This is a genomic window from Porphyrobacter sp. CACIAM 03H1, assembly GCF_002215495.1.
In the GTDB taxonomy this organism is placed as follows: Bacteria; Pseudomonadota; Alphaproteobacteria; order Sphingomonadales; family Sphingomonadaceae; genus Erythrobacter.
Genome location: NZ_CP021378.1, coordinates 1,647,414 through 1,758,652, shown reverse-complemented (window position 1 = coordinate 1,758,652; position 111,239 = coordinate 1,647,414). Strand labels below are relative to the sequence as shown.

At 68.7% G+C, this 111,239-nt stretch carries 106 protein-coding genes, 5 tRNA genes, 1 other RNA gene and 1 pseudogene (2 of these 113 cut by a window edge); 48 read left to right on the top strand and 65 right to left on the bottom strand.

Annotated elements, in window-relative coordinates:
- From rnd to CBR61_RS08370, 3 genes are all read left to right on the top strand, one after another.
- A protein-coding gene (gene rnd / locus CBR61_RS08380; RefSeq protein WP_088913949.1) for a ribonuclease D crosses the window boundary here: on the top strand, positions 1–1,024 show its 3' portion. It extends 173 nt beyond the left edge of the window; the window shows 1,024 of its 1,197 coding nt (coding positions 174–1,197); its start codon lies off the left edge, out of view; it ends in the stop codon at positions 1,022–1,024.
- Positions 1,025–1,143: 119 nt separating this feature from the next.
- Positions 1,144–2,040, top strand: a complete 897-nt coding sequence (locus CBR61_RS08375) for a hydrogen peroxide-inducible genes activator (RefSeq protein ID WP_088913948.1) — start codon at positions 1,144–1,146, stop codon at positions 2,038–2,040.
- 113 nt (positions 2,041–2,153) lie between these two features.
- Positions 2,154–3,512, top strand: coding sequence for an MFS transporter (locus CBR61_RS08370; protein WP_088913947.1), 1,359 nt, complete (start codon positions 2,154–2,156; stop codon positions 3,510–3,512).
- Positions 3,513–3,519: 7 nt separating this feature from the next.
- Here CBR61_RS08370 and CBR61_RS08365 read toward each other — a convergent pair whose 3' ends face one another.
- Together CBR61_RS08365 and pgsA are read right to left on the bottom strand one after the other, a co-directional pair.
- Entirely contained in the window at positions 3,520–3,849 is a 330-nt protein-coding gene (locus CBR61_RS08365; protein WP_088913946.1) for a hypothetical protein, read from the bottom strand.
- Positions 3,850–3,902: 53 nt separating this feature from the next.
- Complete coding sequence (gene pgsA, locus CBR61_RS08360; RefSeq protein ID WP_088913945.1) at positions 3,903–4,511, bottom strand: CDP-diacylglycerol--glycerol-3-phosphate 3-phosphatidyltransferase; 609 nt, start codon at positions 4,509–4,511, stop codon at positions 3,903–3,905.
- A 141-nt stretch (positions 4,512–4,652) separates the two neighbouring features.
- On the opposite strand from pgsA, the gene CBR61_RS08355 reads away from it, so the two are divergent.
- Positions 4,653–5,972 (top strand): MFS transporter, encoded by a 1,320-nt coding sequence (locus tag CBR61_RS08355; RefSeq protein WP_088913944.1) that lies wholly within the window; start codon positions 4,653–4,655, stop codon positions 5,970–5,972.
- A 3-nt stretch (positions 5,973–5,975) separates the two neighbouring features.
- Here the strand turns inward: CBR61_RS08355 and CBR61_RS08350 are convergent, their stop codons facing one another.
- The gene (locus CBR61_RS08350; protein ID WP_172835937.1) at positions 5,976–6,167 is read right to left on the bottom strand and encodes a hypothetical protein; all 192 of its coding nucleotides are present in this window, start codon (positions 6,165–6,167) and stop codon (positions 5,976–5,978) included.
- Between the two features lie 184 nt (positions 6,168–6,351).
- On the opposite strand from CBR61_RS08350, the gene CBR61_RS08345 reads away from it, so the two are divergent.
- The gene (locus tag CBR61_RS08345; protein ID WP_088913942.1) at positions 6,352–8,037 is read left to right on the top strand and encodes a thiamine pyrophosphate-binding protein; all 1,686 of its coding nucleotides are present in this window, start codon (positions 6,352–6,354) and stop codon (positions 8,035–8,037) included.
- A 63-nt stretch (positions 8,038–8,100) separates the two neighbouring features.
- Here CBR61_RS08345 and CBR61_RS08340 read toward each other — a convergent pair whose 3' ends face one another.
- Complete coding sequence (locus CBR61_RS08340) at positions 8,101–8,271, bottom strand: CsbD family protein (RefSeq protein ID WP_088913941.1); 171 nt, start codon at positions 8,269–8,271, stop codon at positions 8,101–8,103.
- 140 nt (positions 8,272–8,411) lie between these two features.
- Complete coding sequence (locus tag CBR61_RS08335) at positions 8,412–8,819, bottom strand: EVE domain-containing protein (protein WP_088913940.1); 408 nt, start codon at positions 8,817–8,819, stop codon at positions 8,412–8,414.
- A 190-nt stretch (positions 8,820–9,009) separates the two neighbouring features.
- On the opposite strand from CBR61_RS08335, the gene CBR61_RS08330 reads away from it, so the two are divergent.
- The 5 genes from CBR61_RS08330 to CBR61_RS08310 all read left to right on the top strand — a co-directional run bounded on the left by CBR61_RS08330 (position 9,010) and on the right by CBR61_RS08310 (position 14,281).
- Positions 9,010–10,668, top strand: coding sequence for a putative bifunctional diguanylate cyclase/phosphodiesterase (locus tag CBR61_RS08330; RefSeq protein WP_088913939.1), 1,659 nt, complete (start codon positions 9,010–9,012; stop codon positions 10,666–10,668).
- 79 nt (positions 10,669–10,747) lie between these two features.
- A complete protein-coding gene (dapF, locus tag CBR61_RS08325; protein WP_233996952.1) occupies positions 10,748–11,536 on the top strand; it encodes a diaminopimelate epimerase in 789 nt (262 codons plus the stop codon).
- Positions 11,533–12,708, top strand: coding sequence for a MiaB/RimO family radical SAM methylthiotransferase (locus CBR61_RS08320; protein ID WP_088913937.1), 1,176 nt, complete (start codon positions 11,533–11,535; stop codon positions 12,706–12,708). The genes dapF and CBR61_RS08320 overlap by 4 nt, the downstream gene beginning before the upstream one ends.
- Positions 12,705–13,631: a signal recognition particle-docking protein FtsY gene (ftsY, locus tag CBR61_RS08315; RefSeq protein WP_088913936.1), complete on the top strand. Its 927-nt coding sequence runs from the start codon at positions 12,705–12,707 to the stop codon at positions 13,629–13,631. The genes CBR61_RS08320 and ftsY overlap by 4 nt, the downstream gene beginning before the upstream one ends.
- A complete protein-coding gene (locus CBR61_RS08310; protein WP_088913935.1) occupies positions 13,631–14,281 on the top strand; it encodes an inner membrane-spanning protein YciB in 651 nt (216 codons plus the stop codon). Before ftsY ends, CBR61_RS08310 begins: the two co-directional genes overlap by 1 nt.
- On the opposite strand, the gene CBR61_RS08305 is transcribed toward CBR61_RS08310, so the two are convergent.
- The 10 genes from CBR61_RS08305 to CBR61_RS08265 form a co-directional block, all read right to left on the bottom strand.
- On the bottom strand, positions 14,278–16,221 hold the full coding sequence (locus tag CBR61_RS08305) for a potassium transporter Kup (protein WP_088913934.1): 1,944 nt from the start codon (positions 16,219–16,221) through the stop codon (positions 14,278–14,280). The genes CBR61_RS08310 and CBR61_RS08305 overlap by 4 nt on opposite strands.
- A 140-nt stretch (positions 16,222–16,361) precedes the next feature.
- Positions 16,362–17,009 (bottom strand): tetratricopeptide repeat protein, encoded by a 648-nt coding sequence (locus tag CBR61_RS08300; protein WP_088913933.1) that lies wholly within the window; start codon positions 17,007–17,009, stop codon positions 16,362–16,364.
- Positions 17,006–17,434: a cytochrome c-type biogenesis protein gene (locus CBR61_RS08295; protein ID WP_088913932.1), complete on the bottom strand. Its 429-nt coding sequence runs from the start codon at positions 17,432–17,434 to the stop codon at positions 17,006–17,008. Before CBR61_RS08295 ends, CBR61_RS08300 begins: the two co-directional genes overlap by 4 nt.
- A complete protein-coding gene (locus tag CBR61_RS08290; protein WP_088913931.1) occupies positions 17,431–17,958 on the bottom strand; it encodes a DsbE family thiol:disulfide interchange protein in 528 nt (175 codons plus the stop codon). Before CBR61_RS08290 ends, CBR61_RS08295 begins: the two co-directional genes overlap by 4 nt.
- Positions 17,959–17,965: 7 nt before the next feature.
- Positions 17,966–19,951, bottom strand: coding sequence for a heme lyase CcmF/NrfE family subunit (locus tag CBR61_RS08285; RefSeq protein ID WP_088913930.1), 1,986 nt, complete (start codon positions 19,949–19,951; stop codon positions 17,966–17,968).
- Between the two features lie 42 nt (positions 19,952–19,993).
- A complete protein-coding gene (gene ccmE / locus CBR61_RS08280) occupies positions 19,994–20,455 on the bottom strand; it encodes a cytochrome c maturation protein CcmE (protein WP_088913929.1) in 462 nt (153 codons plus the stop codon).
- A 13-nt stretch (positions 20,456–20,468) separates the two neighbouring features.
- Positions 20,469–20,609, bottom strand: coding sequence for a hypothetical protein (locus CBR61_RS17000; protein WP_172835936.1), 141 nt, complete (start codon positions 20,607–20,609; stop codon positions 20,469–20,471).
- Entirely contained in the window at positions 20,609–21,373 is a 765-nt protein-coding gene (ccmC, locus tag CBR61_RS08275; protein WP_088913928.1) for a heme ABC transporter permease CcmC, read from the bottom strand. Before ccmC ends, CBR61_RS17000 begins: the two co-directional genes overlap by 1 nt.
- A 95-nt stretch (positions 21,374–21,468) precedes the next feature.
- Positions 21,469–22,536 (bottom strand): Glu/Leu/Phe/Val family dehydrogenase, encoded by a 1,068-nt coding sequence (locus tag CBR61_RS08270; RefSeq protein ID WP_088913927.1) that lies wholly within the window; start codon positions 22,534–22,536, stop codon positions 21,469–21,471.
- A 59-nt stretch (positions 22,537–22,595) separates the two neighbouring features.
- Positions 22,596–22,672 (bottom strand) — tRNA-His (locus tag CBR61_RS08265).
- A gap of 232 nt (positions 22,673–22,904) precedes the next feature.
- On the opposite strand from CBR61_RS08265, the gene CBR61_RS08260 reads away from it, so the two are divergent.
- Complete coding sequence (locus CBR61_RS08260; RefSeq protein WP_088913926.1) at positions 22,905–23,540, top strand: prolyl hydroxylase family protein; 636 nt, start codon at positions 22,905–22,907, stop codon at positions 23,538–23,540.
- Positions 23,540–23,857, top strand: coding sequence for a TraR/DksA family transcriptional regulator (locus CBR61_RS08255; RefSeq protein WP_088913925.1), 318 nt, complete (start codon positions 23,540–23,542; stop codon positions 23,855–23,857). Before CBR61_RS08260 ends, CBR61_RS08255 begins: the two co-directional genes overlap by 1 nt.
- Before the next feature lie 71 nt (positions 23,858–23,928).
- On the opposite strand, the gene rpmE is transcribed toward CBR61_RS08255, so the two are convergent.
- From rpmE to rpsB, 12 genes are all read right to left on the bottom strand, one after another.
- Positions 23,929–24,153 (bottom strand): 50S ribosomal protein L31, encoded by a 225-nt coding sequence (gene rpmE / locus CBR61_RS08250; protein ID WP_088913924.1) that lies wholly within the window; start codon positions 24,151–24,153, stop codon positions 23,929–23,931.
- Positions 24,154–24,267: 114 nt separating this feature from the next.
- Entirely contained in the window at positions 24,268–24,744 is a 477-nt protein-coding gene (gene fabZ / locus CBR61_RS08245; RefSeq protein WP_088913923.1) for a 3-hydroxyacyl-ACP dehydratase FabZ, read from the bottom strand.
- A 20-nt stretch (positions 24,745–24,764) separates the two neighbouring features.
- Positions 24,765–25,454 (bottom strand): OmpH family outer membrane protein, encoded by a 690-nt coding sequence (locus CBR61_RS08240; RefSeq protein ID WP_088913922.1) that lies wholly within the window; start codon positions 25,452–25,454, stop codon positions 24,765–24,767.
- Positions 25,454–28,177: an outer membrane protein assembly factor BamA gene (bamA, locus tag CBR61_RS08235; RefSeq protein WP_088913921.1), complete on the bottom strand. Its 2,724-nt coding sequence runs from the start codon at positions 28,175–28,177 to the stop codon at positions 25,454–25,456. The genes CBR61_RS08240 and bamA overlap by 1 nt, the downstream gene beginning before the upstream one ends.
- Positions 28,178–28,361: 184 nt before the next feature.
- A complete protein-coding gene (rseP, locus tag CBR61_RS08230; protein WP_088913920.1) occupies positions 28,362–29,459 on the bottom strand; it encodes an RIP metalloprotease RseP in 1,098 nt (365 codons plus the stop codon).
- A 16-nt stretch (positions 29,460–29,475) separates the two neighbouring features.
- Positions 29,476–30,642, bottom strand: a complete 1,167-nt coding sequence (dxr, locus tag CBR61_RS08225) for a 1-deoxy-D-xylulose-5-phosphate reductoisomerase (RefSeq protein WP_088913919.1) — start codon at positions 30,640–30,642, stop codon at positions 29,476–29,478.
- A gap of 7 nt (positions 30,643–30,649) precedes the next feature.
- On the bottom strand, positions 30,650–31,414 hold the full coding sequence (locus CBR61_RS08220) for a phosphatidate cytidylyltransferase (RefSeq protein ID WP_088913918.1): 765 nt from the start codon (positions 31,412–31,414) through the stop codon (positions 30,650–30,652).
- Positions 31,401–32,042 carry a polyprenyl diphosphate synthase gene (gene uppS, locus CBR61_RS08215; protein WP_233996951.1) on the bottom strand — a complete coding sequence of 214 codons (642 nt, stop codon included), beginning with the start codon at positions 32,040–32,042 and terminating at the stop codon, positions 31,401–31,403. The genes CBR61_RS08220 and uppS overlap by 14 nt, the downstream gene beginning before the upstream one ends.
- Before the next feature lie 139 nt (positions 32,043–32,181).
- A complete protein-coding gene (gene frr, locus CBR61_RS08210; protein WP_088913916.1) occupies positions 32,182–32,739 on the bottom strand; it encodes a ribosome recycling factor in 558 nt (185 codons plus the stop codon).
- A gap of 20 nt (positions 32,740–32,759) precedes the next feature.
- A complete protein-coding gene (gene pyrH, locus CBR61_RS08205; RefSeq protein WP_088913915.1) occupies positions 32,760–33,479 on the bottom strand; it encodes a UMP kinase in 720 nt (239 codons plus the stop codon).
- A 145-nt stretch (positions 33,480–33,624) separates the two neighbouring features.
- Positions 33,625–34,551, bottom strand: a complete 927-nt coding sequence (gene tsf / locus CBR61_RS08200; RefSeq protein ID WP_088913914.1) for a translation elongation factor Ts — start codon at positions 34,549–34,551, stop codon at positions 33,625–33,627.
- A 123-nt stretch (positions 34,552–34,674) separates the two neighbouring features.
- Entirely contained in the window at positions 34,675–35,457 is a 783-nt protein-coding gene (gene rpsB / locus CBR61_RS08195; RefSeq protein WP_088913913.1) for a 30S ribosomal protein S2, read from the bottom strand.
- Between the two features lie 300 nt (positions 35,458–35,757).
- Between rpsB and CBR61_RS08190 the strand changes: the two genes are divergently transcribed.
- Entirely contained in the window at positions 35,758–36,036 is a 279-nt protein-coding gene (locus CBR61_RS08190; protein WP_088913912.1) for a hypothetical protein, read from the top strand.
- On the opposite strand, the gene pssA is transcribed toward CBR61_RS08190, so the two are convergent.
- The 4 genes from pssA to CBR61_RS08170 form a co-directional block, all read right to left on the bottom strand.
- A complete protein-coding gene (gene pssA, locus CBR61_RS08185; protein WP_420705695.1) occupies positions 35,960–36,889 on the bottom strand; it encodes a CDP-diacylglycerol--serine O-phosphatidyltransferase in 930 nt (309 codons plus the stop codon). The genes CBR61_RS08190 and pssA overlap by 77 nt on opposite strands.
- Positions 36,886–37,638, bottom strand: coding sequence for a phosphatidylserine decarboxylase (locus CBR61_RS08180; RefSeq protein ID WP_088913911.1), 753 nt, complete (start codon positions 37,636–37,638; stop codon positions 36,886–36,888). The genes pssA and CBR61_RS08180 overlap by 4 nt, the downstream gene beginning before the upstream one ends.
- Positions 37,639–37,687: 49 nt before the next feature.
- Entirely contained in the window at positions 37,688–38,815 is a 1,128-nt protein-coding gene (locus CBR61_RS08175) for a beta-ketoacyl-ACP synthase III (RefSeq protein WP_172835935.1), read from the bottom strand.
- A gap of 98 nt (positions 38,816–38,913) precedes the next feature.
- The gene (locus CBR61_RS08170) at positions 38,914–39,804 is read right to left on the bottom strand and encodes a LysR family transcriptional regulator (RefSeq protein ID WP_088913910.1); all 891 of its coding nucleotides are present in this window, start codon (positions 39,802–39,804) and stop codon (positions 38,914–38,916) included.
- Between the two features lie 127 nt (positions 39,805–39,931).
- On the opposite strand from CBR61_RS08170, the gene CBR61_RS08165 reads away from it, so the two are divergent.
- Together CBR61_RS08165 and CBR61_RS08160 are read left to right on the top strand one after the other, a co-directional pair.
- Positions 39,932–41,497, top strand: a complete 1,566-nt coding sequence (locus CBR61_RS08165) for a proton-conducting transporter membrane subunit (protein WP_088913909.1) — start codon at positions 39,932–39,934, stop codon at positions 41,495–41,497.
- 25 nt (positions 41,498–41,522) lie between these two features.
- Positions 41,523–43,907, top strand: coding sequence for a YbcC family protein (locus CBR61_RS08160; protein ID WP_088913908.1), 2,385 nt, complete (start codon positions 41,523–41,525; stop codon positions 43,905–43,907).
- A 123-nt stretch (positions 43,908–44,030) separates the two neighbouring features.
- On the opposite strand, the gene CBR61_RS08155 is transcribed toward CBR61_RS08160, so the two are convergent.
- Positions 44,031–44,116: transfer RNA gene (locus CBR61_RS08155), tRNA-Tyr, on the bottom strand.
- 170 nt (positions 44,117–44,286) lie between these two features.
- Between CBR61_RS08155 and rlmB the strand changes: the two genes are divergently transcribed.
- Both rlmB and CBR61_RS08145 read left to right on the top strand, forming a co-directional pair.
- Positions 44,287–45,078 (top strand): 23S rRNA (guanosine(2251)-2'-O)-methyltransferase RlmB, encoded by a 792-nt coding sequence (gene rlmB / locus CBR61_RS08150; RefSeq protein WP_088915533.1) that lies wholly within the window; start codon positions 44,287–44,289, stop codon positions 45,076–45,078.
- Positions 45,079–45,103: 25 nt separating this feature from the next.
- The gene (locus tag CBR61_RS08145; protein WP_088915532.1) at positions 45,104–45,997 is read left to right on the top strand and encodes a hypothetical protein; all 894 of its coding nucleotides are present in this window, start codon (positions 45,104–45,106) and stop codon (positions 45,995–45,997) included.
- 87 nt (positions 45,998–46,084) lie between these two features.
- Here CBR61_RS08145 and CBR61_RS08140 read toward each other — a convergent pair whose 3' ends face one another.
- The 4 genes from CBR61_RS08140 to CBR61_RS08125 all read right to left on the bottom strand — a co-directional run bounded on the left by CBR61_RS08140 (position 46,085) and on the right by CBR61_RS08125 (position 51,433).
- Complete coding sequence (locus CBR61_RS08140; protein ID WP_086740315.1) at positions 46,085–46,357, bottom strand: HU family DNA-binding protein; 273 nt, start codon at positions 46,355–46,357, stop codon at positions 46,085–46,087.
- Between the two features lie 242 nt (positions 46,358–46,599).
- Positions 46,600–49,008, bottom strand: coding sequence for an endopeptidase La (lon, locus tag CBR61_RS08135; RefSeq protein ID WP_088913907.1), 2,409 nt, complete (start codon positions 49,006–49,008; stop codon positions 46,600–46,602).
- A 300-nt stretch (positions 49,009–49,308) separates the two neighbouring features.
- Complete coding sequence (locus CBR61_RS08130; RefSeq protein ID WP_088915531.1) at positions 49,309–49,650, bottom strand: YbaB/EbfC family nucleoid-associated protein; 342 nt, start codon at positions 49,648–49,650, stop codon at positions 49,309–49,311.
- A 13-nt stretch (positions 49,651–49,663) separates the two neighbouring features.
- Positions 49,664–51,433, bottom strand: coding sequence for a DNA polymerase III subunit gamma/tau (locus tag CBR61_RS08125; RefSeq protein ID WP_088913906.1), 1,770 nt, complete (start codon positions 51,431–51,433; stop codon positions 49,664–49,666).
- A gap of 132 nt (positions 51,434–51,565) precedes the next feature.
- Here CBR61_RS08125 and CBR61_RS08120 point away from each other — a divergent pair, with 132 nt between their 5' ends.
- Entirely contained in the window at positions 51,566–52,066 is a 501-nt protein-coding gene (locus CBR61_RS08120) for a DUF4188 domain-containing protein (protein WP_088913905.1), read from the top strand.
- Here CBR61_RS08120 and ffs read toward each other — a convergent pair.
- From ffs to CBR61_RS08100, 4 genes are all read right to left on the bottom strand, one after another.
- Positions 52,065–52,159, bottom strand: an RNA gene (gene ffs / locus CBR61_RS08115) — signal recognition particle sRNA small type. The genes CBR61_RS08120 and ffs overlap by 2 nt on opposite strands.
- Before the next feature lie 35 nt (positions 52,160–52,194).
- The gene (locus CBR61_RS08110) at positions 52,195–52,473 is read right to left on the bottom strand and encodes an ETC complex I subunit (RefSeq protein WP_088913904.1); all 279 of its coding nucleotides are present in this window, start codon (positions 52,471–52,473) and stop codon (positions 52,195–52,197) included.
- Between the two features lie 14 nt (positions 52,474–52,487).
- Positions 52,488–54,923: an ATP-dependent helicase HrpB gene (gene hrpB, locus CBR61_RS08105; RefSeq protein ID WP_088913903.1), complete on the bottom strand. Its 2,436-nt coding sequence runs from the start codon at positions 54,921–54,923 to the stop codon at positions 52,488–52,490.
- A 19-nt stretch (positions 54,924–54,942) separates the two neighbouring features.
- Positions 54,943–55,953, bottom strand: coding sequence for a polyprenyl synthetase family protein (locus CBR61_RS08100; protein WP_088915530.1), 1,011 nt, complete (start codon positions 55,951–55,953; stop codon positions 54,943–54,945).
- Between the two features lie 69 nt (positions 55,954–56,022).
- On the opposite strand from CBR61_RS08100, the gene CBR61_RS08095 reads away from it, so the two are divergent.
- Positions 56,023–56,331, top strand: coding sequence for a chorismate mutase (locus tag CBR61_RS08095; RefSeq protein ID WP_088913902.1), 309 nt, complete (start codon positions 56,023–56,025; stop codon positions 56,329–56,331).
- A 6-nt stretch (positions 56,332–56,337) separates the two neighbouring features.
- Here the strand turns inward: CBR61_RS08095 and CBR61_RS08090 are convergent, their stop codons facing one another.
- From CBR61_RS08090 to CBR61_RS08055, 8 genes are all read right to left on the bottom strand, one after another.
- On the bottom strand, positions 56,338–56,685 hold the full coding sequence (locus tag CBR61_RS08090) for a hypothetical protein (RefSeq protein WP_157696534.1): 348 nt from the start codon (positions 56,683–56,685) through the stop codon (positions 56,338–56,340).
- A gap of 206 nt (positions 56,686–56,891) precedes the next feature.
- On the bottom strand, positions 56,892–57,446 hold the full coding sequence (locus tag CBR61_RS08085; RefSeq protein WP_088913900.1) for a hypothetical protein: 555 nt from the start codon (positions 57,444–57,446) through the stop codon (positions 56,892–56,894).
- 124 nt (positions 57,447–57,570) lie between these two features.
- Positions 57,571–58,551 carry a hypothetical protein gene (locus CBR61_RS08080; protein ID WP_088913899.1) on the bottom strand — a complete coding sequence of 327 codons (981 nt, stop codon included), beginning with the start codon at positions 58,549–58,551 and terminating at the stop codon, positions 57,571–57,573.
- Positions 58,548–59,165: a sigma-70 family RNA polymerase sigma factor gene (locus CBR61_RS08075; RefSeq protein ID WP_088913898.1), complete on the bottom strand. Its 618-nt coding sequence runs from the start codon at positions 59,163–59,165 to the stop codon at positions 58,548–58,550. Before CBR61_RS08075 ends, CBR61_RS08080 begins: the two co-directional genes overlap by 4 nt.
- 92 nt (positions 59,166–59,257) lie before the next feature.
- Complete coding sequence (locus CBR61_RS08070; protein ID WP_420705694.1) at positions 59,258–60,772, bottom strand: sensor histidine kinase; 1,515 nt, start codon at positions 60,770–60,772, stop codon at positions 59,258–59,260.
- Positions 60,723–61,400 carry a response regulator transcription factor gene (locus CBR61_RS08065; protein WP_088913897.1) on the bottom strand — a complete coding sequence of 226 codons (678 nt, stop codon included), beginning with the start codon at positions 61,398–61,400 and terminating at the stop codon, positions 60,723–60,725. Before CBR61_RS08065 ends, CBR61_RS08070 begins: the two co-directional genes overlap by 50 nt.
- A 121-nt stretch (positions 61,401–61,521) precedes the next feature.
- On the bottom strand, positions 61,522–61,830 hold the full coding sequence (locus tag CBR61_RS08060) for a PepSY domain-containing protein (protein ID WP_088913896.1): 309 nt from the start codon (positions 61,828–61,830) through the stop codon (positions 61,522–61,524).
- 47 nt (positions 61,831–61,877) lie between these two features.
- A complete protein-coding gene (locus CBR61_RS08055; RefSeq protein ID WP_172835934.1) occupies positions 61,878–62,627 on the bottom strand; it encodes an SIMPL domain-containing protein in 750 nt (249 codons plus the stop codon).
- A gap of 119 nt (positions 62,628–62,746) precedes the next feature.
- Between CBR61_RS08055 and CBR61_RS08050 the strand changes: the two genes are divergently transcribed.
- Together CBR61_RS08050 and CBR61_RS08045 are read left to right on the top strand one after the other, a co-directional pair.
- Positions 62,747–64,582: an ABC-F family ATP-binding cassette domain-containing protein gene (locus CBR61_RS08050; RefSeq protein WP_088913895.1), complete on the top strand. Its 1,836-nt coding sequence runs from the start codon at positions 62,747–62,749 to the stop codon at positions 64,580–64,582.
- On the top strand, positions 64,579–65,178 hold the full coding sequence (locus tag CBR61_RS08045; RefSeq protein ID WP_088913894.1) for a uracil-DNA glycosylase family protein: 600 nt from the start codon (positions 64,579–64,581) through the stop codon (positions 65,176–65,178). Before CBR61_RS08050 ends, CBR61_RS08045 begins: the two co-directional genes overlap by 4 nt.
- Here the strand turns inward: CBR61_RS08045 and CBR61_RS08040 are convergent.
- Positions 65,171–65,653: a DUF6456 domain-containing protein gene (locus CBR61_RS08040; protein ID WP_088913893.1), complete on the bottom strand. Its 483-nt coding sequence runs from the start codon at positions 65,651–65,653 to the stop codon at positions 65,171–65,173. The genes CBR61_RS08045 and CBR61_RS08040 overlap by 8 nt on opposite strands.
- 99 nt (positions 65,654–65,752) lie before the next feature.
- Between CBR61_RS08040 and CBR61_RS08035 the strand changes: the two genes are divergently transcribed.
- Together CBR61_RS08035 and CBR61_RS08030 are read left to right on the top strand one after the other, a co-directional pair.
- A complete protein-coding gene (locus CBR61_RS08035; RefSeq protein WP_088913892.1) occupies positions 65,753–66,331 on the top strand; it encodes a helix-turn-helix domain-containing protein in 579 nt (192 codons plus the stop codon).
- Positions 66,332–66,356: 25 nt separating this feature from the next.
- Positions 66,357–67,538: a glycosyltransferase gene (locus CBR61_RS08030; protein ID WP_088913891.1), complete on the top strand. Its 1,182-nt coding sequence runs from the start codon at positions 66,357–66,359 to the stop codon at positions 67,536–67,538.
- A gap of 12 nt (positions 67,539–67,550) precedes the next feature.
- Here the strand turns inward: CBR61_RS08030 and secF are convergent, their stop codons facing one another.
- The 3 genes from secF to yajC all read right to left on the bottom strand — a co-directional run bounded on the left by secF (position 67,551) and on the right by yajC (position 70,532).
- The gene (secF, locus tag CBR61_RS08025; RefSeq protein ID WP_088913890.1) at positions 67,551–68,528 is read right to left on the bottom strand and encodes a protein translocase subunit SecF; all 978 of its coding nucleotides are present in this window, start codon (positions 68,526–68,528) and stop codon (positions 67,551–67,553) included.
- Between the two features lie 13 nt (positions 68,529–68,541).
- Complete coding sequence (secD, locus tag CBR61_RS08020) at positions 68,542–70,140, bottom strand: protein translocase subunit SecD (protein WP_088913889.1); 1,599 nt, start codon at positions 70,138–70,140, stop codon at positions 68,542–68,544.
- Positions 70,141–70,202: 62 nt separating this feature from the next.
- Complete coding sequence (gene yajC, locus CBR61_RS08015; RefSeq protein ID WP_088913888.1) at positions 70,203–70,532, bottom strand: preprotein translocase subunit YajC; 330 nt, start codon at positions 70,530–70,532, stop codon at positions 70,203–70,205.
- Between the two features lie 198 nt (positions 70,533–70,730).
- On the opposite strand from yajC, the gene CBR61_RS08010 reads away from it, so the two are divergent.
- Together CBR61_RS08010 and CBR61_RS08005 are read left to right on the top strand one after the other, a co-directional pair.
- A tRNA-Pro gene (locus tag CBR61_RS08010) sits at positions 70,731–70,807 on the top strand.
- Positions 70,808–70,920: 113 nt separating this feature from the next.
- Entirely contained in the window at positions 70,921–71,925 is a 1,005-nt protein-coding gene (locus tag CBR61_RS08005) for an XdhC family protein (RefSeq protein WP_088913887.1), read from the top strand.
- A 26-nt stretch (positions 71,926–71,951) separates the two neighbouring features.
- On the opposite strand, the pseudogene CBR61_RS17150 reads toward CBR61_RS08005, so the two are convergent.
- The 3 genes and pseudogenes from CBR61_RS17150 to CBR61_RS07990 form a co-directional block, all read right to left on the bottom strand.
- Positions 71,952–72,437, bottom strand: a pseudogene (locus CBR61_RS17150) (nucleotidyltransferase family protein); the annotation flags it as partial.
- Positions 72,434–74,713 (bottom strand): xanthine dehydrogenase family protein molybdopterin-binding subunit, encoded by a 2,280-nt coding sequence (locus tag CBR61_RS07995; protein WP_088913885.1) that lies wholly within the window; start codon positions 74,711–74,713, stop codon positions 72,434–72,436. The pseudogene CBR61_RS17150 and the gene CBR61_RS07995, both read right to left, overlap by 4 nt.
- Positions 74,713–75,195: a (2Fe-2S)-binding protein gene (locus CBR61_RS07990; RefSeq protein ID WP_324616831.1), complete on the bottom strand. Its 483-nt coding sequence runs from the start codon at positions 75,193–75,195 to the stop codon at positions 74,713–74,715. Before CBR61_RS07990 ends, CBR61_RS07995 begins: the two co-directional genes overlap by 1 nt.
- 224 nt (positions 75,196–75,419) lie before the next feature.
- Between CBR61_RS07990 and CBR61_RS07985 the strand changes: the two genes are divergently transcribed.
- From CBR61_RS07985 to CBR61_RS07950, 8 genes are all read left to right on the top strand, one after another.
- Entirely contained in the window at positions 75,420–77,546 is a 2,127-nt protein-coding gene (locus CBR61_RS07985) for a TonB-dependent receptor plug domain-containing protein (protein WP_088913884.1), read from the top strand.
- Between the two features lie 54 nt (positions 77,547–77,600).
- Positions 77,601–78,503: an HpcH/HpaI aldolase/citrate lyase family protein gene (locus tag CBR61_RS07980; protein ID WP_233996918.1), complete on the top strand. Its 903-nt coding sequence runs from the start codon at positions 77,601–77,603 to the stop codon at positions 78,501–78,503.
- Positions 78,504–78,574: 71 nt separating this feature from the next.
- The gene (locus CBR61_RS07975; protein ID WP_088913882.1) at positions 78,575–78,988 is read left to right on the top strand and encodes a holin family protein; all 414 of its coding nucleotides are present in this window, start codon (positions 78,575–78,577) and stop codon (positions 78,986–78,988) included.
- A gap of 64 nt (positions 78,989–79,052) precedes the next feature.
- Positions 79,053–79,355: an antibiotic biosynthesis monooxygenase family protein gene (locus CBR61_RS07970; RefSeq protein ID WP_088913881.1), complete on the top strand. Its 303-nt coding sequence runs from the start codon at positions 79,053–79,055 to the stop codon at positions 79,353–79,355.
- Between the two features lie 42 nt (positions 79,356–79,397).
- Complete coding sequence (locus CBR61_RS07965; protein WP_088913880.1) at positions 79,398–79,838, top strand: type II 3-dehydroquinate dehydratase; 441 nt, start codon at positions 79,398–79,400, stop codon at positions 79,836–79,838.
- A gap of 106 nt (positions 79,839–79,944) precedes the next feature.
- Positions 79,945–80,460, top strand: coding sequence for an acetyl-CoA carboxylase biotin carboxyl carrier protein (accB, locus tag CBR61_RS07960; RefSeq protein ID WP_088913879.1), 516 nt, complete (start codon positions 79,945–79,947; stop codon positions 80,458–80,460).
- A 5-nt stretch (positions 80,461–80,465) separates the two neighbouring features.
- Positions 80,466–81,815: an acetyl-CoA carboxylase biotin carboxylase subunit gene (gene accC / locus CBR61_RS07955; RefSeq protein WP_088913878.1), complete on the top strand. Its 1,350-nt coding sequence runs from the start codon at positions 80,466–80,468 to the stop codon at positions 81,813–81,815.
- A gap of 233 nt (positions 81,816–82,048) precedes the next feature.
- Positions 82,049–83,359 carry an NAD(P)/FAD-dependent oxidoreductase gene (locus CBR61_RS07950; RefSeq protein ID WP_088913877.1) on the top strand — a complete coding sequence of 437 codons (1,311 nt, stop codon included), beginning with the start codon at positions 82,049–82,051 and terminating at the stop codon, positions 83,357–83,359.
- Here the strand turns inward: CBR61_RS07950 and CBR61_RS07945 are convergent.
- The 5 genes from CBR61_RS07945 to CBR61_RS07925 all read right to left on the bottom strand — a co-directional run bounded on the left by CBR61_RS07945 (position 83,346) and on the right by CBR61_RS07925 (position 85,688).
- Positions 83,346–83,873 carry a hypothetical protein gene (locus CBR61_RS07945; protein ID WP_088913876.1) on the bottom strand — a complete coding sequence of 176 codons (528 nt, stop codon included), beginning with the start codon at positions 83,871–83,873 and terminating at the stop codon, positions 83,346–83,348. The two genes, CBR61_RS07950 and CBR61_RS07945, sit on opposite strands and share 14 nt — an antisense overlap.
- A gap of 63 nt (positions 83,874–83,936) precedes the next feature.
- Entirely contained in the window at positions 83,937–84,314 is a 378-nt protein-coding gene (locus CBR61_RS07940) for a hypothetical protein (protein ID WP_088913875.1), read from the bottom strand.
- 22 nt (positions 84,315–84,336) lie between these two features.
- Complete coding sequence (locus tag CBR61_RS07935) at positions 84,337–84,798, bottom strand: GFA family protein (RefSeq protein ID WP_088913874.1); 462 nt, start codon at positions 84,796–84,798, stop codon at positions 84,337–84,339.
- A gap of 45 nt (positions 84,799–84,843) precedes the next feature.
- Positions 84,844–85,152 (bottom strand): hypothetical protein, encoded by a 309-nt coding sequence (locus CBR61_RS07930; protein ID WP_088913873.1) that lies wholly within the window; start codon positions 85,150–85,152, stop codon positions 84,844–84,846.
- A gap of 74 nt (positions 85,153–85,226) precedes the next feature.
- A complete protein-coding gene (locus CBR61_RS07925; protein ID WP_066525791.1) occupies positions 85,227–85,688 on the bottom strand; it encodes an Lrp/AsnC family transcriptional regulator in 462 nt (153 codons plus the stop codon).
- 273 nt (positions 85,689–85,961) lie between these two features.
- On the opposite strand from CBR61_RS07925, the gene CBR61_RS07920 reads away from it, so the two are divergent.
- From CBR61_RS07920 to CBR61_RS07890, 7 genes are all read left to right on the top strand, one after another.
- Entirely contained in the window at positions 85,962–87,707 is a 1,746-nt protein-coding gene (locus CBR61_RS07920; RefSeq protein WP_088913872.1) for a histidine kinase dimerization/phospho-acceptor domain-containing protein, read from the top strand.
- Positions 87,708–87,734: 27 nt separating this feature from the next.
- On the top strand, positions 87,735–88,736 hold the full coding sequence (locus CBR61_RS07915) for a polysaccharide deacetylase family protein (RefSeq protein WP_088913871.1): 1,002 nt from the start codon (positions 87,735–87,737) through the stop codon (positions 88,734–88,736).
- Positions 88,737–88,816: 80 nt separating this feature from the next.
- Positions 88,817–88,889: transfer RNA gene (locus CBR61_RS07910), tRNA-Ile, on the top strand.
- A gap of 151 nt (positions 88,890–89,040) precedes the next feature.
- On the top strand, positions 89,041–90,903 hold the full coding sequence (locus tag CBR61_RS07905) for an amidohydrolase (protein ID WP_088913870.1): 1,863 nt from the start codon (positions 89,041–89,043) through the stop codon (positions 90,901–90,903).
- Between the two features lie 128 nt (positions 90,904–91,031).
- Positions 91,032–91,445: a hypothetical protein gene (locus CBR61_RS07900; RefSeq protein WP_157696533.1), complete on the top strand. Its 414-nt coding sequence runs from the start codon at positions 91,032–91,034 to the stop codon at positions 91,443–91,445.
- Entirely contained in the window at positions 91,442–91,831 is a 390-nt protein-coding gene (locus CBR61_RS07895) for a hypothetical protein (protein ID WP_088913868.1), read from the top strand. The genes CBR61_RS07900 and CBR61_RS07895 overlap by 4 nt, the downstream gene beginning before the upstream one ends.
- A gap of 80 nt (positions 91,832–91,911) precedes the next feature.
- Positions 91,912–91,988, top strand: a tRNA-Pro gene (locus CBR61_RS07890).
- A 47-nt stretch (positions 91,989–92,035) separates the two neighbouring features.
- On the opposite strand, the gene CBR61_RS07885 is transcribed toward CBR61_RS07890, so the two are convergent.
- On the bottom strand, positions 92,036–93,442 hold the full coding sequence (locus CBR61_RS07885) for a helix-turn-helix domain-containing protein (protein WP_088913867.1): 1,407 nt from the start codon (positions 93,440–93,442) through the stop codon (positions 92,036–92,038).
- Positions 93,443–93,587: 145 nt separating this feature from the next.
- Between CBR61_RS07885 and CBR61_RS07880 the strand changes: the two genes are divergently transcribed.
- Positions 93,588–94,400 carry a helix-turn-helix transcriptional regulator gene (locus CBR61_RS07880; RefSeq protein WP_088913866.1) on the top strand — a complete coding sequence of 271 codons (813 nt, stop codon included), beginning with the start codon at positions 93,588–93,590 and terminating at the stop codon, positions 94,398–94,400.
- On the opposite strand, the gene CBR61_RS07875 is transcribed toward CBR61_RS07880, so the two are convergent.
- Positions 94,397–95,101 (bottom strand): VIT1/CCC1 transporter family protein, encoded by a 705-nt coding sequence (locus CBR61_RS07875; protein WP_088915526.1) that lies wholly within the window; start codon positions 95,099–95,101, stop codon positions 94,397–94,399. The genes CBR61_RS07880 and CBR61_RS07875 overlap by 4 nt on opposite strands.
- 47 nt (positions 95,102–95,148) lie before the next feature.
- The gene (locus tag CBR61_RS07870) at positions 95,149–96,177 is read right to left on the bottom strand and encodes a chemotaxis protein CheB (protein ID WP_088913865.1); all 1,029 of its coding nucleotides are present in this window, start codon (positions 96,175–96,177) and stop codon (positions 95,149–95,151) included.
- A gap of 212 nt (positions 96,178–96,389) precedes the next feature.
- Between CBR61_RS07870 and CBR61_RS07865 the strand changes: the two genes are divergently transcribed.
- Together CBR61_RS07865 and CBR61_RS07860 are read left to right on the top strand one after the other, a co-directional pair.
- Positions 96,390–98,315, top strand: coding sequence for a methyl-accepting chemotaxis protein (locus tag CBR61_RS07865; RefSeq protein ID WP_088913864.1), 1,926 nt, complete (start codon positions 96,390–96,392; stop codon positions 98,313–98,315).
- A 127-nt stretch (positions 98,316–98,442) separates the two neighbouring features.
- Positions 98,443–99,714, top strand: a complete 1,272-nt coding sequence (locus CBR61_RS07860; RefSeq protein ID WP_088913863.1) for an HD-GYP domain-containing protein — start codon at positions 98,443–98,445, stop codon at positions 99,712–99,714.
- Positions 99,715–99,795: 81 nt separating this feature from the next.
- Here CBR61_RS07860 and CBR61_RS07855 read toward each other — a convergent pair whose 3' ends face one another.
- Positions 99,796–102,294: a TonB-dependent receptor domain-containing protein gene (locus tag CBR61_RS07855; protein WP_088913862.1), complete on the bottom strand. Its 2,499-nt coding sequence runs from the start codon at positions 102,292–102,294 to the stop codon at positions 99,796–99,798.
- Positions 102,295–102,432: 138 nt separating this feature from the next.
- Positions 102,433–103,548: a DUF2332 family protein gene (locus CBR61_RS07850; protein WP_157696532.1), complete on the bottom strand. Its 1,116-nt coding sequence runs from the start codon at positions 103,546–103,548 to the stop codon at positions 102,433–102,435.
- A gap of 219 nt (positions 103,549–103,767) precedes the next feature.
- Here CBR61_RS07850 and CBR61_RS07845 point away from each other — a divergent pair, with 219 nt between their 5' ends.
- From CBR61_RS07845 to CBR61_RS07825, 5 genes are all read left to right on the top strand, one after another.
- Positions 103,768–106,257 carry a TonB-dependent receptor domain-containing protein gene (locus tag CBR61_RS07845; protein ID WP_088913860.1) on the top strand — a complete coding sequence of 830 codons (2,490 nt, stop codon included), beginning with the start codon at positions 103,768–103,770 and terminating at the stop codon, positions 106,255–106,257.
- Positions 106,258–106,297: 40 nt separating this feature from the next.
- Positions 106,298–108,052, top strand: a complete 1,755-nt coding sequence (locus CBR61_RS07840) for a methyl-accepting chemotaxis protein (protein WP_088913859.1) — start codon at positions 106,298–106,300, stop codon at positions 108,050–108,052.
- Positions 108,053–108,192: 140 nt separating this feature from the next.
- A complete protein-coding gene (locus CBR61_RS07835; protein ID WP_088913858.1) occupies positions 108,193–108,450 on the top strand; it encodes an STAS domain-containing protein in 258 nt (85 codons plus the stop codon).
- Complete coding sequence (locus tag CBR61_RS07830) at positions 108,447–110,603, top strand: chemotaxis protein CheA (protein WP_088913857.1); 2,157 nt, start codon at positions 108,447–108,449, stop codon at positions 110,601–110,603. The genes CBR61_RS07835 and CBR61_RS07830 overlap by 4 nt, the downstream gene beginning before the upstream one ends.
- 2 nt (positions 110,604–110,605) lie before the next feature.
- A protein-coding gene (locus CBR61_RS07825; protein ID WP_088913856.1) for a CheR family methyltransferase crosses the window boundary here: on the top strand, positions 110,606–111,239 show its 5' portion. 263 nt of this gene lie beyond the right edge of the window; 634 of the gene's 897 nt are visible here — the first part of the coding sequence; it begins with the start codon at positions 110,606–110,608; the stop codon falls past the right edge of the window.

Sequence of the window (111,239 nt, the reverse complement as noted above, 5' to 3'; positions counted from 1 at the left end):
GATGGCGGACGGCATCGACCTGACGCCGCTGCTCGACCTGCTCACCGACAACGAGGACGTGCTCAAGGTCTTCCACGCCGGCGGGCAGGACGTCGAGATCATCGTCAACATGACGGGGCGCACCCCCCATCCCATCTTCGACACCCAGATCGCGATGATGGCCATCAGCCAGTCCGAACAGATCGGCTATGCCAATCTGGTCGAGACCTGGGTTGGCCTCACCATCGACAAAGGCGCGCGCTTTACCGACTGGAGCCGCCGCCCGCTCACCGACCGGCAGATCGAATATGCCATCGGCGACGTGACGCACCTTGCCGCGATCTTCCCCAAGATCCTCAAGAAGCTGATCAAGACCGGGCGCGGCGTGTGGCTCGATGCGGAGATGGAGAAGCTCGCAGATCCGGCGAACTACCTCACCGACCCGGGCCTCGCCTGGAAGCGCATCCGCCAGCCGGGGCGCAATCCGCAGGTGCTCGGCCGGATGAAGGCGCTCGCTGCCTGGCGCGAGAGCGAGGCGCAGCACAAGAACATCCCGCGCGGCCGGATCATGCGCGACGAGACGCTCGCCGACATCGCCAGCCACCCGCCCAAGGTACAGGCCGATCTCGCCAAGGTGCGCGGCCTCAGCCCCGCATGGAAGGACAACGACATCGGCAAGCGGCTGATGAAGGTGCTGGCCGAGGCCGAACCCCTGCCCAAGAGCGAGATGCCCGAGAAGATCAAGCAGGGCGCGCCGCTGGGCAAGGAGGGCGCCCTGGTGGCGGACCTCCTGAAACTGCTGCTGAAAATCCGCGCCCGCGAGATCGACGTCGCGCCCCGCCTTCTAACCCGCGCCGACGAAATGGAGGCGCTGGCAGCCGGCGTACGCAAGCTGCCGGTGCTCGAAGGCTGGCGCTACGAGGTGTTCGGCAAGGACGCGCTCGATCTCGTCGAGGGCAAGCTCGCCTTCGCCGTCGAGAAGGGCAAGCTCAAGATGACCCATATCGACGATGTGCCCGCACCCGGTGCGCTGGCGGCGGAATAGGAACCAGAACCGTTCGGGCTTAGCCTGTCGAAGCCCTGCACTTTCTTGTGTCCCCATGCGCTTCGAGGAAGGACAGCCCTTCGACAAGCTCAGGGCGAACGGATTAAGGAGGGAAGGCCGTGTCCACGTACCTGCCGACCATCAAGCAGCTGCAATACCTCGTCGCGCTTCACGAGCACGGGCATTTCGGCAAGGCGGCTGATGCGAGCTTCGTGTCGCAGTCGACGCTCTCGGCCGGAATCCGCGAGCTCGAATCGCTGCTCGGCGTGACGCTGGTGGAACGCTCGCGGCGGGTGGTGCGCTTCACGGCGCTGGGCGAACAGGTGGTGGCCAAGGCCGGCCGCCTGCTGCGCGAGGCGGAAGAGCTGGCCGATCTGGTGCAGGCCGCGGGCAAGCCGCTGGTGGGCGAACTGCGGATGAGCGTCATCCCCACCATCGCCCCTTTCTTGCTGCCGCGCATCCTGCCTCGGCTGAAGCGCGAGCGCCCCGACCTCAAGCTGATGCTGCGCGAGGAGACGAGCCACGATGCGCTTGAATCCCTCAATCACGGACGGGTCGATTGCGTGCTGCTCGCCCTGCCCTTCGACACCGGCGATGCCGCAATCGCGCATATTGCCGACGACCGCCTGTTCATCGCCTTCCCCAAGGACGATCCCCGCGATCCGCCGGCGACCATCAAGCCCGAGATGATCGATCAGGGCCGGCTGCTGCTGCTCGAGGACGGCCACTGCCTGCGCGATCATGCGCTGGCGGCGTGTTCGCGCTCCGAACTGCGCGCGAGCGCGGCGATGATCGGCACCTCGCTGCACACGCTGGTGCAGCTGGTCGACAACGACCTCGGCCTGACCATGCTGCCCGAAATGGCGCTCGAAGCGGGCATCCTCGCCGGCACCGAGGTGGTCGCGCGGCCGGTCGACAGCCCGACAGCCAAGCGCGAGATCGTGCTCGCCTGGCGCAAGAACTCCCCGCGAGAGGCGGATTTCATGCTGCTGGCGGAGGAACTGCGGGCCGGCTAGCGCCCGGCGAGGGACCCGCGCCGGCCGTCAATTTCCAGCACCCGAACTCCCGCTTGCCGAAAGCAGGCGTGCGTGAGAGACTTCCCGCGGGGAAATCGGGGGGACATAGGCCCATGCCGGACATGGCACGCGCGCGCGCGCATGCTTTCGTGCTGACCGACAGCAGGCCGCTGCGGTTCACGACGCTGCTGCTTTTCTACCTCACGCAGGGCTTTCCGATTGGCTTGTTCTTCTTCGCCCTGCCGGCGTGGATGGCAGCAAACGGGGTCGGCACCGGAGCGATCGCCTCGGTCGTGGGGGCCGCGGCGCTGCCGTGGACGCTCAAGATCGCGAACGGCTTCCTCATCGACCGCTACACCTTCCTGCCGATGGGGCGCCGCCGTGTCTGGATCATAGGCGCGCAAGGGACGCTCGTCATGACGCTGATCGCAGGCGCGGCTCTGTCCCCCGCGGCCCATAACGTCGTGCAGATCGCCGCGCTCGGGTTCCTCGCCAATCTCGCGGTGACCTTCCAGGATGTGGGGATCGACAGTCTCGCCATCGACATCATGCCCGAGGAGGAGCGCGCCCGGGCGGGCGGGATCATGGCCGGGGCGCAGTTTGTCGGCGCTTCGCTCACCACCGCGACCGGCGGCTGGCTGCTGGCGCGCTTCGGCATTGCCACCTGCCTGCTGGTGCTGGCCGTCATCCCTGCCCTCGTGATGCTGTTCGCGACGGTGATCCGCGAGCGGGAGGGCGAGAAGCGCCTGCCATGGAGCCCGGGCCGCAGCCACCCGCACAATGACACGCTGGTGGTCGAGGCATGGTGGCCGTTGCTGCGCAGTGCCACGCGCGCGGTGCTGGCGCCAGTCAGCCTGCTGCTGCTGCCGATCCTGCTCATCCGGGTGATCCCCGAAGGCGGCTTCGAGGCGTTCCACCCCGTACTCTACCAGCAGTACGCGGGCTGGACGCCGACGCAATACACCGGTTTCATCTCCGCCCTGACGCTCGCGAGCGGGCTGTGCGGCATTCTCGCGGGCGGCTGGCTGGTCGGGCGGATCGGCCCCCAGCGCGCGGTCGCACTGGCGCTGGCGATCGGCATGCTGTCGACTGCGGCGATGGGCGCGAACTCGTCGGCCTGGAGCGACGAGCGCGTGCTCATGGCCTTCCAGATCGCGATGGAAACGACGCGACTGATCTACTTCATCGCCGTGCTGACGCTGGCGATGCGGGTGTGCAATCCGGCGGTCGCGGCGACCCAGTTCACGATCTACATGGGCATCAGCAATTTCGGCCGACCGATCGGCGCCGCACTCGCGGCGAACACGTCCGGCGCGGGGAATGCGCCGCTGTTATACTTCAGCATCGCCGCGATCTGGGGAATGGGGCTGCTGCTGGTGCTTCTGGTGCGCTACCCCGGCGAGGAACGGCATGAACAGTATGGCGCAGAGCGGCTCCCCCATGGTGAGGGGCCGGCGCCCGAATACGATTAGCGCCAGCTCAGCACTCCGTCAGCGCGAGGCTCATGGCGAGGCTCGCGCCGATCGCGAGGCGCAGGCGGCGGCGGGGGAGCGGGACAGCCGCAGGCCGGGTGCGGGCCTCGGTCTCGGCGGCGGCGTGGCCCATCAGGCGGTCGGTCTCGCGATGCTCGATATCGTCGACAAGGCCGTGGACATCCTCGGCGAGCATCTCCGCATCGCCGATCAGCGCCGAGGCGCGGGCGTAATCGCCCTGCGCGATGGCTCTTCTTGCCTCGCGCTGAAGCTTGCGTGCCTGATCCGCCAGCCGGCCGACAAACGCGCCCGGCTCGCCCGATGCATCCGATCCCATGCGAGATGGTGTAACCCGAACCGGCCACGCGGTTCCAGTGACAATCCTGCAACTCAATCCATGTGCTTGAGGCCGACGCGCAGATAGTCCCAGCCGGTGATGCAGGTCAGCACCGCCGCGGTCCACAGCGAGACGAGGCCCACCAGATGCACCCAGCTGTCCGCGAGCGTGCCACAGCCTTCGAAAACCGACTGGCACGGCTTTCCATGCACCGCCCCGCCGAGGATCAGCGCGCCCAGCGCGACCAGCTGGAAGGTCGTCTTCCACTTGGCGAGCTTGGAGACCGGCACCGAGACCTGGATGCCGCCGAGGAATTCGCGCAGGCCCGAGACGGCGATCTCGCGCACGAGGATCACGAGGCCCGCGATGACGTGGATGTCCCCGGCATAGGGCCCGCGCAGGTATCCCTGCGCCGTCAGCACGAGGATCACGGCGGCGACCATGATCTTGTCGGCGATGGGATCCAGGAAGATGCCGAGCTTCGAGACCGTCCCCTGCGCGCGCGCCAGATAGCCGTCGAAGAAGTCGGTGATGGCAATGATGCAATAGAGCACGAAGCCCACCAGATAGCCCAGCCGCCAGTCCGGCCACCACAGGAAGAAGGCCAGGAGCGGCACCGCGAAGATGCGCGAGAGCGTGAGGATATTGGGCAGGCTCGACATGGGCTTCCGCACCCCTCTAGCGCCGGACGAAGCCGCGCAAAACCCTTGATGATACGTCGGCGCGCGGCCTATGCACTTGCCCTTGCGGCCCTTCGCGCTATGTGCCGGTAACACACAGGGAAGCGACAGCGTAACAACCGCATGACCACATCGACCGACCTGATGCGCAAGCGGCGCTTCCTGCCGCTGTTCCTGACCCAGCTCCTGAACGCGCTCAACGACAATCTCTACAAGAACGCGATGGTGCTGTTCGTGGTCTATTCGGTCTACGATTCGCCCGAGATGGAGACGCTGATCAGCGGCATCGCCACCGCGCTGTTCGTGCTGCCCTTCGTGCTGTTCTCGGCCACCGCCGGCCAGCTTGCCGACATGCGCGACAAGACCACCATCATCCGCTGGATCAAGTTCGCCGAGATCATCATCATGTCGGTCGGCGCGACCGGCCTCCTGCTCGCCTCGCGCGGGGTCCAGATCGAGGGTCTTGCCCTCCCCCTGATGTTCGCCGCGCTGTTCGCGATGGGGGTCCATTCGACCTTCTTCGGCCCGATCAAATACGCGATCCTGCCGCAGCACCTCCACAAGGACGAGGTGCTGGCCGGCACCGGCCTTGTCGAGGCGGGCACCTACGTGGCGATCCTCGTCGGCATGATGCTGGGCGGGGCGATGCACATCAACGATTCCATCATCGCGGTGATCGCCATCGCGCTGGTCGGCTATGCGACCTGCCGCTGGGTGCCGCCCGCGCCGCCCCAGACCGAGGAAACGAAGGTCGACTGGAACCCGGTCCGCGCCTCGAAATCGCTGATCGCCTTCGCAATGGGCAATCCTGAGCTGCGCTATTCGGTGCTGGCGATCAGCTATTTCTGGGCGATCGCGGCGATCCTCTCGGTGCAGTTCATCCCGCTCGCCAAGAACGTGCTGCTCGCCGACAAGCAGGTCGCCGCGGTCCTGCTGGTCGCCTTCTCGGCCGGCATCGCGATCGGATCGGTCTCGATCAACGCCCTGCTCAAGGGCGACATCTCGGCGCGCTATTCGGCCCGCTCGGTGCTGGTGCTCGGCGTGCTGCTGATCGCCTTCTACGGCATCACCCGCATCTGGAACCTCGCGCCCGCGAGCGGCGAGCTGTTCACCGTGAGCGAGTTCCTCGCCCAGCCGCTGGCGCTGGTGCTGCTCGTCAACCTGCTGCTTATCGCGGTCGCGGGGGGTATGTTCGTGGTGCCGCTCTATGCCTTCCTCACTACCCGCGTCGACAAGTCTGAAGCCTCGCGCTCGGTCGCGGCCAACAACTTCATCTCCTCGGTGTTCATGGTGATCGGCGCAGGTATCGCGGGCGCGCTCGGTCCGCTTGGTATTCCGCTGCAGGAGCAGCTGCTGCTGAGCCTCGTGCTCTGCGTGCTCTCCGCGCACCTCGCGCGCAAGCTCCACGCGACCGAGGCGCTTCGGGTGCCCGAGCCGGCCTAAGGGTTAGGCGATGAAGGCGAAGATCGCCAGCGTCATCGCCACATAGGTGTTGGCGACGCCGCGCACATCCTCGAGCGTCAGCCGCCACAGCGCCTCGGCCGGGATCGGGATGAGATCACGCTTCACATGCGGCGGCAGACTGGCGCGGAACCAGTGACGGGCGGTCTCGTCGGTGAGGACCAGGCTGCGGCGCATCTTGCGATTCTCCCGTGGCAGGAGCGTCAGTTTTAGGACTTTCTTAACCATTGGAAACGCTTTGCGGCGAAGCTGTCGCAAGCTGGGACAGGGCGTGACGGGCCTCCCCCGGGGTCGGCGGATTTGCGCCACATGGCGCGCGCGGGTAGAGGCGCAGTCCGACGGATCACGGGAGAGACATGCGATGACCGATTCCACCCGCAGCGCGGCGGCCCTGCTGGTCGACTGCCTCGCCGCCGAGGGCGCGAGCCGGATCTTCACCGTGCCGGGCGAGAGCTTTCTCGCGGTGCTCGACGCCCTGCCCGACCGGCCCGAAATCGAGGTCGTCACCTGCCGGCAGGAAGGCGGCGCCGCCTTCATGGCCTGCGCCGACGGCGCGATGAACGCGGCAAGTTCCGGCAGGCCCGGGATCGCCTTCGTGACCCGCGGCCCGGGTGCGACCAATGCCAGCATCGGCGTCCACGTGGCGCATCAGGATTCGCAGCCGATGATCCTGTTCGTGGGCGATGTCGCGCGCGGGGCGCAGGGGCGCGAAGGCTTCCAGGAGGTCGATTTCCCCGCCTTCTTCGGACCCATCTGCAAGTGGGCGGCGCGGATCGACGACCCGCATCGCATCCCCGAATACATCGCCCGCGCCCATCAGGTTGCCATCAGCGGGCGGCCCGGTCCGGTGGTGCTGGCCCTGCCCGAGGACATGCTTGTCGAGCAGGTGCCCGCCAGCCTCGCCCCGCGCCCGCCCGCGCTGCGCCCCGCGCAGGCAGTCTGCCCCGATGCGATGGGCGCCCTGTTCGACATGATCGCCGACGCCGCGAGCCCCATCGCGATCATCGGCGGCGCGGGCTGGAATGCCAAGGCGCGCGAATATTTCCAGCAGTTCGCGGAACGCATCGGCCTTCCCGTGGCAACCGCTTTTCGCCGCCAGGACGCGATTGCGCCAGATAGCCCGGTCTATGCCGGGAACCTCGGCTATGGACCGAACCCCAAGCTGGTCGAGCGGGTGAAGCAGGCGGACCTCGTCATCGCCGTGGGCGCGCGGCTGGGCGAGGCGACGACCGACGGCTACACCGTGCCTACGCTCGAACATCCCGGGCAGCTGCTCGTCCACATCCACCCCGACCCCGAGGAGCTTGGCCGCGTCTACCGCACCGACCTTGCGTTGTGCTGCGCCGTGGACGAATTCGCCGAGTGCGCGGCGCTGTGGGACAGCGAAGACATCATCCCCTTCGATGCCGGGGCCGAGGCCCATGCCGAATGGCTCGCATGGGCCACCCCCCAGCCCTCCGAAGCGGCGATCGACCTCGGCGCCTGTGTCGCGGCGATGCGCGAGGCGCTCCCCGCCGACACGATCATCTGCAACGGCGCGGGCAATTTTGCCGGCTGGTGGCACCGCTACTGGCGCTACGAGGCCTATCCCGGACAGCTGGCACCCACCTGCGGGGCGATGGGCTACGGCGTTCCGGCGGCGGTCGCGGCGGCGCTAAGCTTCCCCGAGCGCACGGTTGTGGCAGTGGCGGGCGACGGGGACTTCCTGATGAACGGACAGGAGCTGGCGACGGCGGCGCAGTATGGCGCGAACCTGATCGTGATAGTGGTCGACAACGGCGCCTATGGCACGATCCGGATGCACCAGGAACGCGAATATCCCGGCCGCGTCTCGGCCACCGCGCTCGCCAACCCCGATTTCGCGATGCTGGGCGCTGCCTTCGGGGCGTGGAGCGCGCGGGCGGAGACGACCGACGAGTTCGTCGCTGCGCTGGAGGAAGCGAAGGGCCGCTCCGGCATACGCCTGATCCATACCGTGACCGACCTCGAACGCATCGCGGCAAGCGGGGCGACGATCACGGGCCTGCGCGCGCGGGCGAAGGGCTGAACGCGACACATAAAAAGGCCGCCTACCCCATCGGGGAGGCGGCCTCGTTTGCTTGCGCGGCGATCAGATCTTGTCGCCGGTCGCGCCCTTCACGGCACCCTTCATCTTGTCGGTCTTGCCGTCGATCTTGTCAGCCGTGCCTTCGGCGCGGGTTTCGGGATCGCGCGAATGCTGCTTGGCCTCGCCGATCGCTTCCTTGGCGCTGCCCTTCATCTTGTCGGTGAATTCACCCATGTTGGCCTCCTATATCAAGCCAATGAAGTTATTGGCTTTTCAAGAGATCAATGGGTAGCGGGGCCCATCGTTCCGACCCACAAGGCAAGCGGTGGCCGAGGCGGGGCAAACCGCGGGTGACGGGCCCAGCGACAGATCGCTCAGCCTTTGGCCATCTCGCAGATCACCGCCCATTCCCCGGGCGTGACGCCGCAGACCGACAAGCGGGAGAGCCGGACGAGCTGCATCTCCGCCAGCCGCGGCTCGGCCTTGATCGCGGCAAGGCTGACAGGCCTTGCGAACTTCTCCTTCGCCTTCAGCTTCACCGCCGCCCACTTGCCGGTCTCGTCTGTAGGATCGCCGATCCCGGTCACCGTGATCTCGGCAATGCCGACGATCTCCAGCCCCTCGCGGCTGTGGTAGAAGAACGCCTCGTCGCCGACCTGCATCGCCATCAGGTTGTTGCGCGCCAGATAGTTGCGCACCCCGTCCCACGTCCCCTCGCCCTCGGCCACAAGGTCGTCCCAGCTGTATTTGAAGGGTTCGGATTTCATCAGCCAGTAGGCCATGCGCTGTGTCTGCTCCCCGTGTTGCGTCGCGTCCCGATAGCCCGCCCCCGCGCGCTTCGCCAAGCCCTGTCGCACACGGCCCCGGATTAACCCGATCTTTAGCGCGCTCTGCCATGAATCGCGAAACGAGGCGTGCCCTGTCCACAAGGACCGGCGCGATCGGGACGCAGGGACTCACAAGGCAACCGACTTGACGGAGCATAATCCAGACGATCCTCTGAAGGCGGCCGAGCGCGACATCATCGCGCTGGGCATCGCCGTGGCCGCGATCATCCTCCTGATCGGGACCGCCGGCCCGGTGCTGCCGCAGACGATGGCCGCGCTGCTCGGCGAAGGGCGCCAGCCCGATGTCGTGCTGGTCAACGCCCTGCTGCTCAACATCGCGCTGATCATCTTCGGCTGGCGGCGCTACCGCGAGCTGACCCGCGAGATTGCCGAGCGCCGCCGCGCCGAGGCGCGCGCGCAACTGCTCGCCGCCACCGATCCGCTCACCCAGTGCCTCAACCGTCGCTCGATGCTCGAAGCCACCGAGGAGCTCCGCGGGCGCGCCGCGGTGCGCGGCGAGGCGGTCGCCTATTGCATGATTGATCTCGACAACTTCAAGCAGATCAACGACATGCATGGCCATTCTGCAGGCGATGCGGTGCTGGTGATGCTGTGCGAGCGGATCCGCGCCCTGCTCCCGCGCGAGGCCCGGCTGGCCCGGCTCGGCGGCGATGAATTCGCTTTCGTCATGCCCTATCCCGCGGGCCACGCCGATCGGGTCGACGATCTTGTCATCCGCCTGTTCGAGAGCATGACCCAGCCCTTCCGCATGCCGGAACTGACGGTCGAACTGACCATGTCGATCGGTCTTGCCGCCGATCACGACGCGGACGGTACCATCGGTCTCGTGGTCGACTCCGCGACGCTGATGCACCGCGCGGACATGGCGCTCTACCACGCCAAGAAGCAGGGCCGGAACCGCTACTTCTGGTTCGAGGCGAGCATGGAAAGCGAACTGAGGTTCCGCAACCAGCTCGAAACCGGCATTCGTCGCGGCCTTGCGCGCGGGGAATTCCTGCCCTTCTACGAGCAGCAGGTCGATCTGGAGACCGGCGCGCTGGTCGGCTTCGAGATGCTCGCCCGCTGGCGCTCGCCGCAACTGGGCCTCATCAGCCCCGACATCTTCGTTCCGATCGCTGAGGAGATCGGCCTCATCAACGAGATGTCAGAGCGGTTGATGGAGCAGGCCTTCGCCGACGCGCGCGAATGGGACGATTCGCTCACGCTCTCGATCAACATCTCTCCGGTGCAGCTGCGCGACCCGTGGTTCGCCCAGCGCCTGCTGAAGAAGCTGGTCGCCGCCAACTTCCCGCCACGTCGGCTGGAGATCGAGATCACCGAGAGCTGCCTGCACGAGAACATCGGCCTGGTGCGCTCGATGATCATGTCGCTGCGCAACCAGGGCGTGCAGATCGCGCTCGACGATTTCGGCACCGGCTATTCCAGCCTCGAACAGCTGCGCAACCTGCCCTTCGACCGGATCAAGATCGACCGCAGCTTCGTGAGCGAACTGAAGGACCCGTCCAACCGTTCGCGCATCGTCGAAGCCATCATATCGCTCGGGCGCGGGCTCGATCTCCCGCTGACCGCCGAAGGGGTCGAGGACGAGGCGATCCTCAATGCGCTGAGGTCGATGGGCCGTCTGAAGGCGCAGGGCTATTTCTACGGCCAGCCCGAGGATGCCGAGGGCGTGCGCTCCCGGCTGAAGGCGGCGGGCAAGCTCACCGGCATGCCCGGCGATGCGGCCGCGCAGCGCACTGCGGGCGAGGACGAGCCGACGCTTTACCGCATCGCGCGGCCCTGACGGCGTCCCGGGGGGCTGGACGCGCCCGCCCGCCGTGCATAGATGCACGGGCGTGACGCAGACGATCCCCTTCATCAAGATGCACGGCCTCGGCAACGACTTCGTCGTGCTCGATGCGCGTAACGCTGCCCTGCCCGCGATGACTCCGCAGGTGGCGCGCGCTCTGGGGGACCGGCGGACTGGGATCGGCTTCGATCAGCTGGTCCTGCTGGAGCCTAGCGAGACGCACGATTTCCGCGTCCGCTTCTTCAATTCCGACGGAAGCGAGGCCGGTGCCTGCGGCAATGGCAGCCGCGCCGTCGCCCTGCTCCACGGCGCGCCTGCCGTGGTCGAAACCGCGAGCGGGGCGATCGCGCTCGAACCACTGGAGGGCGGCGCGCGGGTCGACATGGGCGCGCCCCGCTTCGACTGGGACGCGATCCCGCTCGCCTATGCGATGGACACGTTCGCGATGCCGGTCGGCTGGGAAACGCTGGAAGGCCCGATGGCGGTCAATGTCGGCAACCCTCATGCGATCTTCTTCGTCGAGGATGCCGATGCCGTCGATCTCGCGGCGCTCGGTCCGGTGATCGAACACGACCCGCTCTTCCCCGAGCGGGTGAACGTCAATGTCGCGAGCCTTGCGGGGCCCGACCATCTCAGGCTTCGCGTCTGGGAACGCGGTGCCGGCCTCACCCGCGCCTGCGGCACCGGGGCCTGCGCCACCGCCGTCGCGGCGATCCGGCGCGGTCTCGTCGCCAGCCCGGTGCGCGTGAGCCTGCCGGGCGGGGACCTCGTGATCGCGTGGGAGCCGGGCGGCACCATCATGATGAGCGGCCCCGCGACCGAAAGCTTCCGCGGCACCTTCGACTGGGACGACTATTGTTGAACGCGCCGCAGATCATTTCCCTCGGCTGCCGCATGAACATCGCCGAGAGCGAGCGTATGCGTGCGATGCTGGTGGGCGAGCGGGACTTGGTGGTGGTCAATTCCTGCGCAGTCACCGCCGAGGCGCTGCGCCAGACCCGGCAGGCGATCCGACGTGCGCGCCGCGATCATCCGGCGGCGCGGCTGGTGGTGACGGGCTGTGCGGCGGAGATCGAGCGCGGCAGCATCGGCGCGATGGACGAGGTCGATGCGCTGGTGGCGAACGCCGCCAAGCTCGATCCTCGCGCGTGGAACCTGCCCGGCGAGGCCCCTCCCCTTGCCCCGGCGCGCACCCGCGCCTTCGTCGCGGTGCAGAACGGCTGCGACCATGCCTGCACCTTCTGCGTCATCCCGCAAGGCCGGGGTACGAGCCGTTCGCTGACGGTGCCGCAGGTGCTGGCCGAGATAGAAGCCCATGCCGGTGCGGGAGCCAAGGAGGTCGTCCTCACCGGTGTCGATCTCACGTCCTGGGGACATGACCTGCCCGGCGCACCGCGTCTGGGCGCGCTGGTCGAGGCGATCCTTGCCGCCTTCCCCGGGCTCCCGCGGCTGCGGCTATCCTCCGTCGACGGCGTGGAAATCGATCCGCTGCTGTTCGAGCTGCTGGCGCACGAGGCGCGGGTGATGCCGCACCTCCATCTCTCGCTCCAGCACGGGGCCGACCTGATCCTCAAGCGCATGAAGCGTCGACACCTCAGGGCCGACGCGGTGGATCTGGTGTGCCGCCTGAAGGCGCTGCGCCGCGACGTCGCCATCGGCGCAGACCTCATCGCCGGCTTTCCGACCGAGGAGGAGGCGCACCACGCAGCGAACCTCTCGATCATCGACGAACTCGACATCGTCCACGCCCATGTCTTCCCCTATTCCCCCCGCCCCGGCACCCCCGCAGCACGCATGCCGCAGGTGCCGCGCGAGGCGGTGAAGGCCCGCGCCGCAGACCTGCGCGCGCGCGCTGCACAGCGCCGGGCCGTGTGGCTCGCCGGGCTTGTGGGCGAAACCCTGCCGGTCCTCGCCGAACGGGGCGGCACGGGCTATGCCCCGAATTACGCCCCTGTCGCCCTGCCCCCCGGCACGGCGGCCGGCACGATCGTCGACGTGATCCCAAGCGGCCTCAGGGAGGGCCTGCTCGCATGAGTGAAACCAGCTGGACCCAGCGCCTGTTCGGCGGCTTCGCCAAGACTTCCGAGCGGCTCGCCGCCAACCTGCCCGGCAGCAGCGGGGGGACGGCGAAGCTCGACGATGCGACGCTGGACGAGGTCGAGGACGCGCTGATCCTGTCCGATCTCGGCCCCGCCGCCGCCGCCCGCATCCGCGCGCGGCTGGCCGAGAAACGCTTCGGGCTCGAGATCACCACCCGCGAGCTGAAAGAGGCCGTGGCCGAGGAGATCGCCGCGATCCTGCGGCCCGTGGCGAAACCGCTCGAAATCACCGCCTTCCCGCGCCCGCAGGTGATCCTCGTGATCGGGGTCAACGGCAGCGGCAAGACCACCACCATCGCGAAGCTCGCGCACCTGTTCCAAGAGGACGATTACGGCGTGCTGCTTGCGGCGGGCGACACCTTCCGCGCCGCAGCGATCGGCCAGCTGGCGACCTGGGCGGGCCGGATCGGGGTCGATCTCGTGCGCGGGCCCGAGGGCGGCGATCCGGCGGCGATCGTGTTCGATGCGGTCAAGCAGGCCACGGACACCGGCATCGACGCGCTGATCGTCGATACCGCCGGGCGCCTCCAGAACAAGAAGGAGCTGATGGAGGAGCTGGCGAAGATCCGCCGCGTCCTCGGCCGCCTCAATCCCGAGGCCCCGCATGACGTGGTGCTGGTTCTCGATGCCACCAACGGCCAGAATGCGCTCAGCCAGATCGATGTGTTCAAGGAGGTCGCGGGCGTCACCGGCCTTATCATGACCAAGCTCGACGGCACCGCAAGGGGCGGCGTGCTGGTCGCGGCGGCGGAGCAATATGGCCTGCCCATCCACGCCATCGGCGTCGGCGAAAAGATGGAGGACCTCAGGCCCTTCGATCCCGACCTCGTCGCCCGCGTGATCGCGGGGGTGGCGTGATGGCAGAGGACGAAGGCAAGAAGGCCGCCTCCAGCTGGCTCAACGTCGCGGTCGATTACGGGCCGCTGCTGGTGTTCCTCGGCGTCTATCGCTGGCAATCGCCGGCCGATCCCAATCCGGTGGGCGAGCTTGCCGCCATCGTGGCGGGAACGGGGGCCTTCATGGTCGCGGCGGTCGCGGCGCTGCTGGTTTCGAAGTGGCGGCTCGGCAAGGTCTCGCCGATGCTGTGGTTCTCGACCGCGCTCATTGTCGGCTTCGGGAGCCTCACGATCTTCTTCGGCGACCCGACCTTCGTGCAGCTGAAGCCCACCATCATCTATGCCTGCTTCGGCGTGGCGCTGCTGGGCGGGTACCTCGCCGGCAAGGCCCTGTTGCGCATCCTGCTCGAGACGGCATTCGAGGGTCTGAACGAGGAAGGCTGGCTCAAGCTGTCGCGCAACTGGGGCGTGTTCTTCCTCGCGCTTGCAGGCCTCAACGAGGCCCTGCGCGCCCAGCTTTCCTTCGAGAGCTGGCTGTGGGCGAAGATCTGGGTGTTCCTGCCGCTGACCTTCCTCTTCACCTTCAGCCAGATCCCGATGCTGCTGAAGCACGGTCTCAGCTTCGAGGACCGGGACGAGCCGCTCAAGAACGAGCCGCCGACGGGCAGCTAGATCTCTATCTGGCTCCCCAGCTCCACCACGCGGTTGGTGGGCAGCTTGAAGAAGTCCATCGCGCTCGCCGAATTGCGCATCATCCACGCGAACACCTTCTCGCGCCAGATCGACATGCCCGGATGATCGCTGGGGATCAGGGTCTGGCGCGAGAGGAAGAAGCTGGTGTGCATCATGTCGAACGCGCCGCCGCAGCGCTGCATGGTCGTCAGGCCCTGCGGCACGTCGGTCTCCTCCATGAACCCGTAATGCAGCACCGCCCGGTAGAAGCCGTCGCCCAGATCGGTCATCTCGCAGCGGGTTTCGGGGTCGATGAAGGGCATGTCGGCGATGTTGATCGTCAGGATCACCACCCGTTCGTGCAGCACCTTGTTGTGCTTGATGTTGTGCAGCAGCGCGCTCGGCACCCCGGCGGTGGTCGAGGCCATGAAGATCGCCGTGCCCGGCACCCGCTGCGCGGAGTTCTTGGCCGACTTGGCAAAGATCTCGAGCGGCAGGGCGCTCTCGCTCATGCGCTCGCGCATCAGCTTGCGCCCGCGTGCCCAGGTTGTGAGCAGGGTGAAGATCACGAAGCCGATCGCGAGCGGCACCCACCCGCCTTGCGGCACCTTGATGAGGTTCGCGCCGAAATAGGCGATGTCGACGATCAGGAATACCGCGATCAGCGGCAGCGCCTTCCACAAGGGCCAGCGCCACAGCGCCGTCAGCACCGCGGCGAGCAGGAGGGTGTCGATGAACATCGCCCCCGTCACCGCAATCCCGTAGGCGGCGGCAAGGTTGCTCGACGACTGGAAGAACAGCACCAGAAGGATCACCATGACCATCAGGCCCCAGTTGATCGCCGGAATGTAGATCTGCCCGGCCGCCGTCGCGCTGGTGTGCTGAATTTCCATGCGCGGGATGAAGCCCAGCTGGATCGCCTGCTGCGTAAGGCTGAACGCGCCCGAGATCACCGCTTGGCTGGCGATGATCGTGGCGAGCAGCGCGAGTATGATCACCGGCACGCGCACGACATCGGGGATCATCAGGAAGAAGGGATCCTTGATCAGCGCCGCGGTGGCCTCGGGCGAGGTCTGCGACAGCACCAGCGCGCCCTGCCCCATGTAGTTGAGCATCAGCGCGGGGAAGACGAAGGTGAGCCAGGAAATCCCGATGGGCTTGCGCCCAAAATGGCCCATGTCGGCATAGAGCGCCTCGGCACCCGTAACCGCCAGCACCACGCTCCCCAATGCGATGAAGGCGGTGAATCCGTCGGTGAGGAAGAAATTGAGCGCGTTGAGCGGATTGATCGTCTCGAGGATGATCGCCGGATTGGCCGTTAGATGCATGACGCCCAGCGTCGCCAGCATGCCGAAATAGGTCAGCATGATCGGGCCGAACAGCTTGCCCACCCGTTCTGTCCCGCGCGATTGCAGCGCGAACAGGCAGACGAGGATGGCGATCGCGGTCGGCACGATCCACCGCTCGAAGCCGGGGACGATGTATTGCAGGCCCTCGGTCGCCGAAAGCACCGAGATCGCCGGGGTGATCATGCTGTCGCCGTAGAACAGTGCGGTCGCGAACACGCCCAGCAGGACCAGCGGCGCCGTCCACCCTGCGCTGTCGGAGGCGCGACGGATCAGCGCCAGCAGGGCAAGGCTGCCGCCCTCGCCCTTGTTATCGGCGCGGGTGATGGTGAGGACGTATTTGACCGTCACCACCATCATCATCGACCAGAACACGAGGCTGAGCACCCCGTGGATATGCGCCGCGTCGGGCGATATCCCGGGCGCACCGTGGTGCGAGGCGAAGGTTTCGCGGAAGGCGTAGAGCGGACTGGTGCCGATGTCGCCGAACACCACACCCACCGCACCCACGGCGAGCGTGAGCGTGGAGGCGCCGTGGCCATGCCCGCCCGGAGCCTGGGCAGGGTCAAATGTGGAGGCGGGTGAGGTGCTCATGACTGTCGGATTTCCCGTATCCCCCCGGTACTGCCCATTCGGCGCGAACGACTCACCGCCGGTAAGGCGGCGCGCCTAGCACCGTCAGTTCGCACCTGCAACAACGGCTCCGTCGTGACACGTGCCGGACACGTCCCGTCTCACTGTCCCTGCAACGTCGGCGCACGGGCGATCATGTCGTCGAGCCGGGCGACTTCCGCCGCGAGGCCCTCGCGCCACGGCGCATCGGCGGGCGAGCGTTCGACCAGCCCCTTCCAGACATTGCGCGCGGCAACCACCTCGCCGCTCTGGTAATAGGCGTAGCCGAGGAAGTATTCCGCCCCCGGATGCCCCGGATCGATCGCTCGTGCGCGGCCGAAGGCCTGCACTGCGGCCGGGGTCACGAAGCCATCGGCATGGCCGACCAGCGCCATGCCGAGCGCGAGCCAACTCTCGAGGTCGTCGGGATTGTCGCGCAGCCCCTTCTGGAGCAGCGCGGCGGCATCGGCGAACTGGCCGCGGCGGGCGAAGGCATCGGAGGTAACGAGGTAATTGGGCGGCGGGAGTGTGCGGCTGAACAGCGCCGCGCGGCCCTCGACCATCGCCGCGCCCTGCTCACCCGCCTCCGCGGCGGGGGGCTTGGGCGCGGCGGGCTGGCCGGGCGAGCCCTGCCAGGCATAGCCCGCAAGCCCGAACACCAGCGCCGCGCCGAAAAGGGTGAACCCTTCGCGCGGGAGCTTGAGCAGCAGCACCGCCAGCGCGAAGGCGGCAAGCGTCAGCGATCCGACCGCGAGCCAGCCGTCGATCATGCTGCATCCCCGCGATCGCTGCGCCGCCGGCCGAGCCGCCGCAGCAGCACGCCCGCCACGACGAGGATCACCAGCACGGGCACCGCGAAAAGCGGCCAGGTGGTGGCGCTGACCTCGGGCTCGTAGCTGACATAGTCGCCGTAGCGCGCGATCAGCCAGCGGCGGATCTGGGCGGGGCTTTCGCCGGCGAGGATGCGGCTCCGCACCTGATGGCGCATGTCGCCGGCCATCGGCGCGTCGGAATCGGCGATGCTCTGCGACTGGCACTTGAGGCAGCGCAGCGTGTGCATCAGCGCGGTCGCCTCGGCCTCGAGCGCGGGGTCTTCGAGCTGGGTGTAGGCGTAGGGTGCGGGCGGCATGGTGTCCTGCGCCTGCCCGGGCAGCGCCAGCAGGGCGAGCAGCAGCGCGGCAAGGGCGCGGATCATTTCGCCTTCTCCAGTTCGGCCAGCAGCTTGGGCACATCGCTTTCGCGGATGTCGCCGATGTGCTGGTAGCGGATCACGCCCCTGGCATCGATCACGAACGTCTCGGGCACGCCCGAGGAGCCGATCGCCAGCTGCACCTCGGAAATGGGATCGCTGCCGATGCGGGCGTAGGGGTTGCCGTGGCGGCCGAGGAAATTGGCGACATCCTCGGGGCGGTCACGGATGGCGATGCCTATAATTTCAGCACCCTGCGCCTTCAGGGCCTCGAGCTGGGGTGCCTCGGCGATGCAGGGCAGACACCAGCTTGCCCAGATATTGAGCAGCCGCGGCCTGCCCCCCGTAAAATCCCCAGTGGATGCGCCGGGAAGCCCTGCGAAGGCGGGTTCGAGCGCGAAAGCGGGCAGGGGCTGGCCGATCATCGTGCTCTCGACGAACTGGTCCTTCTCCTGCGTGAGCATGTAGCCGGCGAGCCCCGCGAAGAAGGCGAACAGGGCAAGCGGCACCCAGAGATAGAGCGAGCGCATGGCGTGCCTATTCCGCAGGCAGCGGCGTGGCCGCCCCCAAAGCATCGATATCCGCGCGCCGCTGGTCGCCCATGGCGGTGGCCTTGCGGCGCCGCACGTCGACCTGCACGCGGCCGGCGATGGCGAGGATGCCGCCCAGCCCGATCAGCAGTCCGCCATACCAGATGAAGGTCACGAAGGGCTTCCACCACACGCGGATCTGCCAGCGTCCGTCCTCGGCCTGGTTGCCGATCACGGCGTAGAGCTGGCCGTCCCAGCGGGTCAGCAGCGCGCTCTCGGAGGTCGCCTGCGGGGGCGACCAGAAACTGCGCGCCTGCGGGTTGAGGATCACCGTTTCGCCGCCGTCACGGCTGACCGCGAGCCGCGCCTCGATCGCGGTCCAGTTGGGGCCGGCGAAGGGGGTGACGCTCTCGAGCGTGACCGCGAAATCGCCGACCTGCTCGGTCCCGCCCGGGGCGACCGCAGCGAGGCGCTCCTGCGAGAAGGCGCCCTCGCAGGCCATCCCGAACAGCGAGACAGCGACACCGAAATGCGCAATGACCATGCCCCAGGTCGACAACGGCATGCGCATGACATTGCGACCACGCAGCGGCAGCAGCGCCGCCACCGCCAGCGCCGCCGCGAGGCCGAGCCCGAGCAGCGGCAGCAGCGGGAACTGCCCGAAGAAGCTGACCAGCGCGATGGTGCCGATCACCAGCGCCGCGATCAGCGCAAGCTCGAACTGGAGGCGGGCGGGCTTGTCGCTTTTCCAGCGCAGCAGCGGGCCAACCGCCATCACCAGCAGCATCGGGATGGCGAAAATCGCCGAGGCCGGGTTGAAATAGGGCGGACCGACCGAGACGCGCACGTCGAAGGCCTCGGTCAGCAGCGGGTAGAGCGTGCCCAGCAGCACGATCGCGAGGATTGCCGAGAGCATCACGTTGTTGAATACCAGCGCGCCCTCGCGGCTCATCGCCGCGAACCGCTTGCCCTCGGCGACTGCCCCTGCCCGCAGGGCGAAGATGGTGAAGGCCCCGCCGATGTAGAGCCCGAGCAACCCGAGGATGAAGGCCCCGCGCTCCGGATCGACCGCAAAGGCGTGAACGCTGGTCAGCACGCCCGAGCGCACCAGGAAGGTGCCGAGCATCGACATCGAGAAGGCGAGCACGCCGAGCATGATCGTCCACGTCCGCAAGGCATCGCGCGCGGCGAGGACGCTCACCGAATGCATCAGCGCGGTCGCGGCGAGCCAGGGCATCAGCGAGGCGTTCTCGACCGGGTCCCAGAACCACCAGCCGCCCCAGCCCAATTCGTAATAGGCCCAGTAGGAGCCCGCCGTGATCCCCAGCGTCAGCAGCACCCAGGCGCCCAGCACCCAGGGCCGCATCACGCGGGCAAAGGCGGGGTTGACCTCGCGGGTCAGCAGCGCGCCCATCGCAAGGGAAAAGGCCACCGACAGACCGACATAGCCCGCATAGAGCGTGGGCGGGTGGATCGCGAGGCCGATGTCCTGCAACAGCGGGTTCAACCCCGTCCCCTCGGCAGCGGGGACCGGCAGGCGCTCGAAGGGGTTCGAGGACAGCAGCAGGAACGCGTAGAAGCCCAGCGCCACGAAGCCCTGGATCGCCAGCGTCGCGCCCATCGTGCGTTCGGGCAGGCGCTTCTCGAAGGCGGCGAGCAGGCCGCCCGATAGCGCCAGCACCCCGACCCACAGCAGCATCGAGCCCTCGTGGTTCCCCCAGGTGCCCGTCAGCTTGTAGAGCAGCGGCTTCATCGAGTGCGAGTTGGACGCGACCAGCTTGATCGACAGATCGGTGATCGCGAAGGCATACAGCAGCAGCAGGAAGGCGAGCACCGCAAGAAAAGCCTGCACCACCGCCGCCGGACGCGCATAGATCGCCAACGAATTGGCTTCTCCTTCTGCGCTGCGCAGGGCGAAGGCGCCCGAGACCATCTGCAGCACGGCCAGCGCGGCGGCGAGCCACAGCGCGGCAAGGCCGATTTCCGCGATCATGTGCTGGCCCTCACCCCGGTTCCGATCCCTTGCGTCACTGCGCTACTTCAGCCCCACCGTCGTCTCGGCGGCCATCTTGGCGGCCTGCTGGCTGCCCATGCCCTCGAGCTCCTTGGGGACGTAGTTCTCGTCATGCTTGGCGAGCAGGTTGGTCGCCATGAACACGCCATCGGGGCCAAGGCTGCCTTCGGCGACCACGCCTGAACCCTCGACGAACAAATCGGGCAGGATGCCGCTGTAGCGCACAGGAACCGCATCGGCGGTGTTGCCGGTGACGAGGAAATTGACCGTCACGCCGTCGGCCTCGGTCTTGATCGAGCCCTTCTGCACCATCCCGCCGAGCCGCACCGCCTGGCCGACTTCGGGCGGATCGGAGGCCATCTGTTCGGGGAGGTAGAAATAGTTCGCCTGGTTGCGCAGCGACCACGCCGCCAGCAGCCCCGCGCCCACGATGGCGAGAAGCGCGATGATCACCAGAACCAGACGTTGATGCTTGGCCTTCATGCTGCGTCCCTCATCAGCGCCGCTTGGCCGCGTCGCGTCGCGCCTCGGCCCGCACCATCGCACGCCACGCCCAGATAATCAGCAGGGCGAGCGCAAGGCCACCCACACCATAGGCCAACCACACGAAATCCCACTGGTTCAGCTCCTCGCGCATCACGCCTGCTCCATCGCCGGCGCGGCGGCGGCGGCCGCGGGCGCATCATCGTCGAGCGCGCGGCGGCGCAGGCGCGCCTCGACCTGCGCCTCGGCGATCAGGGTGCGCATCCGCATCAGCACGATCGCGCCGAACAGCAGGGAGAAGCCCACCACCGCGACCAGCAGCGGCACGAGAAAGGTCGGCTCGATCGCGCTCTTGCCGGCGGTGATGCTCGGCGGCTGGTGGAGCGAGTTCCACCACACCACCGAACGGTTGATGATCGGCACGTTGACCGCGCCCACCATGCCGAAGATCGCCGCGATCTTGCTGGAGGAGCCTTCCTTCTCGGCCGCCTCGGTCAGCGCGATGTAGCCGGCATAGAGGAACAGCAGTACCAGCATCGAGGTGAGCCTTCCGTCCCACTCCCACCAGGTGCCCCAGGTCGGGCGGCCCCAGATCGAGCCCGTCGCAAGGCAGATCGCGCAGAAGACCATGCCCGGCACCGCGATCGCGCGGGCCGAGAGCGCCGCCAGAGGGTGCTTCCAGATCAGCAGCATCGCCGAGGAAATCGCGATTCCTGCCCAGCCGCCCATGCCGAGCCAGGCGGCGGGCACGTGAATGAACAGGATGCGCACCGTCTCACCCATCAGCCGGTCGGGCGGGACCACGAACAGGCCCCAGGCGACTGCCCCCAGCGACAGCACCAGCCCGCTCCAGAACAGGAGCGGCATCAGCCACTTCGCAAGGGCAAGGAATCGGGTGGGGTTAGCGTAGATGTGCATCGGTTTCGCAGTCAGGGCGGGCTTGTAGCCTTACACCCGATCCCGACAAGAGCGCAAATGGCACCGGCGCGGAATTGTTCCCGCCGCCCGCCCCTTCAGCCGCGTCCGATCAGGGCCTGCGCCATGCGGTCGGCGACGACGTCGGATGACACGCCGCTCGCATCGCTCTCGGCCCAGATCGATTCGAGCCGCCCGGGGATCTGCGCGATCAGCGCATCGACCTCGGCGATATCGCCGTCGCGCCCGTCGCGGCGGGCGAGGTATTCGGTCGCGACCGAGATGATGCCGCCCGCGTTGATGACGTAGTCGGGGGCGTAGAGGATGCCGCGCGCGGCCAGCACCGCGCCGTGCTCCGGACGGGCGAGCTGGTTGTTGGCCCCGCCCGCGACGATCGCGCAGTCGAGCCGGGCGATCCCGGCATCGTCGAGGATCGCGCCCAGCGCATTGGGGCTGAACACGTCGCACGGGGTTGCCATGATGGCATCGCTCGCGACCGCAACGCCGCCCAGTTCCGCCGCCAGCGCGGCGGCGCGGGCCGCGTCGATATCGGCGAGGGTGAGCTTCGCCCCGTCCTTCGCCAGCAGGCGCGCGACACCGCCACCGACCGAGCCGGTGCCCTGCACCGCGACATGGACGCCCCCGAGGCTGTCCTTGCCGAGCTTGTGCCGGACTGCCGCCTTGATGCCGAGATAGATGCCCTGCGCCGTGAACGGGCCGGGATCGCCGCCCGCGCTGCCCGCGCCGGTGACCGGGAGGCCGGAGACATGGGCGGTGCGCTTCGAGACCGCGACCATGTCGGCCTCGGAGATGCCGACGTCCTCGGCGGTGACGTAGCGCCCGCCCAGACCCTCGACCGCGTCACCGAAGGCCGCGAGCATCTCGGGGGTCTTGATGCGCTGCTCATCGGCAAGGATCACAGCCTTGCCGCCGCCCATCGGCAGGCCGGCCATGGCGTTCTTGTAGCTCATCCCGCGCGACAGGCGCAGCACGTCGCGCATAGCGCCGGCGGGGTCGTTGTAGTGCCAGAAGCGGGTCCCGCCCGCTGCCGGGCCGAGATGGGTCGAATGGACCGCGATGATCGCCGTGAGCCCGCTCGCCCGGTCGTGAACCAGTGTCACCTGCTCGTGCGCGTCGAAATCGGGCTCGGCCCAGAATGCGGTCATGTCAGTCCCCTGTCCGGCGCGGGACCCGAGGCAACGAAAAGGGGACGAGAGGGGGAAGATGGGGCGACCAACGGGGTTCGAACCCGTGACCTCCGGTACCACAAACCGGCGCTCTAACCAACTGAGCTATGATCGCCACACGCCCCTGCCCGCATACCACCGTTCCGGTTGCTGCCAAGCCCTGCGCGAAGCGCTGCGGTTGACGCAAGGCAGGCACACCGTCAAGTGCGCCGACAAGGGAGGCGCGCCTCTTGCACAAAGCCCTGCTGAAGGGAAGCGAAAACTGCGCTGACGGGGCGTTCGCGCAAGAATGTTTCGCGGGCCCAAAACCGTTGCGACGAACGGGGCGCGTCCTATCCTGCCGTGCCATGACCACGACCAGCGAATCCGTCGCCGCGCGGCTGGCCGCGCAGCCCGCCATCCAGCGCGTGCCCACGCCCAAGGCCGAGCTGTTCCAGCTGCGCCGATTCGTCGCGCCCGATCTTGCCGCCGAGCTGATCGCGCTGATCGACGCCGACCGCCGGCCCTCGACCATCGCCGACGACAATGGCGATGCCTATTTCCGCACCAGCGAGACCTGCGATCTCGCCGCCGGCCTGCCGGCCGTCCAGCGCATCGAGACGATGCTGACCACGCTGTCAGGCATCGACCCGGCTTATGGCGAGCCCTTGCAGGGCCAGCGCTATGCCGAGGGGCAGGAGTTCAAGCCCCATACCGACTATTTCGCACCGGGAGGCCGCGATTTCGAGCGTTACTGCGCACTCTCGGGCAACCGCACCTGGACCTTCATGATCTATCTCAATGACGTCGCTGCGGGCGGCGCTACCCGGTTCAAGCTGCTCGACAAGACCTTCCAGCCCGAGGCCGGCAAATTGCTGTGCTGGAACAACCGGCTGGCCGATGGCGGGGTGAATCATGCGACGCTCCACCACGGCATGAAGGTCAGGAAGGGCGTCAAGTACGTGATCACCAAGTGGTATCGCGAGCGCGAATGGAGGGGTTGATGGCAGAGTATGCGGACATCGCGGCACGGCTGCAGGCGCGGCTCGCCGAATTGACGGCGCGGGCCGAGGGCATCGAGGATGACCTGCGCCAGCCGCTCGATGCGGATTTTGCAGAGCAGGCGATCGACCTCGCCGATGACGAGGCGCTGGAGGGAGTCGACGAGATCCTCAAGGCCGAGGCGGTGCAGGTGCGCGCGGCCCTCGGACGGATCGCGCAAGGCACCTACGGGACCTGCGCCAACTGCGGCGCCGACATCCCCCGCGAGCGGCTCGAGGCCCAGCCGGTCGCCACGCGCTGCATCAGGTGCGCGGCCTGAAACGAAAAAGGCGACCCCGTCGGGCCGCCCTCCTCGTTGCGGGCCGAAGCCCGCGCAGCTTGTGATGAAGCTTACTTCTTGAGGCTGAGGCCGCCGAAGCGCTTGTTGAACGCGGCCACGCGGCCACCTTCGGAAACCTGCTGCTTGCCGCCGGTCCAGGCGGGGTGACTCAGCGGATCGATGTCGAGCGCGAGCACGTCGCCTTCCTTGCCCCAGGTCGAGCGGGTCTGGAATTCGGTGCCATCGGTCATCTTGACCGTGATCATGTGGTAATCGGGGTGACCTTCGGCCTTCATGGTGCAATTCCTTGTCAGCGTGGCGCCGGTTCCGACCGGCACAGCTATGAATGGGAAGCGCGCGCCTTAGTGGCCAATGCGCCGGAATGCAACCTCGATGTTCTCCCTCGCCGATCAGGCGGGCGGATCGGTCATCATCGCGGTGAATTCGACCTCGCAGGTGGTCTTGCCCTCGACGCTCGCCACGCCCTTGAACTTGTAGACGCGGCTGCGCTTCTGGGTGAATTCGACGTGGAGGTCGAGCAGGCAGCCCGGTGTCACGGGGGCGCGGAACTTGGCGTTCTCGATCCCCATGAAGATGACGAGCTTTCCCGTTCCGGCCAGTTCCATCGTCTCGATCCCGAGGATCCCGGCGGCCTGCGCCAGCGCCTCGATCTGGAGCACCCCGGGCATGATCGGCGCGCCCGGGAAATGGCCCTGGAAGAACTGCTCGTTCATGCTCACGGCCTTGACCGCGTGGATGCGCTCACCAAGGGTGATCGCCTTCACGCGGTCGACCAGCAGAAGCGGGTAACGATGCGGCAAGGCCTTGAGGATCTTGACGATATCGTAATCGAGCACCTCTGCCGGTGCGCTCCCCGCTTCGCTCATGTTGCCTGCTCCGCCTGCGTTCAGCGACCGACCGGCGCGGCCGGGTTGCCCTGCTGGGCGCCCGCAGCCTGCTGCTGCTGGGCGAGCTGCGCGGCGATGGCGAGACGCTGCTGGATGTCCTGGAAGATCTGCACGCCCTCGCGGCTCGGCTGCCAGCCCGACGGCGGCACCACGCCGACGGCCGGAACCTTGGTGTTGAGCGCCGCGGTCACCTGCTGGGTGATGTCGGCTTCGGGCGGCGCGAACAGCAGCGAGGAAGGCTCGATCACGAACTTGATCTGCTGCTTGGTGGTGACGTCCTGGAGCGCGGCCGGATACTGCATGATGATCTGCTCGATCGCGTAGACGCGAGCGGAATCGATCTGGTTGCTGAGGCCCTGGATTTCCTGCTCGAGGGTCTGGAGCTTGGAGAAATCGGGCGACTTCTGCATCGCCTGCTGCTCGGTGTCGTCGACCTGCTTGTCGCCGTTCTTGTCGAACTGGGCGAGCAGGGTCTGGCGCTCCTGCGCCTTGGTGCGGCGCAGCTCGTTCTGCTGGGCGTAGGTGGTGTTGACCTGCTCGTAGGCGGTCTGGAAGGCGGTGGTGCCGATGATGGTGCGCGAGATGTCGACCGTGGCCATCCGGCCTTCGACCTGCGCCTGCGCGGGCAGCGCGGCGGTGGCAGCGAGGATCAGGCCGGCAGGGGCGATCAGTTTGGCAAGACGTGTCATCAGAATTGGGTTCCTACGTTGAAGGTGAAGCGCCGCTCGTCATCGCCTTCCACCCGGCGGATGGATTGGGCGAAGTCGATGCGGAAAGGACCGAAGGGCGAGTTCCAGTTGACCCCGATCCCGGCGGTGATGCGCGGGCTGGGGGTGTTGCCGAGGAAGAGCTCGCGGATGTTGGTGTTGGGCTGGATCAGGCGGATATTGGGCGATCCGTCGGGCCGGGTGGCATCGATCGTGGTCGTGTTGGTGCCCGGGATCTGGTAGAGCGGGCGGCCCTGATCATCGAGGATCGGCGTGCCGCCAGGATTGACGGTGAGGACCGGGGTCTCGACACCCCACAGCGCGCCGACGTCGGCCCAGATCGAGGGCCTGAGGCCCAGTTCGCGCGCGCCCGTGCCGAGCGGAATCTCCAGCTCGGCGCGGCCGAGATAGTAGTTGCGTCCGCCGATCGCGTCGTCGCGCACCTGGCGCCGCTCGGTGAAGAACAGGATGTTCCCGTTCTCGTCGAGCAGCGGGCGGTTGAAGTTGTCGAGCTGCGAAGTCTGGGTCAGGATGCGGGGGCCGACGCCGCGGATCGCATAGCCGCGGAACTGCGGCTCGCCGAGGAAGAAGCGGTCGGTCAGCAGCACGTCGTCGACGCCCGGGCCGGGGCGTTCCTGGAGCGGGATGATCGTCCCGCCCTCGGCGAGGATCGAGAAGATGAAGCCCGAATTGCCGACGTTCCAGAACTGCTGCGCGCGGCCGCGGAAGCGGGTGTAGCGCACGTCGCCGCCGAGGCCGGCGAATTCGGCGCTGAGCGAGACGGTCCTGCCGCGCGTCGGGCGGATGCGCGAGTTCAGCGAGTTGTAGTTGAGGCTGAGGCCGACGATCGAGCTCAGCCGCTCACCGATCGCGTCGCACAGGAAGCGGCCCGCGCGCAGCGGATCGCATTCCAGCGTGCCGTCGCCGTTGATGTCGGAGAAGAACAGGTTCTGGTCGAGCGACACGTCGTCGTAGTTGAGCGTGTAGCTGCCGACGAGCGACATGTATTCGGTCAGCGGCACACCCGCGCGCATCGAGAAGCCGGTGGTGGCCTGCTGGAAGGTCGTGTTGCGGTTGTTGCCGGTGAAGTTGAAGCTGTTGAAATCGCGCCGGTAGATGTCGATCCCGCCGGAGATGTTGCGATCGAAGATGTAGGGATCGGAGAAGCTCACCTGAGCCGAGCGCGAGAACTGCGAGTAGTTGACCGAAAGGCCGATGGTCTGCCCGCGCCCGCGGAAGTTGCGCTGGCGGATGGAGCCGGCAAGGATGAATTGCTCGATCGACGAGAAGCCCGCCGAGAACTGCAATTCGCCGGTCGGACGCTCTTCCACATTGGCTTCGAGGATGATCCGGTCGGGCGCGCTGCCCTCGGTCTGGGTGACCTCGAAGTTTTCCTGGAAATAGCCCAGCGAGTTGATGCGCGCGGTGGTGCGCTGCACGCCCAGCGAGTTGAAAGCGTCGCCCTCGGCCAGACGGAACTCGCGGCGCACGACCTTGTCCTGCGTCAGCGTGTTGCCGTTGATGTCGACCCGCTCGACATAGACGCGCGGCGCCTCGCGCAGGACGAAGGTGACGTTCATCTTGCGGTCGGCCGGGTTGCGGTTGAAGCGCGGCTGGACGTCGGCGAAGGCATAGCCGTAGCGGCCGGCTAGCTCGGTCAGCTGCTCGACCGTGTCCTCGACCGTCTTGGCGTTGTAGACATCGCCGTTCTTCATCGGCAGCTGGGTGCTCATCACCTCGCTATCAAAGTCACGCAACTGGCTGTCGACCTTGACCTCGCCGAAGCTGTACTGCTCGCCTTCCTCGACCACGTAGGTGATGATGAAGTCGCGCTGGTCGGGGGTGAGTTCGGCGACGGCCGAGACGATGCGGAAATCGGCGTAGCCCTCGGTCAGGTAGAACTGGCGCAGCTTCTGCTGGTCGAAGGCGAGACGATCGGGATCGTAGCTGGTGTTCGAGCTGAAGAAGCTGGTGAGGCGCGCCTGCTTGGTCACCATCTCGCCGCGCAGCTGCCCGTCGGAGAACTTCTCGTTGCCGAGGATGTTGATCTGGCGGACCTTGGACTTCGGGCCCTCGGAAATCTCGAAGACGATGTCGACGCGGTTCTGCGGCAGCTGCACCAGCTTGGGCTCGACCTTGGCGGCGAAGCGGCCCTGGCGCTTGTAGAGCTCGATGATGCGCGCAACGTCGGCGCGGACCTTGGAACGGGTGAAGATCTGGCGCGGCGCGAGCTTGATCTCGGGCACGATCTTGTCGTTCTTCAGCCGCTCGTTGCCTTCCAGCACGATGCGGTTGATCACCGGGTTCTCGGTGACGTTGATGACGACGTTGCCGTTCTCGTTGCGGATCGAGGAATTGGCGAAGAGCTCGGTCGCGCCGAGATCCTTGATCGCCTCGTCCGCGGCGGCGGCGGTGTATTCCTGGCCGACCCGCAGGCGGATGTAGCTGAGGATGGTGGTCGGCTCGAGCCGCTCGGCCCCGACCACAGTGATGGTGCGGATCACGTTGCCGCGCGGAGCGGGCGCTGCGGGTGCGGCGGGCTGGGCCGCAGGCGCGGGTTCGGCCTGCTGCTGCGCGAGCGCGAGCGAAGGCACGCCTGCAAGGATCGAGCCGCAGCACAGCAGGCTCGCCAGCCGCACGGCGGGACGCGGGTGGGCAGGATTGCAATCGGCCGGCACCGCGCCCGTCTCGCTCAATCGGTTCATGCAGCTAAAATCCCGTTCTCAACCCTGTGCACCGCGCGCCTTGCGGCCCGTGATGCGATCCTGCCTGCTACCTGCCGCGCCCGCCCTTGCGCCGCCTTGTGTCCCGAGCCACGCCTCTGCCCGATGTGCCCCGCGCAATCAAGCCGCGACCGCCTCGCCCCGGCGTGCCTATCCACCGCCCGGATCAGCTGCCGAAGATCGGCAGCGTGACGATATCGTTCACCGTCACCACCACCATCAGCATCAGCACCAGCGCGATCCCGGTGCGATAGGCCCATTCGGTCGCCCGCGGCCCCACCGGCTTGCGGCGGATCGCCTCGGCCAGGTAGAACATCAGGTGCCCGCCATCGAGCGCGGGGATTGGCAAGAAGTTGATGAATGCCAAATTAAGCGAGATCAGCGCGGCGAGGCTGATGAAGTTCAAAGGCCCCAGGCTCATCTGCTCGCCCGAGAACTTCGCGATCTTGAGCGGCCCGCCCATCTCGCTGAAAGACCGGTCGCCGCGGATGATCTGGGCGATGCCGGTGATCATCATCCGCCCGGTGTCGAGGCACTGCTGCACCGCCATCGTCGCCGCCTCGCCGACCGAAAGGGGCGCGAAGCGTTCCTCGGTTTCGAGCGTGCGGATCCCGATCAGGCCGACGGTCTGGCTGTTGCCGAAATTGTCGGTGAGCTGCTGCGATGCGGTCGTCACCGGCAGGTCACGGCGCGCGCCGTCGCGCAGCACGGTGATGACGAAACGGTGATTGGGCTGGAGCATGATCGTCTGCTGGATCTCGCGCCAGCTGGTCATGTCCACGCCGTCGATCGCCACGATCCGGTCCCCGACCCGGAAACCGGCCGCCTTTGCGCGCGAGTCCTCGGTGAAGGCAGCAACCGTGCCGACCTCGTCGGGCTCGACCGGCAGGGGCTTCCCGAAAGCGATGTTGAAGGCGAAGAAGATCGCCAGCGCGACGAGGATGTTGGTGACCGGCCCCGCGGCCACGATCAGCGCGCGCTTCCACAGCGCGGCGCTCTGGAAGCTGCCCTCCTCGACCGGCGCGTCCGGATCGGGCACCGAAGCGGGATTCATGTCGCCCTTGAACTGGACATAGCCGCCCAGCGGCAGCGCCGAGAGCTTCCAGCGGGTGCCCTGCCGGTCGGTGAAGCCCGCCAGCTCCTTGCCGAACCCGACCGAGAAGGCCTCGGCGCGAACCCCGAACAGCCGCCCGACGAGCAGGTGGCCGAGTTCGTGGAGGGTGACGAGCGGCCCCAGCAGCAGCAGGAAGCCGATCACGTACATCCAGAAAGGCGGGCTCTCAAACAAGGGCGTTGGTCTCCAGCAGGGCCTGTGCCTGCATCCTTGCGGAATGGTCGACGGCGAGCACTTCCTCGAGGCTCGCCGGGCGCGGCGCGTCATTGCTGCGCGCGAGGGTTTCCTCGACCAGTGCCGCAATGCGGGTGAACCTGATCTGACCGGCGAGGAAGGCGGCGACCGCGACCTCGTTGGCGGCGTTCAGGATCGCGGGCGCGCTGCCCCCTGCCGCAATCGCCTCCCGGGCAAGGCGGGTGGCGGGGAAGCGGTCCTCGTCGGGCGGGAAGAAGGTCAGTTCGCCGATGGCGGCGAGATCGAGCGGCGGAAGCGGCGTTTCCATCCGCTGCGGCCAGGCAAGGCAAGAGGCGATCGGTACGCGCATGTCGGACGGGCCAAGCTGCGCCAGGGTCGAACGGTCGCGGAATTCGACCATCGAATGGATCACGCTCTGCGGGTGGACGACGATCCCGAGCCGGTCAAGCCCCACCGGGAAGAGGTGATAGGCCTCGATATATTCGAGCCCCTTGTTCATCATCGTCGCGGAATCGACGCTGATCTTGGCGCCCATCGACCAGTTGGGGTGCTTGACCGCCTGCGCCGGTGTGGCGGCGTGGAGCTGCTCGAAGGTCCAGGTGCGCAAGGGGCCGCCGCTGGCGGTGAGGGTGATCTTCGCCACGTCCTCGATCCGGCTGCCGGCGAGGCACTGGAAGATCGCGTTGTGTTCGGAATCGGTCGGCAGCAGCGTCGCGCCGTGGCGGGTGACCGCCTCCATCAGCACCTCGCCCGCCGAGACCAGCGCCTCCTTGTTGGCGAGCGCGATGGTGCCGCCCCGCTCCACCGCCGCCATGACGGGAGCAAGGCCCGCGCAGCCGACGATCGCCGCCACGGTCATGTCGACGGGCCGCGCCGCCGCCTCGACCAGCGCCGCGCGCCCGCCTGCCGCCTCGATACCGCTGGAACCGAGCGCCTCGCGCAGTTCGGGCAGGCAGGTCTCGTCGCCGACCACCGCGAGCTTGGCGCCGAATTCGATGGCAAGCGCGGCCAGTTCCGCCGCGCTGCACTGCGCGGTCAGGGCCTCCACCTGCCATTCGTCACGATTGCGCCGCACCAGATCGAGCGTCGATGCCCCAATCGAGCCGGTCGCGCCAAGCAGGGTGAGCGTCCGCGTCATCGCTGCATCATCCCAGCAAAGCGGGCAGCGTGGCAATCACAAACAGCACGAAGAACACCGCGATGAAGCCGTCGAGCCGGTCGAACAATCCGCCGTGTCCCGGAATGAGGCTGCCCGAATCCTTGAGCCCCGCGCGCCGTTTCATCCAGCTTTCGAAGAAATCCCCGGCCTGCGCGATCACCGCGATCAGCATGCCGGCAAGGCCCGCCATCGCGAGATCGAGGGCGGTATAGCCCGGCACGAGCGCGGCAGGGCCGATATCCAGCAGTTCGACGACCACGCCCACTAGCGCGGCCAGCACGGCCCCGCCGCCCAGCCCCGCCCATGTCTTGGCCGGGCTGATGCGCGGCGCGATCTTGGGTCCGCCGATGGCACGGCCCGCGAAATAGGCGCCGACATCGACCGCGATGATGGGAAGGATGAAGCCCGCCAGCACGCCCAGAGGCGCATAGCCCGACAGTTCGGGATCAGGCAGGATCTGGCGGCCGTTGCGCACCGCCATCATCGCCAGCGCCGCCCCGCCGACATAGACCACCCCGGCGAAGAACCACACGGTCTCGGCCACCGCCGACTGGCCGAAGCGCCCGACCAGACGGTTCCATTCCCACAACACGCCCAGCGCGAGCAGCGCGACGAAGACGGTCCAGAACCAGCCGCCCAGCCACAGCGCCCCGCCCGCCAGCACCAGCATGACGATGGCGCTCGCGAGCCGCACCGGCAGGTCGCTCACCCCCGCCTTGGGGTCGCGCACCCGCGCATCACCGTCCGCCATAGCGCCGCTCCCTCCGGGCAAAGTCGTCGAGCGCGCGGGCGAGGTGCTCGGGCGCGAAATCGGGCCACAGCGTGTCCACGAAGAGCATCTCGGCATAGGCCGCCTGCCACAGCAGGAAGTTCGACAGGCGGATCTCGCCGCTGGTGCGGATCAGCAGGTCGAGCGGCGGCAGATCGGCGGTGTCGAGATGCGCGGCGATGGTCTCGATGCTGACCTCGCCCTCGCCGGCCGCCTTGGCAGCCGCACGCGCGATCTCGTGCTGCCCGCCATAGTTGAGCGCGACCGCAAGCGTCTGCCTGCCGTTCGCCGTCTGCGCCAGCGCATCCTCCAGCATCGCGACGATATCGGGCGCGAGGCTCTGCCAGTCGCCGATGATCTTGAGCTTGACGTTGTTGGCGACGAATTCGGGCAGGTCCGATTTGATGAACCGGCGCATCAGGTTCATCAGGTCGTCGACCTCCTCGTCGGGCCGCTTCCAGTTTTCCGAGGAGAAGGCATAGAGCGTGAGGCATTCGAGCCCGGTCGGCTCCAGCGCACGCACCAGCCGCCGCACCGCCTCCACGCCGCGCTGGTGGCCCACCGCGCGCGGCAGGCCCCGCTTCTTGGCCCAGCGGCCATTGCCATCCATGATGATGGCGACATGTCTGGCGCGATCTGCTTTCAAGACGCTATCCACCACCGCCGTTCGCCTCGAGCGAAGTCGAGAGGCCTAGCACCTGTGTCTCGACTACGCTCGACACGAACGGAAAAGGAAGCACCCGGGCCGGTCACTGCGTCAGGATTTCCTGTTCCTTCTTGGCCGCCGCCGCGTCGGTTTCCTTGACGTACTGGTCGGTCAGCTTCTGGACCTGGTCCTCGGCGCGTTTGCGCTCGTCCTCGGAGATTTCCTTCTTCTTCTCGTCGGTCTTGAGGCTTTCCATCGCATCGCGGCGCACGTTGCGGATCGCGATCTTGGCCTTTTCGGCGTACTGACCCGCGAGCTTGGCCAGTTCCTTGCGGCGCTCCTGCGTCAGATCGGGGATCGGCAGGCGCAGGGTCTGGCCGTCGATGATCGGGTTGAGGCCGAGATTGGCATAGGCAATCGCCTTCTCCACCGCGTGGAGGTTCGACTTGTCCCACACTTGCACGCTCAGCATCCGCGGCTCGGGCGCCGAGACCGTCGCCACCTGCTGGAGCGGCATCATCGAGCCATAGACCTCGACCTGCACCGGATCGAGCAGGGTGGTGTTGGCGCGGCCGGTGCGCAGGCCCTGCAGATCGCTCTTCAGCGATTCCACCGCGCCCTTCATCCGGCGCTCGACATCGGCCTTGTCAAATTGCGGCATGGCTGGGTTCCTCTCTGATGTCAGTTGTCTTGAACGATGGTCTGGACGCCCTCGCCCGCCAGCACGCGGGCAAGGTTGCCCTTCTCGCGGATCGAGAAGACCACGATCGGGATCTTGTTGTCGCGGCACAGCGCCACGGCCGAGGCGTCCATCACCTTGAGATTGTCCGCGAGCACCTTGTCGTAAGTCACGGTTTCGAAACGCACCGCTTGCGGATTGTGCTTGGGGTCGCTGTCATAGACCCCATCGACGCTGGTGCCCTTCAAAAGCGCGTCGCAGCGCATTTCCGCCGCGCGCAGGGCCGCGCCGCTGTCGGTGGTGAAATAGGGCGCGCCGACACCGGCGGCGAAGATCACCACGCGGCCCTTTTCGAGATGGCGCTCGGCGCGGCGGCGGATCACCGGCTCGCACACCTTGTCCATCTCGATCGCCGATTGCACGCGGGTCTGAACGCCGATCTGTTCGAGGGCGTTCTGCATAGCGAGCGCGTTCATCACGGTCGCCAGCATCCCCATGTAATCGGCCTGCGCGCGGTCCATCCCCTTGGCCGCCCCCGCCATGCCGCGGAAGATGTTGCCGCCGCCGATCACGAGGCAGATCTCGAGCCCGGTTTCCTTGGCCGCCTTCACCTCCTTGGCGAGCTCGGCGACGAATTCGGGATCGATCCCGAACTGCTGGTTGCCCATCAAGACCTCGCCCGAAAGCTTCAGGAGAACGCGCTTGATCGTGGGGAGAGACATGAGGCCTCGGGGCTCCTGCTGAAATCGGGTGGGGGGCACTTAACGGGACCAGCGCCAAATCGCAAAGGGTAAGCGCGCTGCCCGGCACGGAAACGGCCGCCGCAGCATGTCGCTGCGGCGGCCGCCCTGAGTGTTCGAAGCCGGATCAGCCCTTGAGGGTCGCCGCCACTTCCGCGGCGAAATCGACTTCTTCCTTCTCGATGCCTTCGCCGAGCTGGAAGCGGACGTAGTCGACGAGCTTGATCGACTTGCCGGCGTCCTTGGCGGCCTTGGCGATGTATTCCTCGACCGTCGCCTTGCCGTCCTTGACGAAGATCTGGCTGAGGAGCGCGTTTTCCTTGGCGAACTTCTTCACCGCGCCCTCGACCATCTTGGCCTGCACGTCGGCGGGCTTGCCGCTTTCGGCAGCCTTTTCGGCGGCGATCTTGCGCTCGCGCTCGATCACGTCGGCGTCGAGGCCGTCAGCGTCCAGCGCCTGCGGGAACATCGCCGCGGCGTGCTGGGCGATGTCCTTGCCCAGAGCGTTGAGCGTGTCGGCGTCGGCATCCGATTCCAGCGCGACGAGCACGCCGATCTTGCCGAGGCCGTCGGCAGCCGCGTTGTGGATGTAGGGCACGACCGCGCCCTGCGTCACCGCGACCTGCTTGATGCGGCGGATCTGCTGGTTCTCGCCGATGGTGGCGACGTTCTCGGTCAGCTTGTCGCCCACGGTGCCACCGCCCGGATAGGCCGCGGCCTTGAGGGCTTCGACATCGCTGGTGCCGGTTTCGAGCGCGACGGCAGTGGCGTTGCGCACGAAGCTCTGGAACTGGTCGTTCTTGGCGACGAAGTCGGTTTCCGAGTTGATCTCGACGGCAACGCCCTTGGTGCCCTGGACGAGCACGCCGACGAGGCCTTCAGCCGCCGTGCGGCTCGACTTCTTCTGGGCGGTGGCGAGGCCCTTGGCGCGCAGCGCGTCGACCGCGGCCTCGATGTCGCCATTGGCTTCGGTCAGCGCCTTCTTGGCGTCCATCATGCCAGCGCCGGTGCGCTCGCGCAGCTTCTTCACGTCGGCGACGGAAATATCGGCCATGGGTGTTTCCTTTTCGTGTGTGTTCGGGCGCCCGGCCCTGCCGTCCGCAAGGGAGGCAATGCCGGGCGCGCTAGAGGGGGATTGTGACGGGCGATTGACGGAGCAACCGACCGTGCCGGAAGATCAGGCTTCGGCGTCTTCCGCGGCCGGCTCTTCGGCGACCACGTCTTCGGCCGGGGGCTCGGCCATCGCGCCGAAATCGCTCGACACGTCGGCCTGGAACTTGCCCTTGCCGGCGAGCGCGGCTTCACCGACCGCCTGACAGTAGAGGCGCACCGCGCGGCTCGCATCGTCGTTGCCCGGGACCGGGAAGGCGATGCCGTTGGGATCGACGTTGGTGTCGAGGATCGCGATCACCGGGATGCCGAGAACGTTGGCTTCCTTGATCGCCAGATCTTCCTTGTTGGCGTCGATCACGAACATCACGTCCGGGATGCCGCCCATGTCGCGGATGCCGCCGAGCGACATTTCAAGCTTCTCGCGCTCGCGGGTGAGCTGCAGGACTTCCTTCTTGGTGAAGCCCGAGGTGTCGCCCGAGAGCATTTCTTCCAGCGACTTCAGACGACGGATCGAACCCGAGATCGTCTTCCAGTTGGTGAGCATGCCGCCCAGCCAGCGGTGGTTGACGAAGTGCTGGCCCGACATGCGCGCGGCTTCCGCGATCGGCTCCTGCGCCTGACGCTTGGTGCCGACGAACAGCACCTTGCCGCCCGAACGCACGGTGGCTTCCACGAAGTCCAGAGCGCGCGCGAAGAGCGGCACGGTCTGCGACAGGTCGATGATGTGAACCCCGTTGCGCGCGCCGAAGATGTACGGCTTCATGCGCGGGTTCCAGCGGTGGGTCTGGTGGCCGAAGTGGGCACCGGCCTCGATCAATTGCTGCATGGTGACGACGGGAGCCGCCATAGTCATTTCCTTTCCGGTTGTTCCTCTGGAAGGCTGGAACCGCGCTGGCGGAGATCCCGCCGCGGCACCGGTATGTGCGCCTTCCATGCGAATTTGCCGACCGGCCGGACCTCGTGCCCGAGCCGGGGCGAGCGGGCCCTTAGCCGCCTTGCGCCGTGAAATCCAGCCCCGATTGCCGGCCCTTGCGAGATTCCGCATCAAGGGCGGAGAAAATCGCGCTTGACAGCCCGGAACATGTAGGGAACAAGGCTGAGGAACAAAGAACGAACAGTCAACCGCCCGACGAATCGGAGACCTGCCATGCTCGCGCTTGCCATCACCGCTCTGTTCACCTTCGCCGCGCTTGTCGCCGCCGCGGTCATTGCCGACAGCCTGGTGAAGGCGCGCGCGGCCTACCTGCGGCTGCTGCGCGAGGGCGAGGTGCTGCGGGCCGGTTTCGCCCTGAAGGCGGCGGCGGTCGAGATGAGCCTGCGGCCCGCTCCGCGCCCGGCGGTCGGGCGGGCTATGGCCGCGCGGCGTCCGGCGCCTGCGGCGGCACAGCCGCGGCCGCGAGCGCATCGAGCCTGCGTCGCCGCTTGATCCGGGCATATTTGACCAGGCCCCAAGGCATTAGCGCGAGATAGACCGTGCTGATTGCCGCCAGCGTCCACCACGGCTCGAGCAGCAGCGCGGCGAAGGCCAGGCCGATGAAGGCGATCAGCGGCAGGCGGACCGAACGGCGCGGGCGCAGCGAGGCCCAGCTCAGCGTCGGCAGGTTGGAGATCATCAGGATCGCGATCAGCGTCAGCCACACGACCATCAGCACCGGATCGCGGAAGAAACCGATCCCGGTCTCGTGCCACAGGTAGAACGGCGTGAAGGCCAGCCCCGCCCCGACCGGCGCGGGCACCCCGGTGAGAAAGCCGGCCGATTTGTGCGGCTGGTCGTCGACATCGATGCGGGCATTGAAGCGCGCGAGCCGCAGCGCGCAGCAGATCGCGAAGGCGAGCGCCGCGAACCAGCCGAACCGCTCCCAGTCCTGCAGCGACCACAGGAACAGGATCAGCGCCGGGGCGACCCCGAAAGACAGCGAATCCGCAAGGCTGTCGAGCTCGGCACCGAAGCGCGACTGCGCGTTGAGCAGGCGCGCGATGCGCCCGTCGATCCCGTCGAGCACGCCCGCCAGCACCACCAGCCCGATCGCGAAGGTCCACTGCGCGTCGATCGCGAAGCGGATGCCGGTGAGGCCCGAGCACAGCGCCGCCGCCGTCACCGCGTTGGGCAGCATCGCCCGGAGCGTCAGCCCGCCGCCGCGCAGATCACCCGCGCGCAGTTCGTCCTGATCCTCGTCCTCGGCCGCCTTGGGGCCGAGTCGCGCCGGCAGGAAGCGCGCACCCGGAAGCCGGCGCATCCCGCGCCCGCGCACTGCGGATTTGCGCGGCGGGCGGCTCATTGCGCGATACCCTCGATAAGGCAGCGTTCGCCGATCTCGGCGATCACCGTCTCGCCCGCGATCACCGTCTGGCCGATCATCACCCGGGGGTCGGTGCCGGCAGGCAAATAGACATCGACCCGGCTGCCGAAGCGGATCAACCCGACGCGCTGGCCCTTGGCAAGGATGTCGCCGGGCTTGACGAAGGGCACGATCCGCCGCGCCACCAGCCCGGCGATCTGGGTGAAGCCGATGCGCAACCCGTCGGTCCGCTCGACGAGGATATGCTGGCGCTCGTTCTCCTCGCTCGCCTTGTCGAGCTCGGCATTGATGAAGCGGCCCGGGATATAGACCACCCGCCGCACCGTCCCGCCCACGGGCGTGCGGTTGATGTGGACATCGGCCACGCTCATGAAGATCGACACCCGCGTCACCGGCCCCGCCGGCAGGCCGGGAAAGCCCGACCCGTCCTCGATCTGGAGTTCCAGCGGCGGCTCGACCTCGGTGATCAGCGTCACCCGGCCATCGGCAGGGGAGAGAATCGCGGTGTCGCTCTGCGGCACCACGCGTTCGGGATCGCGGAAGAAGGCGAAGACGCCGGCCGAAAGCACCAGCATCGGCCAGCCGAGCAGTTCCCAGCCGAGCACGAGCAGCACGAACAGGCTCGCCGCCAGCGCGATCAGGCCGAACCTGCGCCCTTCCGGGTGGATTGCGGGCCAATCCCAGCCCGCCTCGCCGCGGCCCTTGTTATCGACGATTTCGCCTGCCATCGGCTATGACTTCTAGGCAGACGCGCCCGCGCCCGCAAGCGACACCACCCTAACCTGCTTTGCGCACGAACACCGTGCCGGCCGAATAGCCCGCCCCGAAGGAGCAGATGAGGCCGGTGTCGCCCGCGGCAAGATCCTCGCAATGCTGGTGAAAGGCGATAATCGAGCCAGCGCTCGAGGTGTTGCCGTAGGTGTCGAGCACGGTCGGGCTTTCGTCCTCCGAAGCCTCGTGGCCGAGCACCTTGTGCGCGATCAGACGGTTCATCCCGGCGTTCGCCTGATGCAGCCACAGCCGCCGGAGCGATTCCGGATCGATACCCAGCCGCCCGGCCTCGTCGAGGATCATCTGCGCGACCATCGGCACCACTTCCTTGAAGACCTTGCGGCCTTCCTGCACGAAGAGCTTGTCGGCCTTGCCCTCGCCCTCGGGCGCGGCGCGGTTGAGGAAGCCGAAATTGTTGCGGATGTTGTTGGAGAACACCGTCTTCAGCTTCGTGCCGAGAATTTCCCAGTGCGCCGCCGGGGCAATGGCGGCATCCTCGACCAGCACCGCGGTCGCCACGTCGCCGAAGATGAAGTGGCTGTCGCGGTCGCGCCAGTTGAGGTGGCCCGAGGTGATCTCGGGGCTGACCACCAGCACCGACCGGGCATTGCCCGCGCGGATGTAATCGGCCGCCGTCTGGATCCCGAAGGTCGCCGAGGAGCAGGCGACGTTCATGTCGAAGCCGAAGCCGTCGATCCCCAGCGCCTGCTGGATCTCGATCGCCATCGCCGGATAGGCGCGCTGCATGTTGGACGCGGCGCACAGCACGGCATCGACATCCTCGGGCTTGCGGCCGGCGCGCTCCAGCGCCTGCTTCGCGGCAGCGACGCCGATCTCGGCCATTACCGACAACTCGTCGTTCGGCCGTTCGGGCAGGCGCGGGCACATGATCTCGGGATCGAGGATCGCGGCCTTGCTCATCACGTGGCGCGCCTTGATCCCGCTCGCCTTTTCGATGAATTCGACAGAGGAATAGGCCAGCGGCTCTGCCTCGGGATTGGCCGCATTGTGGCGGTCGACGAAGGCGTTGAAGCTGGCGACCAGCTCTTCGTTGGTGATGCTCTCGGCCGGGGTGAACAGTCCGGTGGCGGAGATGACGGGGCGTCCGGTGAGCGACACTTGCGATTCCTGCATGGAACTCTCTGGCTTGCGAAGGGCGCGGCCTTACTGCGCGCCGCCGCCCCCCGCAAGGCCCAGCACTGCCGCTGTTCGCACGATGCGCCGCGCGCGGGTCAGGCGCTCTCCGCCAGCGCCTCGCCCATCACCTCGCGCAGCAGCGGATTGGGGAAGGTGCGGGCGATGGTGACGGCGTGGAACTCTTCTGTCAGCCCCGGCAGCTGGGCAAGCTCGTAGAGCGTGCCGCTCGCCAGCTCGTCGCGCACCACGATCGGGGGGATCACCGCCACCCCGGCATCCGAGCGTGCGAGCAGGCGCAGCATCGCCATGTCGTCGGCCTCGGCGGCGATCCGCGGGACGATGCCGAGCTGCTCGATCAGCGCGTCGAAACCGGCGCGCAACTGCGTCTCGGGCGTGGGCAGGATCAGCGGCGCGCGGGTCAGCAGCACCGGCAGGCCCTGCGCCGCCAGCGCCAGCCGGCTGCGCGCACCGACGAGGCTCACCGGCTGCTCGGCGATGCGTCGGACGAGATAGGGGCTGGCGGCATCGCGCGCGGGCACCTGGTTGGTCAGCAGCACGTCGATCCTGAGCGCGTCGAGCGCCCGCAGCAGGCTCGCCAGCGTGCCCGAGCGCAGCACCACCTCGACATCTTCGCGGCCCAGCAGCGGCGCGAGGAAGCCCATCTGGAAGTTGCGCGAGAGCGTGGCGAGCGCGCCGATGCGCAGCACCTTCCTCTGCCCGCCGACCGCGCGGAATGTCGCCTGGAGCTGTTCGGAGGCGCGGAAGATCTGGTCGGCATAGTCGAGCGCGATCCGCCCCGCCTCGGTCAGCACGAGGTTGCGCCCGCGCCGCTCGAACAGGTCATGGCCGAGATCGGCCTCGAGCGCCTTGATCTGGGTGGATACCGCGCTCTGCGAGATGTTGAGCGCCTTGGCGGCAGCGGTCAGGGTGCCTTCGCGCGCGGTGGCGCGGAACAGGCGCAGGTGGTGCAGATTGAGGCTCGCCATGGTCGATTTCCCGCCTGATCGTTCGTTCAAGCCGAACGTTTCGGCGCAAAATATGTATTTTCTTTAATTTCGTCTACCCCCTATCCCGACGGCATCCGCAAACCTCTCGCTGCCGGAGTGCCCGTCCATGCCCGACGCCCTCGCCCTCTCCATGCTCGCGCCGCTGGTGCTCGTGCCGGTCATCCTGCTCGCACTCGCCCGCCCCGGCAAGCGCCCCGGCAGCCTGCCGCGCTGGTCGGAAGGCGCGGCCTTCGCCAGCTTCGCAATCGCCCTCGCCGGCCTCGTCCAGACAGCTGTCGTCTCCTCCCCGGGTCTTACGCTGCTGGACGGGCCCATCGCGCTGGGCCTGCGCAGCGATCTCGTCGCCGCCAGCATGGCGAGCCTCGTCGGCTTCATCGGCTGGATCGTGATGCGCTACAGCCGCACCTATCTCGACGGCGAGGCGCGCGAGGGGGCCTTCCACGGGTTGATGCTGACCACGCTCGCCGCGGTGCTGGTGTTCGTGCAGGCCGGCACCCTCCCTACGCTGGTCATCGCCACCTTCGCGGTCGGCCTGACGCTCAAGCAGTTGCTGCTGTTCTACCCCGATCGCCCCGAGGCGCAGCGCGCCGCGACGAAGTTCTCCCGCGTCTGGTTCGCCGGCGACGTGATGCTCGCCTGCGCCGCCGGGCTGCTCTACGCGAAGTTCGGCACGCTCGACGTGACCGCGCTTCCCGCTGCCGCGACCGCCACCGGTCTAGGCCTTGCCGGCACGCTCGGCGTCGCCGCAATCGTCGCGGCGGCCGCGCTCAAGACCGCCGCCTTCCCGCTCCACGGCTGGCTGACCGAGGTGATGGAGGCGCCCACCCCCGTCTCGGCGCTGCTCCACGCCGGGATCATCAACTCGGGCGGCGTCCTGCTGATCACCGCCGCCGGCCTCGTCCAGCAGAGCACCGGGGCGATGGCCGCGCTAGTGATGATCGGCGGCTTCACCGCGCTGTTCGGCGCTGCCGTGATGCTCACCCAGAGCGCGATCAAGACCGCGCTCGCTTGGTCGACGGTGTCGCAGATGGGCTTCATGCTGCTCCAGTGCGGCCTCGGCCTGTGGACGCTCGCGCTGCTCCACATCGTCGCCCACTCGCTCTACAAGGCCCACGCCTTCCTCTCCTCGGGGAACGCGGTCGCCGAGGTCGCGAGCATTCGCCGGCCCGGCCCGGTCGCGGTGCCGAGCGTGCCTGCGGTGCTCAAGAGCTTCGCCCTGGCGCTGGCCATCTTCGCCGCGATTGCGACTGGCTTCACCTTCGCCTTCGGCCCCAAGTCGCCGCAGGCCCTGGCGCTGGGCGCGATCCTGATCTTCGGGGTGGCCTACCTCGTCGCCCAGGGCCTTGCCGGCCGCGCCCCGGCCGCGCTCACCACCCGCACCATCACCGCCGCTCTGGCGGCCGCGGTGGGCTACTTCACCTTCCAGACCATCGCGCAGGCCATCTGGGGCCCGCTGCTGCCCGCCGCGCCCGCGCCGACCGAGCTTGAATGGGCGCTGCTGGTGGTGGCGGTGGCGAGCTTCGGTCTCGTCGCCTTCGCCCAGGCGCTGTTCCCGCTCTGGGCGCACCACCCGGCGACCGCGGGCCTGCGCGTCCACCTCGCCAACGGCCTCTACATGAACGCCCTGCTCGACCGCGCCATCGGCGGCTTCCGCATCACCACGACCCGCTGACCCGAGCCCCCAAGGAGACAATGCCATGCTGATGAACCACGCCGACATCGCCCCGGCCCGCTTCTCGGCGGTGCTCGAAGCCGCCGAAGCCGCCGGGCGCATGGTCCCGCCCGCCTTCCCGCTCGATGCGACCGTGGCGGTCAACCCCTTCCTCGGCCAGACCGGCGAAGACCTCGCCACCGCCGCCGCGCGCCTTGCCCGGGTCGCCGGGGTGCGCGTGACGCGGACCGGCGCGGAGTATGCCGCCGCCATCGCCGAGGGCCGCATCGCCGAGGCCGATCTTGCCGAGGCGCTCGCCGCCTCCCCTTCGCCGCTCAAGCCTGCCGACACCGCCTCGCTGCGCGCGCTCGCCGAAAGGCTCGGCGAGGGGCCCTCCCCGCGCGCCCTGCCGACGGTCGCCGATCTTGCCGCGCAGGCGACCGGCATCGACTGGCCCGCACTCATCGACAAGTGCATCGGTCTGTGGGCCGCCGGCCACTTCGACCGCGGGCAGGCGCTGTGGAGCCCTGCTCCGGGCGCCGAGGCCTTCGCCGCCTGGCGCGGCTGGGCGATGCATGATCTCACCCCCGAGATCGCCGGCCTGACGGGCTTCTGCGCCCATGTCGCCTGCGCGCCCGACACCACCGAGCGCGCGATCCTCTCCGCCGCCGAGACCCTCGGCATCGCCGACGCCGCCGCGCCGACCGCCTTCCACCGCCTCGCCATGAGCCTCGGCGGCTGGGCGCAGCACGCGCGCTGGCTGCTGTGGCAGGCGGAACTGGTCGGCGACACCGACCGCACCCTCATGGATCTCCTCGCGATCCGCCTGATCTGGGACGAGGCGCTGCTGGTGCAGACCCCCGCCATCGCCGAGCAGTGGGCCGCCACCGTCGCCGCCCACGCCGCGCCGGTCGCGCCGACGGCCGAGGACGTGGCGCTCGCCATCCTCCAGGACGCTGCCGACCGCGGCCACCAGCGCCGCCTCGCCGCCGCGCTGGACGGCGCTGCGCCCGCCGCCGAAACCCGCCCCTTCCTGCAAGCCGCCTTCTGCATCGACGTGCGCTCGGAAGTGTTCCGCCGCGCGCTCGAGAGCGTCGATCCCTCGATCGCCACCATCGGCTTTGCCGGCTTCTTCGGCCTTCCGCTGGCGCACCACGCCCACGGCTCGGACATCCTCGAGGCGCGCCTGCCGGTGCTGCTCAATCCGGCGATCACCACCACCAGCGCGGGCGATCCGGCCAAGGACCAGGCCGACCGCATCGCCGCCCGGGGCGCGCGCGCCTGGGGCCGCTTCCGCCAGGCGGCGGTCTCCTCCTTCGCCTTCGTCGAGGCGGCGGGGCCGGTCTATGCGGTCAAGCTGGTGAAGTCGGCGCTGGGGTTCACGCCAAAAGCCAAGGCCGAACCCGCCCCCGAAGTCATCGGCGGCATGAGCGCCGAGGCCAAGGCCGACACCGGCGCTGCCGTCCTCAAGGCGATGAGCCTCACCAAGGGGCACGGCGAGATCGTCCTGCTGCTCGGCCACGGCGGCAACGTCACCAACAACCCGCACGAGAGCGCCTATCACTGCGGTGCCTGCGGGGGCTACACCGGCGAGGTGTCGGCGCGGCTGCTGGCGATCCTGCTCAACGATCCCGAGACCCGCGCAGGTCTGGCCGCACGCGGGGTCGAGGTGGCCGAGGACACTCTGTTCGTCGCGGGCCTCCACGACACGACCACCGATGCGGTCACCATCTACGAGGACGGCCTGCCCGCCGCCCGCGCCGGCGACCTCGCAAGGGTGCGCGACATGCTCGCGATGGCGGCCAAGATCGCCCGCGCCGAGCGCGCCCTGCGCATCCCCGGCGCGCGCGGCGAGAGCCTTCCGGCGCGCGCCCAGAACTGGGCCGAGATCCGCCCGGAATGGGGCCTTGCCGGCTGCGCCGCCTTCATCGCCGCCCCGCGCGCGGCGACCGCGGGCCGCGACCTCGGCGGCCGCGCCTTCCTCCACTCCTACGACTGGCAGGCGGACGAGGGCTTCGGCACGCTCGAGCTGATCATCACCGCGCCGGTGGTGGTGGCGAGCTGGATCAGCCTCCAGTACTACGGCTCCAGCGTCGCGCCCGAGATGTTCGGCGGCGGCAACAAGCTGATCCACAACGTCGTCGGCGGCATCGGGGTGGTCGAGGGCAATGGCGGAGCCTTGCGCCCCGGCCTCCCCTGGCAGGCGGTGCACGACGGCGATGCGCTCCAGCACGAACCGCTGCGCCTCAGCGTGATGATCGAGGCCCCGCGCGAGCAGATGCTGGCGATCCTCGAGAAGCACCCGGGCGTGCGCGCGCTGTTCGACAACGGCTGGCTGCACCTCTTCGCCCTCAAGAACGGCAAGATCGACGCCCGGTACGTCCCCGGCCTCGCTTTCGCGGAGACGGCCGAACAGAGCCTCGCCGCGTGACCGGATAGCCCGGCGGGTCGCAACGCTGGTGGCACCGCCCGCCCCGCACCCGCGGTGGCGGGCGGTTTGCTGTCGGGGTTCATGACGCGGATTGCCCGAAGGTGCTTTCGACCTGAAGGGGGGTGGTGGACAGGGCTGGATTCGAACCAGCGTACGCTTGCACGGGCAGATTTACAGTCTGCTGCCTTTAACCACTCGGCCACCTGTCCACACAGTCCCCTGGCATCAGGGGGGCGTCCCGGGCCTTGCGAGGCCCTGAATCGTGCGAGTCCCGCTTGGGGCCTGCCGCCGAGAGGCGCCCCTTTGGCGAAGCGTCGCTTGCCTGTCAATGGCCCTGCTGGCAGGGGGCGGTCTGGAATGGCCCAGCCGGGGAACGATGATGAGCAAAGGTGAAAGGAAGCGCGCCCTCAGGGGCCGTGCGGGACGCATGCAGGGCGGGCGCGGCTCGGGCCGGGCGTCGAGCGGGCAGGTGCGCCTGTGGGGCCGCCACGCGGTCGAGGCGGCGCTGAAGAACCCGGAGCGTTCCCACCGCAAGCTGTGGGCGACGCGCGAGGGGATCGACAGCCTCGACGGCGAACTGCCGGCCGACTTCCCGGTCGAATATGCCGACGGCGCCGATCTCGCCCGCCTCGTCGCCAAGGACGCGCCGCATCAGGGATTGGTGCTGGAATGCGCCCCGCTCGAGGACGTGTTCCTCGACGAGGTGGCGCTCGGCGAGGCGGCGCATCCGATCGTTGTGCTCGACCAGGTCACCGATCCGCACAACGTGGGCGCGATCCTGCGCTCGGCGGCGGCCTTCGGGGCGGCGGCGATCGTGACGCAGGACCGCCACGCCCCGCCCGAGGGCGGCGTGCTGGCCAAGGCCGCCTCGGGCGCGCTCGAGACCGTGCCCTGGGTGCGCGTCGTCAACCTCGCCCGCGCGCTCGAGGAGCTGGCCGATGCCGGCTACTGGCGCATCGGGCTGGCGGGCGAGGCCGAGGCGGTGCTTGCCGACATCATGCCCACCGGTCCGCTGGCGATCGTGCTCGGCGCCGAGGGCGAGGGCCTGAGGCACAACATCGCCGCGCATTGCGACGTGCTGGCGAAGCTGCCGATCTCCTCGGCGATCGAGAGCCTCAACGTCTCGAACGCGGCGGCGATTGCGCTTTATGCGGCGGCGACGCGGGGGTAAGCTCGCCGCCGAGGGAGGGGAAGCCATGACCATATCGACCACCATCCGCCTGCGCGCGGCGGCGCTGCTTTCGGGCCTCGCGCTGGCGCTTGCCGGGTGCTTCATGTCGCCCGGCAAGTTCACGTCCGAGCTCGTGCTGACCGGGCCGGACAGCTTCACCTTCAGCTACGAGGGCGAGATCTTCTTCCTCGGCCTCTCCAAGCTCGCGCAGATGGGCGCCGCGGCGGAGGAGAGCTTCACGCCGTCCGAATGCTTCAGCGACGAGACCTTCGAGCCGCGCGAATGCACGAAGGAAGAGCTCGAGGCGCAGCGCGCCGAATGGGACGCCGGAGCGGCCGAGCGCGCGGCCAGGGCGAAGAAGGACGCCGAGACGATGAAGGCGATCATGGGCGGGATCGACCCATCCGATCCCAAGGCGGCCGAACAGCTCGTGAAACTGCTCGAGCGCCAGAAGGGCTGGAACCGCGTGGTCCACAAGGGCGACGGGCTGTTCGAGGTGAGCTATGCCGTCAGCGGCACGACGGGCCACGACTTCATGTTCCCGATGATCGAGAGCTTCCCGCCGGTGAACCCCTTCGTCCAGATGTTCCTGCGCGACGGCAGCCAGGCGCGGATCAATGCCCCCGGCTTCGCGATCCAGAACGGCGACAATCCGATCGGCGGCATGGCCGGCGGCATGGGCGCGCTCGCCGGGCTGGCGGCGATGGGTGCGGCAGAAGGGAGCGATACGCCTGCGGTGCCTTCCGGGCCGGTGCTCGAGGGCACCTTCACCATCCGCACGGGGCCGGGCATGCGGATCCTCGCCAACAACACCGACGAAGGGCCCGAGGCGGCTCCCGGCGGCGGCGAGGTGCTGCGCTGGAGCATCTCTCAAGGCACCACCCAGGCCCCCACCGCGCTGATCGCCACCGCGCGCTGAGGCTTGCGCCGCGCGGCAAAGAGAAACCCCGCCGGCCGCGAGGCTGACGGGGTTCGCTCGTGCCGGAAAGGCGGTGTCAGACGCGGATCAGTTGACCGCGTCCTTCAGGCCCTTGCCCGCCTTGAACTTGGGCTGGTTCGAAGCCTTGATCTTCATCGGCTCGCCGGTGCGCGGGTTGCGCCCGGTCGAGGCCTTGCGCTTGGCGACCGAGAAGGTGCCGAAGCCCACCAGCCGCACCTCGTCGCCGCCCGAAAGCGCCTTGGTGATCGCGTCGAACACGCTTTCGACGGCATTCGAGGCATCGTTCTTGGAAAGTCCGCTTGCGTCGGCAACGGCGCTGATAAGGTCGTTCTTGTTCATCGGGGACCCCCTCGCTTCAGGATTTCGTTGTGTGGGTGAATCGCGCTTGTCGAAAGCCGGCAAATTGAGACCTTTTTGCTAGGGCTGTCAAAGGCAAATGCCCCCTGTCGGGCAGCCCCTGCAAAAAGCCGTGCAACTTCCCGCGCCTAACATGGGTTGGACGCGCAAGCGGTCTGCACAAAATGCGTCTTCGAAAATGCGACCCTGCCGCGAATCACGGCAAGAGCGGCCCTATTAGCGGGTCAATGGGCGGTTGGCACCTCTCCCGATGCACCCGATGCGCCCGAAGCGGTGGGAGCCGGCTGGCTGGCGAGATCGTCGGCCTCGGTCCATTCGATCGGTTCGAGCGGCTCGGTCAGCGCGCGGGCGAGCACCTCGTCGACGTGGGCGACCGCGATGATCTCCAGCCCTTCCTTGGCATTGGCAGGGATCTCGGCGAGATCCTTGACGTTCTCCTCGGGGATGAGGACGGTCTTGATACCCCCGCGCAGCGCGGCCAGCAGCTTCTCCTTCAGCCCGCCGATCGCCAGCACCCGACCCCTGAGCGTGACCTCGCCGGTCATCGCCACATCGGGGCGCACCGCGACGCCGGTGAGCGTCGAGACGATCGAGGTGACCATGCCGATCCCCGCGCTCGGCCCGTCCTTGGGCACCGCGCCCTCGGGCAGGTGGATGTGGACGTTCTTGCGATTGAAGACCGATGGCTTGATCCCGTAGGCGGGCGCACGCGCCTTCACGAAGCTGAAGGCGGCCTGGACGCTCTCGTTCATCACCTGACCGAGCTTGCCGGTGGTCTTGATCTCGCCCTTGCCCGGGGTGGTGACGCTCTCGATGGTGAGCAGCTCGCCGCCGACCGAGGTCCACGCCAGCCCCGTCACCGCGCCGACCTGCGGCTCCTCCTCCGAGACGCCGTGCTTGAAGCGACGCACGCCGGAGAAGTCGCCGAGGTTCTCGGGCGTGATGGTGACGCTCTGCGCCTTGCCTTCGAGGATCTGCCGCAGGCTCTTGCGCGCCAGCTTGGCGATCTCGCGCTCGAGCGTGCGCACCCCCGCCTCGCGGGTGTAATAGCGGATGAGATCGCGCAGGGCCTCCTGCGTCAGGGTGAACTCGCCCTTCTTCAGCCCGTGCGCCTTGACCTGCTTTTCGATCAGGTGCCGTTCGGCAATCTCGACCTTCTCGTCCTCGGTATAGCCTTCGAGCCGGATGATCTCCATGCGGTCGAGCAGCGGCTGGGGAAGGTTGAGGCTGTTCGCGGTGCACACGAACATGATGTCCGAAAGGTCGAGGTCCAGCTCCAGATAGTGATCCTGGAACTTGGCGTTCTGCTCGGGATCGAGCACCTCGAGCAGCGCCGAGGCCGGATCGCCGCGGAAATCCTGACCGAGCTTGTCGATCTCGTCGAGCAGGAACAACGGGTTGCTGGTCCCGGCCTTCTTCAGGTTGGCGACGATCTTGCCCGGCATCGAGCCGATATAGGTGCGCCGGTGGCCGCGGATCTCGGCCTCGTCGCGCACGCCGCCGAGCGATTGGCGCACGAATTCGCGGCCCGTCGCCTTGGCGATCGACTTGCCCAGCGAGGTCTTGCCCACGCCCGGGGGGCCGACGAGGCACAGGATCGGCCCCTTCAGCTTGTTGGTGCGCGCCTGCACCGCGAGGTATTCGACGATGCGGTCCTTGACCTTCTCGAGCGCGTAGTGATCGGCATCGAGCACCGCCTGGGCGCGCGCGATGTCCTTCTTCAGCTTCGACTTTCTGCCCCACGGCAGGCCGAGCAGCACGTCGAGATAGTTGCGGATGACGGTCGCCTCGGCGCTCATCGGCTGCATCGAGCGCAGCTTCTTCAGCTCGGCCTGAGCTTTCGCCTTGGCTTCCTTGGAAAGCTTGGTCTTCTCGATCTTCTCGGCGAGTTCGGCGATCTCGTTGCCCTCGCCGTCATCGCCGCCGCCCAGTTCCGACTGGATCGCCTTCAGCTGCTCGTTGAGGTAGTATTCGCGCTGGGTCTTCTCCATCTGGCGTTTCACGCGCCCGCGGATGCGGCGCTCGACCTGGAGGACGGACAACTCGCCTTCCATGAAGGCCATGACGAGTTCCAGCCGCTTGAGCGGGCTCGCCTCGGTCAGAAGGCTCTGCTTGTCCGCCACCTTGGCGCTGATCGCGGCCGCGATGGTGTCGGCGAGCTGCCCGGCATCATCGACCTCGCCGAGATCGACGCCCGCATCCTCGCCCATCTTCTTGTTGAGCTTCACATATTCGCCGAACTGCTCGGTCACCTGCCGCATCAGCGCGGTAACCTCGCTGCCCGACACGGTTTCGGGCTCGATCGGCTCGACCTCGGCAAGGAGATACGTTCCGGCTTCCTCGAGCGCCGCCAGCCGCGCGCGGGTCTTCCCCTCGACCAGCACGCGCACCGTGCCGTCGGGCAGCTTCAACAGCTGGAGCACCTGCGCGATCACGCCGACATCGTAGAGGTCGTCGCCCTCGGGATCGTCGCAGCCCGGATCGAGCTGGGCGATGAGGACGATGTCCTTGGAGGCTTCCATCGCCGCCTCGAGCGCCGCAACCGACTTGTCGCGCCCGACGAAGAGGGGAACGACCATGCCGGGGAAGACGACGATGTCGCGCAGGGGAAGAAGGGGATAGGTCTGGGTCATGCCCGAGATATGGGAAGGGCCACGCGGTCCCGCAATGGGGCACGGGGGCTAGCCTGTGGACGGTCGCCCCGCCCTGCCGCAAGGAGGGCGGAGCGGTCCGCGGGGCTTTCCTACAGGCGTACGGCGCGGCAGGGTGGTCAAGCTCTTTCCCATCCCTGGTTCGCTGGCACGCAGGCGAAAAACGCCGCGCACAGTGTCAACTTCGGTTTTGGTCCGGAAGCTTCTGAATTGGATCCGGAATTCCTGTAGGATTGCGAAGTTTACAGTGTCAACTTTGTAAACTTCGCACGGCCCCGGCCCTTACCCCAGCCCGGGCAGGTTGAAGCCGGGCGGAAGGCCCATCGAGCCCTGCATCTCGCGCATCTGCTGTTCCGAGACGCGGTCGGCCCGGTCGCGGGCGTCGTTGAAGGCAGCCGCCACGAGGTCCTCGAGGATCTGCTTGTCGTCGGGCAACATCAGGCTGTCGTCGATCGACACGCCGAGGATGCGGCCCTTGGCGCTGGCGCGGACCTTGACGAGGCCGCCGCCGGCGCTGCCCTCGACCTCGATCGAGTCGAGCTTCACCTGCATCTCGTTCATCTGCTTCTGGATGGTCTCGGCGGCCTTCTGGGCTGCGGCCATCATCTCTTCCATCGATTTCATCGCGGGGGTCTCCTCAGTTCCACGGGGGGCTGCCGCCAGCAGCGGCACGGGGGGCGGTGCCGATCAGCTCGGCATCGGGGAAGGCCTCGAAGGCGGCCTTGACGAGCGGGTCGGACCGGATGCGCGCATCCTCGGCGGCAGCGGCGGCCTCGGCGGTCTCGCGCAGGGAAGGCTGCGCTTCCCCGGTGCCGCGCTCGACCTGCCAGCGCTTGCCCGTCAGCCTGAATAGCGCCTCGCGGATATCGGGCGCGGGGTCGTCGGGGAAGCTGTCGGCCTGCTGGTAGACGAGGCGTTCGGGGCCGAGTTCGATCACCCGCACCCGGTCGCGCATGATCTGGGCGACGCGCAGCTGGCCCGAGGCATCGACCTCGTCGACCAGCGCGGCCCATGATCGGGTGGGCGCGGCGGCGGCCGGGGCCGCGGCGGGCGCGCCGTCCGGTCCGGCGGCGGGGGCAGCGGCGATCCCGTTCGCGGCGAGTTCCTCGATCCGCCGCGCCAGCTTGCCCGGATCGGGCATCTGCGCGGCATGGAGGATGCGCAGCAGGGCCATCTGGAGCGAGACCAGCGGATCGGGGCCGGTGCGCACCTCATCGTGGCCCTTGAGCAGCAGCTGCCACAGGCGGTGCAGTTCCCCCGCCCCCATCCGTCCGGCGAAATCGGCGAGCGCCCGGCGCTCGTCCTCCGCCGGGGCCTCGGGCTCGGTGCCGGAGACCTGCGCGAGGGTGATGCGGTGGACGAGGTCCATCAGCGCCCGCATAAGCGCGAGCGGCTCGACGCCGAGGGCATATTGCTCCTCGACCGCGGCGAGCAGCGCCTTGGCATCGCCTTCGAGCAGGTGCCCGAGCAACCGGCGCTGCGCGCTCTTGTCGGCGAGGCCGAGCATGTCGCGGACCCGGGAAGCGGCGACCTTGCCCTCGCCGTCGAGGTCGGCATGGGCGATCGCCTGGTCGAGGATCGAGAGGCCGTCGCGCACCGACCCTTCGGCGGCGTTGGCGATGATGTTGAGCGCCTCGCCCTCCGCCTCGACACCTTCGAGGGCGCAGACCTTGGCGAAGTGCTCCGCGAGTAGCTGCGCCGGGATGCGCCGCAAGTCGAAACGCTGGGTGCGGCTCAGCACGGTGACGGGGAGCTTGTCGACTTCGGTGGTGGCGAACAGGAACTTCACATGCGGCGGGGGTTCCTCAAGTGTCTTGAGCAAGGCGTTGAAAGCATTGCGCGACAGCATGTGGACTTCGTCGATGATGTAGATCTTGTAGCGCGCCGAGACCGCGGCGTAGCGCACCTGCTCGATGATCTCGCGTACGTCGTCGACGCCGGTGTTGGAGGCCGCGTCCATCTCGATCACGTCGATGTGGCGGCCCTCGGCGATGGCGGTGCAGGGCTCGCACTGCCCGCAAGGGTCGATCGTCGGCCCGCCCTGCCCGTCAGGCCCGACGCAGTTCAGCGCCTTGGCGATGAGCCGCGCGGTCGAGGTCTTGCCGACCCCGCGCACCCCGGTCATCAGGAAGGCATGGGCCAGCCGGTCGCGGGCGATGGCATTGGCGAGGGTTCGCACCATCGCCTCCTGCCCGATCAGCTCGGAGAAGGTCTGCGGGCGGTACTTGCGGGCGAGAACGCGGTACGGCTGTGCGGCGCCCGGCTTCGGCGCGGCGGGCGTCGGTGCGGGCGCAGCTGCGGGCGCGGGCGCGGGATCGCCGAACAGGGCGTTCTGCCCCGCCGCCTCGAGCTCGGCGAGGCTCGGACCCGTCTCTTCCTCGGGCAGTTCAGGATCGGAATCGTTCATCGCCCGCCATCTTAGGCCCGGCATCGCCCAATGTCGAAGATTCGCGGGCGGTCATCACCCGAACTTCGCGCGCCCCTTGGCCTTGACTCCGGTTGCAATTCGCAATTGAAATGGCGGCAAGGGGAGACCGTCATGAGCATCATTCCGGGCCGAATGACCGACAGCCATACCGGCCCTCTCGTGGTGTTCCTGATCGGCATGCGGATCAACCACTTCCACAAGGTCGGCCGGTGGTGGCCGGTGTTCCGGGCGATGGGCCCGATGATCCGGGAACTCAGCCGCAATCCCGAGAGCGGGTTCCTCGGCACGGAGTTCGCCCTGTGCTCCCCGCGCCAGATTTTGCTGCTCCAATACTGGCGCGATTTCGACAGCCTCGAGGCCTATGCCCGCAACCGCGACGCGCAGCACTGGCCGGCATGGACCGCCTTCAACCGCAGCATCGGCAATGACGGGACGGTGGGGATCTATCACGAGACCTACGTCGTCGCGGGCGGCGCGCACGAGACGGTCTATGGCAACATGCCGCCGTTCGGCCTCGGGCGCGTCAGCGGGCTGGTGCCGGCGACCGGATCGCGCAATGCCGCGCGCGAGCGGATGCGCGCGGGTTCCGGAGCTTTCGCCGACGATGCATGAGGAAGGAGCCGGGCGACCCGCCGCAATCCACCTGGGCTGCTGCCTTCCGGCCCTGACCCGGTGAGCGGACGCAAACGTCCACCCGACTCCCGAGTGGGCATATGGCGTCCGGCAGGCGAAACGTCAACTCAGCGGAAATTGTCCGCGTAGGCCTGGAGCTTCAACCGCCGCGGCGGCGTGGCGATCACGCGCGCAGGGATGCCGTATTTCTCGGCATAGGCACGCGCCGCATCCTTCGACGGGAAGGTGAGCTTCACTTGCGACTGCGTGTCGGCGCTCCCGGTCCAGCCCATCAGCGGATCGGCGAAGCGTGCCTCGGACTGCTCGAACTCCAGCACCCATTCATCGGTATGGGCCTTGCCGGACTGCATCGCGTGCTTGGGCTTCTGGTAGATACGTGCGCTCATGGCCCGCCCTTAGATCACGAATCGCTGCGGTTGAAGGCGTTTTTGGTCTTCATGCTCGGCTTTTCCAGCCACGGCTGATCGGGCCAGCGATGCTTGGGATAGCGGCCCTTCATGTCCTTGACCACGTCGCGCCAGCTGCCGCGCCAGAAGCCGGGCAAGTCGCGGGTCGACTGGATCGGGCGGCCCGCCGGGCTGGTGAGCTTGAGCAGCAACGGGGTGCTGCCGATCATCGGCTGCGTGTCGAGCCCGAAGAGGCCCTGGACCCTGACCTCGACGCTCGGCGCGTCGTCGCCGGCGTAATCGATCGGGTGGCGCGTGTCGGCGGGCGAGGTGAAATGGGTGGGCGCAGCCTTGTCGAGCGTTGCGCGGGCATTCCAGTCGAGCAGCCCCAGAGCGGCCTCGGCTAAGCGATGCGGCGGCAGGTCGAGATCGCGACGGCCCGCCAGCAGCGGGGCGAGCCACTCGCCGGCACGCGCAGACAAGGCCTCGGGCGAAAGCGCCTCAACCCCGGCGAAGCGGGCGCGGGCGAGGAAGCCTTCGGGCATGAGTTCCCCCAGTTTCTCCAGCGCTTTTTCCACTAGGATATCCACAAGCAGCGCCGGATCGGGCGCAGGCTCAGGAACGCTTGCCAGCACGATCGCCCCGAGCCGCCGCTCGCGCCGGGCTTCGACCCGGTTCTTCTGCTCGTTCCAGCGGGTTGTGACGCGTTCCTGAAGTTCGTCCACAAACAGGGCCGCGATGCGGTCGGACGCGATCTCCGCCCCCGCCGTGATGCGCGCACCCTTGGCCTGACCCTGCGCATCGCCGATCACGATCCATTCGGCCCGCGCCAGCGGTGAGGCGGAGTCGAGGATATAGCCCCTCCCCCCGGCGCTGATCCAGCTCTCGCCCGAAGGGTCGCGGCGGCGGGCGATGAAATCGGGACGGGCGAGCGCGAGGGCTTCGGCAGCATCCTGCACGGGGCTCGTGCCGATAACGCCTGCAAGCTTGGCCACCTGCCCTGCCCAACCCCTCGCGATCCCCGCCGCCGCCGCGCTGCGCGGCGCGCGGTCGCCGCGCCAGCGGGCGAGGCGCTGCATCAGGTCCTCGCCGCGCCCACCGAGGCCGCGTTCCTGGAGCAGCATCACCAGCCGCGCGGCATCCTCGCCGCAACCCGCCGCAGCGCCGTGGAGCACGGCGGCGGCCTGATCGGGGGCCATCGGCAGGCTCGCCACGGCTTGCCCGAACGGCGTGATCCGCCCGCCTGCGTCGAGCGCGCCCAGCGCCTCAAGCGCCCGCCGCGCGGCGGCGACCGAAGCCTCGGGGGGCGGGTCGAGCCACGGCAGGCTGGCCGGATCGGCAGTGCCCCATTTCGCCAGCCGCAGCAGCAGTGGTGCAAGGTCGGCCTGCATGATTTCGGCCGGCGCGAATTCGGGTCGGCCGGCGTGGCCCGCCTCTTCCCACAGGCGGTAGGCAACGCCCGGCCCCTGCCGCGCCGCGCGCCCCGCCCGCTGCGCCGCCGAGGCTTGCGAGGCGCGGCGGGTGACGAGATGGGTGGTCCCCGCCGCGCGGTCGAATTCGGCAAGGCGCGCGAGCCCGCTGTCGACCACCACGCTCACCCCGTCGAGCGTCAGCGAGGTCTCGGCAATCGCGGTCGCAAGGACGATGCGTCGCCGCCCTTCGGGATCACGACGGATCGCGGCGCGCTGGGCGGCGGGTTCGATCTGGCCATGGAGCGGGTGGATCGGGGTGCCTGCGAGGCGTGGCTCCAACCGCTCGCGCACCCGCTCGATCTCGCGCACGCCCGGCAGGAAGGCGAGAATGTCGCCGGCCTCTTCACGCCACGCGGTGAGGATGGCGCCAGCCATACGATCCTCGATCGCCTGCGAAGCATCGCCTCCAAGCCACTTTATCGCCAAGGGAAAGCTGCGCCCCTCGCTTTCGATCACGGCCGCGCCCTCGCCGAGCAGCCGGGCAAAGCGCGCACCGTCGATCGTGGCCGACATCAAGAGCACGCGCAGGTCCTCGCGCAGCACGGCGCGGGTCTCCAATGCCAGCGCAAGGCCCAGATCACTGTCGAGCGCGCGCTCGTGCGCCTCATCGAACAGCACCGCCGAGACACCGGGCAATTCCGGGTCCTCCACCAGCCGGTTCACCAAGATCGCCTCGGTCACGACGAGTATGCGGGTGCGCGCGGAGACCTTGCTGTCGAGCCGGGTCATGTAGCCGACCGTCTCGCCCGGCTTCTCGCCGAGCAGTTCCGCCATGCGCTCGGCGGCGGCGCGGGCTGCGACGCGGCGCGGCGAGGTGAGGATGATCTGGCCGGTGCACCACGCCTCGCCCAGCAGATCGGGCGCGACAGCGGTGGTTTTCCCCGCCCCCGGCGGCGCGATCAGCACGGCAGCGCCTGCCCCGGCCAGGGCGGCGCGGATCTGCGGCAGTACGGCGTGAATGGGAAGGTCGGGCTTCACGCCCCGCCCGATAGCTTGCTCAATGCCCCCGCGCGACCGCGAATTGCGCGGCTTCCGCCATCGCCTGACGCGCCTTGCCGTCCGGGAAGATCGAGATCGCGTCGATCGCACGGTGCGCGAAGTGGCGCGCCCGTTCGCGCGTGTCCTCGACCGCGTTGTGCCGGCCGATCAGCCCTATCGCATGGGCGAGGTCCGCGTCGGAGGTGCGGTGGCCGAGGATCGCGTCCTTCCAGAACCGGCGCTCTTCCTCGTTGCCGCGGGCATAGGCGAGGATCACCGGCAGGGTCATCTTGCCCTCACGGAAATCGTCGCCCTGGTCCTTGCCCATCTCGGCGGCATCGGAATCGTAGTCGATCGCATCGTCCACCAGCTGGAAGGCGACCCCGAGATTGCGCCCGTAGGCCTCGAGCGCGCGCTCCTGCTCCTCCGAGCACTCCGCCACAACCGCGCTGATCTGGCTGGCGGCGGCGAACAAGGCGGCGGTCTTGGCGCCGATGATGTGGAGGTATTGTTCCTCGCTCGTGGTGATCTGGCGCTGGGCGGAAAGCTGCGAGACCTCGCCCTCCGCGATCACCGCGCTTGCCCGCGAAAGGATCGAGAGGACGCGCAAGGAGCCGTCCTCGGTCATCAGTTCGAAGGCGCGGGAGAACAGGAAATCGCCGACCAGCACGGTCGCGGGATTGCCGAAGATGATGTTGGCCGCCGCCTTGCCGCGCCGCAGCTCGCTGCCGTCGACCACGTCGTCGTGGAGCAGCGTGGCAGTGTGGATGAACTCGACCGCGGCGGCGAGCTTGTGGTGGCGCGTGCCCTTGTAGCCGACCAGCTCCGCCCCAGCGAGGGTCAGCATCGGCCGCAGCCGCTTTCCGCCGCCGCTGATGAGGTGCCCGGCGAGGCGCGGAATGAGCGGGATCTCGCTCTGCATCCGCTCGAGGATGACGGCGTTGACCGAATTCATGCCCGCTGCCGTGAGCGACAGCATGGGATCGAGTGTCGGTGCCTTGCGCGGCAGGGGAATGATGTCGGCACTCATGCTGGCCAAGGCTCTAGGGCGGCCCCAGCGTGCTTGGCAAGCGCAGAATTGCTGCTAATCCTGCGCCCCATGTCGCATGATCCGCAACACTCCGGCGCGCCCGATCCGGTGCTCGCGGCCTTCCGCAAGAGCATCGACAACATCGATGCGGCGCTGATCCACATGCTCGCCGAGCGGTTCCGGATCACCCAGGCCGTGGGCGAATACAAGGCCAAGGCGACCCTCCCCCCTGCCGATCCGGATCGCGAGGCCCGCCAGATCGCGCGGCTGCGGAAGCTGTCGGAAGAGGCTGATCTCGACCCCGAATTCTCCGAGAAGTTCCTGCGCTTCATCATCGACGAGGTGATCCGCCACCACGAGCGCGCGCAGGCGGGCTGAGGCGCGTCAGGGCGTCTCGTCCTGCGGCGGCTCGCTGGGCGGAAGAGCGGGCAGCGGCGTCGCCTGATCGCGCAGGCTTTCGAGCAGTTCGGCGCGCTCGCGCAGGATCCGGGCCTGGTTGCGGGTGAGGCGCTCGGTCTCGCCATTGGCGAGCAGGACGAACCGTCCCCGCCGCGCCTGGATGATTGGCGCGCCGAGACAGGTGGCGTCGCGCCCCAGTTCCTCGTCGCATTGCGGGCCGATCCCCGTGCGGTCGAGGGTCGGCACAGCATAGGGATTGTTGAAGACGGTGCGCTCGCCCGCCTGCGGGTCAGGGCTGGCGCAGCCGGTCAGCGCGGTTGCGGCGAGGATCATGCTGCACCTTGCCTTGCCCATGCTCCGACCCTTCCTCCACGAACGGCTTTTCAATGGCTTGCCAGCCGTGAACCGCGGGTGAACCGGATAAACCGGGCAAGGGCACGCAGGCTCTTGGGCGAGCCTGCGTGCCCCCGCGCGCTCCATCGGGGATGGCAGGGCTGCGGGGCGGCGCAGCCTGCCTGGCAGCGCGCGGAGCGGGTCGGTCAGCCGCGCGGGCGGCGGCCGCGGGGCGGCTTGGCGCCTTGGGGCCTGCTACGCGAGACGCTGTGGTTCACCTGTCCGTCGCCGCGGGTGGTGGCGCGGCTGCGGGAGCCGATCACCTCGCCGGCGGAATTGGTAACGCTCTGGCTCGCCTGCGAATTGCCCTGGCCGTCACGGCTGCGGCTTCCCGCAACGCCATAGCTCTGCCCCCTCGCACCCGTGGCGGTGCCTTCGAAGGTCGAGCCGTTCTCGGTCCGCGTGCGCTCCCCGGCGAAGCTGCGCGAATTGCCGCGCGGGCCGGTCTGGACGACATCGACCGTGGCGCCCGTTTCGGTCCGCTGGCGCACCGCGCTGCTGGTGGCGGTGTTGCCCGTGGCGGTGCTGGTCACACTGCGGTCCCGCGTGGCGGTGCCGGTGTCGGGGTTGACGGTGGTGGTCTGGACGGCGCTGACATTGGGGCCTTCATAGGTCTTGGTGCTGCTCTGCTCCTGCGCGGCAAGAGGCGCGGCGGAGGCCAGCGCGGTCAGCGAGGCGAGCATCAGACGGGTCTTGAACATGACAGATTCCTCCGTGCGAACATGGGTTTGCGGGGTCTTCGGCAGGCAAGGGGGTGATGCCGCCGGTGACATGGAGGAAACGTGGAGGGAGCGATGACCCTTCGCGCCGGGTGCGGTTTTTCGCTCAGTTCTCCGGGACACCGCCGGGTTCGTCCGGAGCCGTGCCGGATCGGGACAGGTCGGTGCCTGCATCGGGTGAGGCAGGGGCCGGCGCGGCACCTTGCAGACGTTCGGCACGAAGCTGGCGCCATTCCTCGATCAGGGCACGGCGCTCCTCGGGAGAGGCCTGCTGCAAGGCGCGGCGCCGTTCCCCGGGCGGCATCCGGCGCAGGCGCTCGATCCGTTCGCGGCGTTCGAGCGTGCGGCGGTCCTCGCGCAGCGGCCGGAGGATGTCCTCGCGGGTCAGGGCTTCCCCGCTCTCGACCCTGCGCTCCATTTCCTCGCGGCGCACCTTCACCCGCTCGTCGAGAAACTGCTCGCGGCGCGTGCGGGCGTCCTCGATCCGCTGGCGCAGGCGAGCCTCCTGTTCCGCGGTCGGCACCGGCAGGCCGGCGGCGCGGCGGCGCTCGATCTCGCTGGCAATGCGCTGGTCGATGATCTGGCCACGCTCCTCGCGGCGGCCCTTGCGCACCTCGTCGATGCGGCGGAAGGCCTCGCCGAGTTCCTCGGGCGTGTCGATCGGGCCGACGATTGCGACGGGGGCCGGGGTGACGGGATCGGCAGCAGCGGGGCGCGGCGTCGACGGCGCGGGCGCCGGCGCGGCGGCGGCCGTGCCGGTCAGGCTCGCCCAGACCTTGCCCGCCGAGGGCACGGGAAGATCGAGCCGCCCGAGCAGACCCGTCGCCGCCGCCGCCGTGGCGAGCGCACCGAAACTGGCGAGACCGATCGCGATGCGCCGCCCCATCCGCCAGCCCCGCCCACCGCGCGCCGGGCGACGCAGCTCGGGCAGCGGTGCCAAGGTCGTCGCGGGCCGCGCCTCGGCAGCCGCAAGGACGCGATCGGCAAAGCCCGCCGACAGCGGGGGCGGCGCATAGCCGTCGAGCGCCCGCGCGAGCGGGCTGCCGGGACGGATCGGCGCGCCCTGGTCCTGATCGTTCACGCTCATCGCGTGCCTCCTTGCGCCGCGAAGGCCTGGCGCAGCGCCGCCCGGGCGCGATGCAGCAGGGATTCGAAGGCCTTGATGTTCATCTCCATCGCCTCTGCCGCCTCGGCATTGGACAATTCCTCGTAATAGGTCAGCACGATCGCCGCGCGCTGGCGCTCGGGGAGCGCAAGCACGAGACGACGGGCCAGCCCGTCGCGCTCGTCCGCCTCGATCAGCGCGTCGGCGAGCGGCGCCTCGTCCTCGCGGTCGGGGACCTCGCCATCCGACAGCCGCCGCGACCGGCGCAGGCGGTCGATGGCGAGATTCGTCACCACCCGCTGCAACCACCCGCCGAGCCGCAGGGTGCCCGCCGCCTGGCTGCCCGACGGATGGCGCGCGGCGATCGCCGGGGCTTGGTCCCACAGCCGCAGGCACGCCTCCTGCACGATGTCCTCCGCCTCGTGCGCGTCGCCCGTCATCCGGAAGGCGGTGCGGTGCAGAGCGCCTGCGTGCCGCGAGATGATGTCGCGCAGCGCCGCGGGGTCGCGGGCCGCCAGCCGCGCCGCCAGCGCCGCATCATCGCCGGGGCCGGCGACACGCGGTGCACGGAGGGAAGGCTCGCTGCCTGCAGTCATCTCGTCTCGCGCAAATGGCCCCGTTTGCGTCAGTCTGTCGCGGCCTCAACGCTGCGCCTGCCGGAACCCTTCGCGGCCGGCGCGCGAAAAAATCAGTCCGCCCGTGGCAGGCGCAGCTCGACCAGTAGGCCGCCGAGATCCTCGCTCTCGCGCAGCGCGACGCTGCCGCCGTAGATTTCCGCCACGTCGCGGACGATCGCAAGGCCGAGACCCGTGCCGGGCTTGTCGGTGTCGAGCCTCACCCCGCGGTCGAAGATGCGTATGCGTTCGGCTTCGGGAATGCCCGCGCCGTCATCCTCGACCCAGATGAGGCACATCTTCGGATCGCGCGGGGCCTCGTCCTCGTCGGGATCGATGGTGACGAACACGCTTCCGCCGCCATATTTCGCAGCGTTCTCGATCAGGTTGCCGAGCAGTTCGTCGAGGTCCTGCCGCTCCAGCGCAACCGTCGCGGTCTTGTCTCCGGCGATATCGAGGCGCCCTTGCGGATAGAGCCGCTCGACCGCGCGCCGCACCGCCTCTGCGCTCGCCATGACATTGGTACGCGCATGACCCACCGCCCGGCGACCGACGGCACGGGCACGGGCGAGGTGGTGGTCGACATGGCGCTGCATGGTGCGCGTCTCGCGCATCACCGCATCGCCGAGATCCGGCGCCCGGGCGGTGGCGGCGTTGGTGAGCACGGTCAGGGGGGTCTTGAGCGCGTGGGCGAGATTGCCCGCATGGCGGCGCGCTTCCTCGGCCTGCTTCTCGGAGTGTTCGAGCAGTGCGTTCAATTCCTCCACCAGCGGCTGCACTTCCAGAGGCAGGGGATCGGTGATGCGGTTCGCGCCAGTGGTGCGCAGGTTCTGGATCGCAGCACGCACCCGCCTCAGCGGCGAAAGGCCGTAGCGCACCTGCATCACCGCCATAAGCAGCAGGCCGAGGCCGAGGATGGCGAAGCTCCAGATCAGGATCAGCCGCACGCGCCCGATCTGGGTGTCCATCTGCTCGGTGGCGCTGGCGACCGCGAAGGTCCAGCGCGTCTCGCTCCCCGGCAGGATGATGGTCCGCTCGGCGATCCGCAGCGGCTCGCCGGGGAACTGGTCGGAATTGTAGAAATGAACCTCGCTGTCGAAATGGTCGCCCTCGGCCTCGACACCCTGAAGGCGCAGCGTGCGGTCCCACAGGCTGCGCGAGGGCCAGGGGTCGTGCCCGACGCCGCTGACCTGCCAATAGAGCCCGCTGCCCGGCTCGAGGAACCGCTGGTCACCGAGCGTGCGGTAGAATTGCACTTCGCCGAAGGCGTCGATCTCGGCGGCGGAGATCATGGCGGTGAGGATGTAGTCGAGCTGCTCGTCGAAATTGGCCTCGACCTGCGTCGTCAGGGTGCGTTCGAGCGCGATGCCGCCGCCGAGCAGGAGCACGGAGATCCACCCGGCCGCGATCAGCGTCATGCGCCGGGCGAGGCTGGCGCGGGGCCTTGCGCCGGGCGGAGGCGGGGCGCTCTCTTCCGGCACGATCACGGCCCCGCCCGCAGGCAAGGCTGATGCGCCATCGCCGCCGGCTGCCGGCGCCTCAGGCGCGCGGCTGGTCGGCGGGGTCGTCGAGGCTGTAACCGAGGCCACGGATCGTCGTAATCACGTCTGCGCCGAGCTTCTTGCGGATGCGGGTGACGAAGACTTCGATGGTGTTCGAATCCCGGTCGAAATCCTGGTCGTAGATGTGCTCGATCAGTTCGGTGCGGCTCACCACCTTGCCCTTGTGGTGCATCAGGTAGCTGAGCAGCTTGTATTCCTGCGCGGTGAGCTTCACCGGCTCGCCGGCCAGCGTCACCCGGCCCGAACGGGTGTCGAGCCGCACGTCGCCTGCAGTCAGTTCGGACGAGGTGTTGCCCGAGGCGCGGCGGATCAGGGCGCGCAGGCGGGCGATCAGTTCCTCGGTCTGGAAGGGCTTGGCGAGGTAATCGTCGGCCCCTGCATCGAGGCCCGCCACCTTGTCCGACCAGCTGTCGCGCGCGGTCAGCACCAGCACCGGGAAGGTGCGCCCTTCGCGCCGCCACATGCCGAGCACGGTCAGCCCGTCGATTTCGGGCAGGCCGAGGTCGAGCACCACCGCGTCGTAATCCTCGGTCGAGCCCATGAAGTGCCCGTCCTCGCCATCGGTCGAAAGGTCGACGGCATAGCCCTGCCCTTCGAGTGTCGCCTTGAGCTGGGCGCCGAGAGTGGGTTCGTCTTCGACGATCAGAATGCGCATGATCCACCAATTTCCTGCGTGTTGATGGGCCGCGTGGTGCGCTTTTGGTGCGGGGGCGTCAAGCGAACCCCTCGCGCGCCCGGCCCTGCTGTCCCCCGCCGATTGCCCATGCGTCCGGCCGTCAGCGCGAGCGGCCGATGATCCGCCCGGTGCGGGCATCGACATCGACATAGGTCACGCGGCCATCCTTGATGAACTTGAGACGATAGGCCCGCGCGGTCGAATCATAGGCAAAGCCGAGATATTCGGCATCGCGCATCGTCGGCAGGATCCGCGCCTCGATCTCGCCCGAGCGCATGATCGTGCCCGCCTGCGCCTCGCGGCGCGCCTCGCCCTGGTCGCCGCGCGCCTGCTCCTGGGCGCAGGCGGGGGAACCGGCGAGGACGGCGGCGGCAAACAGGCCGGATATCAGGGCGGAACGGAGTTTCATGACACGATCATGCCTAGGCTGTGTCCATTGAACAAGCCGTGAATGGTTCAGCGCGGCGTTGCGGCGCCGCCCTGGCCGACCAGCTCGTAGGTGACGGTGACGCTGATCCCCGCCGCCACCAGCCCGGGCTGCACAGGCGGCGGCGCGGCGGCGACGTCCAGCGAACGCTTGGCCATCATCATCTCGGGCATGGGCCCGCTGCCCGCCATGCTCTCGCTGATCGCGAGCACCCTGACGCCCTCGTAGCCGAGCATTGTGGCATAGGCCTCGGCCTGCCCGGCGGCACGCGCCAGGGCCCGCTTGCGCGCCTCGGCCTTGGCCGGCTCGTCATTGTCGATGCCGAAGCTCGGGCCGCTGAGGTCGGTCGCCCCGGCCTCGACCAGCGCATCGAGCACCCGTCCGGTATCGTCGATCTTGCGCAGCACCACGCTGACCCGGTTCGCGGCCTGATAGCCGCGGAACACCTGACGCTGGGTCTGCTGGTCGTAATCGTAGCGGGCGTTAAGGTTGATGCCGGTCGTTTGGATGTCCTTTTCGGCGATCCCAAGCGCCTTGATGCGCGCGACAACCTTCTGCATCTCTTCCGAATTCTGGCGCAACGCCGCGGTCGCGGTGGGCGCCTCGGTGGTGACGCCCGCACCGATCGTGGCGGTGTCTGGCGCGACCTCGACGCTCTCGAATACGTTGAGTTCGACCACTGGCCCTGCGGGAGCGATGGTGACCTGCGGCGCAGCCGCCGCCGCGGCGGGCAGGGCCAGCGATGAGGCGGCGGCGAGAGCGAGGGCGGGCTTGATCATTGTGCAGCATCCTTCTTCGGTTCGCCGCGCCCTTGGACCGGACGGCCTTTCGCGCGACTGAACCGGATCGCGGCAGCGGGCTTGCCGCCGGCCAGCCCAGTCCCTAGGGGCTGCGCACCATGGCGCAACCACCCATCTTCTCGTTCGAGGGCCTCGCCTTGCAACAGGGCGGGCGCTGGCTGTTCGGCGGCCCGACCCCGACGACGGGCGCCGCTCCGATCGATCTCCATGTGCTCCCCGGCGACCGGCTGGCGCTGATCGGGAGGAACGGGGCGGGCAAGACGACGCTCCTGCGGCTCATCACCGGGCGGATCGAGGCGGACCGCGGGCAGCGCCGGGTCAAGCCGGGGACGCGGATCGTGTTCCTCGAACAGGAGCCTGATTTCACGCCCTTTTCCACCCTCATGGAGTTCGCCACCGGCGGCGAGGACGCGCCCGCCGTGCACGAGGTGGAGGCCATCGCCGGCCAGCTCGGCATCGACATGAGCCGGCCCGCCGCCACCGCCAGCGGCGGCGAGAAGCGGCGCGCCGCGATTGCGCGCGCGTTGGCGCAGGAGCCCGATCTGCTGCTGCTGGACGAGCCCACCAACCACCTCGATCTGGGTGCGATCGACTGGCTGGAGGACTGGCTCTCGCGCTACCGCGGGGCCTTCATCACCATCTCCCACGACCGCACCTTCCTCACCCGCCTGACGCGGGCGACGCTGTGGCTGGACCGGGGCACCTTGCGCCGCAAGGAGATCGGCTTCGGCGGCTACGAGGCGTGGGAAGAACAGGTCTATGCCGAGGAGGCCCGGGCCGCGGAACGCCTTGATGCCAAACTGAAAATCGAGGCGCACTGGCTCGAGCGCGGGGTCACCGCGAGGCGCAAGCGCAACCAGGGGCGGCTGGAGAAGCTCCACCAGATGCGCGCCGTGCGGGCGGCGATGATCTCGGGCGCGGGGACGGCCAAGCTCAAGCTTGCCTCGGATGACGACTTCAAGTCCAAGTCCGTGATCGTTGCCGACAACATTTCAAAGACTTACGGGGAACGGCCAATCATCAAGCCGTTCTCGCTCAGGATCCAGAACGGCGACCGCATCGGGATCGTCGGCGCGAACGGGGCGGGCAAGACCACCCTGTTGAAATTGCTTACGAAAGAGCTCGAGTCCGACACCGGCAGCGTCACCCACGCCCGCACCCTCTCGGGGGTGATGATCGACCAGCAGCGCAAGATCCTCGAACCCGGCGCCACGGTGCGCCAGATCCTCGCGCAGGGGGGCGACTGGATCGACGTGCGGGGGGTGAGGAAGCACGTCCAGGCCTATCTCAAGGACTTCCTGTTCGATCCCGGCCTCGTCGACACCAAGGTCGGCATCCTCTCGGGCGGCGAGCGCTCGCGCCTGCTGCTCGCCCGCGAGTTCACGCGCACAGCGAACCTCCTCGTGCTCGACGAGCCGACCAATGATCTCGACCTCGAAACCCTTGATCTTCTTCAGGAAGTCATCGCCGATTTCGAGGGCACCGTGCTGATCGTCAGCCACGACCGCGACTTCCTCGACCGCACCGTGACGATCACGCTCGGCCTCGACGGGTCGGGCAAGGTGGATATCGTGGCGGGCGGCTATGCCGACTGGGAAGCGCGGCGAAGGCCGCTGCGCGAGGCGGCAAAGACCCCGCAACGACCGCGCGACGACCACGCAACGACTGCGGCAAGGAGCGGCAACGACAAGGCCCCCCCGGCCAGCGTCAAACTGTCCTACAAGGACCAGCGCGATTACGAGATCCTGCCCAGGCGGATCGAGGAACTCGAAGCCGCGATCGCTAAAGGCGAGGCGCTGCTGGCCGATCCGGACCTCTACGCGAAGGACCCGAAGAAGTTCGCGACCATCAGCCAGGGGATCGCCAATGCCCGGGCCGAGAAGGACGCGGCGGAAGAACGCTGGCTGATGCTCGCGGAAATGGTCGAGGGGTGAGCGCCCCCGCACCGGGGCACGATCACGTCGAGGACCTGAGGCGCCGCATCGCCGCCTGCACCCTGTGCGCAGCGCACCTGCCAGCGGGCCCCCGCCCCGTCGCCCGCTTTTCCGCCACCGCGCGCATCCTGATCATCGGACAGGCGCCGGGCAGCAAGGTCCACGTAAGCGGCATTCCGTGGGACGACGACAGCGGCGACCGGCTGCGCGGCTGGCTCGGGATCGACAAGCAGACCTTCTACGACGCGGCCAAGGTCGCGCAGATGCCGATGGGCTTCTGCTATCCGGGCAAGGCGAGCGGGGGCGACATGCCGCCGCGCCGGGAATGCGCGCCGCAGTGGCACGATGCGGTGCTGGGCGTGCTGCCCGAGGACCGCCTGACCCTGCTGGTCGGCATCCATGCGCAGGCGCGCTACCTGCCGCACCTGAAGCGCCTCTCGCTTGCGGAGCGGGTCGCGCGCTTCGGCGAGGACCTGCCTTTCGTCGCCCTCCCCCACCCGGCCTGGCGCTCCCGGCTGTTCATGGCGAAGCACCCGTGGTTCGAGGCCGAGGTGCTGCCGCCGCTGCGCGCCATGATCGCGCAGAGGCTCAGGTGATGCGGTAGAATTCCGCCACCCGCTCGAGCGCGATCCGCAGGACCAGCTTGCCGCTGCGCGCCGGCCAGCCGAGGCTTTTCTCGGCATCGGGCAGCGCCTCGCCGGCGCAGACGACGCGCCACAGAATGTCCTCCAGCCCCTTGCCTGCCGCCTTGATCGCGCCGTCGAACCGCCGGCGCGCGGCGATCTGCTTCTCGGTGGGGGCGAGGCCGCGCTCGCCCGTGCCCTTCACCCGCACCGGGTCCCAGCGCATCGTGACATTGGCGGGCAGCTGAGCGCGCTCGTAATCGGCGCGCAGGGCCTCGCCCGCGTCGTGAAGCCGATCGGAGAGGTGCCCGCGCGCGTGCAGCCAGGCGAGCGGGCTTTCGGCGAGGTTGACCGTCACCGAGCGCGAACGGCGCAGCCCGCCGGGCGCGGCGGGGCGGCGGCGCGGGCCTTCGGGGGTGAGTTCGCGTTCGACGAGATGGCGTGTCATGGCTGTTCCTCCGCTGTAAGAGGCGGGGCTTGCCAATCAGGCCCATCTGTAGGAAAGGAAAAACCAATCCGGTTATATTCCGCCCGCGAGGCCTTCCGCATGACCAACCGCATCCGCGACATCCGCAAGGCCAAGGGCCTCACCCTCGCCGATCTCGCCGCCGCCTGCACGCCGCCGACCACCGCCCAGACCATCGGGCGGCTCGAGACGGGGATGCGCCAGCTCTCGCTCGGATGGATGAACCGCATCGCCGCCGCGCTGGAGATCGAGCCCGCCAGCCTGATGCGGGCCGAAAGCGGCGCGCCCGCGCAGGTCGTCGCCCAGCTGGGCGCGGGCGGACCGGAAGCTCTATCGGCCCCGCGCGAGGCGCTGCTCCCGAACGCGCTCTCCCCGCAGGACGGCCCCGCCCCGCTCGTGCTCGAAGTCACCGCCAGCGTCGGGGAATACCGCCCGGGCGACCTCGTTTGGCTGCGGCGGCTCGATCCGGCGGACACCGCCGGCGCGATCAACCGCGACTGCCTCGTGCCGCGCTCCGGCGGGCGTTTCGCCTTCGGGCGGCTGATCGACCGCAAGGGCACGCTGGTCGGCCTGCTGCCGCCGGGCGCGGGGCAGAAACAGGTGGTGGTTGACGATCCGGCATGGGTGGCGGTCGCCTTCATGCTGGTGAGGACGCTTTGAGCCGCGCGTGCTAGGACGCCATTCCGTGAAACACGTCCTTGCCATCTCGACGCTCTATCCCAACCCGGTCAATCCGCGGTTCGGCACCTTCGTCGCGCGCTCGCTGGAGACGCTGGCGAAGCGCGGCGACTGGCGGGTGACGGTGGTCAGCCCCATCGGCCTGCCGCCGCTGGCGCTGGGGCGCTACCGCCCGCTCGCCACCCTGCCCGAGATCGCCGAGGAAGGCGGCATCACCATTCACCGGCCGCGCTTCACCCTGATCCCGCGCATCGGCGCGCGTCGCAACGCCGCCGCCATCGCGCGTGCCGTCCTGCCGCTGGTGCAGCGCATCCATGCAGCAGCGCCGATCGACGTGCTCGACGCGCAATTCTTCTTCCCCGACGGCCCCGCCGCCGCCGCCATCGCGAGGGCGACGGGCCTGCCGCTCTCGATCAAGGCGCGCGGGAGCGACATCGCCTTCTGGGGGGAGCAGGATTTCGCCCGCGAACAGATGCTCGATGCGGCGCGCGCGGCGACGGGGCTGCTGGCGGTGAGCCGCGATCTGGCCGGGCAGATGGCGGCAATGGGGATGGATGCGGGCAAGATCACGGTGCACTACACCGGGCTCGACCGCGACCGCTTCCGCCCCTTCGCCCATCCCCAGCTGCGCCGCCAGCTTTCAGAGGAACTGGGCTTTGCCCTGCCCGACAAGGCGCCGCTCCTCGCCTGCGTCGGGGCGCTGATCGAGCGCAAGGGCCAGGACATCGCCATCGCCGCGCTGAAGGCGGTGCCCGAGGCGCGGCTGGTGCTGATCGGCAAGGGCGAGGACGAGGCCCGCCTGCGCGCCCTCGCCGCGCGCGAGGGGATGGGAGAGCGGGTGTTCTTCGCCGGATCGATCGATCACGACCTGATGCCGCTGATCCTCTCGGCTGCCGACGTGATGGTGCTGCCGACCGTGAGCGAGGGGCTCGCCAATGCCTGGGTCGAGGCGCTCGCCTGCGGGACGCCGGTGGTGACCACCGATGTCGGCGGGGCGCGCGAGCTGATTTCCTGCGACACCGCCGGGCGGCTGGTCCCGCGCGATCCGGCGGCCGTGGCGGCGGCGGTCAACGCGATCCTCGCCGACCCGCCCCCGCGCGAGGCGGTGGCGGCGCTGACCGAGCATTTCAGCTGGGAGGCCAACGCCGCGCAGCTCGCCGCGCATTACGAGAGGTTATCGGCCGCCTGACGGCGGACAGACCTATCCCTCTCCGCGAGCCAGCTTCTCCTGCCGATCGGCGGCGTTCTCGGTCGGCACGAAGCTGTTCGAGGTCACCCCCATCCAGATCAGCAGCGGGCCGGCCATGTAAATCGAGGAATAGGTCCCGATGAACAGGCCCACGGTGATCGCCGCGACCATGCCGAACAGGCTCGGCGGGCCGAAGATCAGCAGCGGGATCAGCGCCACGAACAGCGTCAGCGAGGTCATCACCGTGCGCGCGAGCGTCTCGTTGACCGACAGGTCGAGCAGCTCGTTCATCGGCATCTTGCGGTACTTCTTGAGGTTCTCGCGGATGCGGTCGTAGACGACGATGGTGTCGTTCAGCGAATAGCCGATGATCGCGAGGATCGCCGCGACGATCTGGAGGCTGAACTCCATCTGCGTCAGCGCGAACAGGCCGAGCGTCACCGACACGTCGTGCACCAGCGCGAACATCGCGCCGACGCCGAACTGCCATTCGAAGCGCACCCAGATGTAGATCGAGACCGCCGCCATCGCCGCCAGCAGTGCGAGGATCGCTGAGTTGCGGAACTCGCCTGCGACCTTGCCCGAGACGGTGTCGTTGCCGTCCTTGCGCGCGTCGGGATATTCGGCGGCAATGGTGGCGATCACCCGGTCGCCGATCGCGGTCGCGGCGCCCGGCGTGTCCTCGGCCCCCTCGGGCAGGGGAACGCGGATCGAGACCTGGTTGGGCGCGCCGAATTCCTGCACCACCGGCTCGCCGTAGCCGAGGCCGCCGACGAGTTCGCGCAAGCTCGGGATGGGCGCCGTCTCGCGCTCCTCGAAGGTCATGCGCACTTCCTGCCCCCCGGCGAAATCGACGCCGAAGTTGAGGCCGTTGACCGCCACCGCCGCCCAGCTGCCGAAGATCAGCACGAGGCTGAGCACGAAGAAGGGCACGCGCAGCTTCAGGAACTTGATGTTGGTGTTGTCGGGGACGAGCTTCAGGAGTTTCATGGGGGCGCGCTCCTCAAATGACGATGTCGTTGGGGCGCGCCTTGCGCAGCCATCCGGCGACGAACATGCGGGTCAGGGTCACGCCGGTGAAGACCGAGGTGACGATGCCGATGATCAGCACCACCGCGAAGCCCTTGACCGGCCCCGAACCGAAGGCGAACAGCGCCACGCCCGAGATGACGTTGGTGAGGTTCGCGTCGAAGATCGCGCGGCTCGCTTCCTTGTAGCCAGTCTCGACCGCGGCGACGACCTTGCGCCCCCGCGCGCGCTCCTCGCGGATGCGCTCGTTGATGAGCACGTTGGCGTCGACCGCCGCGCCGATGGTGATGACGAAGCCGGCGATCCCCGGCAGGGTCAGGGTGAAGCCGCCCAGCGCCATGATCCCGAGCAGCATCAGCACGTTGAACACCAGCGCCACCGTGGCATAGACCCCGAAGCGGCCATAGGTCGCGATCATCAAGGCGATCACCGCGAGGCTGCCGATGCCCATCGCGATCAGGCCCTTGCGGATCGAGTCCGCGCCGAGGTCCGGCCCGACGGTGCGTTCCTCGACCACCGCCAGCGGCACCGGCAGCGCGCCCGAACGCAGCGCGATCGCGAGGTTGTTGGCGCTTTCGGGCGTGAAGCTGCCTGAAATCTGCGCGCTGCCGCCGATGATCGGCTCGTTGATGTTGGGCGCCGAGAGCACCTGCCCGTCGAGAATGATCGCGAAGGGCTTGTTGACGTTCTCGGTCGTCAGCTTGGCGAACTTGGCCCCGCCCTGCGCGTCGAAGGTGATGTTGACGATGTTCTGGTTGGTCTGCGGATTGACCCCGGCCTGCGCGCCCGTGAGGTTCTCGCCGCGGATCCCGCCGAGGCGGCGCACCGCGAGGAAGCTGCCCTGTTCGGGCGTGCCCGGCGCGAAGGGGAAGATCTCGCTGCCCGCCGGCGCGATCCCCGCCTGCACGTTGCTGGGCAGGGCGTTCAGATCGACCAGCTTGAATTCGAGCTGCGCGGTCTGGCCGACCAGCGCCTTGAGCGCCTCGGGGTCCTGAAGCCCCGGCACCTGCACGACGATACGGGTGTCGCCCTGGCGGATGATGGTCGGCTCGCGCGTGCCGAGTTCGTCGATGCGGCGGCGCACCACCTCGGTCGCGCTCGCCATTGCATCGTCGATCGCCTGGTTGACCCCCGCATCGGTCTGGCTGAGCACCATCCGCTGGCCGTCGACGACGTTCAGCTCCCACTCGCGCACCGTGGTCGCGCCCTGCATCGCCGGCTCGATCAGCCCGCGCGCACGGTCGATGTCAGCGGCGTTCTCGAGGATGAAGGACAGCTGCCCGCCCGCGGTCGAGACATCGCCGATGCGGATGCGCGGCTTGGCGTTGCGCATCAGCTGGCGGACGGTCTCCTCCATGTTCTCGAGCCGCTGGGCGCGCACGTCGCTCGCCTTCGCCTCGAGCAGCAGGTGCGAGCCGCCGGCAAGGTCGAGCCCGAGGTTGACCTGCGGGTCAGGCAGCGCCGAAGGCCAGTCCAGCCCCGAGACATTGAACAGCGAGGGCAGCGCCAGCAGCGAGGCCGCCAGCGTCAGCGCCCACAGGCTGAGCTTTTTCCAGAGGGGAAAGTCGAGCATTGCGTCAGGGTCTCACACGCAAGGAAAAGGGGTGCGGCGCGCAGGCGGGGCCGGCGGCCGGATCAGTCGTTGGCGGGCGAGCCGCCGGGCGGGATGATGTCGCCGAGCGTCGCCTTGATCGCCTTGACGCGGACATTGGGGCCAAGTTCGAGCTCGGCATAGGTGTCGTCGACCTTGACGACCTTGCCCACGAGCCCGCCCGCGGTGACGACCTGGTCGCCCTTCTTGACCGCGGCGATCTTCTGTTGGTGCTCCTTCTGCCGCTTCATCTGCGGGCGGATGATCAGGAACCAGAAGATCGCGATCATGCCGATGATCGGCAGGAAGCTGATCCAGGCGGGCGGGGCAGCGGCGGCGCCCGCTCCGGCGGCGGCGAGAAGGTCGATTGTCATGCGAATAAAGCCTGTCGGATCCCGTGAATATCGTGCGAGGCGTGCGCCTCGTGCGTCCAAGTGGGCGCGCCTAGCAGCAATGCAAGGAAGCCGCAATCATGGCGCCCGAGAGCGTTGTGAACCGGCCACACCCCGTCCCCGCCCAAACCCGCTTGCCAGCCCCCAACTGCCGCCCTATAGGCGCCGCTCCACTGGTGTCGGGACGTAGCGCAGCCTGGTAGCGCATCACACTGGGGGTGTGGGGGTCGGAGGTTCGAATCCTCTCGTCCCGACCAGTGGTTTCCTCCTCTTCACGGCTTTGATGCGCCGCGCGGCGGCGCGATTGCACGGCGGCGGCGCGCGCGGTAGGCTGTGGGTCTTCGCCTCTCACGAAAGCCGTGCCCGTCCCATGAGCCGCTGGCGCCTTGCCGCCCCCGTCGACGATATCCGCGAGGCGCTGCTGGCTGCGCCCGTGCTGCCGGAACGCTTCGCCATCGCCACGCTCGTGGCGGTCGACGGTTCGGCGCCGCGCGATGTCGGCGCGCAGATGCTCGTTACCGACAGCGAGCACTGGGGCTTCCTCTCGGGCGGCTGCATCGAGGACGATGTCGCCCGCCACGCCCGCACAGCCCTCGCCGAGGGCGCGCCGCGCCTCCTGCGCTATGGCGAGGGCAGTCCGTGGATCGACATCCGGCTCGCCTGCGGATCGGGGATTTCCGTGCTGGTCGAGCCGGTCGCGGCGGCGGAACCGGCGGTCGCGGCGCTGCTCGATGGCTGGCACGCGCGCCGCGCGGTGCTGTGGTCGAGCGACGGCGTCACCCGCCGCGCCGAAGCCGCAGGCGAGGCGCCCGTCGATGCCTGGGACGGCGCGCGCTACACCCGCCTGTTCGCGCCCCCGCTGCGCCTCGTGCTGATCGGCGAGGACGGGGCGACGCTCTCGGCCGCTGCGCTCGCGCAGGCGATGGGCTGGCAGGTGGCGCTCGTCACCCCGGGCGGGCCGGAGGCTGCCCCCTTCCCCCGCATCGCCTATCATCGCGGCGATCCGGCGGCCGCGCTCGCGGCGATCGGGATCGACCGCTGGACGGCGATCGCGGTGCTCTCGCACGACCGCGAGGACGACGAACGCGGGCTTGCCGCCGCCTTGTGCAGCGAGGCCTTTCACGTCGGTGCGATCGGCGCGCGGGCGCGGCTCGAGGGCCGGATCGCGCGGCTGCGCGCCCACGGGGTGAGCGAAGCGCAGATTGCACGGCTGCGCGCACCGATCGGGCTCTACGGCTTCGGCAAGGCCCCGCGCGAGGTCGCGCTGTCGGTGATCGCCGAGGTCGCGCAGGCCTTCCACGCGGCGGTGGCGGCGGCGAGGTCGGCAGGCGTGTCGATGTCGAGCAGCACGCCGCTGTCGGCGGTTTCGAGGTAGGCGACCGCCTCGGGACGCGCCTTGAGCAGCGCGGTCGCGCCGGTGTCGCCCTCCAGCTTGGCGAGATCGGCGAAGGCAGCGCGGGTGAAGGCGACCGGGTGGCCCGGCTTGCCCGCATGGCGCGGCCTTGCGGCATATCCCGCCGCTTCCGCCGCCGCCGCGAGCGGAGCCGAGAGCGCAACCGGCACCAGCGGCATGTCGCCGAGAAAGACGCACACACCGCGCGCTTGCAGCGCCAGCGCGGCGACCCCGGCGCGCAGGCTCGCGGCCATGCCCTCGTCCCAGTCGGGGGCGTCGACGATCCGGCAGGCGAGCCCCTCGAGGGCCGGGCGAAGCGAGGCTCCATCGGCACCGGTGACGACGACAACCTCGGCGAAACCGGCCCCGAGCACGCGTTCGGTGACCCGCCGGATCACCGGCGCCCCCGCCAGATCGGCCAGCAGCTTGCCGCCACCGAAGCGCCGCCCCGCCCCGCCGGCGAGGATCAGCGCCGACCAGCCGTCGAGGCTCAAGCCTTTGCCTGGGCAAGCACCGGCAGGTTGCGGATCCGCTTGCCCGTCGCCGCCGCCAGCGCGTTGGCGAGCGCCGGCGAGGCAGGCGGCAGGCCGGGTTCGCCGATCCCGCCGGTCTTGGCCCCGCTGTGGATGAAGTGCACGTCGATCTGCGGCGGCGCGTCGGCGAGCTTGAGGATCGGGTAGTCGTTGAAATTGCTCTCAACCACCGCGCCCTTGTCGAGCGTGACCGCCTCGCCCATCGCCGAGGACAGGCCCATGATCAGCCCGCCCATGATCTGCGCCTCGGCATTGAGGGGGTTCACCGTGGTGCCGCAGTCGACCACCGCAAAGGCTTTCAGCACCTTGGGGCTGCCGTCGTCCTTGACGCCCGCCTCGATCACCTCGGCGACGATCGTGCCGAAGCTCTCGACGATGGCAATCCCCCGTCCCGTGCCCTCGGGCAGGGGCGTGCCCCAGCCCGAACGCTTCGCCACCTCGTCCAGCACCTTCACGTGCCGGGAATCGGCCGGGAGATGCTTGCGGCGGAATTCGTAGGGGTCCGCCCCTGCCGCCGCCGCCAGTTCGTCCATGAAGCTTTCGGTGTAGAAGCCCAATTGCGTCGCGTTGACCGAGCGCCACGGCCCGTCGATCTGGTTCGACTGGTAGGCGAAGTGGCGGCGCGAGGTCGCGGGCAGGTTGTAGATGAAGGGCACCTCGCCCTCGGCATTGCCGCTCTGGGCGTAGTCGATCCGCAGTGCGGTGATCGCGCCATCCTTCACCGCGCCCTTGAGCCGCGCCAGCGATTGCGGGCGATAGGTGCCGTGGCGCAGCTCCTCCTCGCGGCTCCAGACCAGCTTCACGGGGTATGGCACCTGCTTCGCCAGCAGCGCCACCTGGTCGATGATCTCGACCAGATCGGGGAAACGCCGGCCGAAGCCGCCGCCCATGATCATCGGGGTGAAGATCACGTCGTCGACCGAAAGGCCGGCGGCCTTCGCCGCCTTGGTGCGGGTGCTCAGCGGGTCCTGCATCCCGCCCCACAGGTGCAGCTTGCCGTCCTTGAAGTGGCCGGTGAGCGCGAAGGGCTCCATCATCGCGTGGTGGAGGAAGGGAACGCGGTATTCGGCCTCGACCAGCTTGGCACCGGCCGCACCGAAGGCCGCATCGACATCGCCCTCGCCGCCCTCGTTGTCGGCCTTGCCGCCGGCGATGAGCTTGCCCTGCGCGGCGTAGATTGCCGGGGTCGAGACCGCCGCATGGCCCCCGTCGGAGAACCTGGGCGAAAGCGCATCGAGGCCCTTCTTCGCCGGCCAGTAGCCCTTGGCGACGACGATCACCGCGTCATCGAGCTTCACCACCTTCTCGACGCCCTTCACGGCGAGCGCGGGCGCCTCGTCGACGCTCTCGAGCTTGCCGCCGCGCACCGGCGCTGCCGCGATGGTCGCGACGCGCATCTCGGGCAGGGTGAAGTCGATGCCGTAGATCGCGCTGCCATCGACCTTGGCGGGGATGTCGCGCCGGGCGACGGGCTGGCCGATCAGCTTCCACTGGTCGCGGGTCTTGAGAACGGGGTCACTCGCCAGCGACCTTTCAGCCGCGCCCGCGGCAAGCTCGCCATAGCGGAGCGACTTGCCCGACCTGGCATGGGTGACGACGGAATCGGCGGTAGTCAGCTCGCTTGCAGGTACGCCCAGCCGGTCGGCCGCTTCCGCGACCAGCGCCGCGCGCACCGCCGCGCCGGTCTTGCGCATCCCGACCTCGCCGGTGAAGCGGATCGCCGAGGAGCCGCCGGTGATCTGCAACGGCATCGAGCGCGCCATCATCCCCACCACCGCGTCGGGCAGCAGCCCCGCGACGGTCTGGCCGACCATCTCGGGCAGGAAGCCCTTGGCCAGCGCCGCATTGGCGAAGGCGAGATCGGAAGGGGCCTGCTCGACCTTCACCTTGTCCCAGGCGGCATCGAGCTCGTCGGCCAGCATCTGCCCGAGCGCGGTGTGCGAGCCCTGCCCGAAATCGATGTGCGGCGAGTAGACCGTGACGGTGTCGTCCTCGGCGATCTTCATCCAGGTGGCAAAGCCGTGCTCGCCCTCGCCAACGGTCAGCGCCTTGGCCTTGGCCTTCACGCTGCTGTCGGTCCACCACACGCCGAAGATGCCGCCGCCCACCAGTAGCGCCGAACCTGCGAGGAAGATGCGGCGCTTGACGCCCTTCTTCTTCGGCTTGTCCGCCGGGGCTGCGGTTTCGGGCCCCTTGGTTTCAGGCACGTCGAGTTCGGGATTGGGATTGTCGGCCATCACGCGTCTCCCTGCTGGGCGGTGGCGGCGGCGCCGGTCGCCGCGAGGATCGCCTTGCGGATGCGCGGATAGGTGCCGCAGCGGCAGATGTTGGTCATTGCCTCGTCGATCTGCGCGTCCGAGGGCGTGCCGACCGCCTCGATCAGCGCGACCGCGGCCATGATCTGGCCCGACTGGCAATAGCCGCATTGCGGCACCTGCGCATCGATCCAGGCCTGCTGCACCTTGTGGAGCGTCCCGTCGGCGGCCTTGAGCCCCTCGATCGTGGTCACCGCCTTGCCGGCGACCTCGGAAAGCGGCACGCTGCACGAGCGGGTCACCGCGCCGTCGACATGGACCGAACAGGCCCCGCAGGCCGCGATGCCGCAGCCGAACTTGGTTCCGGTCATGCCGAGATCGTCGCGCAGGACCCACAGCAGCGGCGTGTCGGCCTCGGCCTCCACCTCGACCTGCTTGCCGTTCACGGAAAATGCGATTGCCACTGCCGGCTCCCCCGCTGGATGGTTATCCCGTCTCATATAGCAACCGGATCGTCGCGGAGCCAATGGAAAGAGACGCCGCCCGGGCAAGCCCGCTTCGCGCATTCACGTCCATCGGTCAGACGCCCCATTGACGGGCAACGCTGGTCGATACCCGTGGCCGCTTCGACGAGGCCGCCCGCCCTTGCCTCTCGACAGCGCAGGGCGCTTGGGGGCAAGGGCTGCCGATGATTCCACGCATTCCCGGACGTTCGATGCTTCTGGCGGCTGCCGCCGTCCTGCCCTGCGCGGGCGGTCTGGCCGCGCCGGCGGCAGCGCAGGACGCGCCCGCCGCGCCCGAACCGGAAGCCGGGACGGCTGCGACTGCCCCGAGTGGCGCCAGCGCGACCACCCGCAGCACCTTCCTGCCCGCCGATTTCGCCCGCTTCGCCCCGCGCAGCGCCTTCGACATGGCGCGCAACGTCCCCGGCTTCTCGATCCAGGAAGGCGACGGGGCGCGCGGGCTCGGCCAGGCGGACACCAACGTGCTGATCAACGGCCGCCGGATCTCGGGCAAGTCCAACGGTCCGACTGAGGCGCTGCGGCGCATCCCGCTCGAGGATGTGGTGCGGCTCGAACTGGTCGATGGCGCCAGCCTCGGGATCGGCGGGCTGACCGGGCAGGTGCTCAATGTCGTCACCAGCGCCAGCGGACGGGTGAGCGGCCAGTTCCGCTACAACCCCGAATTCCGCACCTTCGGCACCCCGGCAAGGTTGTTTCAGGGCAGCATCGCACTCGCCGGCGGCGGCACGAAGAACGAATGGAACCTCGCGCTGCGCAACGATTCGAACCGTCGCGGCAACGAGGGGCCGGAAGAGGTGTTCGACGGCAGCGGCATGCTCGTCGCGTTGCGCGACGAAAAGCTCAATGTCGACACCGACCGCTTCGGCCTGTCCGGCTCCTTCACCCGCAACGCCGACAATGGCGCGATCCTCAACCTCACCGGCCAGGTGCAGGGCTACCTGTTCCGCGAGCGCGAGATCTCCCTCCAGCGCCCGCCCGGCGGGACGCTCGACCGCACGCGCTCGCTGCGGCGCACCGAGGACGAGTTCAACTACGAGATCGGCGCCGATTACGAGTTCGGCTTCGGCCCGGGTCGCCTGAAGCTGATCGGCTATCACCGCTACGAGGACAGCCCCTTCACCAACACGGTGCTGACGACCTTCACCGACGGCACCCCCGTCACCGAAACACGCTTCGTGCAGGACGCCGACGAGGGCGAGACGATCCTGCGGTCGGAGTATTCGGTCGGTGCTGGCGGCGGCAATCTCGTCGCGGCGGTCGAGGGCGCGCGCAACCATCTCGAGATCGTCTCGGCCCTGTCGGCCCGCGATGCGGCGGGCGTGCTGCAACCGGTCGACCTTGCCGGATCGAGCGCGCGGGTGGACGAGGATCGGGTCGATGCGGGCCTGACGTGGAGCCGCGCACTGGCGGCCAACCTCCAGCTCCAGCTTTCGGCGGGGGGCGAGTATTCGCGCATCAGCCAGTCGGGCCCCTTCGGCCTCACCCGCAGCTTCTGGCGGCCCAAGGGCTTCGCCGCACTCGACTGGAAGGTGACGCCGAACCTCAACCTTGCCGGGCGCATCGAGCGCGTGGTCGGCCAGCTCGATTTCTTCGACTTCATCGCCTCTGTCGATCTCGATCAGGACCGCGCCGACGCGAGCAATGCCGACCTCCGGCCCGAGCAGAGCTGGCTCTACGACGTCGAGGCGAGCTGGCGGATGGGCGCGCTCGGCAACCTGACGGTGAGCGCCTATCTCGAGGACCTCGTCGACGTGGTCGACCAGATCCCCCTGCCGGGTGGCGGACAGGCGCCGGGCAACCTGCCCTCGGCGCGGCTCTACGGGATCGAGGGTCAGACGACACTGCTGTCGGACGGGCTCGGCTGGAAGGGCACCCGCGTGGACCTCACGCTGGGCTGGAACGAGAGCTCGGTGCGCGATCCGCTCCTCGGTTTCCTGCGCCAGGTCTCGGGCAACGAGCTGTTCACGCTCGAATTCCGCGTGCGTCACGATGTCCCGAACAGCGACTGGGCCTTCGGCACGCGCGGCGACTGGACGAAGAATGTGCGCAACGTGCGGCTCGACGAAATCTCGCTCAACCAGCCGAGCTTCGCGCAGATGTTCGCCTTTCTCGAGAACAAGGATGTGGCCGGCATGACGGTGCGGGCACGGGTCGGCAACCTGCTGGGCCAGCGCGACCGCTTCGAGCGCACGGTCTTCACCGATCGCGCGGCCGGCATCGCCGCCTTCAGCGAACGCCGCGACCGGCGCTTCGGGACGATCGTCAGCTTCGATATCGAGGGTTCGTTCTAGGCTTGTCGCGCTGACTTGCGCTCCGTAAGCGGCGGGGCAAGAGAGGAACCCGACATGGCACGGACGACACCGACCCCGCCCCGCATGCGTTCATGGCTGTTCGCGCCGGGGGACAGCGAGAAGAAGATGGGCAAGGCGATTGCCGGCCCGGCCGACATCGCGCTGATCGACCTCGAGGATTCGGTTTCCCCCGAGAACAAGGCGGCCGCCCGCGCGATGGTGGCCGAGACGATCGCGGCGGAGGATGGCCGGGCGCGGCTGTGGGTGCGGATCAATCCGGTCACGACGTCCGACTGCATCGCCGATCTCGTCGCGGTGATCCCCTCGCGCCCCGGCGGGTTGTTCCTGCCCAAGGCCGAAGGGGCCGCCGACATCACCCGGCTGCACCACTACCTGACCGCACTGGAGGCCGCGAACGGCATTCCGCAGGGGCGCACGCTGATCGCGGCGCTCGTGACCGAGACCGCGGCGGCGATGTTCCGGACGGGCGACTATGCGGGGGACTATCCGGGCCGTGAGCGGCTGGTGGCGATGAGCTGGGGGGCGGAGGATCTGTCCTCCGCACTCGGCGCGCGCGAGCAGCGAGGGCCGGACGGGGAATATTCGCACACCTACGAAATGGCGCGCAGCCTGTGCCTGATCGGCGCGGCGGCGGCTGGCGTTGCGGCGATCGAGACGGTGCAGCCCGAGTTCCGCGACCTCGACGCGCTGGCCGCGCGCGCGCGGCGGGTGCGGGCGCAGGGTTTCCGCGGGATGCTGGCGATCCACCCCGCGCAGGTCGAACCGATCAACGCGGCTTTCACGCCCAGCGCCGAGGAACTCGCCCACGCCCGCGCGGTGGTGCAGGCCTTTGCCGACCATCCCGGCGCAGGCGTGGTGGCGCTCGACGGAGCGATGCTCGACCGCCCCCATCTGGTGCTGGCGCAGCGTTTGCTCGCCGAGGCGGATGCTGAATAGGTTAAATCATTTTCCTACTCTAACCTATTTGGTCATTTCTTGGCGCGACTCACCTTTGAAGGAGCGCGCCCATGTCCCTCGTCGACGTCCTTGTCGGACCCATCGCCTCGATCATCGACAAGATCATCCCCGACAAGGAGGCCCGCGCCAAGGCCAAGCTCGAACTGATCGCTCTCGAGGGCACGCAGGAGATGAAGATGATCGAGGCGCAGCTTCTGGCGATTGTCGCCGAGGCGAACTCGAAAGATCCCTGGACCAGCCGCGCCCGCCCGAGCTTCCTCTATGTCATGTACATCCTGCTGCTCGCCTCGCTGCCGATGGGGGTGCTCTCCGCCTTCGACCCCGCCGCCGCTCGCGAGATCGCGGCGGGGATGAACGCCTACCTGGCAGGCCTGCCCGAGCCGCTCTACGCGCTCTTCGGCACCGGCTATCTCGGCTACACTGCGGCGCGCCAGTGGGGGAAGGTCAAGGGTGTGGACCGGTAGGGGATTTCCAACCGTGCCGCCGTGACCTAAGCCGTCGCGGATCGGCGCGGGAGAGACCGGCATCATGCCCATCGTCAGGCTATTCAGGGTTCGCATCCACGCCGACCTGCACGCCGAATTCGCGGGCAAGTTCGCCACGTTATCCGTCGATGCCGTGCGAGGCGCCGAAGGCGCTTTGTCAGTCGAGATCCTGAAGCCGGCGCGCTGGGCGCCCGACGAATACCTGATGATCTCGCGCTGGAGCGACGAAGCCGCGCTCGCGGCATTCGCCGGCGAGGACTGGAACCGCGCCGTGATCCCGCCGGGGATGGAACGCTATGTGGCCGATTGCTCGGTCCATCACTACACCACCTGGGAAGAGGCCTGAGGCGCCCTTCCCCCTGCGGCTGCACGGCGCTATCCCTGCCCCATGACCAACCTCGTCTACGTCCTCAACGGCCCCAACCTCAATCTCCTCGGCACCCGCGAGCCGGAGATCTATGGCACCACCACGCTCGACGACATCGCCGGGATGCTCGAGGACCGCGCCCGGGAACTCGGGCTCGAGATCGAGATGCGCCAGACCAATCACGAAGGGATGCTGGTCGACTGGCTTCACGAAGCGCAGGCCGAAGGCGCGCGGGCGGTGCTGCTCAATGCGGCGGCCTACACCCACACCTCCATCGCGCTGCTCGATGCGATCAAGGCGATCCGCACGCCGGTGATCGAGGTCCACCTGTCCGACCCCAAGACCCGCGAGCCCTTCCGCCACCTCTCCTATGTCGGCATGGGCGCGGCGCTGACGGTGGAGGGCCACGGCGCGCGTTCCTACCTCATCGCACTCGAAGCCGTAGCGGCAGGCAAAGTCTGAAATCGTCACCGGACTTTCACATTTTGCACCGCTGCCACTTGCCTGCCGCAATTGGCGGCAATAGACGCTCGCGGTCTACGGTCGCACCACACAGCAAGGGGCATACATGGCAAATGACGCTGGCCAATCCGGCAAGGCAAACGGGCGCAAGTCGGGCATGAACATCGACACCGCACTGGTGCGTGAACTGGCCGAACTGCTCAACGAAACCGGCCTGACCGAGATCGAGGTCGAGGATGACGATCGCAAGATCCGCGTCTCGCGCGGGGCGGTGGCCGCCGCCGCTCCGGTCTATGCCTCCGCACCGGCCCCTGCGGCCGCCGCGCCCGCTCCTGCCGCCGCCGCACCTGCTCCGGCCGAACCGGCCGCACCCGCCGGCCCCGATCTCGCCAACGCGGTCAAGTCGCCGATGGTCGGCACCTGCTACCTCGCCCCCGAACCGGGCGCGGCGAACTTCATCGCCGTCGGCAAGCCGGTGAAGGAGGGCGACACCCTGCTGATCGTCGAGGCGATGAAGGTGATGAACCCGATCACCGCGCCCAAATCGGGCACTGTGACCGCGATCCTCGTCGACAATGCCCAGCCGGTCGAATTCGACCAGCCGCTGGTCGTGATCGCGTAAGAGCCATGGGCATCAAACGCATCCTGATCGCCAATCGCGGCGAGATCGCGCTGCGCATCCACCGCGCGGCGCACGAGATGGGGATCGAGACGGTCGCGGTGCACTCAACCGCCGATGCCGACGCGATGCATGTCCGCCTCGCCGACCATGCCGTGTGCATCGGCCCGCCGCCGGCATCGGAGAGCTATCTCAACATCGCCAACATCATTTCGGCCGCCGAGATCGCGCAGTGCGACGCGATCCACCCGGGTTATGGCTTCCTGTCGGAGAACGCCAAGTTCGCCGACATCGTCGAAGCCCACGACATCATCTGGATCGGCCCCAAGCCCGAGCATATCCGCACGATGGGCGACAAGGTCGAGGCCAAGCGCACCGCGGGCGCCCTGGGCCTGCCGCTGGTGCCCGGCAGCGACGGGGCGGTGAGCGACTTCGACGAGGCGCGCCGGATCGCGGCGGAAATCGGCTACCCCGTCATCATCAAGGCCGCCAGCGGCGGCGGCGGGCGCGGCATGAAGGTGTGCGAGAGCGAAGACAAGCTCGAAACCCTGATGCAGCAGGCCGGCAGCGAAGCGAAGGCCGCCTTCGGCGACGCGACGGTCTATATCGAGAAGTATCTCGGCAACCCGCGCCACATCGAATTTCAGGTGTTCGGCGACGGCAACGGCAACGCCATCCACCTCGGCGAGCGCGACTGCTCGCTCCAGCGCCGCCACCAGAAGGTGCTGGAGGAGGCCCCCTCCCCCGTGATCTCCGCCGAGGAGCGGATGCGCATGGGCGAGGTCTGCGCCCAGGCGATGCGCGACATGGGCTATCGCGGCGCGGGGACGATCGAGTTCCTGTGGGAGAACGGCGAGTTCTACTTCATCGAGATGAACACCCGCCTCCAGGTCGAACACCCTGTGACGGAACTCATCACCGGGGTCGATCTGGTGCGCGAGCAGATCCGCATCGCCGAAGGGCGCCCGCTTTCGGTGAGCCAGGACGAGCTCGAGTTCCACGGCCACGCGATCGAGTGCCGGATCAACGCCGAGGACCCCTTCAATTTCGCGCCCTCGCCGGGCCTCGTGACCTATTACCATGCCGCAGGGGGCATGCACGTGCGGGTCGATTCAGGGCTTTACGCAGGCTACAAGATCCCGCCCTACTACGACAGCATGATCGCCAAGCTGATCGTCTACGGCCGCACCCGCGAGGGCTGCATCATGCGCCTGCGCCGTGCGCTGGAGGAGATGGTGGTCGAGGGCGTGAAGACCAATATCCCGCTCCACCAGGAGCTGCTGCGCCAGACCGACGTGCTCAACGGCGACTATTCGATCAAGTGGCTGGAGAAGTGGCTGGAGGAACGCGAGGTCTGAGCCTCCACAGCAAAGCCTACCGGTGCATTTATGTTGCACTGCAACGCAAATCGATACTCCGCGCGGGCGGGAGGGGTTGTCCCTTCCGCCCGCTTGTTTATTCGAACGACCGACCTCCCATTCGAGAACCATCATCGCTGCCACCCAGCGGCATGATTCAACGCGCTTTTGTTTCTCGCAGCCGCTAACATGGCTTCGGGATTGCGCTGCACGGCTGTGCGAAGGAGTGACGGATGAGCCGCAAGACCCAGATTGTCGTCGTCGGCGGAGGCGCGGGCGGGCTCGAGCTGGTCCGCAGGCTCGGTGCGAAATACGGGCGCAGGCGCCACGACATCATTCTCGTCGACAAGAACCTCAGCCACATCTGGAAGCCGCTGCTGCACGAGGTCGCGGCCGGATCGCTCGACGCCAATCTCGACGAGGTCGGCTATCGCGGGCACTGCTACCGCTGGGGCTATCGCTTCTTCCAGGGCAGCCTCGAGCGCGTCGACCGCGCGGCGAGGACCATCAGCCTCGCGCCGGTGATGGACGAGGACGGCAGCGAGCTGATCGCCGGGCACACGATCCGCTACGATATCCTCGCGCTCGCGGTGGGATCGGTGTCGAACGATTTCGGCGTGCCAGGGGTCAACGAGCACTGCCTCTACCTCGACAGCCGCACCCAGGCCGACCGGTTCCGCACCCGCCTGCTCAACCACTGCCTGCGCGTCAGTCGGGCGATGATGAACGATCCGGGGGCGAACGAGCAGGTGCGCGTCGCCATCGTCGGCGGCGGGGCGACGGGGGTCGAACTGGCGGCCGAGCTCTACAACGCGGCGGGCGCGCTCAGGCACTACGGGCTCGAGGTGTTCGACGAGAGCCGTCTCAACGTCACCCTGCTCGAGGCGGGGCCGCGCATCCTCCCCGCCCTCCCCGACAAGCTGGCTGCCGCGGCCAAGCACGAGCTCGAGGTTCTCGGCGTCCAGGTGCGGCCCGGCGTGCAGGTCGTCGAGGCGCGCCCGCGCCAGCTGGTCACTAAGACCGGCGAGGTGATCGAGGCCGATCTCATCGTCTGGGCGGCCGGGGTGAAGGGCGCCGAGTTCCTGTCCGACCTCGGGCTGGAGACCAACAGCCGCAACCAGATCATCGTCACCGACACGCTCCAGACCACGGCCGATCCCTGCATCTTCGCGCTCGGCGATTGCGCCAGCTACACGCCCCCGGGCGAGGACCGCCCCGTGCCCCCGCGCGCGCAGGCCGCGCATCAGATGGCCGAGACCGTCTTCGCCAACATCGTTAGGATGCAGCAGGGGAAGCCCCTCAAGCACTTCGTCTACCGCGACAAGGGCTCGCTGGTGTCGCTCTCGCGCTTCTCGACCGTGGGGAGCCTGATGGGCAACCTCATCGGCGGGAGCATGGCGATCGAGGGGCGGCTGGCGCGGTTCATCTACACCTCGCTCTACCGCCTGCACCTCATCGGCATCCACGGCTGGGTCAAGGCGACCTTCCTGATGCTGGTCGGGCGGGTCAACCGCATCGTGCGGCCCCGGCTCAAGCTGCACTAGGCGGATCGCGCGAAAGCCGCCGTTCGACTTCGCCGACAAAGGCGGCGGCCGCCTCGTGATCGACCATCGCCACCTCGACCCGCCGCCCGTTCGCCTGCCGCAGCACCAGCGACGAGCGGATATCGTCCGCATCGTGGCTCACGTCCACCAGCGACGCGAGCGGCATCGGCGGCTGGCGCAGGGACGGATGGAAGCGGATCGTCTCGCTCTCGATCCACACGGCGCGCGGATCGACGAACTTGCGCGCCATCCTGATCGCCTCCCAGCCGATATAGGCGACCAGCAGCAGGACCGCGATGTTCACCCCGCCCGAACGGAACGGCGCGAGTGCGCTCAGCCAATTTCGCGGAGCGGGACTGTCGGCCAACTCGGTAAAGAGCTGCGCGTCGAAGGCGGCAATCGCGAAAAGGCAGCCGCTGAACAGCATCACGACCAGCAGGCATCCAAGGCAGCCGGTGTCGAACGCCACTTCGGGCGGTGCGGGGGCGCCGGTGCTGTCGGAGGGGTCAGGCATCAGGCAAGGCGTAGGACAGCGTGGCAAGCGCGGTCAACACGCGGCGAGGGCATTGCAAATACGTCAGAAATCGATCTTCAGGCGCACTTCCGCCCCGTCGGCATCGAAACCGCCGACCGGGGTCTTGGCGAGGTTCGCCTCGGCCTCGGCGCGCTCCGAGAGCTTGATCCGTGCCCGGGGAATCGCGCTGCCGAATTCTTCGTCAACCGGCCCCACCACAGGGCCGAGGCGCGGCGAGGGGCCGGTCGCGGTTTCGCACACGACGATCGCAGGGTTCAGCGGATCGGGGTCGTCCGCGATGCAATCCCCGGGCGGCGGCTGGGGGACGAGCTGGGTGAGGTCGATCACCACACGCCCCTCGGCGGGTTCCGGCAGCGACGCCTGCGCTTCGGCCTCGGCGCGGAGCGGAGCGGGTTCGGACGGAGGCGGCTCGTCGAACATGGGGCACCGCCTCCCTGTGCGGTCAACCGAAGCTAAGCCCCTGCGCCATCGCCTCGGCCATCACTTCGGGCCCGGTCTTCATCGGGCTTTCCTGAAGGATATCATACCAGTCGGGCTTTTCCTCGACAAAAATCTGCTGCTCGATCCCGAAGCCTTCGGGCAGGTCGAACAGCCCCGCGAGGAACGAGCGCCCGCCGGTCGGCAGGAAGCGGTACCACAGGTTGCTGCCGCAGGTGCCGCAGAAGGCGCGCTCGGCCCATGGGCTCGAACGGTAGACCGTCACCGCCGCCTCGCCGCCGACCTCGGCCGCCTCGCCCTTCACCCCGGCATAGAAGGCCCCGCCCCAGCGCTGGCACATCGCGCAGTGGCAGATGTCGACTTCGGCGCGCATCGCGGTGACGGTGATCGTCACCGCCCCGCACAGGCAGTGCCCGGTAACGGGTTCGGCGAGGCGCGGAACATCTGCGGCGGTTTCGTGGCTCATGGACCTGCTCTCCGGAGTCGCGGTCTCGATCCCGCCGCGAAGGTCCTACTTCGCTTCGCTCTTGGCAAGCGCCGCTTCGATACAGATGCGCGCGCGGGCGGCGATCGCATCGGCCCGGTCGCCGGCGAGGAGTTCATCGCGCTTGCGGTTGACGAGATCGTATTGCTCGCCCTTGCTCTGGGGGACCGCATAGGCATTGTGATGCCACGCCACGGCAAGCACGGCCTGCGACAGCATTTCGCGCTCCTCGGGCAGCTTCCCGTCCGCCACGAGATAGGTCCAGGCGCTGATGTCCACCGCGCAGGCGAGATGCTCTTCCGCCGTCATGTCGTCGAAGCTTGCCGGACCCGACATCGCGCCACCTCCCAAGTCCGAACACCCCGTCACGGCCACCACTGCCGCCACAAGGCAGAGCCTCGCGGCGATCCTCACAAGGGGACGCCCGGTTCCTGCTTGGCGGTGCGGATGGTGAGCGAGGTCTTGACGCTTTCCACATTGGGCGCGGGCGTCAGCTTGCCGGTCAAGAATTCCTGAAAGCTCTGAAGATCCTTACTTACAATCTTGAGAATGAAGTCGATTTCCCCGTTCAGCATATGGCACTCGCGCACTTCGGGCAGGGCGCGCATGTGCTCCTCGAACTCGCGAAGCGAGCTTTCGGCCTGGCTCTTGAGGCTGACCATCGCGAAGACGGTGATCGCGAAGCCGAGCTTGGAAGGGTCGAGATCGGCATGGTAGCCGCGGATCACCCCGTCCTCCTCGAGCCCGCGCACGCGGCGAAGGCACGGCGGCGCGGTCAGTCCGACGCGCTGGGCGAGTTCGACATTGGTGACGCGGCCTTCCGCCTGCAGTTCCGCCAGCAGGCGGCGATCGATTTCGTCGAGATTGGCCACGTGGCTTAAGCTCCCCTGGCTCCAGCGGCTCGGCCGGTTGGCAAGACGCGGGCGCTTTGATCCCCAAGTAACAAGACGCGTGCCATATGGCTCGCCTGGCTAATATTATTAGGTCTGCCAGCAATTGTCCCGCTTTGCAACGCACCTTTCGCGTCAGACTGTGACAATCGTTCCATCCTGATAAGACGGCGGGCCCGGCACAGGCTATTGTCGCGCCCTGCCCGCCCCAGCGGTGCGCGATTCGGCCGCCCGCGCCGACCGTGAGGAGTGCCCGTGTTTTTCGACGACCGCCTTGCCACCGTGCTGCGCCAGCGCGCCACCGGCGAGGCGAGCCTGCGCACCCAATACCGCCAGCTGCTCGACCTGCTCGGCCGCGACCGCGTGGCTGCGCAGGGCGGCGACCGGAGCCTGCTGGCGGCGGCATGGCTGCGGATGGACGCGCTTGCCGAGGCGATCCCCGTCGAGACGCGCGCGCGGATGATCCGCGAACCCGGCTGGCGCTTTCGCAGCCCCGATCTCGCCGCGCATCTCGCCGATCACGAACCGGAGGTGGCGGCCGCTGCGCTGACCAGGGCGGACCTGTCGGGGGAGGACTGGAGCGCGCTGATCCCGCGCCTGCCGGTGCGTGCGCGCGGCTTCCTGCGCCTGCGCCGCGACCTGCCGGTCGACGTCGAGGCGCTGCTGGCGCGGCTCGGGGTCCATGACCGCGGCCTGCCCGCTCCCCCTGCCGATGCCGCCGCGCCCGCGTCCGAGACGCCCGCTGCCGCGCCGATCCCGCTGCGCCCCGTCCCCGTCTCTGTCCCGCCGCCCGATCCCGACCGCGGGCGCGAGCGGGCGCGCGACGATAGCGGACGCACCGAAATCTCCGCCCTCGTCGAGCGCATCGCGCGCTTCACGCGCGAGCGCGGCGAGAGCCAGGCCGAACTCGAACGATCGCCGCGCCTGCCGCTCGGGGAACTGCCCGAACGGGCCGAGCGCGCGATCGGCAGCTTCGGCTTCGTCGCCGACACGGGCGGACGGATCACCTGGGCGGCGGGCGAAGCGGCGCCGATGGTGATCGGCACCCGGCTCTTCACTGCCCATCCCGGCGGCGAGGACACACCCGGCAGCGCCGGCCTCGCGCGCGCCTTCGCCCGCCGCCAGCCGGTCACCCGCGCAGAGATCGCCCTTGCCGGTGCGCCAGCCATAGCCGGGGGCTGGATCGTCGATGCCGAGCCGCGCTTCAGCGAGGAAGGGCATTTCACCGGCTATTTCGGACGCTTCCGCCGCGTGCCCGATGCCGCCGCCCCGCTCCCCGGCCCCGAGGCGCACGAGGCCGACCGCATCCGCCAGCTGCTCCACGAACTGCGCACGCCCGTCACCGCGGTGCAGGGCTATGCCGAGGTGATCCAGCAGCAGCTGTTCGGCCCCGCCCCGCACGAATACCGCGCGCTCGCCGCCGCAATCGCCGCCGATGCGGCACGGATCCTTGCCGGGTTCGAGGAGCTCGACCGGCTCGCACGGCTCGAAACAGGGGCGATGAGGGTGGAGCCGGGCGAGACCGATCTGGCAGCCCTGCTCCGACGCACTGCCGCGCAGATCGACCCGGTGCTGGAGGCGCAGGACGCGGGCTTCGCGCTCCGCCTTGCGCCGGGCGCGAGCCTCCTCGTCGCGGTCGATGCCGAGGATGCCGAGGCGCTGGTGTGGCGTCTGCTGGCGAGCCTCGCCGCCGCGGCCGCGCCGGGCGAGCGGATCGCGGTTCGCTCCGACCCGCTGATCGGACCCGGCGGCGCGCTGGCGCGGATCGCCTGCACCCTCCCCCCACGGCTAGCGGCAGAGGATAACCTCTTTTCGGCCACAACGCGCGCCGGTGGCAGTGCGATCAGCCCGGGGCTGTTCGGCACCGGATTTGCCCTGCGCCTCGCGCGGGCCGAGGCCCGTGCGGCAGGCGGCGCGCTGCGGCGCGAGGGCGACACGCTGGTGCTCACCCTGCCACTCTTGACCGATATCGCCGCCCTGCCTAGCGCCGGGGTGGCCTGATACGCGGCATCGGGAGGGGGCGCAGGGATGACCACAGGATCGATGCTCGATGTGCCGCCCGCCGGACGCGGCGCTGCCTTCGCCCCCGGCTTCGGCCAGCGGGTGCTGCTGACGGTCGACACCGAGGAGGAGTTCGACTGGACCGGGCCCTTCCGGCGCGAGGGCTACGGCCTCAGCCATGTCGAGGCGATCCCGCGCTTCCAGGCCTTCTGCGAGGGGATCGGCGCGCATCCCGTCTACCTCGTCGACTGGCCGATCGTGCAGGACCCGCGCGCAGCTGAGATCATCGGCGATGCGGTGCGGCGCGGGACGGCGGAGGTGGGCGTGCAGCTCCACCCCTGGGTCAACCCGCCCTTCGAGGAGGAGGTGTGCGTGCACAACTCCTATGCCGGCAACCTCCCGCGCGAGCTGGAAGCGGCCAAGTTCATGGCCCTGCGCGACGCGATCGAGGCAGCATTCGGCGGCGCGCCGCTGATCTACCGCGCGGGCCGCTATGGCCTCGGGCCCCACACCGCCGAGCTGCTGAAACGGGCCGGAATCCGGGTCGACACCTCGGTCCGTTCGCTGTTCGACTACAGCGATCAGGGGGGGCCGGATTACAGCCGCCACCCGCTCGCGCCCTATTGGGTCGACGGGGCGATGCGGCTGCTGGAGCTGCCGGTCACGACCGTCCATTCCGGCCTGCTGCGCGGCGCCGGACGGCAGGTGCAGCCGCTCGGCGAGCGCATCCCCAAGGCGATGGGCGCGCTCTCGCGCCTCGGCCTGCTGGAACGCATCGCGCTCACCCCCGAAGGCGTGTCGCTCGAGGAGGCGCTGCGCGGGGTCGACATTGCGCTCGATCAGGGCCTGCCGGTGCTGGTGCTGTCGTTCCACAGCCCCACCCTCGCCCCCGGCCACACCCCCTATGCGGCAGACGAGGCCGAGGTCGAGACGCTCTATGCCTGGCTCGAAGGGGTCTACCGCCACCTCGGCGCACGGGGAGTCGCGACCTGCACGGTCGCCGACATCATCGCCGCCACCGGCGGATAGAAACGTTCGGGCGCTTGTCTGCAACCGCCTGCGCGCGTAGAGGCTGGCCATCGCCCCGCCTCCCGGCGCATTGCGCGCATGGGCCTGTAGCTCAGCGGTTAGAGCTGGCCGCTCATAACGGCTAGGTCGCGGGTTCGAATCCTGCCGGGCCCACCGGAGGGGGCGATCACCCGGAACGGCACAGCGCGGGCGCACCGCGCTTTTTCCGCAGGCGATTGTCCCGAATTCGACAATCCGGCGCAAGCCATCTGATACTCTCCGTTGCGCCACCGGTCTTGCCGGCGGCGAACCGGGGGGAAACAGGATGCGCGCCTTTCACTACGCAGCCGCTGCGCTGATGCTGTCGGCCAGCACCGGGGCCATGGCCCAGACCGCCGACCGGATCTGGACCGGCGGCACCATCATCACCATGGAAGACGACGCGATGCGCGCCGAGGCGATCGCCGAGGACGACGGCAGGATAATCGCCGTGGGCACCCGCGCCGAGGTGATGAAGCTGAAGGGCAAGGGCACGCAGGTCATCGACCTCAAGGGCCGCACCCTGCTGCCCGGGTTCGTCGATGCCCACGGGCACGTGTTCCTCGGCGGGTTGCAGGCGCTGGCGGCCAACATGCTCGCCGCGCCCGATGGCGATGTGACCGACATCCCCGCGATGATCCAGACGCTCAAGGAATGGCAGGCCGCCAACCCGGACGTTGTCGCCAAGGGCAAGATGATCATCGGCTTCGGCTACGACAATGCGACGCTCGCCGAACAGCGCCATCCCACTCGGGAGGAGCTCGATCAGGTCTCGACCGAATATCCGGTGCTGGTGATCCACCAGTCCGCCCATATCGGCACGGTCAATTCCAAGATGCTCGAACTGATGGGCTACAATGCCGACACCAAGGACCCCGAAGGCGGTGTGATCCAGCGCAAGCCCGGCAACACCGAGCCTAACGGCACGCTGGAGGAAACCGCGTTCTTCGCCGCAATCCCGATGGTGCTGAAGAACGCGGGGCCGGAAGGGCTCAAGACCTTCGTGCGCGAAGGCTCCAAGCTCTGGGCACGGTTCGGCTACACCACCGCGCAGGAAGGGCGCGCGATCCCGAACGTCGCCAACGTGATCCGCGCGGTCGGTGCCGAGGGCGGGCTGGCGATCGACGTGGCGGTCTACCCCGATGTGCTGGTCGACCGCGACTACATCAAGGCCAATCAGTCCGACACCTATGCGGGCCGCGTCCGCATCGCCGGGGCCAAGCTCACCATCGACGGCAGTCCGCAGGGCTTCACCGCGTGGCGTGACAAGCCCTACTACGACCCCGTCGGCAACTACCCCGAGGGCTATTCGGGCTATGCCGCCGCCAATGCCGAACAGGTGTTCGACGCGGTAAAATGGGCCGCCGAGAACGATATCCAGCTGCTCACCCACTCCAACGGCGAACGCGCGTCCGATCTGCTGGTCGCGGCGCTGGCGGGCGCACAGGCGCGGTTCCCCGGGATGAAAGCCAGGCGTCCGGTGCTGATCCACGGCCAGTTCCTGCGCGAGGACCAGATGGACAGCTTCAAGGATCTGGGCGTGATCCCCTCGCTGTTCCCGATGCACACCTTCTACTGGGGCGACTGGCATCTCGAACACACGGTCGGGCCGCAGGAGGGGCAGAACATCTCGCCGACCGGCTGGGCACGGGAGCGCGGCATGATCTTCACCAGCCACCACGATGCGCCGGTGGCCTTCCCGGATTCGATGCGGGTGCTCGATGCCACCGTCACCCGCCGCAGTCGCGGCAAGCAGGTGGTTGTCGGCCCGGACCAGCGGGTGGACGTCATCACCGCGCTGAAGGCGATGACGATCTGGCCCGCCTATCAGCACTTCGAGGAAGCGAGCAAAGGCTCGCTCAAGGTCGGCAAGCTGGCCGATTTCGTGATCCTCACGGGCGATCCGACCGCAGTCGATCCCGAGGCGCTCGACACGCTCAGGGTCGCCGAGACGATCAAGGAGGGCCGCACGGTCTATGCCATGCCTGCCGGAAGGCGCGCCGAGGCGCCCCCGGCCGACATCTCCCCGATGCTGCATGCGCTCGTCGCGGGCGGCCCGGGTCACAGGCACGAAGACGGGAGCGAGTGCCCGGGCGATGCAGCGATCGCGCTCGCCGCGCTGTTCGCGGGCGCCGACGGCCGCCAGTGATGCCGGACTCCTTGTTCCGATGCCGCATGAAACGCGCAGGCGGTGAGTTCCGCCGCGGGGCGGAGCGATGTCGCGCCGGTGCTCGGCGCGAGGCCGGGGCTGCATTTCCGATGAGGGGAGGACGAAAGATGACCAAACGACACATGCTGGCGGGGCCGATGGCGGCGCTGCTGATGCTCGCGGCCTGCGCGCCGCAGGGGGAGACGGAGGGCGAAGAGGAGGCGGCAGCCGCTGCGCAAGCGCCTACCGAAAGGCCCAAGCTCGCGCCCGACGATCCGCTCACTCGGATCACCTGCGCCGATTTCCTCGCCACCGCCGAAGTCGCCACCACCCAGCCCGCCGACGACGCCGCACTCGCCGCGCAGGACGAGCTCGCCAACGGGCTGACCTGGCTCCACGGCTACCTCTACGCCAAGAAGGACGGCGGGATCGAGCCGCTCAGCCAGACCTGGATGCAGGCCACCGCCAAACGCGTGTTCGAGGCGTGCTCGGCGGCCGAGAAGCCAGGCGAGACCAGCCTGTTCGAGGTGGCCGTGTCATGAAGGGGGCGAGGACCATCGCCCTCGCGGTGATCGCCGCGATCGGCTTCACCGGCTTTGCGGTAGACGCACTCGCCAAGGACCGCTGGGACCGTGACCGCGACCGGCGCCACCGCCACTACGATCGCTGGGAGGACTGGGACAACCGCCGCGATGCCCGGCGCGCGGGGGTGATCGCGGGCACTGTCGCCGCCGAAGTGGCAGCCGGCGCCGCCCGCCAGAACGCGCGCGAGGACTACGAGGAGTGCATGGAGTATTACGGCCGCGACTATGGCTACGACCGCTATTGCCGCGAGCAATATTACTACGACCGCGCCGCCGGCCGGCGCGCGGCGCGGCGCACGGGCGTGGTGGTGGGGCTCGGCGTGCGCGAGATCGTGCGCGACTGAGGCTCTGCCGGGGCAAGCGTCCGGGGAGCGCGCTTGCCCCTTGCCCCGCAGCGGCAGGAAACCTAAGGCGTGCCCCGCGTCGGGGAGTGGCGCAGTCCGGTAGCGCGCTTGCTTTGGGAGCAAGATGTCGCAGGTTCGAATCCTGTCTCCCCGACCACTTTCCCCCTCAAATCCGCCGAGTCACCTACCGCCCCGCGCTCCGCCTCACAGGTCGTAGGGCACAAGCCCCCTGCGAAACAGGTCGACCGCGATCTGCTGGTGGTTGGGCGGATAGGCGCGCTGGTCGCAATCGGGGCGCGGGCAGATGCGGCACGAGACGCCGATCGGCGTCACGGCGCGCGTGGAGCCCGGGTCGATACCGTCGGCATAGACGAATTCCGCCGCGTGCCGCACCTCGCAGCCCAGCGCCACGGCATAGCGGCGCGGGTTGCGGTCGAAGCGGCCGGAGGCTTTGACCAGTCCCTTGGCGATCGAGACGTAGCGCACCCCGTCCGGCGTCTCGGCCAGCTGGACGAGGATGCGGTCGGGGATCGCGGCGGCCTCGTGGACGATCCACAGGGGGCAGGCCCCGCCAAAGCGGGCGAACTGGAAGCGGGTCGCGCTGTGGCGCTTGGTGATGTTGCCCGCCATGTCGACCCGGCAGAAGAAGATCGGCAGGCCGCGCTCGCCCTCGCGCTGCATGGTCGAGAGGCGGTGGCAGGTCTGCTCGAAGCTGGTGCCGTAGGAGAGGGCGAGCCGGTCGACATCGTGACGGAACGCCCGCGCCGAACGGCGGAAATGGCCGTAGGGCATCAGCACCGCGCCGGCGGCATAGTTGGCAAGGCCGATCGAGAGCAGGTCGCGCGCAACCTCGCTGCGGAGCGCCGCCGAACCGGCGGTGTCGCGGATCGCATCCCCGAGCGAAGTCACCGCGACATGATAGGCGATCTGGAAGCGGATGCTGGCGGCAGGCTGCCCGGAATCGACGAGCAGCACGCGCCGCCCGGCATCGAAACTGCGCAAGCTGCCCGCAGGCCGCAGATCCACTTCGATGCCGTGCCGTGCGCGAAGGTGCCCGACAAGCGCGTCGGTGGTCGGCACTTCGTCACCTCCGGCTATCTGCGCCGCCAGTGCCTCCGCGGCGCGGTCGATCGCATCGACATAGTTGTTCGAGAAATGGAACCAGTCGCGCACCTCCTCCCACGGCAGGCGCGAATCCTCGGGTGCGTCGACGCCCACTGCCTCGTCGATCATCTCGAGACGCTGGTTGGCGCGGCGCAGCGCCGCGTGCAGTTCGACAAAGCGGCGGGCGAAGGCCGGCTGCTGTTCGGCCAGCCGTGCGATGGCCTCGGGCGCGAGCGGCGCGTCGAACATCGGATCGTCGACCGCATCGCGCAGCAGCAGCGAGAGCTGTTCGGCATCGTTGCCCGGAACATCCTGCCACTCGATCGGGAACAGGCTCGCGAGCCGTTCGATCAGGCGTGGAGTGAGCGGGCGGTCATCGTGCTCGATCTGGCTGAGATAGGACGGGCTGATCGCCAGCAGGCGCGCGAGGTCGGCCTGCTGGAGCTTGCGTCGCTCCCGCAGGAGCCGCAGGTGCTCGCCTGCGAATATTCTGTGCCTTGCCACCATGAAGGCGACATAGTTTGCAAAGTGTGCCTTTGCAAATTTGCAATTTTACATTGGACGGGCCGTCACTCTTGGGCAATCCCACACCTGCGGACAAATCCCGCGCACAGACTCGGGATCGGGAAAGCGTATCTCAGGGAGATTGCGGATGGCCACCAACGTGCTCGAACTTCGTCGCTTCGACCGCGCCGCGACCCGCTCGCAGGATGGCTACCGCCTGCCCCTGCGCAGCCGGACCGACCTCATGCCGGCGGCCGAACAGCTGGCGCGCGAGGCTGAGGATCTCGGTCTGCGGATGCTGGTCTGGCACGATCTTGCCAGCCTCGCGCCGATGACCTGCGCCGAGGGACACAACCTCAACAAGGCCGTCTTCGGCTGGACCGATGCCGATCTCGCCGCGTGGGAGAACCGCGACAGGGCCCTGCGCTCGCCGCTGCTGCGGGCGGCGAGGGTCGCGGCAGACCCCGTGCTGGTCTCGCGGCGCGGCATCCGCTCGTCGACCGCGAACCGGCTGCTCGACCAGATTGACCTCCTCGATCTCGACCACTGCCCCCTCGCCCGCGTGGCCATCGTGGTGCCGGTGCACATGCCGCTGGGCCAGGTCGGCGCGGCGATCCTTGTCGGCATCGACCCGGAGGGCGAGGATCTCGCCCGGGCGTTCGGTCCTTGCAGCGGTGACTTCGGCGATCGGATCGTCCGCTTCGTGACCGCCTATGCGACCCTGTGGCGCGACGGGCGGTACCTGCCGGAACAGGGCCTGCTCACCGGCCGGGAGATCGAGTGCCTGAACTGGGTCGCCCACGGCAAGACCGACTACGAGATCAGCATCATCCTGGGGTGCAGCCACGCGGGCGTGCGCTACCACATCACCCGCGCCTGCGCGAAGCTCGGCGCGGTGAACCGTGCGCAGTCGGTGTTCCGGGCGGCACAGCTGGGCTATCTCGGGACTCCCGCCTGCTAGACGCTGACCCCGAACAGGCGCCCGACCAGCGCGGTCGTCGCCATCGCGAACACCCCCCAACCGACCACCCGCACAGTCGCGGGGACCAGCGGCGCCGCCCCCGCCCTCGCCCCGAGCGCGCCCAGCACCGCCAGCGCGAGCACCGACACGACCACCACGCTAGCCATGATCATCCCTGCCGGCGCGAGCCATGCCGCCAGCAGCGGAACCGCGGCAGCCGTGCTGAAGGTCGCCCCGGAGGCCAGCGCCGCCTGCAAGGGGCGCGCGGCAAGATGCTCCGCGAGGCCGAGTTCGTCGCGCACGTGCGCGGCCAGCGGATCGCGCGCCGTCAGTTCGCGGGCGACCGCCGCCGCAGTCTCGGCGCTGAGCCCGCGCTCGCGATAGATCGCAGCGAGTTCCGCCTCCTCGTCGGCGGGCGTGGCGGCAATCGCCTCGGCCTCGCGGCGGATGTCGGCGGCTTCCGAATCCGCCTGGGAGGAGACCGAGATGTACTCCCCAGCGGCCATCGACATGGCCCCGGCGATCAGCGCCGCGACCCCCGCCACCAGCACCGACCCGCGATCGGGCGTGGCCGCCGCCACCCCGATGATGAGCGATGAGACCGATATGATCCCGTCATTCGCCCCCAGCACCGCGGCGCGCAGCCAGCCGGTGCGGTGGACATAATGCGGATCGTCGGGATGGGCGCTGGGCAGGGTCATGGCGCGGGTCTTGTCCGCTGTCATGGCCCGCTTGGCAAGCGGGCTGCTCAGCCGGCGGCGTTGGTCGCCGCGAGGATCCACTCGGGGATCGCCTCCTGCCGGAGGTCGGCCATTTCCACGCCCTGCGCGCGCACGGCATCGTAGCGATCGCGCGGGGCATAGTCGGCGGGCCGCTGGTGGAATACCTTGCCCTGTGCCTCGGCAAGGATCGCGAGGCCGCGCACGCCGTCGGTGCCGCTCCCGGTCAGAAGGCCCCCGAGCGCAGGCAGGCCGCTTCTCGCCAGAGATCCGAACAGCAGGTCTGCCGAGGGACGGCACCCGTTCACCGGATCGCGCTCGACCAGCCTGAGGCGCGGCGGCTCGCCCGCCTCCACGATCACGTGGCGGGTGGGATCATGCGCCAGCCAGACCTTGCCCGGCTCGAGCGAGACGCCGTCCACCGCATCGCCGAGCTGACAGGGCAGCGAATGGCGCATCGCGCGGACCGCGTTCTCGACCGCGCCCGGATCGGCATCGAACAGCACGATGGTCGGCGGGCAGGCGGCATCATAGGCGGCAAGGACCTGACGCGCGGTCTCGATCCCCGCAGCTCCGCAGGCGAGCGCCACGATCCGGCCGTCGCTGCGATAGGCGCCGCCCGCGCTGCCCTCCGCGCCGCCGCCGCCCGGCTGCAACTCACCCGAGGCAGCCCTGAGAACGATATCGCCGAGCTGGCGCACGGTCGCGTCGAATTCTTCGCGCGAGGTGTGCAGCGGCTTGGGGAAGCAGTGCACCGCGCCCAGCTCCAGCGCGCGGCGGGCGGTGCCGGTGCCCGCCTGGGTGATGCTCGATAGCATGATTACCGGCATCGGACGGGTTGCCATCACCTCCTCGAGGAACTCCATGCCGCTCATCCCCGGCATCTCGACATCGAGCGTGAGGACATCGGGCTTGAGCTTCTCGATCTGGTCGCGGGCCTCGTCGGCATTCTTCGCGGTGCCGCAAACCGTCACGCCCTTGGCGTTGTCGAGAATGTCGCAGAACAGCGCCCGCATCGCGGCGGAATCGTCGACTACCAGTACCCTTACATTGGCCATTTTCACTCAGCCTCTCGATGAATTCGGCACGCCCGCAGGCGCGGTGCAGGGCGTGGCTCTACCGTTGCGAGAGCGAAGAAATCCGTCCCCCGCCGTTAGGGGCCTCTGCATAGGCAGGCGGCAAAGCGGCCTTATCGCCCTCCCGGATAGACGGCAGCCTCAAACAGGGCCGATGCGAGGGAAGGCGCGAAGCCGCAACCGGGTGAGACGACATGAACATCGAGGAAAAATCGCGGGTTGGCGCCATGGCGCTCGGCGGTCTGGTGGCGGCGATCCTGATGGTCGCGGGCATCGGGGTGAACCATATCAGGGACGGCGGCGCGCTCGACAGCCGGGAGACGACGCTCGCCGACTTGCGCGCTGACATCCTGCCCCCGCCGATGTTCCTGGTCGAGGCTTTCAGCAACGCCAGCATCATGACCATCCATCGCGATGCCTACGCGATCAACGAAGAGCGGCTGGCCAAGCTCGAGCGGGAGTTCTGGGAGGCCCAAAGCAAATGGGCCCAGAGCCCGATCGAAGATGAGCTCAAGGCAGGCATTGCCGACAATGCGCGGACGACCGGCAAACCCTTCTGGGACGAGATCAACAACAGCCTGAAGCCCGCCGTCCGGCGCGGGGACGAGGCGGCGATCCTCGCTTCGCACCGGCGGCTTCTCGAGATCTACCGCGCCCACCGCAAGGCCAACGACGCGCTCGTGGCCCGCAGCGAGAGCCTGTCTGCGGAGGTCGTCGAAGAGAACGCCGCAACGACCCTGCTCGTGCTCGCCGGTGCTCTCCTGGCGGTGCTGGTCATCCTCGGCGCGCTCGCGGGGGCCTACCTGTACTTCCGGCGCAAGGTGCTCTGGCCGATCTGGGAGACTGCCGAAACCATGCGCGACATGGCGGCGGGCAACCACGACAGCGGAATTTTGCTCGATCACCGCGACGACGAGATCGGCGTCATGACCCGCGCGATCGAGACCTTCCGCGCCGCGCTCAAGTCCGACAAGAACCGCTCGACCGCGCAGGCCGAGGTCGTGGAGACGCTGTCGGGCGCCCTTTCGCGCCTCGCCGACGGCGATCTCACCCACCGTATCACTTCGATGCCGGCGGGCGAGCACCAGCGGCTCCAGGAGGCCTTCAACGCCGCGGTCGCCCGGCTCGAGACGATGATCGGGGCGGTCCGCGCGACCGCGACCGGGGTGCGCACCAGTTCGGACGAGATCCGCGCGGCGAGCGAGGATCTCGCCCTGCGCAACGAACAGCAGGCCGCGAGCCTCGAGGAGACCGCCGCATCGGTCGGCACCACCGTCAGCCTCACGCGCCAGTCTGCCGAGAACGCGATCGCTGCCCGTAGCGCCATCGCCCAGACCCACAGTCGCGCCACCGAAGGCGGCGAGGTGGTGGGCAAGGCGGTCACCGCGATGGGCGCGATCGAGCAGTCCGCGCGCGAGATCACCCAGATCATCGACGTGATCGACGGGATCGCCTTCCAGACCAACCTTCTCGCTCTCAACGCGGGCGTCGAAGCCGCGCGCGCGGGCGAGGCCGGCAAGGGCTTCGCCGTGGTCGCCAATGAGGTCCGTGCCCTCGCCCAGCGCAGCGCCGAGGCCGCTCGGGACATCAAGGCACTGATCGACAAGTCCACCGCCCATGTCGGCGACGGGGTGAGCCTCGTCGGCGAGACCGGCACGCTTCTCGCCGAGATCGTCGCGCAGGTCGGGGCCGTCACCCAACAGGTCAACGAGATCGCCGAGACCACCGCCGCGCAGGCCAGCAATCTCGAACAGGTCAATGTCGCGGTCGGCACCATCGATCGCATGACTCAGCAGAATGCGGCGATGGTCGAGCAATCGACCGCCGCCACGCGCAGCCTTTCGGGCGAGGCCCAGCGCCTCGCGGAGCTGGTCGCGCAGTTCCGGGTGAGCGCGGGTGGTCCAGAGGGTCTTGGCGCATCCGCTGCGCTCGCTCGACCCGCCGCCGCTCCCGCACCGGCCACACGCCAGACGCGCCCCCCGGCCGCGCCGGCGCGCAAGCCGGCCAGCGCGCCGCCCGCGCCGGTGATCGGCAATCTCGCCCGCAAGGCAGAGCCTGCGCCGGCCCGTGCACCGGCTCCGGTTGCGGCTCCCGACGAGGACGATTGGAGCGAGTTCTGATGCCTCTGCTGCCGCCGCTTCGCGCCGGTCCTTGCCACGCACCTAGGTGATTTGCCGAGGGGACACCCTGCAAATTGCCAAGGCCGGATCGCTAGGGTCGCGAAACAACCGGGAGCAGGACATACCGATGTTGAAGCAGATCCCCGTCGCCGAACTCCAGCTGGGCATGTTCGTCCACAAGTTCGAGGGCGGCTGGTTCGACCATCCGTTCTGGAAAGCGAAGTTCCTGATCGAGGATGCGGACCGGCTCGCCGCGATCAAAGCGAGCCGGGTGCGCAGCGTGGTGATCGACACGGAAAAGGGCCGGGATCTCGCTCCATCCGGGGCGACTCCGACCGAGCCCTTCGCGCCCCCATCACCCCCTGCCGCCGCGCGCATCCGCAGCATCAGGCAACGCACCGCCGTGCAGTTGACCGCGACAACGCCGGTCTCGATGGCGCAGGAGCTGGAAACCGCAGGCGCAATCGCAGAAAAGGCGCGCGAGCGGCTCAACCGGGCCTTCATCGCTGCGCGGCTCGGCAAGGCCCTCGACGTGCGCAAGGTCGAACCCGTGGTGAGCGACATCCTCGCCTCTGTGCGGCGCAATCCCCAGGCCTTCAGCGGGCTGATGCGCTGCAAGCTCAAGAACGAGGCAGTATTCCGCCATGCGCTGTCGGTCAGCGCGCTGATGGTGGCGCTGGCCGACCGGTTGAAGCTGCCGGCACAGGACATCCACAATTGCGGGCTGGCGGGGCTGCTGCTCGACATCGGGGTCAATTATCTGCCGCAAGCCAGCGATCCCCCGGGAGGCGATTATCGCAATCTCGAGGCGCGGGTGTGGCAGAGCCACGTGCTGCTCGGCCACCGGGCGCTGAGGAACGACGGCGATCTACCGCAGCTTGTGCTCGACGCCTGCCTGTTCCATCACGAACGGATGGACGGCCGCGGCTTTCCGCAGGCCTGCCAGGGCGAGGAGATCCCGCTGGTGGCGCGCATGGCGGCGATCTGCGACACCTTCGATTTCCACCTGACCGGCTCGGACCGCACCCAGGCGCTCGATCCTGCGGCGGCGATCGCGGCGATGCGGGCAGACGAGGGGGCATTCGACGCAGAGATCCTGCGCGCCTTCATCGAGACGGTCGGCTTCTACCCTGTCGGCTCCTTCGTGGCGCTGAGCAGCAAGAAGCTCGCGATGGTGATCGACGAGGACCGGAAGGACCCCATGCGCCCGGTGGTGCAGGCCTTCTACTCGTTCGAGACGGGCGAGCGTATCAGGCCCTATCGCATCGCGCTCGCCCACGGCAACGACAACGAACGGATCACGGGGATCGCCGATCTGACCGGGCTCGACCTGCCCGATCACGCGCAGCTGCGCGAGCTGGTGTTCCTCAGCGCCTATCGCAATCACGCCGAGGCCTGACCGGATCTCTCCAGGGCGCCATACAGAAAGGGCCGGCGATCGCTCGCCGGCCCTTTCCCGTTTCGCCGATGGTGCCGGTCGTCAGAAGGCGAGGCGCAACGAGGCCTGCACGGTCCGCCCGTTGGCGGCACGGGCAAAGCCGATCCCGTTGGCTGGCACGCTCGCCTGGTTGACCTCGAAGATGCCGAGCGTGTCGAACAGGTTCTGCGCGCTCACGGTGAGGCGCAGGTTCTCGGCTGGCTCGTATTCGACATAGGCGCCGACGGTGGTGAAGCCGGGCATCCGCAGGAGGTTGCTGTCCTGGGCATAGCTGCCCGTGATGGTGACGATGTTCGCGCCGGCGGCGAAGCGGCCGAGATCGACCTGCGGCACGGCTACGAACACCCAGTCCGGCTGGTGGCGCGGCTCGCGGCCGGTGAATACGCCCCCGACCCGGTCCTCGGTGATCTTGGCCTGGGTATAGGTCGCAGCCAGCATCAGGTTGAACACGCCGCGGGTGAAGGTGCCTTCGAGCTCGACCCCCTCGGCCTCGTAGGAGCGGTTGGTGGCATTGGCCGCGCCGTTGAGCACGTTCTTGTCCTCGGCCTCGACATGGAACACCGTGCCGTTGACAGTGATGCCGTTGCGCCGCAGCTTGAAGCCGCCCTCGATCTGGGTGACCGCATCCTCGCGGTCGCCATCGGCGACGCCGCCGGTCAGCGGATCGACGATCGGGGTGAACAGGATCTTGTCGGCATTGGCCCGCGCGCCGCGGCTGTAGCGGGCGAAGACCGAAAAGCTCTCGGCCACGCGGTAGTTCACCCCGGCGGAGTAGCTGAGGTAGCCGTAGTCGTAATCGACGGGCGCAGGCCGGTCGAGCGGGAGGAAGGCGGTGCGCCGTTCGGCCGGGTTGATCGTCCCGTCGCGGTTGAAATCGAAGCTGGTCAGGCCCTGCCGTCCACCGCCGAGGTCGGCTCCAAACAGCTGCCCGCGCACCCGCCCGGTATCGTAGCGCAGCGAACCGCCGACCGCGAGCTTGCCGACGTGGAAGTTGACCGAGCCGTAAGGCGCGAGCACCCGGTAATCGACATCGAAGATGCGCCGGAACAGGCTGCTCTCGCGCCCGAAGGCGAAATAGCCGTTCAGGGTCTGGGGCTGGCCGGCGGCGTTGAAGATGTCGACCTGCGCGGTCCGACCGCCGCCTGCCGCATCGACGATCATCGCAGTGTGCAGCCAGGTGGTGTCGAGTTCCTGCGTTGCGAGATAAAGCCCGCCGGTGGTTGTCAGCTTGCCGCCGCCCACTTCCCACACCTTGCTGGCGCGCAGGTCGTTGGTGAAGTTGTCGAGCGAGCGCGCGCGCACGAAGCTGACGAAATAGAGCGACAGCAGGCCGTTGCCGTTGATCGCGCTCCCGCCCGGGATCGCCTGCCCGGCGAGCGGCCCGCTGGCATAGGCGGCAGTCGACCCCGCCCCGCCGATCGAGGCGGCGAAGGCCGAAACGGTGTTCTGGCGGTTGGGGAACATCCGGCTGAAATCGCCGCCGTTGACGGCGTAACGCATGCGGTTGGTGACGGTCCATCCGTCCAGCTCGAACTGTGCCTCGAGGCCCAGCGAGTGCGACTTCGCGCTCTGGCCCGTCGCGATCGGGAGGGCGACCGGCTGGTTGTTGCGATCGAGGGTGATGACCGGGCCGAGGAAGCCCGAGAGCGTCGAATCCCGCCGGAGATCGAAGCCCGGGAAGCTGCGGATCACGGGGTCGGCGTCGGTGCCGGTGATGTTCACCGCATAGGGCGCGAATGTCGGCGAGCGGTCGTCGAGCAGCTTGAAATAGGCGCGCACATAGCCGCCCTCGAAGGTGCGGGTGATGTTGGCCTTGATCTGCCCGCCGCGCACGCCCGTGAAGCCGATGTCGCGCGGCCCTTCGCCCTGGCGGTAGAAGCCGCCGATGTACATGCGGGTGTTTTCGCCCAGCTTGGCGCCGTAATCGAAGTCGATCCGCTTCTCGTCGAAGTCGAGCCCGGCGGTCACCTGTGCGCGGCCGCCCACCTGCTCGCCGGTGCGGGAGATGACGTTGACGATCCCGCCCGGCGAGTTCGAGGCGAAGGTCGAGGCCGAACCGCCGCGGATCGTCTCGATCGCGCCCACGGTGAAGTCGTTCCTGAGGTAGACGTCGGTGGCGACGTTGAAGAGGTCGCCGAATTCGAGCACCGGCAGGCCGTCTTCCTGGAACTGCATGTACTTGGAGCCGCCCGCGGCCAGCGGCAGGCCGCGCACGGTGTAGTTGTTGTTGCCCTCGCCGATGCCGGTCGCGACCCTGAGGCCGGCCATCGTGCGCAGCACCTCGCCGAGCGGACGCGGGCCGAAGCGGTCGATCTCCTCGCCCCTGAGCGCAGAGGTCGAGGTCGCGCTGTCGAGCCGGTCGCGGCCCTTGGCCATGCCGGTCGAGAAGATCTCGGCGGGCGGGCGGGCAGGTGCGGCGGACTGGACGGCTTCGGCTTCGGCTTCGGCTTCGCCTTCGGCCGCGTCACTCTCTTCCGCCAGCGCCGGCATGGCGAAGGCGCTGGTGGCGGCAAGCAGCAGCATTCTGGTGTGCAGTTTCATGGCTATCTCCCCCCGGTTGTGCCGTGCTCGGGATCGGCCCGGCTTCATCGAGTGCAGCCTGCCCGTTAGACCTGCGGGAATTGGCAGGTTTGAAAGCCGCACCTAGGGAGTGACGCTAGGGAATGGCCACAAGGGCCTTCAGGCGAGGCCGTGCCAGTCGATCCATTCGCCATAGGGGTGGCAGTGCGCGGCGATGCGGCTCTCGCCCGCGTGGCCCGCCCCGTCCCACTGCGCGATCCGCAGTTCCACCGCGCGGCGATCGGGGCGCCATTCGATGCCGACCCGCGCCAGCGGACGATCGGGCTGCGCCCGCGCTCCTGCCGCGGCGAAGGCTGCGTCGATCGCGGCGCGCTCGGCGGCGTCGGCATATTGCAGCACCATCGAATGGAACACCACGCGGCGCGTGTCCGCTGGCTGGTGTTCAAGGAGGCGGCAGGCGAGCCATGCGCTCGCACGACCGGTCTCGACCTGCGGCGGATGGCAGCGCGCGATCCCGATCGCGGCCTCCAGGCGCTGGGCGCGAGCGACCTCCCCGGGCCAGACATAGGCCCTGAGGCTCTCGCGGTCGGCGGGCATGGCGACATCGAGCGGATGGAGATCGACCCCGCGGGCGGCGGTGATCGCCACCTCGCCCGCCGCCGCCGCGCGCCCGCGCCACGCGGGAGCCAGCGTGACCGTACTCGTCGGCGCGCAGGCCGCGACTGCGCCGAGCCGGACGGCATAGCGCGGGACATTGAGATTGAGCCCGGCGCTCGCGCCCAGTTCCAGCACCTCGCAGGGCATCGCCCGCGCGCGCCCGAGTTCGAGCAGCGCGGCGACGAGGCCCGCCACGCGCGCGACCTCGTTGGTCTGGGTGGGATGGGCAAGCCAGCCGAGCAGCGTGTCGGCATGGCCGCATAGCGCCTTCGTCAGCGTACGGTCGAGCAGCGCGGGCGGCAGCAGCAGGCCTTCGCAGTAGAGCGCGCCCAATGCCGGCGCCTGCCCCGTGAGGGCAAGGGCGTGGAGCCCGGCATTGAGCCGGAAGATCACGCCGTCGCTGGCGAGATCGCCCGGCCAGTGCTCGATGCATGCGAACACTGGCCCGCTGCGTGGCAGCACCCGCGCCAGCGACTCCATCAGAGCGGCGGCGAGCGGCTTGCCGAAATCGGCGGCCTTGCGCGCCTCGATGCGCAGCTGGCGGACGGTGCGGCCGGGACGCCCGACCGGGTCGGGCCGAGCCACGGCGATCTGGTCGGGAAGGAAAGGAAAGGTCAAACGCACAGCCTCGGCTCACGGTCGGGAATGGCAGCCATAGGGTGCGCCCGGGCAAATTGTCTGGCTGGCGGCCTAGGGGAAAGTGCGCAGCCGCTTCGTCCGGGGGCGCAATCGCCTGCCCCGTAACACTACCGATCCGCGCTGCGCCGCCCGGTTAAAGGAGGCGGTTCTAGGGCGACGCTCCGGCCAATTTGGCTCAACCCCGGAGTTCCCTGAAGAATGCGCCTTTGCACTGCCTTTGTCGCCACCCTTTTCGCCACCACCGCCGCACTTCCGCTCCGGGCGGAGGACGCCACTCTCTCCGAAGAGGCAGGCACCGCCCCGGCACCGGCCCCGTCCCCCAAGGCCTTCACCACCGGCGTCGCAAAGGGCCGCGACCTGCTCGACACCGCCATCTCGGCGAGCGTGCTCGACGATCACGACCTCGCCCAGCTCTCGGTCAGCTCGATCGCCGGGATCATGCAGAACATCCCCGGCATCCGTTCCGAGACCTCCGATATCGACGGCTTCTCGGCGATCACGATCCGCGGCCTGCCGCTGGCGGCGGAAGGCTCCAAGTTCCTGCAATTGCAGGAGGACGGCCTGCCGGTGCTCGAATTCGGCGACATCCAATTTGCCGGGATCGACCAGTTCCTGCGCGCCGACCTGACGCTGTCGCAGGTCCAGGCGATCCGCGGCGGCTCGGCCTCCACCTTCGCCTCGAATTCGCCGGGCGGGCTCATCAACTTCATCTCGAAGACCGGCGAGACGGCGGGCGGCCTCATGCAGGTCTCGAGCGGGGTCGGGCATGACCTCAAGCGGATCGATTTCGCCTATGGCGCGCCGCTCGGCGATGGCTGGCGGTTCCATGCCGGCGGCTTCTTCCGCACCGGCGAGGGCCCGCGCGATATCGGCTTCAACGGTTTCGAGGGCGGGCAGATCAAGGCCAACCTCACCCGGGAGTTCGAACGCGGCTACATCCGCCTCTACGGCAAGTATCTCGACGACCGTCAGCCCAATTACGGCACCCTGCCCGTGACCATCCGCGGGACGGATGCCGACCCTGAGATCGGCTTCCTGCCCGGCTACGACATCCGCGAGCAGGGCTATCTCTCGCCGCTCACCCGCAGCTATGCCGAGGTCGACCGCAACAACCGCCCGACCGTGCTCGACGCCGGCAACGGCCTTGCCGCGCGGGTCGCGGCGATCGGGCTGGAAGCGCAGTTCGAGATCGCCGGGTTCACTGTCACCAACCGCTTCCGTTTCTCCGACATCAGCGGCGAATACAACGACAACGTGCCCTTCGTGGCGGCGCCGGCACCCTTCTTCGCAGGATTCGGCGGACCGGGCGCGCGCCTGACTTATGCCGCCGGGCCGCAGTCGGGCCAGCCCATCACCGACGCGCGCCTGCTGGCGCTCTCGGCGCGGATCCATGCCGATCTCGAGAGCCTCGACAACGCCACCAACGACCTGCGCGCCACGCGCGTGTGGGACGTGGGCGAAGGCAAGCTGACCACCACCGCGGGGGTCTACAATTCGAGCCAGGACATCCGGATGTTCTGGAACTTCACCAGCACCTTGCAGGATCTCGCAGGCGGAGGGCGCAACGCACCGGTGAACCTCGCCACGGCGGCCGGCGTGCCGCTGACCGACGCGGGGACGCTCGCTTATGGCTTCGCGGTCGGTCTGCCCTTCACCATCTATCACAACCGCTACGACGTGACCTACGACATCCTCGCGCCCTATGGGTCGGTGAACTACCAGATCGGCAAGCTCGCCATCGGAGCCAGCATCCGCTGGGACCGCGGCGATGTGCAGGGACAGGTGTTCTCCTCGAACTTCGGCGGCGGACGGGTCGGCGTCGCGCCGATCGACGTCAACGGCAACGGGCAGATTTCCTTGCCCGAACGCACCGTGCCGATCCTGCCGCTCAGCCAGCCCGCGCCGGTCGACTACGAATACGACTATCTCTCCTACTCCGCGGGGGTGAACTACCGCTTCACCGACAGCTTCTCGGCCTTCGCCCGCTACAGCCGCGGCGGGCGTGCGAGCGCCGAAAACGCCATCGGGACGGAAACGCTCAATCCCGTCACCGGCCGTCCGCGCGATCCAGGCGTGCAGGTGTCGATCGTCAAGCAGGCCGAGGCCGGGGTGAAGTTCCGCAGGGACGGTCTCAGCGCCTTCCTCACCGGCTTCTGGGCCTCGACCGACGAGCGCAACTTCCAGATCAACGCCAATGCGGCCGGGCAGGCACAGGTGGTGCCGGTCAACCGCACCTACAGCGCCAAGGGACTCGAATTCGAGGGCGAGTGGCGCGAGGGGCCCTTCGCCCTCGTGGTCGGCGCGACCTGGACCGACGCCGCCATCGACCGTGACGAGATCGACCCCGCCTTCGACGGCAACACCCCCCGCCACATCCCCGATTTCGCCTTCTTCGCCCGGCCCGAAGTCGCGCTCGACGCGGTCAGCTTCGGCGCGGTGATCAACGGCACCACCTCGAGCTATGCGCAGGACACCAACCAGCTGCGCCAGCCGGGCTACGTGCTCGTCAGCCCCTTCGTGCAATACCGCCCCGCCGAGGGCGTGACGGTCGCGCTCAACGCCTTCAACGTCTTCGACGAACTGGCCGTGGTCGCGATCCAGGCACCCACCATCCCGCCCTCGGGCCTTGCCAACGCGCAGGTCATGAACGGGCGCACCGTCACTGCATCCCTGCGCTACGCCTTCTGAGGGGCGGGCGCGAAAGACCTGGACGAGAGGACCCCCCGCCATGCTTGACCGGATGAACATCCCGCGCCGCCTCGGCTTTGCCTTCGTCTCGCTGAACGTCGTCGCCGCGGCGGTGATGATCGCCTGCGGGGTGAGCCTCGCGATGATCTCCTCGGTCACCGCGAGGAACACCGCGAGCCAGGAAATCCTCGCCGACGTGCTGGCGCTCGAGACGGCGCTGCTGCGCCAGAACAGCCAGATGCGCGGTTTCCTCGTCACCGCCGACGAAAGCTATCTCAAGTCCTACTACGAGGGCCGCGACGATTACGACGAGGCCTCGCGCAAGCTCGAAGCCGCGCTCGCCGACCCGGCGCTCAAGCAGCTCGCCCGGGTCTCGCGCGAGGAAACGCTCGAATGGCGGCGCGACTGGGGCGACAAGTACATCGCCGTGGTGAAGGCCGGTGGCCGCGACGCGGCGCAGGAGGCGATCCGTGCGGCGGGCAAGCGCGTGCTGGTCACCGACGCCGTCAATCCCCTGCGCGAGATCCGCGATGCCCAGCACGCGGCGATCGCCAGCGAGACCGAGCGGCAGGCCGGCGTCATCACCATGGCATGGGTCGCGATCGGCCTCGGCGGCACGATCCTGATCGGCCTTGCGCTGGTGCTGTCGCGCGGACTGACCAGGTCGATTGCGCAGCCCATCGTCGCCCTCACCAGGGCGGTGACCGACCTCTCCAGGGGATCCAACGACATCGCAATTCCGGGCACGGACCGGAGCGACGAGCTTGGCGCGATGGCGCAGGCGATGCTGGTGTTCCGCGATGCCGCGATCGAGCGTGAGCAGGCCGTCGCCGAGCGCGAGGAGGCGGTTGCCCGCATCGGCCGCACCCTCGCGGCGGTGGCGGATTCGGACCTGACCGTGCGCCTGACCGACATGCCCCCCGCCTTCGCCGCGCTCGCGCGGGACTTCAACGGGGCGATGGAGCGCCTCTCGCAAGCCATGGGTGCCGTCAACGACAGCATCGGCTCAATCAATCTTACCTCGAACGAGATCGAGCACGCCATGACCGACCTCGCCAGCCGCAGCGAGGACCAGGCCGCGCGGCTCCAGCTGTCCTCGAGCACGATGGCGAGCCTCAGCGCCAATATCGAACAAAACGCCAAGCTCGCGGTCGGTGTCAGCGGCTCGATGCGCGATGCGCGGGCCGAGGCGGAGACTGGCGGCGAGGTGGTCGGCCGCGCGATCCAGGCGATGGGCAAGATCGAGACCGCAAGCGTCGAGATCTCCGAGATCACAGCGATGATCGACAACATCGCCTTTCAGACCAACCTCCTCGCCCTCAACGCCGGGGTCGAGGCCGCGCGCGCCGGCGAGGCGGGCAAGGGCTTCTCGGTGGTCGCATCGGAGGTTCGCGCGCTCTCGATGCGGGCGACCGAGGCCGCGAGCGAGATCAAGTCGCGGGTGGAGGCGGTCGGCGGACACGTCCAGACCGGCGTCTCGCTGGTCAACGAGACCGGTTCCGCACTCGAGGCGATCATCGCCCGGGTCGGCGAGGTGACGCAGGCCGTCACCAGCATCGCCGATGCCGTGAGCGAACAGAGCATCGCGTTGCGCAAGGTTTCCGAGACGATCGGCGCGATGGACAAGATGACCCAGCAGAACGCGGCGATGGTCGAGGAAACCAACGCCGCGACCAAGAACCTCAACCACGAGGCGCGCCAGCTGGCGGCCACCTTTGCCGGTTTCCGGATCGGCGGCGGGACGGACCGCGCAGGGGCGGCAGGGAGCGGCTGGGGCGGAACCCTCGCGGCCTGACGGCCGCGGCTAGGGGATTGCCCCCGGGCCTTGCGAAAACCGCTCTTTAACCCTGTCGCCTATGACCTTGGGCAGGCTTGCGCACCCCGTCAGGGGCCGGAGCCCCCGACCGCTTCTTCCCTTTGAGCGAGGCCACAAGGATGATCACTCTTCCCTCCATCTGCGACCGGAGCGCCGCCGCGGCGCTCTATCCCGAGATCGCGGATTCGCTCGGGTCCGCGCCGCTTCCGGTCGATGCCGCCCGCGTCGAGCGGATCGGGCAGGCGATGCTGCAACTGCTGGTCTCGGCGGCGCGCAGCGAGGGCGGGATCGTGATCCAGCACCCCAGCGAGGCCTTCACCGCCGCGCTGCGCCTGGCCGGTCTCGACCACATCCTTCTGGAGGGCGTGACGGCATGACCGAAGACGACATCAAGCAGATCTTCTTCGTCGAATGCGAGGAATCGCTGGAGGCGGCGGAAAGCGGCCTGGCCGCCTGCCGCGAGGGCACCCACGATGCGGAGACGATCAACGCGATCTTCCGCGCGGTGCATTCGGTCAAGGGCGGCGCCGGCGCTTTCGGGCACACCGCGCTCGCCGCCTACACCCATGGCTTCGAGAACCTGCTGGGCGACATCCGCGAGGGGCTGGTGCCGCTCGAGGCGGGGCTGGTCGATCTGCTGCTGCTCGCGCTTGACTGCCTGCGCGACCATGTCGAGGCGGCACGCGGCGGTGGCACCCCGCCCGACGATGCCGATCTTCTCGCGCGGCTCGAGGCTGCGCGGGCGGGCAATGGCGGGGAGGTTGCCCCTCCGCCCGCCGCGCCCGCCGCGCCCGCGCCTGCGCCTGCGCCGGTCGCAAGCGATCCGCTCGACGATCTCGACGCGCTGCTGAACGAGCTTTCCGCCCCCGCCCCGCCCGCCAAGGCGGCACCCGAAGGCTGGCTGGTCCACATCCGCCCCCATGCCGGGGCCATGACCAAGGGCAGCGAACCGCTGCTGTGGCTGCGCGAGCTGTGCGATCTCGGCGGCACCTGCGAGCTGTGCGACATCGCCGCCGTTCCGACCTTCGAGCGCCTTGCCGTGAACGAGGGCTATTTCGGCTGGACCTTCCGGATGCCCGGCCATGTCACGCGCGAAAGCGTCGCCGAGATCTTCGATTTCGTCGGCGACGAAGTCGCGGTCGCCTACGGGCCGGAGGGTACCATGCCGCCGCCGCGCATCGCCGCGCCCCAGCCGCCTGTGGCATCGGCCACACCGGCGCCCGCAACCGTGACGGCAGTGGGCGACGCCGGCGCAGCGGCCGCACCCCAGCCAGCCGCCCCGGCGGGCGCAGGACCGACGGCGCCCGCAGCAGCAGCAGCCGCCGCCGCTCCTGTGACGCAATCGGTCCGGATCGACCTCCGCAAGCTCGACATGCTGATCGACGGCGTCGGCGAGCTGGTGATCGCGCAGGCCATGCTCGCCCAGCGGCTCGCCAACGAGAACCTCGCCCATATCGAGGAGCTGGCGCTGATCGAGACCCTGGTGCGCGACATCCAGGAACACGCCATGGCCTTCCGCGCCCAGCCGATCAGTTCGGTGTTCGGCCGCGTCCCCCGCCTGTTGCGTGAACTCGGCACCTCGACCGGCAAGCACGTCAAGCTCGAGGTGTTCGGTGAGACGACGGAACTCGACAAGACCGTGATCGAGCGGCTCTCCGAGCCGATGACGCACCTCATCCGCAACGCTGTCGACCACGGGATCGAGCCGCCCGACGAACGCCGTGCGGCGGGCAAGGACCCGGAGGGCACCCTCACCCTCTCGGCCGAGCAGAAGGCCGGGCGCATCATCATCCGCATCGCGGATGACGGGCGCGGGATCGACCGCGACCGGGTGCTGGCGAAGGCCATCGCCAATGGCCTCGTCGCGCCCGAGGCTCAGCTGACCGATGACGACATCAACCAGCTGATCTTCGCTCCCGGCTTCTCCACCGCCGCGCAGGTCTCGAACATCTCGGGCCGGGGCGTGGGCATGGACGTGGTCAAGCAGAACGTGAAGGAGCTGGGCGGGCGCATCACCATCGAGAGCGTGCCTGGCAAGGGAACGACCTTCAGCCTCGCCCTGCCCCTGACGCTCGCGATCTCCGACGGGATGATCGTGCAGGTCGGCGACCAGTCGCTCGTGATCCCGCTCACCCACGTGATCGAGAGCCTCCGGCCCACCCCCGCCGACGTCAAGGGCATGGGCACCCGGGCCCAGATGCTCAACGCGCGCGGCAGCTTCGTTCCGATCGTGCCGCTGGGCGCGCTGACCGGGGCGAACGAGGCGGTCATGAACCCCTGCGAGGGCGTGCTGGTGCTGGTCGAGACCGAAGGCCATGGCCGTGCCGCACTACTTGTCGATTCGATCACCGATCAACGCCAGTTCGTCATCAAGGCATTGGATGCCCATTACCGCCAGATCGACAGCGTGGCGGGGGCGACGATCCTCGGCAACGGTAAGGTCGCGCTGATCGTCGATGTCGATTTCATCGCCAGCACCGCCGCACACGCGGGCGGCGCCGGCGGCATGGCTCTGGCGGCTGCGGCCTGACCATGCACGCCTCATCCGCCGCGGCGGCGACCGACAGCATCGTGCCCGGCGTCAGCCCCGCCATCTACAGCGAAGCCGACTTCCGCCGCATCGCCGCGCTGATCCATGACCGGAGCGGCATCGTCCTGTCGGATCGCAAGCGCATGCTCGCCTATTCGCGCCTCGCTCCGCTGGTGCGGCGCAGCGGCCTCACGAGCTTCGGCGCGTTTCTCGATGCGCTGGCGGAGGACCCGCAGGGGCAGACCGCCGTGATCGCGGCGCTGACCACCAACCACACCTATTTCCACCGCGAGCCGCATCACTTCGACCACTTCGCCGCGGAACTGCGCCCCGACCTCGTGCGCCGCGCGCTGGCCGGCGAGGACGTGCGCATCTGGTCGGCGGGGTGTTCCACCGGCGAGGAGATCTGGACGCTGCTGATGGTGCTGCTCGGGCCCGAACGCGAGGCAGGCCTGCGGATTGCGCAGAGCCGCGTGCTGGCGCTCGCCAGCGACATCTCGGTCAATGCCCTCGCAGGCGCGCGGGGTGCGACCTATCCGGCCAGTGCGCTCGAGGCACTGCCCGAACCGCTGCGCCGCACCTGGTGCGTGCCTGCTGCCGGGGCCGGCGGCGAGCCGCGCGTCGCGATCGACCAGG

Excerpts from the sequence above, each read along its gene's own strand:
- CBR61_RS08370 (WP_088913947.1), top strand. The coding sequence starts at position 2,154 with ATGCCGGACATGGCACGCGCGCGCGCGCATGCTTTCGTGCTGACCGAC.
- CBR61_RS08365 (WP_088913946.1), bottom strand. The coding sequence starts at position 3,849 with ATGGGATCGGATGCATCGGGCGAGCCGGGCGCGTTTGTCGGCCGGCTG.
- pgsA (WP_088913945.1), bottom strand. The coding sequence starts at position 4,511 with ATGTCGAGCCTGCCCAATATCCTCACGCTCTCGCGCATCTTCGCGGTG.
- CBR61_RS08355 (WP_088913944.1), top strand. The coding sequence starts at position 4,653 with ATGACCACATCGACCGACCTGATGCGCAAGCGGCGCTTCCTGCCGCTG.
- CBR61_RS08350 (WP_172835937.1), bottom strand. The coding sequence starts at position 6,167 with ATGCGCCGCAGCCTGGTCCTCACCGACGAGACCGCCCGTCACTGGTTC.
- CBR61_RS08345 (WP_088913942.1), top strand. The coding sequence starts at position 6,352 with ATGACCGATTCCACCCGCAGCGCGGCGGCCCTGCTGGTCGACTGCCTC.
- CBR61_RS08340 (WP_088913941.1), bottom strand. The coding sequence starts at position 8,271 with ATGGGTGAATTCACCGACAAGATGAAGGGCAGCGCCAAGGAAGCGATC.
- CBR61_RS08335 (WP_088913940.1), bottom strand. The coding sequence starts at position 8,819 with ATGGCCTACTGGCTGATGAAATCCGAACCCTTCAAATACAGCTGGGAC.
- dapF (WP_233996952.1), top strand. The coding sequence starts at position 10,748 with ATGCACGGCCTCGGCAACGACTTCGTCGTGCTCGATGCGCGTAACGCT.
- ftsY (WP_088913936.1), top strand. The coding sequence starts at position 12,705 with ATGAGTGAAACCAGCTGGACCCAGCGCCTGTTCGGCGGCTTCGCCAAG.
- CBR61_RS08310 (WP_088913935.1), top strand. The coding sequence starts at position 13,631 with ATGGCAGAGGACGAAGGCAAGAAGGCCGCCTCCAGCTGGCTCAACGTC.
- CBR61_RS08305 (WP_088913934.1), bottom strand. The coding sequence starts at position 16,221 with ATGAGCACCTCACCCGCCTCCACATTTGACCCTGCCCAGGCTCCGGGC.
- CBR61_RS08300 (WP_088913933.1), bottom strand. The coding sequence starts at position 17,009 with ATGATCGACGGCTGGCTCGCGGTCGGATCGCTGACGCTTGCCGCCTTC.
- CBR61_RS08295 (WP_088913932.1), bottom strand. The coding sequence starts at position 17,434 with ATGATCCGCGCCCTTGCCGCGCTGCTGCTCGCCCTGCTGGCGCTGCCC.
- CBR61_RS08290 (WP_088913931.1), bottom strand. The coding sequence starts at position 17,958 with ATGCGCTCGCTCTATCTCTGGGTGCCGCTTGCCCTGTTCGCCTTCTTC.
- CBR61_RS08285 (WP_088913930.1), bottom strand. The coding sequence starts at position 19,951 with ATGATCGCGGAAATCGGCCTTGCCGCGCTGTGGCTCGCCGCCGCGCTG.
- ccmE (WP_088913929.1), bottom strand. The coding sequence starts at position 20,455 with ATGAAGGCCAAGCATCAACGTCTGGTTCTGGTGATCATCGCGCTTCTC.
- CBR61_RS17000 (WP_172835936.1), bottom strand. The coding sequence starts at position 20,609 with ATGCGCGAGGAGCTGAACCAGTGGGATTTCGTGTGGTTGGCCTATGGT.
- ccmC (WP_088913928.1), bottom strand. The coding sequence starts at position 21,373 with ATGCACATCTACGCTAACCCCACCCGATTCCTTGCCCTTGCGAAGTGG.
- CBR61_RS08270 (WP_088913927.1), bottom strand. The coding sequence starts at position 22,536 with ATGACCGCATTCTGGGCCGAGCCCGATTTCGACGCGCACGAGCAGGTG.
- CBR61_RS08260 (WP_088913926.1), top strand. The coding sequence starts at position 22,905 with ATGACCACGACCAGCGAATCCGTCGCCGCGCGGCTGGCCGCGCAGCCC.
- CBR61_RS08255 (WP_088913925.1), top strand. The coding sequence starts at position 23,540 with ATGGCAGAGTATGCGGACATCGCGGCACGGCTGCAGGCGCGGCTCGCC.
- rpmE (WP_088913924.1), bottom strand. The coding sequence starts at position 24,153 with ATGAAGGCCGAAGGTCACCCCGATTACCACATGATCACGGTCAAGATG.
- fabZ (WP_088913923.1), bottom strand. The coding sequence starts at position 24,744 with ATGAGCGAAGCGGGGAGCGCACCGGCAGAGGTGCTCGATTACGATATC.
- CBR61_RS08240 (WP_088913922.1), bottom strand. The coding sequence starts at position 25,454 with ATGACACGTCTTGCCAAACTGATCGCCCCTGCCGGCCTGATCCTCGCT.
- bamA (WP_088913921.1), bottom strand. The coding sequence starts at position 28,177 with ATGAACCGATTGAGCGAGACGGGCGCGGTGCCGGCCGATTGCAATCCT.
- rseP (WP_088913920.1), bottom strand. The coding sequence starts at position 29,459 with ATGTACGTGATCGGCTTCCTGCTGCTGCTGGGGCCGCTCGTCACCCTC.
- dxr (WP_088913919.1), bottom strand. The coding sequence starts at position 30,642 with ATGACGCGGACGCTCACCCTGCTTGGCGCGACCGGCTCGATTGGGGCA.
- CBR61_RS08220 (WP_088913918.1), bottom strand. The coding sequence starts at position 31,414 with ATGGCGGACGGTGATGCGCGGGTGCGCGACCCCAAGGCGGGGGTGAGC.
- uppS (WP_233996951.1), bottom strand. The coding sequence starts at position 32,042 with ATGGATGGCAATGGCCGCTGGGCCAAGAAGCGGGGCCTGCCGCGCGCG.
- frr (WP_088913916.1), bottom strand. The coding sequence starts at position 32,739 with ATGCCGCAATTTGACAAGGCCGATGTCGAGCGCCGGATGAAGGGCGCG.
- pyrH (WP_088913915.1), bottom strand. The coding sequence starts at position 33,479 with ATGTCTCTCCCCACGATCAAGCGCGTTCTCCTGAAGCTTTCGGGCGAG.
- tsf (WP_088913914.1), bottom strand. The coding sequence starts at position 34,551 with ATGGCCGATATTTCCGTCGCCGACGTGAAGAAGCTGCGCGAGCGCACC.
- rpsB (WP_088913913.1), bottom strand. The coding sequence starts at position 35,457 with ATGGCGGCTCCCGTCGTCACCATGCAGCAATTGATCGAGGCCGGTGCC.
- CBR61_RS08190 (WP_088913912.1), top strand. The coding sequence starts at position 35,758 with ATGCTCGCGCTTGCCATCACCGCTCTGTTCACCTTCGCCGCGCTTGTC.
- pssA (WP_420705695.1), bottom strand. The coding sequence starts at position 36,889 with ATGAGCCGCCCGCCGCGCAAATCCGCAGTGCGCGGGCGCGGGATGCGC.
- CBR61_RS08180 (WP_088913911.1), bottom strand. The coding sequence starts at position 37,638 with ATGGCAGGCGAAATCGTCGATAACAAGGGCCGCGGCGAGGCGGGCTGG.
- CBR61_RS08175 (WP_172835935.1), bottom strand. The coding sequence starts at position 38,815 with ATGCAGGAATCGCAAGTGTCGCTCACCGGACGCCCCGTCATCTCCGCC.
- CBR61_RS08170 (WP_088913910.1), bottom strand. The coding sequence starts at position 39,804 with ATGGCGAGCCTCAATCTGCACCACCTGCGCCTGTTCCGCGCCACCGCG.
- CBR61_RS08165 (WP_088913909.1), top strand. The coding sequence starts at position 39,932 with ATGCCCGACGCCCTCGCCCTCTCCATGCTCGCGCCGCTGGTGCTCGTG.
- CBR61_RS08160 (WP_088913908.1), top strand. The coding sequence starts at position 41,523 with ATGCTGATGAACCACGCCGACATCGCCCCGGCCCGCTTCTCGGCGGTG.
- rlmB (WP_088915533.1), top strand. The coding sequence starts at position 44,287 with ATGAGCAAAGGTGAAAGGAAGCGCGCCCTCAGGGGCCGTGCGGGACGC.
- CBR61_RS08145 (WP_088915532.1), top strand. The coding sequence starts at position 45,104 with ATGACCATATCGACCACCATCCGCCTGCGCGCGGCGGCGCTGCTTTCG.
- CBR61_RS08140 (WP_086740315.1), bottom strand. The coding sequence starts at position 46,357 with ATGAACAAGAACGACCTTATCAGCGCCGTTGCCGACGCAAGCGGACTT.
- lon (WP_088913907.1), bottom strand. The coding sequence starts at position 49,008 with ATGACCCAGACCTATCCCCTTCTTCCCCTGCGCGACATCGTCGTCTTC.
- CBR61_RS08130 (WP_088915531.1), bottom strand. The coding sequence starts at position 49,650 with ATGAAATCGATGGAAGAGATGATGGCCGCAGCCCAGAAGGCCGCCGAG.
- CBR61_RS08125 (WP_088913906.1), bottom strand. The coding sequence starts at position 51,433 with ATGAACGATTCCGATCCTGAACTGCCCGAGGAAGAGACGGGTCCGAGC.
- CBR61_RS08120 (WP_088913905.1), top strand. The coding sequence starts at position 51,566 with ATGAGCATCATTCCGGGCCGAATGACCGACAGCCATACCGGCCCTCTC.
- CBR61_RS08110 (WP_088913904.1), bottom strand. The coding sequence starts at position 52,473 with ATGAGCGCACGTATCTACCAGAAGCCCAAGCACGCGATGCAGTCCGGC.
- CBR61_RS08100 (WP_088915530.1), bottom strand. The coding sequence starts at position 55,953 with ATGAGTGCCGACATCATTCCCCTGCCGCGCAAGGCACCGACACTCGAT.
- CBR61_RS08095 (WP_088913902.1), top strand. The coding sequence starts at position 56,023 with ATGTCGCATGATCCGCAACACTCCGGCGCGCCCGATCCGGTGCTCGCG.
- CBR61_RS08090 (WP_157696534.1), bottom strand. The coding sequence starts at position 56,685 with ATGATCCTCGCCGCAACCGCGCTGACCGGCTGCGCCAGCCCTGACCCG.
- CBR61_RS08085 (WP_088913900.1), bottom strand. The coding sequence starts at position 57,446 with ATGTTCAAGACCCGTCTGATGCTCGCCTCGCTGACCGCGCTGGCCTCC.
- CBR61_RS08080 (WP_088913899.1), bottom strand. The coding sequence starts at position 58,551 with ATGAGCGTGAACGATCAGGACCAGGGCGCGCCGATCCGTCCCGGCAGC.
- CBR61_RS08075 (WP_088913898.1), bottom strand. The coding sequence starts at position 59,165 with ATGACTGCAGGCAGCGAGCCTTCCCTCCGTGCACCGCGTGTCGCCGGC.
- CBR61_RS08065 (WP_088913897.1), bottom strand. The coding sequence starts at position 61,400 with ATGCGCATTCTGATCGTCGAAGACGAACCCACTCTCGGCGCCCAGCTC.
- CBR61_RS08060 (WP_088913896.1), bottom strand. The coding sequence starts at position 61,830 with ATGAAACTCCGTTCCGCCCTGATATCCGGCCTGTTTGCCGCCGCCGTC.
- CBR61_RS08055 (WP_172835934.1), bottom strand. The coding sequence starts at position 62,627 with ATGATCAAGCCCGCCCTCGCTCTCGCCGCCGCCTCATCGCTGGCCCTG.
- CBR61_RS08050 (WP_088913895.1), top strand. The coding sequence starts at position 62,747 with ATGGCGCAACCACCCATCTTCTCGTTCGAGGGCCTCGCCTTGCAACAG.
- CBR61_RS08040 (WP_088913893.1), bottom strand. The coding sequence starts at position 65,653 with ATGACACGCCATCTCGTCGAACGCGAACTCACCCCCGAAGGCCCGCGC.
- CBR61_RS08035 (WP_088913892.1), top strand. The coding sequence starts at position 65,753 with ATGACCAACCGCATCCGCGACATCCGCAAGGCCAAGGGCCTCACCCTC.
- secF (WP_088913890.1), bottom strand. The coding sequence starts at position 68,528 with ATGAAACTCCTGAAGCTCGTCCCCGACAACACCAACATCAAGTTCCTG.
- secD (WP_088913889.1), bottom strand. The coding sequence starts at position 70,140 with ATGCTCGACTTTCCCCTCTGGAAAAAGCTCAGCCTGTGGGCGCTGACG.
- yajC (WP_088913888.1), bottom strand. The coding sequence starts at position 70,532 with ATGACAATCGACCTTCTCGCCGCCGCCGGAGCGGGCGCCGCCGCTGCC.
- CBR61_RS08005 (WP_088913887.1), top strand. The coding sequence starts at position 70,921 with ATGAGCCGCTGGCGCCTTGCCGCCCCCGTCGACGATATCCGCGAGGCG.
- CBR61_RS07995 (WP_088913885.1), bottom strand. The coding sequence starts at position 74,713 with ATGGCCGACAATCCCAATCCCGAACTCGACGTGCCTGAAACCAAGGGG.
- CBR61_RS07985 (WP_088913884.1), top strand. The coding sequence starts at position 75,420 with ATGATTCCACGCATTCCCGGACGTTCGATGCTTCTGGCGGCTGCCGCC.
- CBR61_RS07980 (WP_233996918.1), top strand. The coding sequence starts at position 77,601 with ATGGCACGGACGACACCGACCCCGCCCCGCATGCGTTCATGGCTGTTC.
- CBR61_RS07975 (WP_088913882.1), top strand. The coding sequence starts at position 78,575 with ATGTCCCTCGTCGACGTCCTTGTCGGACCCATCGCCTCGATCATCGAC.
- CBR61_RS07970 (WP_088913881.1), top strand. The coding sequence starts at position 79,053 with ATGCCCATCGTCAGGCTATTCAGGGTTCGCATCCACGCCGACCTGCAC.
- CBR61_RS07965 (WP_088913880.1), top strand. The coding sequence starts at position 79,398 with ATGACCAACCTCGTCTACGTCCTCAACGGCCCCAACCTCAATCTCCTC.
- accB (WP_088913879.1), top strand. The coding sequence starts at position 79,945 with ATGGCAAATGACGCTGGCCAATCCGGCAAGGCAAACGGGCGCAAGTCG.
- accC (WP_088913878.1), top strand. The coding sequence starts at position 80,466 with ATGGGCATCAAACGCATCCTGATCGCCAATCGCGGCGAGATCGCGCTG.
- CBR61_RS07950 (WP_088913877.1), top strand. The coding sequence starts at position 82,049 with ATGAGCCGCAAGACCCAGATTGTCGTCGTCGGCGGAGGCGCGGGCGGG.
- CBR61_RS07945 (WP_088913876.1), bottom strand. The coding sequence starts at position 83,873 with ATGCCTGACCCCTCCGACAGCACCGGCGCCCCCGCACCGCCCGAAGTG.
- CBR61_RS07940 (WP_088913875.1), bottom strand. The coding sequence starts at position 84,314 with ATGTTCGACGAGCCGCCTCCGTCCGAACCCGCTCCGCTCCGCGCCGAG.
- CBR61_RS07935 (WP_088913874.1), bottom strand. The coding sequence starts at position 84,798 with ATGAGCCACGAAACCGCCGCAGATGTTCCGCGCCTCGCCGAACCCGTT.
- CBR61_RS07930 (WP_088913873.1), bottom strand. The coding sequence starts at position 85,152 with ATGTCGGGTCCGGCAAGCTTCGACGACATGACGGCGGAAGAGCATCTC.
- CBR61_RS07915 (WP_088913871.1), top strand. The coding sequence starts at position 87,735 with ATGACCACAGGATCGATGCTCGATGTGCCGCCCGCCGGACGCGGCGCT.
- CBR61_RS07905 (WP_088913870.1), top strand. The coding sequence starts at position 89,041 with ATGCGCGCCTTTCACTACGCAGCCGCTGCGCTGATGCTGTCGGCCAGC.
- CBR61_RS07900 (WP_157696533.1), top strand. The coding sequence starts at position 91,032 with ATGACCAAACGACACATGCTGGCGGGGCCGATGGCGGCGCTGCTGATG.
- CBR61_RS07895 (WP_088913868.1), top strand. The coding sequence starts at position 91,442 with ATGAAGGGGGCGAGGACCATCGCCCTCGCGGTGATCGCCGCGATCGGC.
- CBR61_RS07885 (WP_088913867.1), bottom strand. The coding sequence starts at position 93,442 with ATGGTGGCAAGGCACAGAATATTCGCAGGCGAGCACCTGCGGCTCCTG.
- CBR61_RS07880 (WP_088913866.1), top strand. The coding sequence starts at position 93,588 with ATGGCCACCAACGTGCTCGAACTTCGTCGCTTCGACCGCGCCGCGACC.
- CBR61_RS07875 (WP_088915526.1), bottom strand. The coding sequence starts at position 95,101 with ATGACCCTGCCCAGCGCCCATCCCGACGATCCGCATTATGTCCACCGC.
- CBR61_RS07870 (WP_088913865.1), bottom strand. The coding sequence starts at position 96,177 with ATGGCCAATGTAAGGGTACTGGTAGTCGACGATTCCGCCGCGATGCGG.
- CBR61_RS07865 (WP_088913864.1), top strand. The coding sequence starts at position 96,390 with ATGAACATCGAGGAAAAATCGCGGGTTGGCGCCATGGCGCTCGGCGGT.
- CBR61_RS07860 (WP_088913863.1), top strand. The coding sequence starts at position 98,443 with ATGTTGAAGCAGATCCCCGTCGCCGAACTCCAGCTGGGCATGTTCGTC.
- CBR61_RS07855 (WP_088913862.1), bottom strand. The coding sequence starts at position 102,294 with ATGAAACTGCACACCAGAATGCTGCTGCTTGCCGCCACCAGCGCCTTC.
- CBR61_RS07845 (WP_088913860.1), top strand. The coding sequence starts at position 103,768 with ATGCGCCTTTGCACTGCCTTTGTCGCCACCCTTTTCGCCACCACCGCC.
- CBR61_RS07840 (WP_088913859.1), top strand. The coding sequence starts at position 106,298 with ATGCTTGACCGGATGAACATCCCGCGCCGCCTCGGCTTTGCCTTCGTC.
- CBR61_RS07835 (WP_088913858.1), top strand. The coding sequence starts at position 108,193 with ATGATCACTCTTCCCTCCATCTGCGACCGGAGCGCCGCCGCGGCGCTC.
- CBR61_RS07830 (WP_088913857.1), top strand. The coding sequence starts at position 108,447 with ATGACCGAAGACGACATCAAGCAGATCTTCTTCGTCGAATGCGAGGAA.